This is a genomic window from Nocardioides sp., from assembly GCF_044226765.1.
In the GTDB taxonomy this organism is placed as follows: Bacteria; Actinomycetota; Actinomycetes; order Propionibacteriales; family Nocardioidaceae; genus Nocardioides.
The window spans coordinates 1-114,056 of sequence record NZ_JBGAGJ010000012.1 but is presented as its reverse complement, the minus strand read 5'-3'; the positions used below and the strand labels follow the sequence as shown (position 1 = coordinate 114,056).

General features: G+C 73.3%; 97 protein-coding genes, 3 tRNA genes, 1 other RNA gene and 3 pseudogenes (1 of these 104 running past the window's edge). 63 read left to right on the top strand and 41 right to left on the bottom strand.

The features are described from left to right. A protein-coding gene (locus ACILRH_RS20065) for an alpha-amylase family glycosyl hydrolase (protein ID WP_395695837.1) crosses the window boundary here: on the bottom strand, nt 1–158 show its 5' portion. Its footprint begins 2,617 nt before the window's first position; only the first 158 of its 2,775 coding nucleotides appear in the window; the start codon lies at nt 156–158; its stop codon lies off the left edge, out of view. Between the two features lie 171 nt (nt 159–329). On the opposite strand from ACILRH_RS20065, the gene ACILRH_RS20060 reads away from it, so the two are divergent. After that, a complete protein-coding gene (locus ACILRH_RS20060) occupies nt 330–617 on the top strand; it encodes a hypothetical protein (RefSeq protein WP_395695836.1) in 288 nt (95 codons plus the stop codon). A 37-nt stretch (nt 618–654) separates the two neighbouring features. On the opposite strand, the gene mftR is transcribed toward ACILRH_RS20060, so the two are convergent. Next, entirely contained in the window at nt 655–1,242 is a 588-nt protein-coding gene (gene mftR, locus ACILRH_RS20055) for a mycofactocin system transcriptional regulator (protein WP_395695835.1), read from the bottom strand. A gap of 74 nt (nt 1,243–1,316) precedes the next feature. On the opposite strand from mftR, the gene mftA reads away from it, so the two are divergent. The 7 genes and pseudogenes from mftA to mftF form a co-directional block, all read left to right on the top strand. Then, nucleotides 1,317–1,418, top strand: coding sequence for a mycofactocin precursor MftA (mftA, locus tag ACILRH_RS20050; RefSeq protein ID WP_395695834.1), 102 nt, complete (start codon nt 1,317–1,319; stop codon nt 1,416–1,418). Nucleotides 1,419–1,423: 5 nt separating this feature from the next. Continuing rightward, nucleotides 1,424–1,708 (top strand): mycofactocin biosynthesis chaperone MftB, encoded by a 285-nt coding sequence (gene mftB / locus ACILRH_RS20045; RefSeq protein WP_395695833.1) that lies wholly within the window; start codon nt 1,424–1,426, stop codon nt 1,706–1,708. Beyond that, on the top strand, nt 1,705–2,916 hold the full coding sequence (mftC, locus tag ACILRH_RS20040; RefSeq protein ID WP_395695832.1) for a mycofactocin radical SAM maturase: 1,212 nt from the start codon (nt 1,705–1,707) through the stop codon (nt 2,914–2,916). The genes mftB and mftC overlap by 4 nt, the downstream gene beginning before the upstream one ends. Next, entirely contained in the window at nt 2,913–4,109 is a 1,197-nt protein-coding gene (gene mftD / locus ACILRH_RS20035; RefSeq protein ID WP_395695831.1) for a pre-mycofactocin synthase MftD, read from the top strand. Before mftC ends, mftD begins: the two co-directional genes overlap by 4 nt. Then, nucleotides 4,106–4,741: a mycofactocin biosynthesis peptidyl-dipeptidase MftE gene (mftE, locus tag ACILRH_RS20030; protein ID WP_395695830.1), complete on the top strand. Its 636-nt coding sequence runs from the start codon at nt 4,106–4,108 to the stop codon at nt 4,739–4,741. Before mftD ends, mftE begins: the two co-directional genes overlap by 4 nt. Next, a complete protein-coding gene (locus ACILRH_RS20025) occupies nt 4,738–5,460 on the top strand; it encodes a mycofactocin-coupled SDR family oxidoreductase (protein ID WP_395695829.1) in 723 nt (240 codons plus the stop codon). The genes mftE and ACILRH_RS20025 overlap by 4 nt, the downstream gene beginning before the upstream one ends. Nucleotides 5,461–5,516: 56 nt before the next feature. Continuing rightward, nucleotides 5,517–6,710: pseudogene (gene mftF / locus ACILRH_RS20020) on the top strand (mycofactocin biosynthesis glycosyltransferase MftF); the annotation flags it as partial. On the opposite strand, the gene ACILRH_RS20015 reads toward mftF, so the two are convergent. Continuing rightward, nucleotides 6,710–8,149 (bottom strand): MFS transporter, encoded by a 1,440-nt coding sequence (locus ACILRH_RS20015; protein WP_395695828.1) that lies wholly within the window; start codon nt 8,147–8,149, stop codon nt 6,710–6,712. The pseudogene mftF and the gene ACILRH_RS20015 sit on opposite strands and share 1 nt — an antisense overlap. Before the next feature lie 58 nt (nt 8,150–8,207). On the opposite strand from ACILRH_RS20015, the gene ACILRH_RS20010 reads away from it, so the two are divergent. Beyond that, nucleotides 8,208–8,747, top strand: a complete 540-nt coding sequence (locus ACILRH_RS20010) for a winged helix-turn-helix transcriptional regulator (protein WP_395695827.1) — start codon at nt 8,208–8,210, stop codon at nt 8,745–8,747. Here ACILRH_RS20010 and ACILRH_RS20005 read toward each other — a convergent pair. Next, nucleotides 8,692–9,873 carry an acyl-CoA dehydrogenase family protein gene (locus ACILRH_RS20005; protein WP_395695826.1) on the bottom strand — a complete coding sequence of 394 codons (1,182 nt, stop codon included), beginning with the start codon at nt 9,871–9,873 and terminating at the stop codon, nt 8,692–8,694. The two genes, ACILRH_RS20010 and ACILRH_RS20005, sit on opposite strands and share 56 nt — an antisense overlap. Before the next feature lie 130 nt (nt 9,874–10,003). Here ACILRH_RS20005 and ACILRH_RS20000 point away from each other — a divergent pair, with 130 nt between their 5' ends. The 5 genes from ACILRH_RS20000 to ACILRH_RS19980 all read left to right on the top strand — a co-directional run bounded on the left by ACILRH_RS20000 (nt 10,004) and on the right by ACILRH_RS19980 (nt 16,170). Further along, on the top strand, nt 10,004–12,391 hold the full coding sequence (locus ACILRH_RS20000) for a CARDB domain-containing protein (protein ID WP_395695825.1): 2,388 nt from the start codon (nt 10,004–10,006) through the stop codon (nt 12,389–12,391). Between the two features lie 78 nt (nt 12,392–12,469). After that, nucleotides 12,470–13,147: an NADPH-dependent F420 reductase gene (gene npdG, locus ACILRH_RS19995; RefSeq protein ID WP_395695824.1), complete on the top strand. Its 678-nt coding sequence runs from the start codon at nt 12,470–12,472 to the stop codon at nt 13,145–13,147. A 214-nt stretch (nt 13,148–13,361) separates the two neighbouring features. Further along, nucleotides 13,362–14,024 carry a hypothetical protein gene (locus tag ACILRH_RS19990; protein ID WP_395695823.1) on the top strand — a complete coding sequence of 221 codons (663 nt, stop codon included), beginning with the start codon at nt 13,362–13,364 and terminating at the stop codon, nt 14,022–14,024. 117 nt (nt 14,025–14,141) lie between these two features. Further along, complete coding sequence (locus ACILRH_RS19985) at nt 14,142–14,594, top strand: PGPGW domain-containing protein (RefSeq protein ID WP_395695822.1); 453 nt, start codon at nt 14,142–14,144, stop codon at nt 14,592–14,594. A 22-nt stretch (nt 14,595–14,616) separates the two neighbouring features. Continuing rightward, a complete protein-coding gene (locus ACILRH_RS19980; RefSeq protein WP_395695821.1) occupies nt 14,617–16,170 on the top strand; it encodes a Na+/H+ antiporter in 1,554 nt (517 codons plus the stop codon). Nucleotides 16,171–16,213: 43 nt separating this feature from the next. On the opposite strand, the gene ACILRH_RS19975 is transcribed toward ACILRH_RS19980, so the two are convergent. From ACILRH_RS19975 to ACILRH_RS19950, 6 genes are all read right to left on the bottom strand, one after another. Then, complete coding sequence (locus ACILRH_RS19975) at nt 16,214–16,957, bottom strand: hypothetical protein (protein WP_395695820.1); 744 nt, start codon at nt 16,955–16,957, stop codon at nt 16,214–16,216. Between the two features lie 172 nt (nt 16,958–17,129). After that, the gene (locus ACILRH_RS19970; RefSeq protein ID WP_395695819.1) at nt 17,130–17,441 is read right to left on the bottom strand and encodes a lipopolysaccharide assembly protein LapA domain-containing protein; all 312 of its coding nucleotides are present in this window, start codon (nt 17,439–17,441) and stop codon (nt 17,130–17,132) included. A 29-nt stretch (nt 17,442–17,470) separates the two neighbouring features. After that, a complete protein-coding gene (locus ACILRH_RS19965) occupies nt 17,471–17,956 on the bottom strand; it encodes a cupin domain-containing protein (protein ID WP_395695818.1) in 486 nt (161 codons plus the stop codon). A gap of 11 nt (nt 17,957–17,967) precedes the next feature. Beyond that, the gene (locus tag ACILRH_RS19960) at nt 17,968–19,206 is read right to left on the bottom strand and encodes an ATP-binding protein (RefSeq protein WP_395695817.1); all 1,239 of its coding nucleotides are present in this window, start codon (nt 19,204–19,206) and stop codon (nt 17,968–17,970) included. Nucleotides 19,207–19,209: 3 nt separating this feature from the next. Beyond that, on the bottom strand, nt 19,210–19,656 hold the full coding sequence (locus tag ACILRH_RS19955) for a hypothetical protein (RefSeq protein ID WP_395695816.1): 447 nt from the start codon (nt 19,654–19,656) through the stop codon (nt 19,210–19,212). Nucleotides 19,657–19,728: 72 nt separating this feature from the next. Further along, a complete protein-coding gene (locus ACILRH_RS19950) occupies nt 19,729–21,252 on the bottom strand; it encodes a PAS domain S-box protein (protein WP_395695815.1) in 1,524 nt (507 codons plus the stop codon). 201 nt (nt 21,253–21,453) lie between these two features. On the opposite strand from ACILRH_RS19950, the gene ACILRH_RS19945 reads away from it, so the two are divergent. From ACILRH_RS19945 to ACILRH_RS19925, 5 genes are read left to right on the top strand one after another with little or no spacing between them, the layout of a single operon-like run. After that, entirely contained in the window at nt 21,454–22,116 is a 663-nt protein-coding gene (locus ACILRH_RS19945) for a response regulator (RefSeq protein WP_395695814.1), read from the top strand. Nucleotides 22,117–22,157: 41 nt separating this feature from the next. After that, nucleotides 22,158–25,457, top strand: coding sequence for an exodeoxyribonuclease V subunit gamma (gene recC, locus ACILRH_RS19940; protein WP_395695813.1), 3,300 nt, complete (start codon nt 22,158–22,160; stop codon nt 25,455–25,457). Further along, entirely contained in the window at nt 25,454–28,771 is a 3,318-nt protein-coding gene (locus ACILRH_RS19935; protein WP_395695812.1) for a UvrD-helicase domain-containing protein, read from the top strand. Before recC ends, ACILRH_RS19935 begins: the two co-directional genes overlap by 4 nt. Next, on the top strand, nt 28,768–30,576 hold the full coding sequence (gene recD / locus ACILRH_RS19930) for an exodeoxyribonuclease V subunit alpha (RefSeq protein WP_395695811.1): 1,809 nt from the start codon (nt 28,768–28,770) through the stop codon (nt 30,574–30,576). Before ACILRH_RS19935 ends, recD begins: the two co-directional genes overlap by 4 nt. Nucleotides 30,577–30,622: 46 nt before the next feature. Continuing rightward, the gene (locus tag ACILRH_RS19925) at nt 30,623–31,249 is read left to right on the top strand and encodes an ACT domain-containing protein (RefSeq protein ID WP_395695810.1); all 627 of its coding nucleotides are present in this window, start codon (nt 30,623–30,625) and stop codon (nt 31,247–31,249) included. Between the two features lie 24 nt (nt 31,250–31,273). Here ACILRH_RS19925 and ACILRH_RS19920 read toward each other — a convergent pair whose 3' ends face one another. Both ACILRH_RS19920 and ACILRH_RS19915 read right to left on the bottom strand, forming a co-directional pair. Continuing rightward, a complete protein-coding gene (locus ACILRH_RS19920) occupies nt 31,274–32,578 on the bottom strand; it encodes an MFS transporter (protein WP_395695809.1) in 1,305 nt (434 codons plus the stop codon). A gap of 143 nt (nt 32,579–32,721) precedes the next feature. Then, the gene (locus ACILRH_RS19915; protein ID WP_395695808.1) at nt 32,722–33,165 is read right to left on the bottom strand and encodes a nitroreductase family deazaflavin-dependent oxidoreductase; all 444 of its coding nucleotides are present in this window, start codon (nt 33,163–33,165) and stop codon (nt 32,722–32,724) included. A 55-nt stretch (nt 33,166–33,220) separates the two neighbouring features. On the opposite strand from ACILRH_RS19915, the gene ACILRH_RS19910 reads away from it, so the two are divergent. Then, entirely contained in the window at nt 33,221–34,156 is a 936-nt protein-coding gene (locus ACILRH_RS19910; RefSeq protein ID WP_395695807.1) for a 1,4-dihydroxy-2-naphthoyl-CoA synthase, read from the top strand. A 19-nt stretch (nt 34,157–34,175) separates the two neighbouring features. Here the strand turns inward: ACILRH_RS19910 and ACILRH_RS19905 are convergent, their stop codons facing one another. Genes ACILRH_RS19905 through ACILRH_RS19895 form a run of 3 tightly spaced genes read right to left on the bottom strand, consistent with a single transcriptional unit; the run spans nt 34,176 to nt 37,638 of the window. Beyond that, nucleotides 34,176–35,183 carry a VOC family protein gene (locus ACILRH_RS19905; protein WP_395695806.1) on the bottom strand — a complete coding sequence of 336 codons (1,008 nt, stop codon included), beginning with the start codon at nt 35,181–35,183 and terminating at the stop codon, nt 34,176–34,178. Next, the gene (locus ACILRH_RS19900; RefSeq protein ID WP_395695805.1) at nt 35,180–36,019 is read right to left on the bottom strand and encodes an alpha/beta fold hydrolase; all 840 of its coding nucleotides are present in this window, start codon (nt 36,017–36,019) and stop codon (nt 35,180–35,182) included. The genes ACILRH_RS19905 and ACILRH_RS19900 overlap by 4 nt, the downstream gene beginning before the upstream one ends. Nucleotides 36,020–36,033: 14 nt before the next feature. After that, entirely contained in the window at nt 36,034–37,638 is a 1,605-nt protein-coding gene (locus tag ACILRH_RS19895; RefSeq protein WP_395695804.1) for a bifunctional 3-(3-hydroxy-phenyl)propionate/3-hydroxycinnamic acid hydroxylase, read from the bottom strand. Nucleotides 37,639–37,713: 75 nt separating this feature from the next. Between ACILRH_RS19895 and ACILRH_RS19890 the strand changes: the two are divergent. Both ACILRH_RS19890 and ACILRH_RS19885 read left to right on the top strand, forming a co-directional pair. Further along, nucleotides 37,714–37,992, top strand: a pseudogene (locus tag ACILRH_RS19890) (TetR/AcrR family transcriptional regulator); the annotation flags it as partial. A 459-nt stretch (nt 37,993–38,451) separates the two neighbouring features. After that, nucleotides 38,452–39,834: a tryptophanase gene (locus ACILRH_RS19885; RefSeq protein WP_395695803.1), complete on the top strand. Its 1,383-nt coding sequence runs from the start codon at nt 38,452–38,454 to the stop codon at nt 39,832–39,834. Between the two features lie 212 nt (nt 39,835–40,046). Here ACILRH_RS19885 and ACILRH_RS19880 read toward each other — a convergent pair whose 3' ends face one another. Together ACILRH_RS19880 and ACILRH_RS19875 are read right to left on the bottom strand one after the other, a co-directional pair. Next, the gene (locus tag ACILRH_RS19880; RefSeq protein ID WP_395695802.1) at nt 40,047–42,098 is read right to left on the bottom strand and encodes a dehydrogenase; all 2,052 of its coding nucleotides are present in this window, start codon (nt 42,096–42,098) and stop codon (nt 40,047–40,049) included. Next, on the bottom strand, nt 42,099–43,193 hold the full coding sequence (locus ACILRH_RS19875) for an SDR family oxidoreductase (RefSeq protein ID WP_395695801.1): 1,095 nt from the start codon (nt 43,191–43,193) through the stop codon (nt 42,099–42,101). It abuts the gene before it with no gap. A 313-nt stretch (nt 43,194–43,506) separates the two neighbouring features. On the opposite strand from ACILRH_RS19875, the gene ACILRH_RS19870 reads away from it, so the two are divergent. Together ACILRH_RS19870 and pntB are read left to right on the top strand one after the other, a co-directional pair. Then, on the top strand, nt 43,507–45,036 hold the full coding sequence (locus ACILRH_RS19870) for a Re/Si-specific NAD(P)(+) transhydrogenase subunit alpha (protein ID WP_395695800.1): 1,530 nt from the start codon (nt 43,507–43,509) through the stop codon (nt 45,034–45,036). Beyond that, entirely contained in the window at nt 45,036–46,451 is a 1,416-nt protein-coding gene (pntB, locus tag ACILRH_RS19865) for a Re/Si-specific NAD(P)(+) transhydrogenase subunit beta (protein WP_395695799.1), read from the top strand. The genes ACILRH_RS19870 and pntB overlap by 1 nt, the downstream gene beginning before the upstream one ends. Nucleotides 46,452–46,479: 28 nt before the next feature. On the opposite strand, the gene ACILRH_RS19860 is transcribed toward pntB, so the two are convergent. Continuing rightward, a complete protein-coding gene (locus ACILRH_RS19860) occupies nt 46,480–47,934 on the bottom strand; it encodes an MFS transporter (RefSeq protein WP_395695798.1) in 1,455 nt (484 codons plus the stop codon). 116 nt (nt 47,935–48,050) lie between these two features. Between ACILRH_RS19860 and ACILRH_RS19855 the strand changes: the two genes are divergently transcribed. From ACILRH_RS19855 to ACILRH_RS19835, 5 genes are all read left to right on the top strand, one after another. After that, nucleotides 48,051–48,482 carry a MarR family winged helix-turn-helix transcriptional regulator gene (locus tag ACILRH_RS19855; RefSeq protein WP_395695797.1) on the top strand — a complete coding sequence of 144 codons (432 nt, stop codon included), beginning with the start codon at nt 48,051–48,053 and terminating at the stop codon, nt 48,480–48,482. A 49-nt stretch (nt 48,483–48,531) separates the two neighbouring features. Continuing rightward, nucleotides 48,532–49,665 carry a GTPase family protein gene (locus tag ACILRH_RS19850; RefSeq protein WP_395695796.1) on the top strand — a complete coding sequence of 378 codons (1,134 nt, stop codon included), beginning with the start codon at nt 48,532–48,534 and terminating at the stop codon, nt 49,663–49,665. Further along, nucleotides 49,662–50,282 carry a class I SAM-dependent methyltransferase gene (locus ACILRH_RS19845; protein ID WP_395695795.1) on the top strand — a complete coding sequence of 207 codons (621 nt, stop codon included), beginning with the start codon at nt 49,662–49,664 and terminating at the stop codon, nt 50,280–50,282. The genes ACILRH_RS19850 and ACILRH_RS19845 overlap by 4 nt, the downstream gene beginning before the upstream one ends. Then, on the top strand, nt 50,279–50,989 hold the full coding sequence (locus ACILRH_RS19840) for an NAD-dependent deacylase (RefSeq protein ID WP_395695794.1): 711 nt from the start codon (nt 50,279–50,281) through the stop codon (nt 50,987–50,989). The genes ACILRH_RS19845 and ACILRH_RS19840 overlap by 4 nt, the downstream gene beginning before the upstream one ends. Nucleotides 50,990–51,097: 108 nt before the next feature. Then, nucleotides 51,098–51,793, top strand: coding sequence for a hypothetical protein (locus ACILRH_RS19835; protein WP_395695793.1), 696 nt, complete (start codon nt 51,098–51,100; stop codon nt 51,791–51,793). Nucleotides 51,794–51,895: 102 nt separating this feature from the next. On the opposite strand, the gene treZ is transcribed toward ACILRH_RS19835, so the two are convergent. Genes treZ through glgX form a run of 3 tightly spaced genes read right to left on the bottom strand, consistent with a single transcriptional unit; the run spans nt 51,896 to nt 58,124 of the window. After that, nucleotides 51,896–53,653: a malto-oligosyltrehalose trehalohydrolase gene (treZ, locus tag ACILRH_RS19830; protein WP_395695792.1), complete on the bottom strand. Its 1,758-nt coding sequence runs from the start codon at nt 53,651–53,653 to the stop codon at nt 51,896–51,898. Then, on the bottom strand, nt 53,650–55,908 hold the full coding sequence (gene treY / locus ACILRH_RS19825) for a malto-oligosyltrehalose synthase (protein WP_395695791.1): 2,259 nt from the start codon (nt 55,906–55,908) through the stop codon (nt 53,650–53,652). The genes treZ and treY overlap by 4 nt, the downstream gene beginning before the upstream one ends. Then, nucleotides 55,905–58,124: a glycogen debranching protein GlgX gene (gene glgX / locus ACILRH_RS19820; RefSeq protein WP_395695865.1), complete on the bottom strand. Its 2,220-nt coding sequence runs from the start codon at nt 58,122–58,124 to the stop codon at nt 55,905–55,907. The genes treY and glgX overlap by 4 nt, the downstream gene beginning before the upstream one ends. 147 nt (nt 58,125–58,271) lie before the next feature. Between glgX and ACILRH_RS19815 the strand changes: the two genes are divergently transcribed. The 4 genes from ACILRH_RS19815 to ACILRH_RS19800 all read left to right on the top strand — a co-directional run bounded on the left by ACILRH_RS19815 (nt 58,272) and on the right by ACILRH_RS19800 (nt 61,329). Continuing rightward, nucleotides 58,272–59,714 carry an MDR family MFS transporter gene (locus ACILRH_RS19815; RefSeq protein ID WP_395695790.1) on the top strand — a complete coding sequence of 481 codons (1,443 nt, stop codon included), beginning with the start codon at nt 58,272–58,274 and terminating at the stop codon, nt 59,712–59,714. 61 nt (nt 59,715–59,775) lie between these two features. Beyond that, nucleotides 59,776–60,510 carry a VIT family protein gene (locus ACILRH_RS19810; protein ID WP_395695789.1) on the top strand — a complete coding sequence of 245 codons (735 nt, stop codon included), beginning with the start codon at nt 59,776–59,778 and terminating at the stop codon, nt 60,508–60,510. Continuing rightward, the gene (thpR, locus tag ACILRH_RS19805) at nt 60,507–61,097 is read left to right on the top strand and encodes an RNA 2',3'-cyclic phosphodiesterase (protein WP_395695788.1); all 591 of its coding nucleotides are present in this window, start codon (nt 60,507–60,509) and stop codon (nt 61,095–61,097) included. Before ACILRH_RS19810 ends, thpR begins: the two co-directional genes overlap by 4 nt. Nucleotides 61,098–61,155: 58 nt before the next feature. Then, the gene (locus tag ACILRH_RS19800; protein ID WP_395695787.1) at nt 61,156–61,329 is read left to right on the top strand and encodes a hypothetical protein; all 174 of its coding nucleotides are present in this window, start codon (nt 61,156–61,158) and stop codon (nt 61,327–61,329) included. A 152-nt stretch (nt 61,330–61,481) separates the two neighbouring features. Here the strand turns inward: ACILRH_RS19800 and upp are convergent, their stop codons facing one another. Next, nucleotides 61,482–62,123 (bottom strand): uracil phosphoribosyltransferase, encoded by a 642-nt coding sequence (gene upp / locus ACILRH_RS19795; RefSeq protein WP_395695786.1) that lies wholly within the window; start codon nt 62,121–62,123, stop codon nt 61,482–61,484. A 146-nt stretch (nt 62,124–62,269) separates the two neighbouring features. On the opposite strand from upp, the gene ACILRH_RS19790 reads away from it, so the two are divergent. The 5 genes from ACILRH_RS19790 (at nt 62,270) to ACILRH_RS19770 (ending at nt 67,864) form a co-directional block, all read left to right on the top strand. Further along, complete coding sequence (locus ACILRH_RS19790) at nt 62,270–62,755, top strand: tRNA adenosine deaminase-associated protein (protein ID WP_395695785.1); 486 nt, start codon at nt 62,270–62,272, stop codon at nt 62,753–62,755. 37 nt (nt 62,756–62,792) lie between these two features. Beyond that, a complete protein-coding gene (locus ACILRH_RS19785; protein ID WP_395695864.1) occupies nt 62,793–63,233 on the top strand; it encodes a nucleoside deaminase in 441 nt (146 codons plus the stop codon). 51 nt (nt 63,234–63,284) lie between these two features. Next, nucleotides 63,285–64,580, top strand: a complete 1,296-nt coding sequence (locus tag ACILRH_RS19780; RefSeq protein WP_395695784.1) for an aromatic acid exporter family protein — start codon at nt 63,285–63,287, stop codon at nt 64,578–64,580. 139 nt (nt 64,581–64,719) lie between these two features. After that, complete coding sequence (locus ACILRH_RS19775; protein WP_395695783.1) at nt 64,720–65,949, top strand: alpha-hydroxy acid oxidase; 1,230 nt, start codon at nt 64,720–64,722, stop codon at nt 65,947–65,949. 43 nt (nt 65,950–65,992) lie between these two features. Then, nucleotides 65,993–67,864 (top strand): CocE/NonD family hydrolase, encoded by a 1,872-nt coding sequence (locus ACILRH_RS19770; RefSeq protein ID WP_395695782.1) that lies wholly within the window; start codon nt 65,993–65,995, stop codon nt 67,862–67,864. Nucleotides 67,865–67,933: 69 nt separating this feature from the next. On the opposite strand, the gene ACILRH_RS19765 is transcribed toward ACILRH_RS19770, so the two are convergent. The 3 genes from ACILRH_RS19765 to ACILRH_RS19755 form a co-directional block, all read right to left on the bottom strand. Beyond that, on the bottom strand, nt 67,934–68,278 hold the full coding sequence (locus ACILRH_RS19765) for a DUF779 domain-containing protein (RefSeq protein WP_395695781.1): 345 nt from the start codon (nt 68,276–68,278) through the stop codon (nt 67,934–67,936). 49 nt (nt 68,279–68,327) lie between these two features. Then, complete coding sequence (locus ACILRH_RS19760; protein ID WP_395695780.1) at nt 68,328–69,851, bottom strand: aldehyde dehydrogenase family protein; 1,524 nt, start codon at nt 69,849–69,851, stop codon at nt 68,328–68,330. A gap of 278 nt (nt 69,852–70,129) precedes the next feature. Further along, nucleotides 70,130–71,344, bottom strand: a complete 1,215-nt coding sequence (locus ACILRH_RS19755) for a GAF domain-containing protein (RefSeq protein WP_395695779.1) — start codon at nt 71,342–71,344, stop codon at nt 70,130–70,132. A gap of 152 nt (nt 71,345–71,496) precedes the next feature. On the opposite strand from ACILRH_RS19755, the gene ACILRH_RS19750 reads away from it, so the two are divergent. Both ACILRH_RS19750 and ACILRH_RS19745 read left to right on the top strand, forming a co-directional pair. After that, nucleotides 71,497–71,586 (top strand) — tRNA-Ser (locus ACILRH_RS19750). Between the two features lie 227 nt (nt 71,587–71,813). Beyond that, nucleotides 71,814–72,629, top strand: coding sequence for a hypothetical protein (locus tag ACILRH_RS19745; protein ID WP_395695778.1), 816 nt, complete (start codon nt 71,814–71,816; stop codon nt 72,627–72,629). On the opposite strand, the gene ACILRH_RS19740 is transcribed toward ACILRH_RS19745, so the two are convergent. Genes ACILRH_RS19740 through ACILRH_RS19730 form a run of 3 tightly spaced genes read right to left on the bottom strand, consistent with a single transcriptional unit; the run spans nt 72,630 to nt 77,796 of the window. After that, nucleotides 72,630–74,081 carry a wax ester/triacylglycerol synthase domain-containing protein gene (locus ACILRH_RS19740; RefSeq protein ID WP_395695777.1) on the bottom strand — a complete coding sequence of 484 codons (1,452 nt, stop codon included), beginning with the start codon at nt 74,079–74,081 and terminating at the stop codon, nt 72,630–72,632. Further along, nucleotides 74,078–75,529 (bottom strand): HAD-IB family hydrolase, encoded by a 1,452-nt coding sequence (locus ACILRH_RS19735; protein ID WP_395695776.1) that lies wholly within the window; start codon nt 75,527–75,529, stop codon nt 74,078–74,080. The genes ACILRH_RS19740 and ACILRH_RS19735 overlap by 4 nt, the downstream gene beginning before the upstream one ends. After that, the gene (locus ACILRH_RS19730) at nt 75,526–77,796 is read right to left on the bottom strand and encodes a glycerol-3-phosphate 1-O-acyltransferase (RefSeq protein ID WP_395695775.1); all 2,271 of its coding nucleotides are present in this window, start codon (nt 77,794–77,796) and stop codon (nt 75,526–75,528) included. The genes ACILRH_RS19735 and ACILRH_RS19730 overlap by 4 nt, the downstream gene beginning before the upstream one ends. A gap of 135 nt (nt 77,797–77,931) precedes the next feature. On the opposite strand from ACILRH_RS19730, the gene ACILRH_RS19725 reads away from it, so the two are divergent. From ACILRH_RS19725 to ACILRH_RS19710, 4 genes are all read left to right on the top strand, one after another. Beyond that, on the top strand, nt 77,932–78,636 hold the full coding sequence (locus ACILRH_RS19725; protein ID WP_395695774.1) for a helix-turn-helix transcriptional regulator: 705 nt from the start codon (nt 77,932–77,934) through the stop codon (nt 78,634–78,636). A 70-nt stretch (nt 78,637–78,706) separates the two neighbouring features. Beyond that, on the top strand, nt 78,707–79,852 hold the full coding sequence (locus tag ACILRH_RS19720; RefSeq protein WP_395695773.1) for a type IV toxin-antitoxin system AbiEi family antitoxin domain-containing protein: 1,146 nt from the start codon (nt 78,707–78,709) through the stop codon (nt 79,850–79,852). A gap of 86 nt (nt 79,853–79,938) precedes the next feature. Beyond that, a complete protein-coding gene (locus ACILRH_RS19715) occupies nt 79,939–81,171 on the top strand; it encodes a putative glycoside hydrolase (protein WP_395695772.1) in 1,233 nt (410 codons plus the stop codon). A gap of 186 nt (nt 81,172–81,357) precedes the next feature. Beyond that, complete coding sequence (locus tag ACILRH_RS19710; protein ID WP_395695771.1) at nt 81,358–82,116, top strand: crotonase/enoyl-CoA hydratase family protein; 759 nt, start codon at nt 81,358–81,360, stop codon at nt 82,114–82,116. Between the two features lie 14 nt (nt 82,117–82,130). Here the strand turns inward: ACILRH_RS19710 and ACILRH_RS19705 are convergent, their stop codons facing one another. Further along, complete coding sequence (locus tag ACILRH_RS19705) at nt 82,131–82,511, bottom strand: hypothetical protein (protein WP_395695770.1); 381 nt, start codon at nt 82,509–82,511, stop codon at nt 82,131–82,133. Nucleotides 82,512–82,607: 96 nt separating this feature from the next. Between ACILRH_RS19705 and ACILRH_RS19700 the strand changes: the two genes are divergently transcribed. Together ACILRH_RS19700 and ACILRH_RS19695 are read left to right on the top strand one after the other, a co-directional pair. Beyond that, nucleotides 82,608–83,486, top strand: coding sequence for an AAA family ATPase (locus tag ACILRH_RS19700; RefSeq protein WP_395695769.1), 879 nt, complete (start codon nt 82,608–82,610; stop codon nt 83,484–83,486). Nucleotides 83,487–83,504: 18 nt separating this feature from the next. Further along, nucleotides 83,505–84,887: a VWA domain-containing protein gene (locus ACILRH_RS19695; protein ID WP_395695768.1), complete on the top strand. Its 1,383-nt coding sequence runs from the start codon at nt 83,505–83,507 to the stop codon at nt 84,885–84,887. A 176-nt stretch (nt 84,888–85,063) separates the two neighbouring features. Here ACILRH_RS19695 and ACILRH_RS19690 read toward each other — a convergent pair whose 3' ends face one another. The 4 genes from ACILRH_RS19690 to ACILRH_RS19675 all read right to left on the bottom strand — a co-directional run bounded on the left by ACILRH_RS19690 (nt 85,064) and on the right by ACILRH_RS19675 (nt 89,396). After that, nucleotides 85,064–86,284 (bottom strand): hypothetical protein, encoded by a 1,221-nt coding sequence (locus ACILRH_RS19690; RefSeq protein ID WP_395695767.1) that lies wholly within the window; start codon nt 86,282–86,284, stop codon nt 85,064–85,066. Continuing rightward, nucleotides 86,281–86,571 (bottom strand): hypothetical protein, encoded by a 291-nt coding sequence (locus tag ACILRH_RS19685; RefSeq protein WP_395695766.1) that lies wholly within the window; start codon nt 86,569–86,571, stop codon nt 86,281–86,283. The genes ACILRH_RS19690 and ACILRH_RS19685 overlap by 4 nt, the downstream gene beginning before the upstream one ends. 58 nt (nt 86,572–86,629) lie before the next feature. Next, a complete protein-coding gene (locus ACILRH_RS19680; protein WP_395695765.1) occupies nt 86,630–87,826 on the bottom strand; it encodes a pyridoxal phosphate-dependent aminotransferase in 1,197 nt (398 codons plus the stop codon). A 106-nt stretch (nt 87,827–87,932) separates the two neighbouring features. Then, on the bottom strand, nt 87,933–89,396 hold the full coding sequence (locus tag ACILRH_RS19675) for an FAD-binding protein (protein WP_395695764.1): 1,464 nt from the start codon (nt 89,394–89,396) through the stop codon (nt 87,933–87,935). A 92-nt stretch (nt 89,397–89,488) separates the two neighbouring features. On the opposite strand from ACILRH_RS19675, the gene ACILRH_RS19670 reads away from it, so the two are divergent. Beyond that, the gene (locus ACILRH_RS19670) at nt 89,489–91,000 is read left to right on the top strand and encodes a potassium/proton antiporter (protein WP_395695763.1); all 1,512 of its coding nucleotides are present in this window, start codon (nt 89,489–89,491) and stop codon (nt 90,998–91,000) included. Between the two features lie 8 nt (nt 91,001–91,008). On the opposite strand, the gene ACILRH_RS19665 is transcribed toward ACILRH_RS19670, so the two are convergent. From ACILRH_RS19665 to ACILRH_RS19655, 3 genes are all read right to left on the bottom strand, one after another. Next, nucleotides 91,009–91,515, bottom strand: a complete 507-nt coding sequence (locus ACILRH_RS19665) for a LytR C-terminal domain-containing protein (protein WP_395695762.1) — start codon at nt 91,513–91,515, stop codon at nt 91,009–91,011. Continuing rightward, nucleotides 91,515–91,811, bottom strand: a complete 297-nt coding sequence (locus ACILRH_RS19660) for a type II toxin-antitoxin system VapB family antitoxin (protein ID WP_395695761.1) — start codon at nt 91,809–91,811, stop codon at nt 91,515–91,517. Before ACILRH_RS19660 ends, ACILRH_RS19665 begins: the two co-directional genes overlap by 1 nt. Nucleotides 91,812–91,892: 81 nt before the next feature. Beyond that, nucleotides 91,893–92,090, bottom strand: coding sequence for a hypothetical protein (locus ACILRH_RS19655; protein WP_395695760.1), 198 nt, complete (start codon nt 92,088–92,090; stop codon nt 91,893–91,895). 159 nt (nt 92,091–92,249) lie between these two features. Here ACILRH_RS19655 and ACILRH_RS19650 point away from each other — a divergent pair, with 159 nt between their 5' ends. Next, nucleotides 92,250–92,699 carry a nuclear transport factor 2 family protein gene (locus tag ACILRH_RS19650; protein ID WP_395695759.1) on the top strand — a complete coding sequence of 150 codons (450 nt, stop codon included), beginning with the start codon at nt 92,250–92,252 and terminating at the stop codon, nt 92,697–92,699. A 103-nt stretch (nt 92,700–92,802) separates the two neighbouring features. On the opposite strand, the gene eccCa is transcribed toward ACILRH_RS19650, so the two are convergent. Then, entirely contained in the window at nt 92,803–96,777 is a 3,975-nt protein-coding gene (gene eccCa, locus ACILRH_RS19645; RefSeq protein ID WP_395695758.1) for a type VII secretion protein EccCa, read from the bottom strand. 61 nt (nt 96,778–96,838) lie between these two features. Here eccCa and ACILRH_RS19640 point away from each other — a divergent pair, with 61 nt between their 5' ends. From ACILRH_RS19640 to ACILRH_RS19615, 6 genes are all read left to right on the top strand, one after another. Further along, nucleotides 96,839–98,239, top strand: coding sequence for a hypothetical protein (locus ACILRH_RS19640; protein ID WP_395695757.1), 1,401 nt, complete (start codon nt 96,839–96,841; stop codon nt 98,237–98,239). Between the two features lie 126 nt (nt 98,240–98,365). Next, entirely contained in the window at nt 98,366–98,701 is a 336-nt protein-coding gene (locus ACILRH_RS19635; protein ID WP_395695756.1) for a WXG100 family type VII secretion target, read from the top strand. Nucleotides 98,702–98,735: 34 nt separating this feature from the next. After that, on the top strand, nt 98,736–99,032 hold the full coding sequence (locus tag ACILRH_RS19630; protein ID WP_395695755.1) for a WXG100 family type VII secretion target: 297 nt from the start codon (nt 98,736–98,738) through the stop codon (nt 99,030–99,032). Between the two features lie 148 nt (nt 99,033–99,180). Continuing rightward, entirely contained in the window at nt 99,181–100,530 is a 1,350-nt protein-coding gene (eccD, locus tag ACILRH_RS19625) for a type VII secretion integral membrane protein EccD (RefSeq protein WP_395695754.1), read from the top strand. Nucleotides 100,531–100,540: 10 nt separating this feature from the next. Then, entirely contained in the window at nt 100,541–101,971 is a 1,431-nt protein-coding gene (eccB, locus tag ACILRH_RS19620; protein WP_395695753.1) for a type VII secretion protein EccB, read from the top strand. Beyond that, nucleotides 101,962–103,215, top strand: coding sequence for a S8 family serine peptidase (locus ACILRH_RS19615; RefSeq protein ID WP_395695752.1), 1,254 nt, complete (start codon nt 101,962–101,964; stop codon nt 103,213–103,215). Before eccB ends, ACILRH_RS19615 begins: the two co-directional genes overlap by 10 nt. A 352-nt stretch (nt 103,216–103,567) precedes the next feature. Here ACILRH_RS19615 and ACILRH_RS19610 read toward each other — a convergent pair. Continuing rightward, a tRNA-Ser gene (locus ACILRH_RS19610) sits at nt 103,568–103,655 on the bottom strand. A 91-nt stretch (nt 103,656–103,746) separates the two neighbouring features. Here ACILRH_RS19610 and ffs point away from each other — a divergent pair. The 7 genes and pseudogenes from ffs to ACILRH_RS19575 all read left to right on the top strand — a co-directional run bounded on the left by ffs (nt 103,747) and on the right by ACILRH_RS19575 (nt 109,949). After that, nucleotides 103,747–103,837: signal recognition particle sRNA small type (ffs, locus tag ACILRH_RS19605), an RNA gene on the top strand. 103 nt (nt 103,838–103,940) lie between these two features. After that, nucleotides 103,941–105,626: pseudogene (locus tag ACILRH_RS19600) on the top strand (DNA polymerase III subunit gamma and tau); the annotation flags it as partial. Between the two features lie 331 nt (nt 105,627–105,957). Further along, entirely contained in the window at nt 105,958–106,329 is a 372-nt protein-coding gene (locus ACILRH_RS19595) for a YbaB/EbfC family nucleoid-associated protein (protein WP_395695750.1), read from the top strand. Between the two features lie 4 nt (nt 106,330–106,333). Further along, nucleotides 106,334–106,933, top strand: a complete 600-nt coding sequence (gene recR / locus ACILRH_RS19590) for a recombination mediator RecR (protein WP_395695749.1) — start codon at nt 106,334–106,336, stop codon at nt 106,931–106,933. Further along, a complete protein-coding gene (locus ACILRH_RS19585; protein ID WP_395695748.1) occupies nt 106,926–107,531 on the top strand; it encodes a DUF5063 domain-containing protein in 606 nt (201 codons plus the stop codon). Before recR ends, ACILRH_RS19585 begins: the two co-directional genes overlap by 8 nt. A gap of 103 nt (nt 107,532–107,634) precedes the next feature. Then, nucleotides 107,635–108,909, top strand: a complete 1,275-nt coding sequence (locus tag ACILRH_RS19580) for an aspartate kinase (protein WP_395695747.1) — start codon at nt 107,635–107,637, stop codon at nt 108,907–108,909. After that, nucleotides 108,906–109,949, top strand: coding sequence for an aspartate-semialdehyde dehydrogenase (locus tag ACILRH_RS19575; protein ID WP_395695746.1), 1,044 nt, complete (start codon nt 108,906–108,908; stop codon nt 109,947–109,949). The genes ACILRH_RS19580 and ACILRH_RS19575 overlap by 4 nt, the downstream gene beginning before the upstream one ends. Before the next feature lie 83 nt (nt 109,950–110,032). On the opposite strand, the gene ACILRH_RS19570 is transcribed toward ACILRH_RS19575, so the two are convergent. The 3 genes from ACILRH_RS19570 to ACILRH_RS19560 all read right to left on the bottom strand — a co-directional run bounded on the left by ACILRH_RS19570 (nt 110,033) and on the right by ACILRH_RS19560 (nt 111,848). Then, nucleotides 110,033–110,692: a hypothetical protein gene (locus ACILRH_RS19570; protein ID WP_395695745.1), complete on the bottom strand. Its 660-nt coding sequence runs from the start codon at nt 110,690–110,692 to the stop codon at nt 110,033–110,035. A 91-nt stretch (nt 110,693–110,783) separates the two neighbouring features. Then, a tRNA-Pro gene (locus ACILRH_RS19565) sits at nt 110,784–110,857 on the bottom strand. A gap of 64 nt (nt 110,858–110,921) precedes the next feature. Further along, complete coding sequence (locus tag ACILRH_RS19560; RefSeq protein ID WP_395695744.1) at nt 110,922–111,848, bottom strand: metallophosphoesterase; 927 nt, start codon at nt 111,846–111,848, stop codon at nt 110,922–110,924. Between the two features lie 64 nt (nt 111,849–111,912). Here ACILRH_RS19560 and ACILRH_RS19555 point away from each other — a divergent pair, with 64 nt between their 5' ends. Together ACILRH_RS19555 and ACILRH_RS19550 are read left to right on the top strand one after the other, a co-directional pair. Continuing rightward, on the top strand, nt 111,913–112,377 hold the full coding sequence (locus ACILRH_RS19555; RefSeq protein WP_395695743.1) for a GatB/YqeY domain-containing protein: 465 nt from the start codon (nt 111,913–111,915) through the stop codon (nt 112,375–112,377). 132 nt (nt 112,378–112,509) lie between these two features. After that, a complete protein-coding gene (locus ACILRH_RS19550; RefSeq protein WP_395695863.1) occupies nt 112,510–113,745 on the top strand; it encodes an IS110 family transposase in 1,236 nt (411 codons plus the stop codon). Nucleotides 113,746–114,056 lie beyond the last annotated feature (311 nt).

Genomic DNA, 114,056 nt, shown 5'->3' with positions numbered 1-114,056 from the left:
ATGACGAAGTAGAAGTCCTGGTCCGTCAGGCCCGGGCGTGGCGCGTGGCGGGCCCAGGCGGCGCCGGAGCCGCCGTCCGCGGCCTGGGCCGGGACGGCCGAGACCGTGAGTGCGATGGCGGCCGCAGCCACCAGGGGTGCGGCAAGTCGAAGACGCATGACGTCCCTCCCGAGAACGTGGACCCGATGTCGCCGTGGTCACAGCGAGCCTGCAACCTACCGCCGTTCGGCCCGCGGGGGGAGGGTCGAACCCGCCGAGCGGCGTAACGCAGCCTGGCGGTCGTGACAGGTAGCGGTCGTCCGAACCACGCAACCCTCGGAGGTAGCACCATGAACCGCACCAGGACCACCGTCGCCGCGATCTTCTCGGCCGCCGCCTTCAGTGCCGTCGCGCTGACCGCGGCTCCCGCCGCCCAGGCCGACGACGCCTCCACCGACACCTGCGGCACGCAGCAGGCGCAGCTCGACCGCGCCCAGGCCAAGTACGCCGAGCTCCAGGAGAAGTTCGCCGCGCACCCGACGACGAAGAACAAGAAGGCCAAGAAGGCGCAGGCCCAGCGGGTCGCCCGCGCCCAGGCTCGTCTGGACAAGTGCGAGGCCGGCTCGACCGACAGCTGAGCACCGCTGACCGACGGCGGCTGATCGTCCGCCAGGGTCAGCGCAGGTAGTCGCGGAGCCCGGACATCGCCTCGTCCAGCAGGGCGGGCAGCTCGGTGTCCGGGTCCGCGAGCCAGGCCTCGTACGCCGACACCGCCATCGCCAGGCAGACGTGGCCGATGGTGCGCGGCAGGAGGTCGTCGGGGTCGAGGCCCAGCCGCGCGGCGACGTGGTCGGCGATCACGCCGCGCCACGCGGCGTACCTCAGGGCGGAGTGCGCCTGGAGTGCCGGTGTCCCGAGGATGAGGCGCATCCGGTCCCGGTGGGTCGGCCGGGCGTCGGGCGGGAACTCGTTGAAGCGCTGCACGCCGCGGTGCACGGCCTCGTGGAGGGGCAGGTCCGCCGGCATCTCGGCGAGGATCTGCCGGAACCCGTGCAGGGTGCGGTCGAACTGCCCCCACGGGATGTCGTTCTTGGACTCGAAGTAGCGGAACAGCGTGCGCCGGCCGACGCCCACCTCCGCGGCGATGTCGCCCATCGTCACGTCGTCGAAGCCGCGTTCGGCGAAGAGGTGGAACGCCGCCCGCTCGATCGCGGCGTGGCTGGTCGCTCCCGGCCGGCCGCGACTGCTCCCACGACTGGTCATGGCCGAACCCTATCTTTGTGGCGCTGAGTGCCATTAGTGTGTGCCGGACCACAGCCGACCCGAGGAGGCACACCATGAACCCCGAGAACGCGACGACCGACGCCCAGGCCGACCAGGTCGTGACGGAGGACCTGATCGAGGAGGTCTCGATCGACGGCATGTGCGGCGTCTACTGAGGCCCGTGGCGGTGGAGCTCGACGAGCGCTGGGCGCTCGCGCCCTCGGTGGCGCTGCGGCCGGAGCCGTTCGGGGCGCTGGCCTACCACTTCGGCAACCGGAAGCTGATCTTCCTCAAGCGACCGGAGCTGGTCGCCGTGGTCCGCCGTCTCGGTGACGCCGACGACGTGCGGTCCGCGCTGGTCGCGGCCGGGGTGCCTGAGGCCGGCTGGCCGGCGTACCTGGCCGCCCTGGAGGGTCTGGCCGCCTCCGACATGCTCCGCCGACGAGACGAGGAGGCTGCCGCATGAGGCTCGTCGAGCACTTCGAGTCCGGCCTGGACGCGCCGATCTGCCTGACCTGGGAGCTCACCTACGCGTGCAACCTCGAGTGCGCGCACTGCCTGTCGTCGTCGGGCCGCCGCGACCCGCGCGAGCTCACGACCGAGCAGTGCGAGGCGGTGATCGACGAGCTCCAGCGGATGCAGGTCTTCTACGTCAACATCGGCGGCGGCGAACCGACGATCCGCCCCGACTTCTGGCACCTGCTCGAGTACGCCGTGAACCACCACGTCGGCGTGAAGTTCTCCACCAACGGCGTGCGGATCACCCCCGAGCGGGCCGCCTTCCTCGCGTCCCCGGCGTGCGGTGGGTACGTGGACGTGCAGGTCTCCCTGGACGGTGCGACCGCCGAGGTCAACGACCGGGTCCGCGGGCCGGGCTCCTACGACACCGCGGTCCGGGCGCTGGCCAACCTGCGCGACGCCGGGTTCTCCGACGCCAAGATCAGCGTGGTCTGCACCCGGGAGAACATCGGCCAGCTGGACGCGTTCGCGGCGCTCGCCGAGGAGTACGGCGCCACGCTGCGGCTGACCCGGCTGCGCCCCTCGGGTCGCGGGGCGGACGTCTGGGACGACCTGCACCCGTTGCCGGAGCAGCAGCGCGAGCTCTACGACTGGCTGGTCGCGCACGGCGACGGCGTGCTGACCGGCGACTCGTTCTTCCACCTCGCCGCCTTCGGACCCGCCGACGGCAGTGGTGCGCTTCCGGGCCTGAACCTGTGCGGTGCCGGGCGCGTCGTGTGCCTCATCGACCCGGTCGGCGACGTCTACGCCTGCCCGTTCGCGATCCACGACGAGTTCCTCGCCGGCAACCTGCTGACCGACGGCGGGTTCGGCCGGGTGTGGCGGACGTCCCCGCTGTTCACCGAGCTGCGGTCGCCGCAGACCGGCGGGGCATGCACGAAGTGCGCCCACTACGACTCCTGCCGCGGTGGCTGCATGGCCGCGAAGTTCTTCACCGGCCTGCCGCTGGACGGGCCGGACCCCGAGTGCGTGCAGGGCTACGGCGAGCACGCACTGCAGGAGCTCGCGCTCGCGGGGGCGCGCGCGATCCCGGCGGCCAGCCAGGACCACTCCCGCGCCGTACCGACGCGCAACCAGCCCGTGCTCCTCAAGCTGCTGACACGGCCGCCCGTCAACGACTGCGCCGAAGACCCCCTCGCTGGATGGACGCCATGAAGCTCGAGAATCCCTGGAAGCAGAACCCGTGGTTCGAGTCGGTGGCGGTGGCGCAGCGGCGGGCCCAGAAGCGGCTGCCCAAGCCGCTGTACGGCGCACTGGTGGCGGGCTCCGAGCGGGGCCAGACGGTCGCGGACAACCAGGCGGCGTTCGCGCAGCTGGGCCTGCTGCCGCACGTGGCGGGAGCGCACGCAGACCGGTCGATGAGCCGTACGGTGCTGGGCCAGGAGGTCTCGCTGCCGGTGCTGATCAGCCCGACCGGGGTGCAGGCGGTGCACCCCGACGGCGAGGTCGCGGTCGCCCGGGCCGCGAACGCGCGCGGCACCTTGATGGGGTTGAGCAACTTCGCGTCCAAGCCGGTCGAGGAGGTCGTCGAGGCCTGTCCGCGGACGCTGTTCCAGATGTACTGGACCGGCGATCGGGACGTGATGGTGCACCGGATGGAACGGGCGCAGAAGGCCGGGGCGATCGGGCTGATCGCCACGCTGGACTGGTCGTTCTCGATGGGCCGGGACTGGGGCTCCCCGGAGATCCCCGAGCAGATCGACCTCAAGGCGATGGTCCGGCTCGCGCCGAGCGTCGTGACCAAGCCGCGGTGGCTGCGGCAGTTCGGGCCGCGGCACCTGCCGGACCTGACGGCCCCGAACCTGACGCCGCCCGGAGGCGGGTCGGCGCCGACGTTCTTCGGTGCCTACTACGAGTGGATGACCACCCCGCCGCCGTCGTGGGAGGACGTGGCGTGGATGCGGCAGACCTGGGCCGACCTCTCCGGGACCCCGTTCGTGCTCAAGGGTGTCGCTCGTGTCGACGACGCCCGCCGCGCCGTCGACGCCGGGGTCGACGCGATCTCGGTGTCCAACCACGGCGGCAACAACCTGGACGGCACCCCGGCCGCGATCCGGCTGCTGCACCCGATCGCGACCGCGGTCGGTGACCAGGTCGAGGTGCTGATGGACGGCGGGGTCCGCCGCGGGTCCGACGTGGTCAAGGCGCTCGCGCTCGGAGCGCGGTCGGTGCTCATCGGGCGGGCGTACCTGTGGGGCCTGGCCGCCAACGGCCAGGCCGGCGTGGAGAACGTCCTCGACATCCTTCGCGGCGGCATCGACTCCGCCCTCCTGGGCCTGGGGCTGGCCTCGATCGACGAGCTCACCCCCGAGACGCTCCTCGTCCCCGACGGGTTCCACGTGTCATGAGCGTGCTGGCCGAGGCGACGAGCGCCGAGGCGACCGGCGCGCGGCTCGTGCTCGTGCCCCTCGGCAGCATCGAGCAGCACGGCCCGCACCTGCCGCTCGACACCGACACGGTCATCGCGACCGCCGTCGCCGAGGGCGTGGCGCGACAGCTGCCCGGCGCCTGGGTCGCGCCGGCGATCTCCTACGGCTCCAGCGGCGAGCACCAGTCGTACGCCGGCACCAGCTCGGCCGGCACCGAGGCGCTCGCCCACCTCCTCGTCGAGCTGACCCGGTCGATGCGCACCTGGGCCGACCGCGTGGTCTTCGTCAACGCCCACGGAGGCAACGTCGCCGCCCTCGGCGCCTCCGAAGAGGTGGAGTGGGTGCCGTGCCGCACCGAGTCCGTCGACCTGCACGCCGGCGTCACCGAGACCTCGCTGATGCTCCATCTGCGCCCCCGCGCGGTGCGCCTCGACCTCGCTGAGGCGGGCAACACGCAGCCGTTGAGCGAGATCCTGCCCGCGATGGTGGCCGGCGGGGTCGCGGCGGTCTCGGCCAACGGCGTCCTCGGTGACCCGGCCGGCGCGACCGCCGACGAGGGTGCCCGGGCGCTCAGGGCGATGGTCGCCGAGGTCGTCGAGGTGCTGTCGTGACCCGGGTCGCCCTGGTCACCGGGGCGGCCGGTGGCATCGGGTCGGCGACCCTGGTCGCACTGGTCCGGCAGGGGTACGCCGTCGTGGGCGTCGACCTGCGCGAGGCACCCACCGACGACCGGGTGGACCACGTCGTCGGCGACGTCCGCGACCGTGCCGTGCTCGACCGCGCCGTGGCGCTGGCGGTCGAGCGGTGGGGCCGGGTCGACGCGGCGGTGGCAGCCGCGGCCGTGATCGCCGGGGGCCGCCCGCTGTGGGAGACGCCCGAGCACGAGCTGACCGAGCTGCTCGACGTCGACGTCCGCGGCGTGTGGAACACCGCGGCCGCCGCGGTCCCGGCCATGCTCGCCGGACCGGAGCCCGGCGGCTGCCGGTTCGTCGCGGTCGCCTCGGCCGCCGGGACGCACGGGCTCTTCCACCTGGCGGGCTACTCCGCCGCCAAGCACGCGGTCGTCGGGCTCGTGAAGGGGCTCGCCGCGGACCTGGTCGCCACCGGGGTGACCGCGGTCGCGGTGTCGCCGGGCGCCACCCGCACCGACATGCTCGACGCGACCGCCGAGCTCTACGGCCTGTCCGACCCCGACCTGCTGGCCACCAACCAGCTGCGCCGGCTGCTCGAGCCGGCCGAGGTCGCGGCCACCATCGCCTTCTGCTGCTCGACCGAGGGCGGCCTGCTCAACGGCAGCGTCGTGCACGCCGACGGCGGCTTCCGCCCGTGAGGGCACGGATCCGTCCCGGCGTGCGCCGGGGTGACCTGCTCGTCGGGGGGTCGCCGATGCGCGTCATCCGGCTCAGGCCGGTGGCGCTCGCCGCGCTCGACGGCGACCTGGTCGCCGACGGCCCGCTGGCGCGGCGGCTGCTGGACGCGAACGTCGCCGACCCGGTGCTCGAGGACGTCGCGCCCCTCGACGCCGCCGACCTGACCGTGGTGCTCCCCGTGCACGGCCGTCCCGACCAGCTCGAGCGCGCCCTGGACGCCCTGCGTCCCCTGCGCTGCCTGGTGGTCGACGACGCCTCGCCGGTCCCGCTCGACCCGCAGGCTCCGCACGCCGAGGTGCTGCGGCTCGACGTCAACGTCGGTCCGGCCGGGGCGCGCAACGCGGGTCTGGCGAAGGTCGGCACGCCGTACGTCGCCTTCGTCGACAGCGACGTCACCGTCGACGCCGCGACCCTGCTGCGGCTGGGGCGTCACCTCGCCGACCCCGCAGTGGCGCTGGTCGCGCCCCGGATCGAGGGGCTCGCGCGGTCCGCGCGACCGCGCTGGTTCGAGCGGTACGACGAGGCGGCGTCGTCGCTCGGCCTGGGCGAGACCGGGTGCTCGGTGCGGCCGGGCGCGGCGGTCGCCTGGCTGCCCAGCGCCTGCCTGGTCGCACGCACCGAGCGGCTGGGTGCCGGCTTCGACGCGACGATGCGGGTCGGTGAGGACGTCGACCTGGTGTGGCGGCTGGTCGACGCGGGCGAGACGGTGCGCTACGACCCGACCGAGGTGGCGCACCACGACGCCCGGCCGACGCTGCGTGGCTGGCTCGGCCGCAAGTTCGTCTACGGCACCGGGGGCGCCCCGCTGGCCGCACGCCACGGCGCCAAGGTGGCCACCGCCGTCCTGTCCCCGGCCATGGCGCTCGGCGCGGCCGCGCTGCTCCAGCGCCGGTGGTGGTCGGTGCCCGTGGCGGCCGTCTGCACGGCGCGCGGCGTCCAGGTGCTGCGCCGCACCCTTCCCGACGTCCCGGGCCGCGACCGGCTCGCGCTCGACCTCGCCGGTCGCGGCCTGTGGTGGTCGGTGCGCCAGGAGTCCCAGCTCCTGCTGCGGCACTGGTGGCCGCCCGTCGCGGTGGCGGCCGTGTGCTCTCGTCCGGTACGCCGAGCCCTGGTCACGGCCGCGCTCGTCGACGTGGTCGTCGCGCGCACCGAGCGCCCGGACCTGGGCCCCGTGGTCGGGTTCGCCGGACGCCGCCTCGACGACCTCGCCTACGGCGCCGGGCTGTGGGCGGGGGCGGTGCGGGCCGGCTCCCTGCGGGCCGTGCTGCCGGTCGGGCCGCGGCGACGTGCCTCCATGGCCGTGGCGGCCAATGCCGCGAGGACCGCGGAGCCGACCACGAGCGCCCATGCGCGCGTGAAGGCAGCGTGGACGTCCGTGGTCGCGCCGAGCACGCAGACCAGCAGGCTCACCCCGAGGACCTGACCGACCTGTCGCGACATGGTGACGACGCCGCTCCCCGTCGACACCTGGTGCACGGGGAGGGTCGTGGTGGCCGCCGCGACCAGGTTCGGCATCACCAGTCCGACGCCGACACCGATGAGGCACCAGGCCGGCGCGACGGTCGTCCAGTACGACGGCGTCTCGGCCAGCCGGGCCGCCATGACCACGCCGCCGAGTGCGGTGACGACCGAGCCCGCCGCCACCAGGCGGCCCGGCCGTGCGCGGGGCAGCAACCGGGCGGCCAGGACCGCCGTGACCGGGACGAGGACCGGACCGAGCGCGACCGCCAGGCCGGTGCGCAGGGCCGAGTACCCCCACACCTGCTGCATCCACAAGATCCCGGCGAGCAGGCTGGCACCGAACCCGACGTTGAAGAGCACGGTCGCCGCGTTGGCCCACCGGAACGACCGGACCCGCAGCAGGGCCGGGTCGATCACCGGCGCCGGGTGGTGCGTCGTCCGCCAGGCGAACGCGACCAGGGCGACCGCGGCGACGGCGAAGGACGTGAGCACCCGGGCGCTGGTCCACCCCCAGCCGTTGCCCTCGACGATGGCCAGCACGACCGCGCCGATGCCGATCGCGACCAGTGCTGCTCCCGCCAGGTCCGGCCGCGGAGCGCCGGCGTTGTGTCGGACGTCGGGGACGAGCAGGGCTGCACCCACGGCCAGGACCAGGCCGACGGGCACGTTGATCCAGAACGCCCACTGCCACGACGCCTGCACGAGCGCGCCGCCTGCGGCCGGCCCGAGGGCCGCCGCGACCGCCCCCGAGAGCGCCCAGAGGCGGGCGGCCGGTGCACGCCGAGCCTCCGGCAGCGCGGCGAGCAGGAGGCCGAGGCTCGCCGGGGTCAGCGCAGCCGCCCCGACGGCCTGCAGCGCACGGAAGCCGACCAGCTGCCACACGGAGCCGGAGAAGCCGCACGCCACGCTCGCGACCGTGAACACCGCGAGCCCGGCGACGAACCCGCTCTTGCGTCCGTAGCGGTCGGTGAGCCGGCCCATCGGCACCAGGAGGGCCGCGAACACCACGGCGTACGCCGTGAGCACCCAGCTCAGGTCGGCCAGCGACGCTCCGCCGGCGGCCAGGTCACGGCCGATCTCGTCGAAGGCGACGTTGACGATGAAGAGGTCGAGGGAGACCAGGAAGGTGGCGCCGACGAGCACCGTGGTGACCAGGGCGGCCCGCGGCACCTGGCTCTTGAGAGACATAGTCAGCACCCTAGTGGCTGGCTATGGAACGGACAAGTCAGGCGGTAGAGTGCACGCCATGGCACCTCTCCAGCTGGCCGGCGGACTGGCCGGGCGCGAGCACGAGCCGATCGGCGACCACTGCCCGATGGACCGGACCATCCAGGTGATCGGCTCGCGCCCGGCCCTGCTGCTGCTGCGGGAGGCGTTCTACGGCGCCCGTCGTTTCGACGACCTGGCCCGCGGAGTGGGGATCACCGATGCGGTCGCGGCGCAGCGGCTCAAGGAGCTGGTCGCGGTCGGCGTGCTCGAGAAGGTCCCCTACAGAGAGCCCGGCCAGCGCACCCGGCACGAGTACGTGCTCACCGAGGCCGGCCACGAGCTGCTGCCGGTCGTGCTCGGCCTGCTGGCCTGGGGTGACCGGCATCTGCCCACCTCGCCGTCCACCGTGCGCCTGAGCCACGACGGCTGCGGCGCTGCCGTGGCACCCGCGCTTCGGTGCGCCGCGGGGCACGACGTCCCCGAGGAGGAGGTCGTCGTGCGCTCCTCACGCCGCCGTGGTGTCAGCGAACGCGGTGCAGCGCGCCGCCGGGCGCCCGGTCCAGCGACCGGCCGATGACCATCCGCTGGATCTGGTTGGTGCCCTCGAAGATCTGCATGACCTTGGCCTCGCGCATGTAGCGCTCGACGGGGAAGTCGCGGGTGTAGCCGTAGCCGCCGAGCACCTGGACCGCGTCGGTGGTGACCTTCATGGCGTTGTCGGTGGCGACCAGCTTGGCGACCGACGCCTCGCGTCCGTAGGGGAGACCGGCGTCCTTGAGGCGGGCGGCGTGGAGGGTCGTGGCGCGTGCGGACTCGACGGCTGCCTCCATGTCGGCGAGCACGAAGGCCAGGCCCTGGTGGTCGATGATCCGGGTCCCGAAGGTCTCGCGCTCCTTGGCGTAGGCGACCGCGTGGTCCAGCGCGCCCTGGGCGAGCCCGGTCGCGACGGCGGCGATGCCGAGCCGGCCGGCGTCCAGGCCCGCCAGCGCGATCTTGAGCCCGGCGCCCTCCTCGCCCAGCAGTCGGTCGGCGGGGACCCGGACGCCGTCGAACCGCATCGTGGTGGTGGCCGACCCGGTCAGGCCCATCTTGTGCTCGGGCGGGTCGGCGGACAGGCCGGGGGTGTCGCCGGGGACGAGGAAGCACGAGATGTCTCCTCGACCGTCGCCCGTGCGCGCCATCACCTTGTAGAAGTCGGCATGGCCGCCGTGGGTGGTCCAGGCCTTGGCGCCGTCGATGACCCACTCGTCGCCGTCCGCCCCCCGGGAACGGCGCGCGCGGGTGCGCATCGCGGCCGGGTCGGACCCGGCGTGCGGCTCGGAGAGGCAGTAGGCGCCGAGCAGCTCCCCGGAGAGCATCTCGGGCAGCCAGCGCTGCCGCTGCTCCTCGGAGCCGGCGGTGGCCAGGCCGAAGCAGGACAGCGCGTGCACCGACACCCCGACCCCCACGCTCGCCCACACCGAGCCGATCTCCTCCAGGACCTGGAGGTAGACCTCGTAGGGCAGCCCGCCGCCGCCGTACTCCTCGGGGTAGGGCAGGCCCAGCAGGCCGGCCCGGCCCAGGGTGCGGAAGACCTCCCGCGGGAACGACTCGGTCCGCTCGGCCTCGGCCACCAGGGGCGCGAGCTCGGCGGTGGCCAGGTCGCGCACCAGGCCGATCAGGTCGACGGCTTCCTCGGACGGCAGCAGACGGGTCGCAGGCATGGGCTCAGCCTGCCACCGCCGCGGCCGGGGCCGGGTCGCGGGCGTCACCCCAAGTCACCTCCCAGTGGGAGCCAAGTGCGGCCGGTGATGGTGTGCACGTCGCCGGCGACCGCCGGCAGGAGAGGAATCCATGCCCGTCCCACCCGGCACCCGCAGCAAGGCCACCTCCAGGGTCACCACCCTGGCCGCCGCCTGGACCGCCGCCCTGGCGGCCGCCCTGACCGTCCCGCTCGCCGCCGTCGTGCCGACCGCCGATGCGGCGGCGCCGAAGCGCCCCGACCTGGTCGTCGTGCAGGCGAGCACGACCGCGACCACGGTGGCCGAGGGTGCCCGGCTGACCGTGCGCCACGCGGTGCGCAACCAGGGCAGGGTCGCCGCCCGCGCCACCACCACGCGGTTCTACCTGTCCACCGACCTCGCGCGGAGCCTCGCCGACCGCAGGCAGAGTCGTACCAACCCGCGCACCTCCGTGCGCGACGTCCTGCTGACCGGTGCCCGAGCCGTCCCCGCGGTCGGCGCGGGCCGCACCTCGGCCCTCCAGACGACGAAGGTCACCGTCCCGGTCGGCACGCCCGCTGGGCGGTACACGGTGCTGGTCTGCTCCGACGACACGGGCGCCGTCACCGAGTCCGACGAGGCGGACAACTGCGCACCGGCGGCGAAGCCGGTGAGCGTGCAGGCCGCACCTGGCTCGTCCGACCTGCGCCTGCAGAGCTTCGCCGAGACCTACCGGTGGCCCGACGACGAGGACGACGCCGTCGGCTGGATGTCGATCTTCTGCCAGAGCAACTACCCGGTGACGCCGATGAGCCTCTCCCAGGCGCTGACCAGCGCGCGGAAGCGACTGTCGTCCACCGCGGGTGCCGACGCCGTGGCGATGGTCGACTCGTCGCCGCTCGCGCAGACCTCGGTCGGTGCGCAGCAGCTTGCGGCAGCGGCCGTCATCAAGGAGTCACCGGGCCTCGCGATGGCAGCGCTCCTGCGGGCGCACCGGCTGCGCCCGCAGGACGCGGGCAACCTCGTCAACGCGGCGGCGCTGGCGACCTCGATCGGCCTGCCCAACGAGGCGATCGCCTTCCTCGACGCAGCTGCGGTGCGGCCCTACGCGCGCCCGGCGCTCGGGATCTCCCAGCAGGCGATCGCGATGACCGTCCGCGGCCAGGCGCTCCTGATGACCGGGCGCACGTCCGCCGCGGCCGCGATGTTCACGGCCGCGAAGGCGCGTGAGCCGATGCTGTCGGAGGCCGACGCCGGACTGGCCAACGTGAAGGCCTGCACCGGGGACAAGCCGATGACCGCGCGCTACGTGCGGGCCAGCCGGCAGCGCAGCCAGGAGCCGGACCCCACCCCGCCGACCGGTCCCGAGGACCGGCCCGACCCGGTGATCGACGTCTCCCAGGGCGTCTCGACGCCGCTGCGTCAGCTGCCGCTCGCCGCGACGCCCGCCCAGGGCGTGACGATGAACGACGTCTACAAGTCCATCCAGCACACGATCTCGGGTGAGGTGACCGCTCACGTCGCCGAGGAGACGGCGCTGCAGGCCCACCTGCGGGCCACCGACGACGCGCGCACGGACGCCGAGAAGGAGCGCCGGGACTCGATCCTGGTCGCGATCTACGACGTGCACGAGGCTCCCGACCTCGAGGCCACCTGGCGCAAGGCCATGGACCAGGTCGACGCGATCACCGAGCAGCGTGAGGCCTTCTTCGGCGGCGGCACCGGCGAGGCGCCGTACACCTACGGGACGCTGGCCGACGACGCGTGGGACGCCTGCGCGGGCTCGGACGACCCGCACTGCTGGATCAAGACGATGAACCAGACCTGCCGCCCAGCGCTGACCAGCGCCCACCAGGAGCTGGTGTCCCGGGTCAGCCAGCTGCAGGGCACCCTCGACGGCTACTTCGCGACCTACTCGAAGCGGGCCAGCGGCTACGCCGCCAACCTGCTCGACGAGGAGGCGAACCGGCTCGGGCTGCTGACCGTCGAGGAGGAGGAGTCGGCCCTCTACGCCCACCTCGTGAACTCGATGCAGGCCTGGACGCACCTGGAGAACCTCTACGCCGACGAGTGCGTGACCCCCCTCGACGCGGAGGCGCTGGACCCGCCGGCGGCCGCGGAGGCGGGCACCGACGGCAACTGTCCCGCCGCCCTCAAGGCGGGGAGCTTCGTCCTCAGTGCCGGTCCGACCTCGCTCAAGGTGAACTGCGAGCAGGTCCAGCAGGAGCTGTCGACCGAGGTGCTGCCGCTGGTGAGCGCGTTCGTGGAGGTCACCTACGACTTCCGGGCCGGCACCCTGACCGTGGTCGCCGGTGGCAAGGGCGGTGGCAAGGTCGGCGACGTCGTCGAGGCCGGCTTCAAGTCCGGGCTCTACCTGACGATGGACACCAAGTCCGGCGGCCTCAAGGACGTGGGCTGGCGGGTCGGACCGAGCGCGACGGTCGGCCACGGGCCGGTGGAGGTGGGTGTCTACAACGACGAGATGGACCTGTCGTTCGTGCCCGCGCCACCCGCCGGCTGAGGGCTCACCCGCGGCGCCGCCGGTCCACGAGATGGGCCGGCGGTGCCGCGGCTGGGACCCGGCTGGGACAGTGTCCTCATGAGCGCGCTCCCCGAGTCCCTTGCCGGCCTGACCGTCGCCGTCCTCGGCGGCACCGGACCCCAGGGCCGTGGTCTCGCCCGCCGGTTCGCCCTGGCCGGGTTGCCGGTCGTCATCGGCAGCCGCAGCCACGTGCGCGGTGAGGAGGCCGCCGCGGAGCTGGCCCGGGCGACCGGCGCTCAGGTCACCGGCGCCGACAACGAGGGTGCCGCCTCCGCCGGTGACATCGTCGTGGTCGCCGTGCCGTGGGAGGGTCACGGCGAGCTCCTCTCTGGGCTGCTCCCGTTCCTGGCCGGCAAGGTCGTCGTCGACTGCGTGAACCCGCTCGGCTTCGACAAGCAGGGGGCGTACGCGCTGACCGTGGACGAGGGGTCGGCGGCGCAGCAGGCGCAGGCGATCCTGGTCGACTCCACGGTCGTCGGTGCCTTCCACAACGTGAGCGCGGTGCTGCTCGAGGACCCCGACGTCGCGTCGGTCGACACCGACGTCCTCGTGCTCGGCGACGTGCGCGAGGCGACCGACCTGGTGCAGGACCTGGCGGGCGTCATCCCCGGGGTGCGGGGCGTGTACGGCGGCCGGCTGCGCAACGCCCACCAGGTCGAGGCGCTCACCGCGAACCTCATCTCCACCAACCGCCGGTACAAGTGCCACGCCGGCATCCGCATCACGGACGTCTGAGGGTCGCCTGACCTGGTGTGCGGGACATCACCCTGCCTGGATCGCTCCAACGCGCAATAAAATTCGGACCGCGCGGGTTCTGAGGGTAATCTTTTCGGTCGGAGGCAGTCTGCTCCGACATCCTCAATCGCCCGTCCTCGTCACGGTCGTCGCACCCGGTGCGGCGGCCGTGACGCACGTCCGCGCGCCTGCGCGCTGGAAAGCACAGGAAGAAGTGACCCTCACTCCCGCCACCCTCGTGGGCCTCGCCGGCACCCTGCTGGCAGCCGGCTACACCGTCCCGCAGTTCCGCAAGCTGCGTCGGATGACCACCGCGCACGGCGTCAGCGTCGCCGCGCTGGCCAGCTCGACGATCAGCGGCGTCGCGTGGACGGTCTTCGGGGTGGTCGAGCGCGACCTGTGGGTGGCCCTGCCCGCCGCCGTCGCCGTGCCCGCGACGGCGGGTGCGGTGGTCCTGGCCTGGTTCCGCGGCGGCTCCCGCGAGCGGCTGTGGCTGCCCGCGGTGTGGCTCGCCGTCGTGTCGGCGGCGGGCCTGTCGGCGTTCTGGGTGGGCTCGGGTCCGGCGACGGTCGTCCTGGGCTGCTCGGTCGCCCTGCTGGTGACCCCCGCCGCCCTGACCGCGTGGCGCAGCCACGACGTCACCGCCATCGCCGCGTCGGCGTGGGCGCTGATGATCGTCGACGCGCTCCTCGCCGGTGCGTACGGCGTCCTGGCCGATGTCGACGCGAACCTGATCTACGCGGCGGTGGCCACGACCGGGTCGCTGGCGATCCTGCTGCGGGTCAGCATCCCGCCCCACGTGCACGCCCGCCTCGTCCCGCTGCCCGACGGCATCGACCCCGAGGTCACCCGCGACGAGCTGAGCCTGGCCGCCTGATCGCGCCTCCGAGTGGTTCGGCGGGATAGTCCCTGACCAACGAGTGGTCCGACGGCCGTTCCGACCACTCGAACGTCAGGGACTATCCCGCTTGACCGGGTCTGACAGTCTTCGGGCATGGCATTCCCGGGAGGCGCGGCGGCGAAGCGGATCGTGCTGGAGACCGTCGGATGGGTCCTGGTGGTGGCCGGGATCGCGGCGCTGATCCTGCCGGGGCCGGGGCTGCTGATGATCGCGGCCGGCCTGGTGATCCTGTCCCAGGAGTACGAGTGGGCCGAGCGACGGGTGGAGCCGATCAAGCGGCGGGCACTGCGCGGCGCGGCCGAGGGCGTGGAGACCAACCTGCGCGTGACTCTGTCGGTCGTCTTCGCCCTCGGCCTGATGGCCTGCGGCGTGCTGTGGATCGTGAACCCGCCCGAGCCCGGCTGGTGGCCGCTGCCGGACTGGCTCTGGCTCCCCGGCGGTCCGCCCACGGGCGTGACGCAGGTGGCCTCGGCCTTCATCGCGCTGGGCCTGATCGCCTGGAGCTTCCGCCGCTACCGTGTCCAGGGGCAGTCCCCGCCCGACTGAGCCCGACCGAGGAGGAGGTCAGGTGACCGAGCCCTGGGTGATGGTGGTCCTGCTGGCCGCGGTCGTCGTGCTGACTCCCGCCGCTGACCGCGTGCGGATCCCGCAACCGGTGCTCCTCACGCTCGCCGGCATCGCACTCGGGCTGCTCCCGGCCGCCGCACCGCTCGACATCGACCCTGGTCTGATCCTGCCGGTCGTCCTCCCTCCGCTGCTCTTCGCAGCGACCCAGCGCACCACCGCGACCGAGTTCCGCGCCCAGGCCGGCCCGGTGCTCGCCCTCGCGGTCGGGCTCACCATCTCGACGGCCGCGGTGGTGGCCGTCGTCGCCCACGGCGTCGGGCTCGCCTGGTCGGCGGCGTGGGTGCTCGGCGCCATCGTGTCGCCGCCAGACCCGGTCGCCGCCACGGCGGTCGCCCGTCGGCTCCGGCTGCCCCACCGGCTGGTGACCGTCCTCGAGGGTGAGGGGATGTTCAACGATGCGACGGCGTTGGTCGTCTACAAGGTCGCCCTGGCCGCCGCGGTCGCCGGGGCGTTCTCAGCGGGACAGGCCCTCGGTGAGTTCGCGTTGGCGGTCGGCGTGGGCATGGCGGTGGGGCTCCTGCTGGGATGGGTGACCACCTGGCTGCTCGACCACATCGAGGAGGCGTACACGGAGACGACCATCACCGTCGTCGTCCCCTTCCTGGCCTACGTGGGAGCCGAGCGCCTCGACGGGAGCGGTGTGCTGGCGGTCCTGGTGCTCGGGCTCTACCTGCGCAACGTCGCGCACGAGGCGACGACCTCCCACGGCTGGTTGCTGGGCCGGTCGGTCTGGTCGTACGCCGACTTCCTCATCACCAGCCTGTGCTTCGCCGTCTTGGGGTTCGAGCTGTCGGCCGTGACGCGGACCGTGGACCTCACCGAGGAGATCGTCGTCGTCGCGGCGGCGGTGACCGTCACCGTCATCCTGTTCCGCATCGCCTGGATCTTCCCCGTCGCGTGGCTGACCCGCTTCCTGCGCGAGGGTGGGCTGATGCCGGCCGGGTGGCGCGAGACGACCGTCGTCGCCTGGTCCGGCATGCGAGGAGTGGTGACCGTCGCCACGGCCCTGGCCCTGCCGCGCGCCGTGGACGGCGGCGGTCCGTTCCCTGACCGCGACCTGCTGGTCGTGAGCGCTCTCGCCTGCGTGCTGGTGACCCTGGTCGTCCAGGGGCTGACGCTCGCGCCCTTGACCCAGCGCCTCGGCGTCGCGTCCGAGGTCGACGGCGCCGACGAGGTCGAGCAGCTGCGCGCGCGCGCCGCCCAGGCGGCGCTGGACTTCGTGCGCGGCGCGTCGGGAGGACGTGACGAGGTCCGACGGGCGGCCGTGCTGCAGTACACCGGCTACCTCGAGGCTCAGCAGGCGATGGCGCGAGCCAGGCGCCTGGACGGTGACGCGGGAGAGGCGGCCGCCGAGCTCGACGACGTGCTGAGGCGGGCGACCGACGTCGAGCGCAGCGTCGTCCTGGCCGACCGACGGGCGGGAAGGGTCTCGGCGGCCAGTGCCGACGAGGTGCTGCGCGACATCGAGTCCCGGACGCTGCGCGACCTGGGCTGAGTCGGCCGGGAGGGAGGTGCGGCGACCTCCCTCCCGGGACGCGTCAGGCGATCATCTGGTGCCGCAGTGGCGCCCGGAGCGGGAGGTCGCAGATCGGGAGCGGGAGCCCCAGGTCGCACACCTGCTGCAGGATCGTCAGCGGGTCAGGAGGGGTCGAGCCCCCGCTGGCGGCGTCGCAGATGTCCTGCGGGAGGCCGGCGTCGCACAGCGGCTGGATCGGGCTCGCACCACCCGGACCGGGCGGGTTCTTCGCGGCGTCGCAGATCGGCTGCGGCAGACCGGCGTCGCAGAGCGGCTGGATCGGGCTGGCGCCGCCGGACGGCGGGGTCGGCAGGGTCGCGAAGGCGTCGCAGATCGGCTGCGGCAGACCCGCGTCGCAGAACGGCTGCAGCGGGTTGGCGGCACCGCCGTCACCACCGTGGTGGTGGGACCGGCACTTCTTCAGTGCGGCCTGCGCCCTCGTGAGCTGCGCCTTGGCCGCGCGCTGCTTCTTCTTGGCCTTCGCGAGCTTCTTCGCCGCGGCCTTCTTCTGCTTCTTGCCGTGCGCGTGCTTCTTGGCCTTCTCGGCCTTGGCCACCTGCTGGTTGGCCTTGCGGACGGCGTTGCGGGCGTGCGCGACCCGCGACTTCTCCGCGGCACACGACTTCGCCGCGGACTTGGTGGCGGCCGACGTCGGTGATGCCGTGGACGGTGCCGAGGGCTTCGCGGCGATCGCGCTGCCTCCGGCGAGGGTGAGCGCGACCGCGACCCACCCGGCGAGGACGAGCCTCGCTGCGTTCTTGACCATGAGGACCTCCAGGGTGTGCCCGGGGCGTGCCCGGACGGTGGTGGAGGTGGGGTTCCCGCCCCGCGGCGTGCTCAACCCTGGCGTCTGGACCGGTCGCCGCCGGCAGTAACGCGGGGCGGTCACGGTCGTTGACGACGTCCGGCTCCTCGGAGACCGGCGCGTCTGGTCCGGCTCAGGCGCGCTCGCGGCGCACCCGGCGCCGCAGCTGCCAGATCCGCATCGTGCCGACCACGGCGGCCAGCGCGATCCCGGTCGCCGCCGCGACGAGGAGCGCGACCGACAGCGGTGCCTGGCCGCTCCACCACAGGAACGAGATGTCGACCGCCTGGGTGTTCTGCGCGATGAACACGACCAGGAGCAGGAGCAGCGCGGCGGCGGCGACCACCGCGACCCAGGCGCCGCTCGTGCGCGAGCGGCGCAGCGGGTCCGCCGCCGGCGCCGCCGAGCTGTCCGGCGCGGCGGTGGGGTCGGGCGTCTCGGTCATGGGGTGCGGGTACCCGCACCGCCGGCGGTTCAGTCCGAGATGGCGGCCGGCGAGCCGGTGCGGAACAGCGTCGAGAGGTAGATGACGACCGGCACGTCACCGGCGTTCGCGGCGTGGTGCACCTCGCCCTGCTGCTCGACCAGCCACTGTCCCGGTCGGACCTTGACGGTCTGCCCGGCGCGGACCGTCCGCACCAGCGTGGGGTCGTCGCCCGGTCCCTTCATCAGCTTCGCGGACTTGGTCTCGACCGTGTAGGTGAGCACGCCCTCGGCGACGTAGCCCAGCTGGGTGCCCGGGTGGTGGTGGGACGCGAGCACCGCCCCGGGCATCACCACGACGCGGCTCAGCCCCAGGGTGCGACCCGGGGCCCCGGTGGGGGACCGGGTCTCGGCCCAGGACTGGCGGGTGACGGTGACGGGGGCGTCGTCGGACGCGTGGGCGGAGGCGGCGATGCCGGCACCGAAGCCACCGGCGAGGAGGGCGAGCCCGGCGACGGGCAGCACGAGGCGCTTCATGCCTCGGCAGACTAGGGCCTCGCCGGCGTCCTCGGGGGGCTGATGGCCGAGGTGGTCTCCGCGGGCAGCCGGACGAGGACGGTCGTGCCGTGCCCCTGGTCCGACGAGATGTCGACCGCCCCCTCGTGGGCGGTCACCACGGCCGTGGCGACGGCCAGGCCCAGTCCGAGCCCCTGTACGGCGAGGGCGCGCGCCGACCCGGTCCGGAAGAAGCGCTGGCAGAGATGCTCCTGGTCGTCCGGCGCGATGCCCGGTCCGGCGTCGACCACCTCGAGCACCTGGTCGTCGCCCTCGCGGCGCAGGTGCACGTGCACCGGCTCGCCCCCCGGCGAGAACTTGAGCGCGTTGTCGACCAGGCCGCGGACCACGCCGACCAGCCGGGGACCGTCGCCCAGCACGGTGGTGTCGTCGCCACTCACCTCCAGCTCGACCCGGTCGCGGGTCTCGGTGTCCAATGCGGCGACGGCGGAGTCCACGACGTCCCCGAGTGAGACGGGGGCGCGGTCGGCGTGGAAGGTCCCGGCATCGACCTGGCCGAGCAGGAGCAGGTCCTCGACCTGGCGGCGGAGTCGACGAGCGTTGCGGTCCACGCGCTCGACCATGCTGCGCTGGGCCGGGCTCAACGGGCCGACCTCGTCCTCGAGGAGCACGTCGGTGTAGCCGACGATGTTGGTCAGCGGCGTGCGCAGCTCGTGGCTGACGGTCGCGACGAAGTCGTTGCGCGTCTCGTCGAGCGCCTCGAGCCGGTCGACCGCCTCGCGCTCGGCCTCCAGGGCGGCCGTGAGGTGCAGGTGCGCCTCGCGCTCGTCGGTCACGTTCTGCACCAGGACCAGGAAGCCGGTCAGGAGGCCCGCGTCGTCACGCATCGCGCTCACCGTCATGGCGGCGGTGATGACCGAGCCGTCACCGCGCACCAGCGTCCAGTCGCGCCGCTGCCGGGGGACCCCGTGGCGGACGGCGCCCAGGAGCACCTCGCGCGGATCGGTGTCGAGCGCCCGGGCCAGCTCGCCGAGCCGTTCGGGCTCGTGCAGGCAGGTGCAGTCGCGGCCGACCAGGCTCGCGGCCGGCGCGCTGAGCAGCCGCTCCGCGCCAGGGCTCACGAAGGTGATGGTGCCCGCGCCGTCAGTGCTGAGGATCGCCAGGCCGCTCTCGGCGTCCAGGACAGTGGCCAGCAGACCCTGCGCGAACGCGCCGGAGGCCGCCGCGCCGGGATCCATGGTCGCGGCTCGGTGCCGGGGCAGCCCGAACATGGCTCAGGCCGCCCTCTCCCGAGGTGCCGGCACCGCGTCGAGGGTGGCCAGTACGAGGGCGCCCAGGCCGTCGCCGCTCAGCTCGGCGTGCAGGCGCAGCGACGGGGCGTCGAAACCGTCGCGCGCCACGGCGGCGTAGCCGCTCGCGTCGAAGCCGGCGCACAGGGCGAGCGCGAGCGCCGTCGCGCCGTTCGCCTCCGCCCAGTGCCACAGGGCGGGCGGCTCGAGACGGTCCCGACGGATCCGGTTCGCGAGGGGGCGCACGAGCGGACGAGGCAGCACGTCGGACAGGAGGAGCTCGAGGTCGGCCAGGGTGGCCCGCTCCTCGTGCCGGCTCAGGTAGCGGCGGCGGCGGCGCAGGCGGGTCGCGGGGTCGTTGTCGCGGAACGGGCCGGCCGCGATGCTGGCGAGCAGCACCACCGCCACCACGACGACGACTCCGATGAACATGGCTCCAGCGTGACCCACGGCCCGTCCCGACCGGCAGAGGCGAAGGTGTCGACGTCGGGTAGTACGTCCGCGCTACTCGCCGGCGCCGAACGGATCGGTTGCCGGCCCCGAGCGGGGCAGCCAGAACCGCAGCCTGGTCAGGCCGCCGTCGCGCTCCAGCCGGCACCACCCGCCGCAGAGCGCGGCCCGGTCGAGCATGCCCGCGACCCCGCGGTGAGCCGGGGCCGACGCGATCACGCCGGAGCCGGTCGGGAAGCCGAGGCCGTCGTCGACGACCGCGATCTCGACCCCGTCGGGGTCGGGCCGCAGCACCACCCGCACCCAGCTGGCACGGGCGTGCCGCGCGACGTTGCGCAGCGCCTCCTTGAGGATCCGAGCAGCCTGGCCGCGCAGCTCGGGTGGCAGGTCCACCGCGCTCGGGTCGCGCTCGTCCGGTCCGTAGGCCGACCAGTCGACCTCGACCGGTCGCACCTCGGCGGCGTCGACCAGCCCCCCGTCGAGGACCTCGCTCACGACGTCGACCAGGGCGGTCGCCGTGCTCACCGGCTCGAGCTCGAAGAGCAGGGTCCGCAGCCCGGCCATCACCCGCGCCACCTCCGCCTGGATGTGGTTGCAGCTCTCGACGACGTCGCGGCCCTCGCCGGCGAGCCGGTGGGCGAGCAGGCCCACGTGCAGCTGGAGCGCGGCCAGCGCCTGGATCGAGTCGTCGTGGACGTCCGCCGCGATCCGCCGTCGCTCCTCGTCCTGGGCATCGAGCAGGCGCCGGAACAGGTCGAGCCGCTGGGCGTCGGCCCGCTGGAGGCGATCGCGCTGCACGATGCGGTCGAGACCTCCGGAGAGGTTGGCCGCCATCGTCGTCAGCACCGCCCGCACCGACGGGTCGTCGAGCAACGAGCCCGGCGACCACAGGACGACGCGGGCCATCACCTCGCCACCGCGCAGCACGGGGAGCACCGCGACGCGGCCGGAGCCGTCCTCGTCGGGGCCGACGTACGGCGTCGTGGGGTCGCCGGCCCGTGCGAGGGCGCCCTCGACGCGCGTCGCGTGGCTCTGCCGGCCGCGGACGAGCGTGACGGCACCGTGCTGATCGACCCGCGCGAACGCCGCGACGCCCGCCTCGAGGAGCTCGTCGGCGTCGGTGCTGCGCACCACGGCGTCGTTGAGGTCGGCCATCGCGAGGTGCGCGCGGGCGAGGTTCACGGTGTCGTGCTCGGTGTGGAGACGCGCGGTGATGTCGACGAGTCCGAGCAGCCCGATGGTGCCCAGGGAGGTGGCGACCGGGGTCACGGACACCTCGACGGGGAACGTGGACCCGTCCTTGCGACGCACCCGCAGGTTCCGTCCCTCCCCATGTGGGCGCGGCAGCGGCTCGGCCCAGTCGGCGCGCAGCTCGGCCAGCTCGTCGACCTGGTCCGGCGGGTAGAGCAGCGAGACGTCCTGGCCGACCAGCTCCTCGGCGGGGTAGCCCAACTCCGCGAGGGCCGCCGGGTTGGCATAGCAGATGCGGTCGTCCGGCGAGATCGCGAGCAGGGGGGAGGCGGAGCTGTCGAGGACAGCGGCGACGGCGTCGCTGCCGAAGAGGTCGGACGACGACACTCAGGCCTCCCGGGGTCGTGCTGGACACTCGAGGGTACTCAGCGCGGTGGCTCCCCCCGAGGTGGTGACGACCTTCCGGTGTCGTCGTGCTCCGGGGCACTCCTGCGTCGAGACGCCCTGCGAGGACCCCGTGTCAGGGGTAGGTTGACCCCCACGGGGGACGTCGGGGGACGTCGGCTGCGCTCGGGAAGGTCGGTTCGGATGGGTGACGGGGACTCGTCTGGGATGGTGCGCGTCGTGGTCGTCGACGACCACGAGGTGCTGGCGGACGCGTTGACGCAGGTGCTCGACGCCGAACCCGACCTCCGGGTCGTGGGCGCGGCGCACACCCTGGCCGACGCCCGTGCCCTGCTCGCGGACACCGAGGTCGACGTGGTGCTGCTCGACCACCGGCTCCCCGACGGGGAGGGTGTCGCGGCGATCCCGGAGCTGCGGGCGCTGCAGCCGCACGCGGCCATCGTGATCCTGACCGCGATGACCGCCGACACGGTGCTCATCACCGCGATCGAGAACGGCGCCGCCGGCTTCATCTCCAAGACGCACGGCGTCGGTGAGGTGACGTCGGCCGTGCGGTCCGCGGGCCAGGGGGAGTCCGTGGTCTCGCCGGAGCTCCTGGTCCGGCTGCTCCCGCGGCTGCGGCAGGAGGCCGAGCCCGACACGGGCGCCGAGCTGACCGCCCGCGAGGCGGAGGTGCTCCGGCACCTCGCGGAGGGCATGTCGAACGCCGCCATCGCGGAGGCGATGGGCGTCAGCGTGCACACGGTGCGCAACCACCTGGCCAACCTGTCCGCGAAGCTCGGCGCCCACTCGCGTCTCGAGGTGCTCTCGATCGCGATCAAGCAGGGCCTGCTCGACCGCGGTTGATCCCCGCCCACGGTGTCCCCGGCGGCCCGTAGGGTGCGGCCGTGACCCTGCACCTCCACCGCGCAGCGCGCACCGACGCGCTCGTGGACCGGTTGGGTGATCTGCTCGCCGCCACCGCCGGTGCGGCGGGGGACCCCTTCGCGGAGGAGGTCGTGGTGGTGCCCGCGCGGGGCGTGGAGCGCTGGGTGACCCAGCGTCTGAGCCACCGGCTCGGCGCCGGTCCTCGCGGCGGTGACGGCGTCTGCGCGGGCGTGCGGTTCCTGAGCCCGCCGTCGTTGGTGTCGCTGCTGCTCGGCCGCGAGCGCGACGACCCCTGGGACCCCGAGCGGCTGGTCTGGCCGCTGCTCGCCACGATCGACGACAGCCTCGGCGAGCCCTGGTGCGCGACGCTGGCGACCCACCTCGGCCACGGCGCGTCCGCCGCGGACGCCGAGGTGCGGCGCAACCGCCGCTACTCGGTCGCGCTGCGGCTGGCCGGCCTGTTCGCGTCGTACGCCCGGCAGCGGCCGGCGCTCGTCACCGCCTGGCGCGAGGGCGACGACGGCGACCTCGCGCCCGACCTGCGCTGGCAGGCCGAGCTCTGGCGCCGGCTGCTGCCGCGGGTCGACGCTCCGCCGCCGGACCTGCGACACGCCGAGACCTGCCGGGCCCTGGCCGCGGGCGGCGCGGAGCTGCCGCTGCCCGGCCGCCTGTCGCTGTTCGGCCACACCCGCATCCCGGCGACCGAGGTCGAGCTGCTCACCGCCCTGGGCGCCCACCGCGACGTCCACCTCTTCCTCCCGCAGCCCTCCCCGGACCTCTGGGACGCGCTCGCCGGCCTCGGCGGCGTGGTGGCGCGCGACGACGACCCCTCCGCCGAGCGGGTCGGCCACCCGCTGCTCGCCTCCCTCGGCCGCGACGCCCGCGAGCTGCGGCGCACCCTCGACGGCATCCCCTCCGACCTGGTGCCGGTCGAGCTGGCGCCGGCCGAGACCCTGCTGGGGTGGCTCCAGGTCGACCTGCGCGCCAACCACGCCCCCACGCACGCCGAGCGCGCCGGCCGCCACCTCGCCGACGGCGACCGCACGCTGCAGGTGCACGCCTGTCACGGACCCGCCCGCCAGGTCGACGTGCTGCGTGAGGTGCTGGTCGGGATGCTCGAGGACGACCCGACCCTCGAGCCGCGCGACATCCTCGTGATGTGCCCCGACATCGAGACCTACGCACCACTGGTCTCGGCCGGGTTCGGGCTCGCCCAGCCCCAGGCGCCGGGGGTCGGCCACCCCGCCCACCTCCTGCGGGTCAAGCTCGCCGATCGGGCGCTCACCAGCACCAACCCGCTGCTCGCGGTCGCCAGCTCGTTGCTGGAGCTGTCGGGAGGACGGGTGACCGCCTCCGAGGTGCTCGACCTCGCGTCGACCGAGCCGTGCCGGCGGCGCTTCGGCTTCACCGACGACGACCTCGACCGCCTCGGCCGCTGGGTGGCACGCTCCGGCGTGCGGTGGGGCCTGGACGAGCAGTCGCGCGCGCCGTTCCAGATGGAGCGATTCGCCCACAACACCTGGCGTGCGGGCCTCGACCGGGTGCTGCTCGGGGTCGCGATGAGCGGCGACGACCACCGGCATCTCGGCCGCGGGCTGCCGCTCGACGACGTCGGCAGCAACGAGATCGACCTCGCCGGGCGGCTGGCCGAGCTCCTGGCGCGCCTCGAGACCTGCCTCGACGGGCTGGCCGCCGCGCGCACCGTCGCCGACTGGACCGACCGCCTGCGCGAGGGCGTGCGCTCGCTCACCGACGTCGACGCGGACGACGCCTGGCAGCTGCCTCAGCTCGAGCGGGAGCTCGCCCGCGCCGCCGGCAGCGGCCAGGAGGGCGGGATCGAACTGCGGCTCTCCGACGTGCGCGCGTTGCTCCAGTCGCGGCTGGCGGGCCGGCCGACCCGCGCCAACTTCCGCACCGGCACCCTCACCGTCTGCACGATGGTGCCGATGCGGTCGGTGCCTCACCGCGTGGTCTGCCTCGTCGGGCTCGACGACGGCGTGTTCCCCCGCGCGGGCGCGGTCGACGGCGACGACGTGCTCGCGCGCCGACCCCTCACCGGCGAGCGCGATCCCCGCAGCGAGGACCGCCAGCTGCTCCTCGACGCGGTCATGGCCGCGACCGAGCACCTCGTCATCACCTACACCGGTGCCGACGAGCAGTCGGGGGCGCGCCGCCCGCCCGCCGTCCCCCTCGGGGAGATCCTCGACGCAGCGGACCGCACGACAGCCGCACCGGTGCGCGAACGGGTGCTGACGCAGCACCCGTTGCAGCCCTACGACGCCCGCAACTTCGACCCCGTGCGGCCCTTCAGCTTCGACCTGGCCGCGCTGGCCGGTGCCCGGTCGGCCTGGGGGGAGCGGCACGCGCCGCCTCCGTTGCTGGCCGGCGCGCTGCCGCCACGGCCGCGGGGCGACGTGTCGCTGGCCGACCTCGAGGCCTTCCTCGCGCATCCGGTCCGCGCGTTCCTGCGCGACCGGCTCGACGTCGCGACGCCGTTCGAGCCCGACGACCTCGCCGACGCCATCCCGGTCACGCTCGACAACCTGCAGCAGTGGGAGATCGGGGACCGGCTGCTCCGGGAGCTGCTCACCGGTCACGAGCCGGGTCCGGTCATGCTCGCCGAGCTCCTGAGCGGGACGCTGCCGCCGGGGCGGCTGGGTGACGACGCCTACCGGGAGGTCACCCGCGAGTGCGAGCGGCTCTGGACGCGCACGGCCGACCTGCGCGACGGCGAGCGCCGCTCGGTCGACGTCGACGTGGACCTCGGCGACGGCCGGCGGCTGACCGGCACCGTGCCGGGTGTCTACGGCCACCGGCTCGTGTCTCTCAGGTACTCCCGCCTCAACCCCCGGCAGCGGCTCCTGACGTGGGTCGACCTCCTCGCGCTGAGCGCCTCCCACCCCGACGAGCACTGGACCGCGCACGCCGTCGGACGCGAGCGGGCGGGGCCCAAGCGCGCGCTGTCCGGGCCGCTGGACCACCGGGCCGTCGACTGGCTGCGTGACCTGGTCGAGCTCCGCGACCAGGGCCTGTGCGAGCCGCTGCCGGCGCCGGTGAAGACGGCAGCCGCCTGGGCGGAGGCGCACGCGCGGACGCTGATGGGGCAGGACACGTCGCCGTACGACGCGGCTCGACGCGAGTGGGAGACCGACCCCTACAACGCCTTCGGCATCGAGGGCGAGGACGCCGACCCGCGGCACCAGCGGGTCTGGGGCCCGGGTGCGCCGCTCGACGTGCTGGTGGCCGCGGGCATCGCCGAGCACGCGTGGCGGATCTGGGAGCCGCTGCTCACCGGCGGGGAGAGGGTGGGCCCGCTGTGAGCAAGGCGTCCCCCGCACCCGTGCCGTTCGACATCCGCGACCCCCTGCCGTCGGGGACCGTGCTCCTCGAGGCCAGCGCCGGCACCGGCAAGACCTGGACCATCGGGGCACTGGTGACGCGCTACGTCGCCGAGGGCCACGCTCGGCTGGAGCAGATGCTGGTCGTCACCTTCGGCCGCGCCGCCAGCCAGGAGCTGCGCGAGCGGGTCCGCGCCCAGCTCGTCGAGGCCGAGCGGGTGCTGTCCGACGATCCCGTCGGCGCGGCGGTCGGCGACTCCGAGCTCGTCGAGATGCTGCGGTCGTGGGGGCCCGAGCAGCGCCGCGCCGGTCACCGGCGGGTGGCCGAGGCGTTGGCCGGGTTCGACGCCGCGACGATCGCGACGACCCACCAGTTCTGCTCGCTGGTGCTGGACTCGCTCGGGGTGGCGGGCGACAGCGACTCCCGCGCGCGGCTGGTCGAGGACCTCGACGACCTGGTCAAGGAGACCGTCGACGACCTCTACCTGCGCGCCTTCGCCTTCGACGCCGACCCACCGGTGTTCAGCCACGCCGACGCGCTCGCGATCGCCCGCGCCGCGGTGGGCGACCCCCAGGCCCGGCTCGAGCCGGCGGGGGAGGACCGTGCCACCCCGGCCGGGCGCCGGGTCAGCTTCGCCGAGGCGGTGCGCACGCAGCTCGACCGGCGCAAGCGCCGGCTCGGGATCCTGTCCTACGACGACCTCCTCTCCCAGCTGCGCGACGCCCTGGCCGACCCGGACGGCGCGGCCGCGCAGCGGATGCGGGCTCGGTGGAGCATCGTGCTGGTCGACGAGTTCCAGGACACCGACCCGGTGCAGTGGGAGGTGCTGCGGCGGGCGTTCTCGGGGCACGCGACGATGGTGCTGATCGGCGACCCGAAGCAGGCGATCTACGCGTTCCGCGGCGGCGACGTCGCCACCTACCTCGCGGCGGCCGCGACGGCCACGACGCAGCAGACGCTCTCGGTCAACCGGCGCAGCGACAAGCCGCTGCTCGACTCGTTCCAGCGGCTGGTGGCGGGGGCCGAGCTCGGTGATCCGCGCATCGTCGTGCGCGACGTCGAGGCCCACCACCCCGAGAGCCGGCTGGCGGGGCTGCCGTCGCCGGCGCCGTTCCGGATCCGGGTCGTGCGCCGCGACGCCTTCCGGCGCAGCGGCAGCGCGATGCTGACGGTCGCGCAGGTGCGGCCCCACGTCGCGCAGGACCTCGCCCTCGACGTACGCCGCCTGCTCGCCTCGGGCGCGACCTTCTGCGGCGAGCCGCTGCGCCCGCGCGACGTGGCCGTCATCAGCTACCGCCACGCCGACCTCGCCGAGGTGCGCGAGGCGCTGCTGGCGCAGGGCGTCCCGGCGGTGATCGCCGGCGGCGGCAGCGTCTTCGCGACGCCGGCCGCGGTCGAGTGGCTGACCCTGCTCGAGGCGCTGGAGCAGCCCCACCGCAGCGGTCGGGTGCGGTCGGCCGCGCTCACCTGCTTCCTCGGCCACACCGCTGCCGACCTCGACGCCCGCGGCGACGACCTGACCGACGAGGTGGCCGACACGCTGCGCGGCTGGGTCGAGCTGTTCACCCGCCGCGGCGTCGCGGCGGTGCTGGAGGCGGCGACCATGGGAGTCGGGGGGCGTGCCGGCCTGCCGGCGCGCGTGCTGGCCGAGGTGGGCGGTGACCGCCGGCTCACCGACCTGCGCCACATCGGCGAGGCGCTCCACGAGGTCACGCTCACCGAACGCCACGGCCTGGTCTCGCTGCTCACGTGGCTGCGCGAGCAGGTCGCCGAGGGCCGCGCCGGGCGCGGCGTCGAGCGCACCCGCCGGCTCGACTCCGACGCGGCGGCCGTGCAGCTCGTGACCATCCACGCCAGCAAGGGGCTGGAGTACCCCGTCGTCTACGTGCCCGCCCTGGGCGACCGCTTCGTGCCCAAGCCGACCCGGCCGCTCTTCCACGACGACGGGGGGCGGCGCTGCCTCGACGTCGGCGGCGGTGGCGCCGACTGGGCCGACCACTGCCGGCGCTGGGCCGATGAGGAGGCCGGCGAGTGGCTGCGGCTGCTCTACGTCGCGATGACCCGTGCCCAGTCGCAGGTGGTCGCCTGGTGGGCGCCGACCAAGAACGCCGTGGCGTCGCCGCTCCACCGCCTGCTGATGCGCGACCCCGCCACCAGCGAGGTCCCCGCGACGCCGCCCGTCCCCGACGACGACCAGGTCGTGGCGCTGTTCGCGCAGTGGCGCGACCGGGGCGGACCGACCCCGGAGCCGGCCGTCCACGCCGATCCCGGCGCGGACCCGCCGCGCCCGGACCCACCCGGGCTCGCCGCGCGCCACTTCACGCGCGAGGTCGACACCGAGTGGCGCCGGGCGTCGTACTCCTCGCTCAGCCGGCTGGAGGTCGCGCCCACCGGTCCAGCCGGCACGGTCGTCAGCGAGCCGGAGATCGATCCCAAGGACGACGAGCTGCTCGGCCCGGACGAGACCGTCGTGGCAGCACCGCTGCCCGACGACGTGCCGTCGCCGATGGCCGGTCTGCCGGTCGGAGCGACCTTCGGCTCGCTGGTCCACGCCGTCCTCGAGCACACGGACCCCGACGCCCCCGACCTGCGCGAGGAGCTGCTCGGTCACATCGACGACCAGCTCGGCTGGTGGCCCGTCGACCTCGACCGTGAGGAGCTCGCGGAGGCGCTGGTCGCCGTCTGCGACTCCCCGCTCGGGCCGCTCGCGGGCACCACCCTGCGGCAGGTGCCACTGGGCGACCGGCTGCGCGAGCTCGACTTCGAGCTCCCGCTGGGCGGCCGCGCCCTGGCCGACCTCGGACCGCTGCTGGAGCGCCACCTGCCGCCCGGCGACCCGGTGCGGGCCTACGCCGGCCGGCTGGCGGGCCCGCTGGGCGAACAGACCCTGCGCGGCTACCTCACCGGCTCCATCGACGTGGCGCTGCGGCTGCACACGCCCGACGGCCCGCGCTACCTCGTCGTCGACTACAAGACCAACTGGCTCGGTCCGATCGACGAGCCACTCACCGCCCACAGCTACCGACCCGAGGCGCTCGACGCTGCGATGGGGCACTCCGACTACCCGCTGCAGGCGCTGCTCTACGCCGCGGTGCTGCACCGGTTCCTGCGCTGGCGCCAGCCCGGCTACGACCCCGAGCGGCACCTCGGCGGCGTGCTCTACCTCTACCTGCGCGGCATGTGCGGCCCGACGACCCCCCTGGTCGACGGTGCACCGTGCGGCGTCTTCTCCTGGCGACCCCCGGTCGCGCTGGTCGAGGAGCTCTCCGACCTGCTGGACGATGGTGCGCCGTGACCGAGGTCTTCGAGCCCGTCGGGGAGCACGACTGGCGGATCGCGACGACCGCGACCGGGCTGCTCGCGGCGTTCAACGCCGCCGGTGTGCTGACCTCCTCCGACGTCCACGTCGCGACCCGCCTCGGCGTGCTCGGCCAGGAGGCCGACGAGCGGGTCCTGCTCGCGGTGGCGCTGGCGGTCCGGGCGGTGCGCCGCGGCTCGGTCTGCCTCGACCTCACGGCGGTGCGCGACACCGCCGACCTGCCCGCGGACCTCGCCTGGCCCGAGGACTGGGAGGCGGTGCTCGCCGCGTCCCCCCTCGTCGAAGTCGGGGCGCTGCGCTGGGATCTCGGCCTGCTCTACCTCGACCGCTACCACCGGCTCGAGACCCAGGTGCACGACGATCTCGAGGCGCGGCTCGCCCTGGACGCCCCAGCGGTCGACGAGGCGCGGTTGGAGCTCGCGCTGGCCAAGGTCCGCGCCGGCCACTTCAGTGCCGAGCAGGAGCGGGCGGTCGTCGCGGCCGTGCGCCGGCGGACGACGATCCTGACCGGCGGACCCGGCACCGGCAAGACCACCACGGTCGCCCGGCTGCTGGCGCTGCTCGCCGACCAGGCCGGCGGCGGCCTGTCGATCGCGCTCGCCGCGCCGACCGGCAAGGCCGCGACCCGCCTGCAGGAGGCGGTGACCACCGAGCTCGAGGTGGTCGCACGGACGTGGCCCGCGGCCCGCGACCTGGTCGGCCGGCTCGACGGGCTGACCCTCCACCGGCTGCTCGGCTGGCGGCCCGACAACGCGACCCGGTTCCGCCACGACCGCGCCAACCGGCTCAAGCACGACGTCGTCGTGGTCGACGAGTCCTCGATGGTCGAGCTCACGATGATGGGCCGGCTGCTGGAGGCGCTGCGGCCCGAGAGCCGCCTGGTGCTGGTCGGCGACCCGCGCCAGCTCACCTCCGTCGGCGCGGGCGCGGTGCTGAGCGACCTGGTCGCGGGCTACGCCGGCCGGCCCGACTCGCCGGTCGCGGCGCTGACCGAGAACTTCCGCTCCGAGGAGGACATCAAGGCGCTCGCCGCCGCCTTGCGCGACGGCGACGCCGACGAGGTCCTCGCCGTGCTCCGGGCACCGTCGGACCAGGTGGAGTTCGTCGAGGCCACCGACGAGGCCGGGATCGAGGAGGCCCTGCGTCCCGACTCGGTCGGCGCGGCCCGCGCGGTCTGGCGGGCGGCCGTCGACGAGGACCCGGCGCGCGCGCTGGCCGAGCTCGACCGCTACCGGCTGCTCTGCGCCCACCGCGAGGGGCCGTTCGGCGTACGCCGCTGGAACCACCTCGTCGAGCGCTGGCTGGCCGAGGAGCCCGACGTCGACCTGTTCGGTCCCGGCGGCGGCGCCTGGTATGTCGGCCGCCCGCTCCTGGTCACCAGCAACGACTACACCCTCGACGTCTACAACGGCGAGACCGGCGTCGTCGTCCGGCACGGCGGGCGGCCCCGGGCGTTCGTCGCGGGCACCGACCGGCTCAAGGAGTTCGCGCCCGGCCGGCTCGACGCCGTCGAGACCATGCATGCGATGACGATCCACAAGAGCCAGGGCAGCCAGGCCGACCGGGTGACCGTGCTGCTGCCCGACGAGGGCTCCCGACTGCTGACCCGCGAGCTCTTCTACACCGCGGTCACCCGCGCCCGGCACCACGTGCGGGTCGTCGGCTCCGAGGCCGCTGTCCGTGCGGCGGTCGAGACCCGGGCCCAGCGGGCCACCGGCCTGCGGCGGCGGCTGTCGGAGGGCAGGTCCGAGGCAGGCTCCCCGGGGCCATCCGGGGAGTGAAACGTCGGAAACGCCCCCGCAACGCGGTCGGGCTAGGGTCGAGGCCATGCCGTACCTCCTGCGCGTGGAGCTGCCCGACGTCCCTGGGTCGTTGGGTCGCGTCGCGACGGCGATCGGCATGGCGGGTGGCGACATCGAGGCGATCGAGATCGTCGAGAAGCGGCACGACGGGGTCGCGGTCGACGACGTGCTGCTGGAGACCGCGCCCGGCGCGATGCCCGACTCCATCGTGTCCGCGTGCAACGCCCTCGAGGGCGTGGAGGTCGTCTGGATCAGCCGCTACGGCGCCGGCGGCAACCTGTTCCTCGACCTCGAGGCCGTCGAGGAGCTCACGTCCGAGCCGGACATCGCCCTGGACCGCCTCATCGACCTGCTGCCCGTGACGTTCCGGGCCGACTGGGCCGCCCGGGTCTCGAAGAACGACGGTGTCGTGCACGCCACCGACGCGGCGCCCCGCGACCTGGAGTGGGTGCGGGTGGACCGGGCGGCGACGGTGGTGTCGGAGGACGCGAACGCCGTGCGCTGCGTCGCGCGGCTGAACAAGACCGACGTGGTGGTCATCGGCCGCCGGGGCGGGCCGGAGTTCCTCGACTCCGAGGTCGCCCGGCTCGGCCACCTGGTCGGGCTGGCGATGTCGATCTCGCGGGCGGCGGCGAAGGCAGCGCTCGGCTGACGGCCGGGCCGGCGCCGTCGGGAGTCAGGACACCGACCTGATCCGGGTCACGAAGACCGACCCGAGGATCGCCGCGACGAAGGCGCTCGCGTACACCACGAAGTAGCCGACCGAGAACGACGCACCCTTGGTCTCCGTCGCGCCCCCGAGGGCCTCGACGAGGATGAGCAGCAGCCCGGCGATGATCGGCGCGAAGACCTGGGGCAGCGCGTTGGCGATGTTGATGACGCCGAGGTCCTTGGCCCGGTCCTCGGCGCCCGGCAGCACCTGGGTGATCAGCGCGAAGTCGACGGCGGTGTAGATCCCGTAGCCGATGCCCATGAGCACGGCTGCCGCGACCGCGGCGGGCCAGCTCTGCACCAGGGCGAGCATCAGCGACGCGATGGCCCCCACGACGCCGGACCAGATCACGAACACCTTGCGGCGCCCGATCCGGTCGCTCCACACGCCGAAGCCGATCGCGGTGGCCATCAGGATCACGCCGTAGATGACCGTCAGCACGAACACCCGGTCGGGCGCGTCGTCCTTGGAGACGCCGACCGCGTCCTGCAGGTAGTAGAGGAGGTAGAGCAGACCCAGCGCGTTCCCGAGGTTGACCAGGAAGCGGGTGATCCACGCCCAGGCGAAGTCCGGGTGCTGGCGCGGGGAGATCCAGAACCCCTTGGCGAACCCGACCCAGTCGAAGGGTGCGGGCCGCTCCTCGGGCGTCAGCGCCAGGTCGCGGGAGTCCAGGGCGTAGGGGACGGTCAGGACCAGCACCACGACCGCGATGACGACGTACCCGGCGGCGATGCTCCCGGTCGCCGAGGCGACCCCGGTGCCCCCGACGACCCCGAGGGTCTGGGCGACGGCGAGGATGCCGCCGACGCGCCCCCGCGTGTGCACGGGCACCTGGTCCGGGACGGTCGCCGTGACCGCGGCGAGCATGGCGTTGAGCGACGCCTGCACGCCGCACCACCCGAGCGCCATGACGACGGCGTTGCCGGCCGCCGAGAGCACGAGGAGCGAGGCGGCGCCGCCGACCGCGCCACCGACCACCCACGGCAGCCGACGGCCCAGGCGCAGCGTGGTGCGGTCCGAGAACGCACCGAAGACGGGGTTGCAGATCACGGAGGTCAGCGCGCCGAGCCCGAGCACGACGGCGAGGATCTCCTTCTTCGCACTCGCGTCGATCGCCTCGGCCTGCTGGGCGAGCAGCACCTGGATCGGTCCGAAGAACCCCGCCCACAGGCCGATGCTGGCCAGGGTCAGGAACGCGACCCACCGGGCGGGCGGGTCCTCGGTCGGCTCGGCCAGCGCCGATCGACGGGCCGGGATGTCGGTGGTCACCCGCGCATGGTGGCGCACGTCGGCCCGGAGGCGGTCGGTATTCGTTCAATTGAACGGTGAGGAGCGGTTACCGACGGGTAGCCGGTGTCTCATCGTTCAATTGCGCGCAGACGACCGCCCCGGCCGCGCCCTGCACGAACGTCTCAGACGCGCTCGAGCAGGAAGACCGGGATCTCCCGGTCGGTCTTCTCCTGGTACTCCGCGTACGGCGCGTACTGCGCGACCGCGCGCTCCCACCACTCGGCGCGCTCGGCGCCCTCGGCGATGCGGGCGCGGTAGGTGTGCTTCTCGGCCCCGTCCTGGAGGTCGACCTCGGGGTGCTCGACGAAGTTGAAGTACCAGGTCGGGTGCTCGGGTGCGCCGCCCTTGGACGCGACCGCGGCGTACACACCGTCGTGCTCCACCCGCATGACCGGGTTCTTGCGCAGCTTGCCGGACCTGGCGCCCTTCGAGGTGATCACCACGATCGGCCACTCCGGCTTGCCCATCAAGATGTTGGCGCGCTGGCCGTCCGAGGCCTCGAACTCCTCGACCTGGTCGCGCACCCACTTCTCCGGGCTGGGCTCGTACTCGCCAACAAGTGTCATGACCGGACAATGCCCGGCACGGCCACCGGCATTCCCCGGCGATAGCCTCGCCCCCATGAGCGCCATCGACGGGGTGTCGGAGATCTTCGACGCCGACGCCTGGGACGCCGTCCCGGGCTTCGAGGACCTGACCGACCTGACCTACCACCGCGCCAGGGCGCACGGCACCGTCCGGGTCGCCTTCGACCGTCCCGACGTGCTCAACGCGTTCCGGCCGCACACCGTGGACGAGCTGCTCCGGGTCCTCGAGCACGCGCGGACGTCGAGCGACGTGGGCTGCGTGATCCTGACCGGCAACGGCCCCAGCGCCAAGCACGGCAAGTGGGCGTTCTGCACCGGCGGTGACCAGCGGATCCGCGGGCGCGCGGGCTATATGTATCAAGATGAGCACCGCGCGGAGGGTGAGACGGCGGAGACGACCGTCGACAAGGCCCGCCTCGGGCGGTTGCACATCCTCGAGGTCCAGCGGCTGATCCGGTTCATGCCCAAGGTCGTCATCTGCGTCGTCCCCGGCTGGACTGCCGGCGGCGGCCACAGCCTCCACGTGGTCTGCGACCTCACCCTGGCCAGCGCGGAGGAGGCCCGCTTCAAGCAGACCGACGCCGACGTCGGGTCGTTCGACGGCGGCTTCGGGTCGGCGTACCTCGCCCGCCAGGTCGGCCAGAAGCTGGCCCGCGAGATCTTCTTCCTCGGCCAGGAGTACTCCGCCGAGGACGGCGTCCGGATGGGCACCGTCAACAGGGCGGTGCCGCACGCGGAGCTGGAGCGGGTCGCGCTGGAGTGGGGCCGGCTGGTCAACGGCAAGTCGCCGACGGCGCAGCGGATGCTGAAGTACTCCTTCAACCTCATCGACGACGGCCTGGTCGGCCAGCAGCTCTTCGCCGGCGAGACGACCCGGCTGGCCTACATGACCGACGAGGCCCAGGAGGGCCGCGACCAGTTCCTGGAGAAGCGCGAGCCCGACTGGTCGCCCTTCCCCTGGTACTACTGACCAGTCCTGCGAGCCCCGGTCAGGCCGGCACCGACGCCGGGTCGCGCAGCTCGGGTACGGCGGCCTCGGCCCGGCGGGCCGAGCGCAGGGCCTGCCGGACCATCCCCATCTTGTGGATGATGTCCTCGCCGACCGGGGTGTGCCCCCACAGCGAGATGCCCTGGTAGGTGGTCGGCTCCCAGGTCGACTCGAGCTCCTCGGTCACGACCAGCGGGCTCCAGCCGACCTCGAGCTCGAAGCCCGACGGGGTCTGGCAGTAGAAGGAGATCGAGCGGTCGTTGGGGTGCTGGCCGACCGACCACATCATCGTGAAGCCCTCGGCCTTGACCCGCTCGTGCGCGGCGACCATGTCGTCGAGCTCGGCGACCTGCACGTTGACGTGCTGGATGACGGTGCGGATCGGGTCGACCGCGAACCGCTGCACGCCGGCCACGGCGACCGAGTGATGCCGCTCGTTGACCCGCAGGAAGCGGATGCGCAGGTCCACGGGTCCGATCCGCTCGAGGATGAAGTCGGACAGGCGGGCGTCGAAGAGGGTGCCGTAGTAGCTGTGCAGGCCCAGGACGTCCTTCGACGTGATCGCGACGTGGCCCATGCCGCTCTCGCCGGTGACGAACGCCGCGTTGCGCATGGCCAGCGGGTCCGGGGTGGTGACGGGCGTCGTGAAGATCTCGGTCGCCGCACCCTTCGGGCCGGGGAACCGCCACAGGCGCTCCACGCCACGCAGGGCGCACTCGTCCGCGGTCCCCTCCTGGACCGGCAGACCCCGCGAGGTGACCCGACCGAGGATCACGTCGAAGGTCTCGTGGTCGTCCACCTGCCAGCCGAGCGCCGTGACGTCCTCGGCCGGGCCGCGCTGCAGGAGGAAGCGGCACGCGCGGTCGTCGAGGCGGAAGCGGGTCGTGCCCGGCGCGATCTCGTCGACGTGGAGACCGACCGCGTCGGCCCCGAACCGGCGCCAGTCCGTCAGCCGCTGGGTCTCGACCACGAGGTAGCCGAGGTGGACATTGCCGAAGACGTCGTTCATGCCGCGTCCTCTCCGAGGAAGAGGGTGGCCAGGGACCGGAACCGGTCGACCTGCTCGATCTGGACCCAGTGGCCGGCGTCGGGCAGGACGTGGAGCTGGGCGTGGGGGAGCAGCTCGGCGAGGTAGTAGGACGACTCCTTGCGGATGATCCGGTCCTCCCGCCCGTGGACCAGCAGCACCTCGTGCTCGATGGCGACGAGGTCCTCGACCGGGAAGACGAGGAGCGGTCCGTCCGGGCTGAAGGTGCGCAGGTGCGACCGGCGGACGTCCTCGCGGGCGGCCACCTCGGCGCGGTCGGCGGCAACCTGGTCGATCTGGTCGCCGTACAGGCCGGTGTCGTGGAGGAACCGTCCCATCAGGTCGAGCATCGCCTCGGGGGACGGGTCGTCGTAGTAGGTGATCATCTTGATCAGGTCGGCGGTGGGCTCGATCGGTGCGCCGGCGCTGCCCATCAGCACGACGCGGTCGAACCGCTCGGGCGCGCGTTGCACGAGCAGCAGCGCGATCATGCCGCCCATCGAGTTGCCGACGACATGGGCGCGGCCGACCCCGAGCGCGTCGAGCAGCCCGAGCATCGCCTCGGCCCGCGCTGCCGCCGAGCCGGCCACGCCCAGCGGTAGGTCCTCGGGGTGCGAGGAGTCGCCGAAGCCGAGCAGGTCGGGTGCGACGTGGTGGTAGCCGGGCATCGTCGTGATGAGGGCCGCCCAGTTCGACAGGGCGCTCACACCGGGCCCCGACCCGTGCAGCCACAGGATCGTCGGGTCGGCCGGGTCGCCGGCCTGGTGGGTGTGGATCGTCCACTCACCCACCGGGACGTCGGTGGTCGTCAGGTCCATGGGGTCTCTCCTCGTCACGACAGGGCGGGGGCGGGCTCGGGGCGGCGTACGGCGGTGGCGGTGCTGCGCGCGGCCGGGACGTCGAGGCCCGTGGTGTCGGTCGCGGCGACGAAGCGGTCGGGGCGCACGACGACGACCGCGGCCCGGTGGCGCCGCATCCAGCCGGTGAGCACGCCGGTGTGGTCGATGACGTCCTCGGGACCGTCGGTGGTGGCGAAGCCCACCCGCACCGTCCGGAAACGCGCGCCCAGGCGTGTCCACGCCGCCACCTGGTCAGCGGTCATCGCGTCGCGGGGGTCGACGCCCGCGCCCAGGACCACGAAGCCGTCGCCGACCAGGTCGTCGAGCAGGTGCTCGCGGCCCTGGCGGTCGAAGACGGACGGCTGCGGGATCATCCGGCCCAGGGCGTTGCGACGTCGCGGCCGGCCGGTGACCCAGCCGTCGGTGAACCGGTTCGTGGCGTTGCTCGGCTGGAGGACCCGGTTCCAGAAGGGGAGGTGTCGGGCCCACGGGCCCACGGTGTTGCGCACCGCGACCAGCGCCCGGTTGTCGGCCTCGATGAACATGCCCAGGCGCACCGACATCTCGGTGAGCAGGCGCACGTGCGGCCACCGCTCCGCCTCGACCGTGTTCAGCACCGCGTCGTCGAGCTCGCCGCGGCACACCGCGGCGAGCTTCCAGGCAACGTTGTGGGCGTCGCGGATCCCCGACTGCATGCCCTGGCCCGCCCACGGCGGCATCAGGTGCGCGGCGTCGCCGATGAGCACGACCCGGTCGCGTCGCCAGCCCTCGAGGTGGCGCAGGTGGTGGCTGTAGAAGGCGTAGCCCTTGATCCGGACCCGGGACTCGTCCATGCCGAGTGCTCGCAGCCGTCGCCAGACCTTGTCCTCGGTGTCGTAGTCGGCGTCCGTCTCACCCGGCGCGAGGGGGATCTCCCACCGGTGGTTGCCCTTCGCGAGCGGGATGTCGACCACCGGCCGGACCGGGTCGGACCAGAAGACGAGCTCGTCGCTGCCCGGCCACGGATCGAGGACCTCGCCGTCGATGACGACCCAGCGACGCGGCCGGGTCGTGCCCACCATCGACAGGCCGAGGGACTCGCGCACCGGACTCGAGCCGCCGTCCGCGCCGACCAGGTAACGCACCCGCAGGGAGTACGGGCGTCCCCGGTGGTCGGTCGCGCAGACCGTGACGCCGACCCGGTCCTGCTCCACCCCGGTGAAGGAGTGGCCGAAGCGCACGTCGAGGTCGTCGTACCTCGACGCGGCCTCGCGGACCACGGCCTCCATCTTGGGCTGGTAGATCATCATCGCGGTCGGGTGGCCGAGCACGTCGGGCTTCTGCACCAGGCGGAAGACCAGCTTCTGGCGGTAGGTCTTCCAGCTCACCGCGGGCATCACGTCCATGTCCTGCTTGGCCCGCTCGGCGACGTCGAGCTCCTGGAGGATCCGCAGCGTCCAGTCGTTGACCGTGACGGCGCGGGCGCGGGCGTAGAGGTCCTTGTCCTTCTCCAGGACCACCGTCCGGACGCCGGCCCGGGCGAGGAGGCTGGCGGCGATCGCGCCGCTCGGCCCGTAGCCCACCACGGCGACGTCCGCGTCGAATCCCCCGGCGTCCATCGCGCCACCTCCCTGCCATGACCGAGATGCCATTACTGAACCGACCGGTCCAGTCAGTTTTGGTAGGATGCGGGCATGTCCACCGATCTGTCAAGCACTCCGCGTCACTACGATCGGGTCATGACGGTCTCGGCGGGGAGCGACGGCGTGCGACGCAACGCCCAGGGCCAGCGCGTGCGCGAGGAGATCCTCGACACCGCCTCGCGGCTGATGTCGGAGTACGGCTACGACGGCGCGAGCATCTCGGCGATCATCAAGGCGTCCGGCATCCAGAAGAGCTCGATCTACTGGCAGTTCGACTCCAAGGCCGCCATCGCCGCCGCGGTCATGGAGCGCGGCGCGCGCCGCTTCTTCGACGCGACCCCGCTGCGCCGGGCGCGGGGTGACGCCGGCACCCGGCTGCGATCGTTCCTGCGAGCCATCGCCGCGAACCTCGACGAGCACCAGGAGTTCCTCCGGCTCTTCCTGACCCTCGTCCTGACCAACCGCGATCCCGGCGTCGCCGACGTGCTCGACCGGGTCCGCAGCGAGGCCCTGGAGCGGATGCGCGAGTTCATCACCGTGGCGTTCGAGGCGGAGGGACCGGAGGTGGCCGCCGAGATCGGCGAGCGCCTGGCCGGGCTCGGGGTCGCGCTCTTCGACGGCTACTTCCTCGCCGCCCAGATCGACGGGCCCGAGGGGCGGGAGCGGCGGGTCCTGGACATGGCGCGCGCCCTGGAGCACTCCGGTCGGGCGCTCGCGGCCGCGCGGGCCTGACGCACTGAGGTCTTTCGGCCGTACCTCCCAGGGTGGTCGGAGACCACCATGGCCGGCATGGACGAGCCGGGCTTCCGCACCATCTTCGAGCCGTTCCGGATCCACTCCGTGGAACCGCTGCGGCTGACCACGCGCGCCGAGCGGCGCGAGCACCTGCGCACGGCCGCCTACAACCTCTTCCAGGTGCGTGCCGAGCACGTCCTCGTCGACCTGCTGACCGACTCGGGTACGGGCGCGATGAGCCGGGACCAGTGGGCCGCGATCCAGCACGGCGACGAGTCCTACGCCGGCTCACCGTCGTACTTCGTCTTCGCCGACGCGGTCCGCGAGCTCTTCCCGTTCGAGCACGTGATCCCGGTCCACCAGGGCCGCGCGGCCGAGAAGATCCTGTTCTCCGTCATCGGCGGCCCGGGTCGGGTGGTGCCGAACAACACGCACTTCGACACCACCCGGGCCAACGTCGAGGCGACCGGGGCGGAGGCGCTCGACCTGGTCATCCCGGAGGGCCTCGATCCGACGTCGGACCACCCTTTCAAGGGCAACATGGACCTGGCGCGCCTCGAGGAGGTGCTGACGACCCGCGGCGACGACGTCCCGTGCGTCTTCGTGACGATCACCAACAACAGCGGCGGCGGGCAGCCGGTGTCGCTGGCCAACCTGCGCGGCGTCCGCGAGGTCTGCACGCGGTTCGGCAAGCCGCTCTACCTGGACGCCTGCCGTTTCGCCGAGAACGCCTGGTTCATCCGGGAGCGTGAGGAGGGGCAGGGCGACCGGGACGTCGCCGACATCGTCCGCGAGATCGCCGCGCTCGCGGACGGGATGACGATGAGCGCCAAGAAGGACCCGATGGGCAACATCGGCGGCTGGCTCGCCCTGGACGACGACGACCTGGCGACGGCCTGCCGCAACACGCTGATCCTGACCGAGGGCTTCCCGACGTACGGCGGCCTCGCCGGCCGCGACCTGGAGGCGCTCGCCCAGGGGCTGAAGGAGGTGGTGCAGCACGACTACCTCCGGTACCGGATCCGGTCGACGGCCTACCTCGGCGAGGCGTTGCGGGACCGCGGCATCCCGGTGCTGAGCCCGATCGGTGGGCACGCGGTCTACATCGACGCCCGGCGGCTGGCGCCGCACCTGGACCCGCTGGAGTACCCGGGCCAGTCGGTCGCGGTCGCCCTCTACGAGCTGGGCGGCATCCGCTCCTGCGAGATCGGCACGGTCATGTTCGGTCGCCGCCCCGACGGCACCGAGGTGCCGGCCGCCATGGACCTGGTGCGGCTGGCGATCCCGCGGCGGACCTACACCCAGAGCCACGTCGACTACGTCATCGAGGTGTGCGAGGCACTCGCCGAACGCGTCGACTCCCTGCCGGGATACCGGATCGTCGACGAGCCGCGGGCGCTACGGCACTTCACGGCGTCGTTCGAGCCGATCACCTGACCCTGCCGGTCGCCGCCCGGGGACGTCATCCGGTCTGGTCGCCCGGGCGGCCGGTTCGGATGACGTCCTGCGCGGGCCTCGGGGAGGTCATGCGGTTTGGTTGCTGGGGCGGCCGGCTCGGATGACGTCCTGCGCGGGCCTCGGGGAGGTCATGCGGTCCGGTCGCTGGGGCAGCCACCTCGGATGACGTCTCGCGCGGGCCCCGTCGGCGCTCAGCCGGTCGCGGCCACCGCGCGCGCGGCGAGCGCCCGCTCGCGGATGTCCGCGATCTGCTCCGGGGTGAACACCCCGTTGACCCCCGAGATCGCGGCGAGCTTCATGCCGTGCTTGAGGCCGAGGCGGTAGATCTCCTTGACCTTCTCCCACTCGATGTTGCGCCCGACGGTGAACGTCTCGTAGCGACCCTCGAGCGCGAGGACGACGGTCTCGGCCAGGCACGCGTAGACGACACCAGGCGGCAGCCCGATGTTCTTCATCCGTACGTCGCCGGGCAACTCGATCTCGCCGGACTCGACGACCAGCACGTCGGGCCGCTTGGCGACGTCCTCGGCCGAGAGGTCCAGCGGCCGGGCGACGTCGGTGATCACGCACCCGGGCTTGACCGCCATGATGTCGAGCACCCGCTTGCCGGCACCCGACGTCGCGGTGACGATCAGGTCCATGTCGGGGAGGTGCTCGTCGGGGGTGGCGGCGACGTGGACCGTCGCCCGCGGGTGCTCCCGCTCGATCTCCTGCTTGAGCGTCAGCAGCTTGGCGGTCTCCGGGGAGACCAGCCAGAGCTCGTCGCTGGCCAGGGCGAGCAGCCGCGCGCAGACCGAGCCGATCGCCCCGGTCGCGCCGACGACCATCGTCCTCCCGTGCAGGACCCCGTGCTCGTCGACCTCGGCGATACCGAGCTGGAGGAGCGCGTCGTGCGCGGCCCAGAGCGCCCCGGAGGCGCTGTAGCTGTTGCCGGTCGTGACCGGCAGCGACGCCTTCTTGGCCACCGTGACCCCGGCGTCGCCGACGACCTTGGTGAAGGCGCCCAGCCCCATGACCTGGGCGCCCAGCTTGCGGGCGATGTCCGCGGCCTGGAGCAGGCGTGCGTAGGTGAACTCCGGGCTGTGCGCCATCAGCTCCTTCGGGGTGCCACCCACGGTGATCAGCCAGCCCTCGGCCTCGGCGCCGGTCGGGGAGGTGATGCCGGTGACGTGGCTGTAGGTGAAGGGCGGGGCGTAGGCCAGCGCCTTCTCGATGGCGTCGTTGACCACGCCGGGCGAGAGTCGGGTGATCGTGCCGAGTGGCTCCACCTTGTCGAAGAACGACTGCGACAGCGGGTGGATGACGAAGGCGAACCGGCTCTTGCGCCGCCAGCCGTTGGGGTAGAGCAGCCGCGGCTCGAGCCCGGACTCGACGATCATGTCCAGCATGTCGTCGTTGGTGAGCGGCCCGCCGCCGACCAGCGCCTGCATCATCGCCTCCAGGACGGCCGCATTGACCGTCACGTCGAAGGGCTGCGGCACGCTGTCGAGCACCAGGTCGACGCCGCGGTCACCGAGGTCGGCGAGCCGCTCGTCGGAGACGGCCGCGCTGATCAGCGTCTTGCCGGCCAGGTCCTCCAGGCCGAAGCCGACCAGCTCGTCGTACGTCGCCACGACGACGTCGGCGTCCCGCGCCGCCCGGCGCGCGAGCGCGGTGCTGAGCCCGGTGCCGGGCGCCTGGATCTTCGACTTCACCGTGCTCGGGAGCAGGTGCACCGGCCGCAACGCCGTGTGCACGGCCAGCCCCAGGATCGGGTTGGCGACCACCTTGGCGGGCAGGTCGAAGCGGAGCAGCGGGTCGGCGAACTCGATGTTGTCGGTGAACTCCCGCAGCAGCCGCGTCGTCCGCGCGTGGTTGAGACCGCCCAGCACGACCGTCCGCGCGTTCGAGAGGTAGCCCGGCATCTCGGCCTGGAGGTACCGGATCGCCCACTCCTGCAGCACGTCGCCCAGGGCGTGCCCGTCGCTCACCGGCACGCCGGTGGTCGTCTGCTTGATGGAGTCGATGGCGTCGAGCTCGCCGTCGTAGAGACCCACGGCGCGGGCCTCGCGCACGCCCGTGACGGCCACCGCGTCCGCCTCCGCCGCCCACGACGCGACCAGTCGGCGCGCCGCGTCGACGTCGCCCGACGTCCCCGTCCGCACCAGCCGGAAGGTGTGGTCCAAGAAGCTGACCGTCGTGTCGTGGTCGCGATCGGGCCCGGTGAGGCTGATGTTGACGACGGTGAGCTCGGGCGTGGGCACTCAGACCATCGCCTTCGAGGTGATCTCGGCGTGCGCGAGCATGAAGTCGACCAGGCGGTCGGCGTACTCCTCGAACGGTGGGCAGGCCACGCCGGTGCCGGCGAGGTCGTTGGTCGTCTGCTTCGTCGAGTACGTCGTCGGCGAGGCGAAGTAGTCCACCGCCTCGGCCGGCAGGCCGAGGAGGTGCTCCATGCCGGGGACCTTGTCGATGAGGGCGTGGGTCGGGCTCAGTGGCGCCGGGATCCACACCACGCGCTTGCCGAGCCGGTGGGCGAAGGCTCCAACGACCTGGCGCGCGGTCGGCGGGTTCGGGTCGGTGAGCGCGTAGGTCCGGCCGACGGACCGGTCCTGGACGGAGAGCACGTCCATGGCGTCGACCACGAAGTCGCGCGGGACCAGGCACACGCGGACGGCGTCGGGATCCCCGACCCGGGGCACGACGGCGACCGGACCGGGCTGGCGCTTGAGGAAGCCCGCGATGAAGTAGGGGCCGTCGAACTTCTGGGTCGCGCCCGTGGCCGAGTCGCCCACGACGATGCCGGGCCGGTAGATCGTGGCGCGCAGGCCGCCGGCCATCGCGTCGCGGACCAGCTGCTCGGCGACGAACTTGGTCGACTCGTAGTGGTTGCGGAACGGCTGGCCCTGATCGAGCACGTCCTCGCCGAACTCGCCGTCGTAGCGTCCGCTGACGTAGCAGGTGCTGACGTACTGCAGCCGGTCCAGCCGGGGGAGGGCCTGGCAGAAGTCGAGGACGTGCGCGGTGCCGTCGACGTTGACCCGGTGCGCGACCTCGGGCGGCACCGCGAGGTCGTAGACGGCGGCCAGGTGCCACAGCTCGGTCACGTCGTCGAGGGCGGCCCGCGCCGCCTCGTCGAGCCCGAGGTCGGCCGTGGTGATGTCGCCGACGACCAGGTCGACCCGGTCGCGGACGTGCGGGTGGTCGCGCTCCAGCTCGGCGACCCGCTCCTGCGCGGTCGCGAGGTGCTGGGCCTGCACCAGGCACACGGCGCGGGAGCCGTCTCGCCGCGCCAGCAGCCGCGGCAGCAGGGCCGAGCCCAGGAACCCCGGGAAGCCGGTCATCAGCAACGTGTCCATGGCAGTGCACTCCGTCTCTCGTCCGACGTCGTCGACACCTCGACCGTAGGGGCGTGCCGGCGTCGTCGCGATGGGCGGAAGGCCCGACTTCATGGGACTGACGGGCGTCAGCTGCCGGGAGGCGCCGGGTGGCGTCGGCGGAGGGGTCCTGCGGACTTCAGGCCCTACTTCTGAGGACCACGGCCGGGTAGCGTGCCTCGCGCCCGGCCGGTCCACGAGGTGGACCGACGCGACTGACGTGACTCCGGTCACTGACAGGGGGCGAGGCGGACTGGTGAGGTGTCACCGGTCGTCGTCGTCCCAGGAGGTCCTCGTGCGTATCGGTGTTCCCCGTGAGTCGCGTGCGGGCGAGACGTTGGTGGCTGCGACCGCGCAGACCGCCGGCCGTCTGGTCAAGCTGGGGTACGACGTGGTGGTCGAGTCCGGTGCGGGTGTGGCCGCCAGCCAGCCGGACGTGATGTACGCCGACGCCGGCGTCACGGTGGGGTCGGCCGAGGACGTGTGGTCCAGCGACATCGTGGTCAAGGTCGAGGCGCCGACCGAGGAGGAGTCCGCGCGGTTGCGTCGCGGGGCCACGGTGGTGTCGTTGATGGCGCCGGCCCGGTCGCCGGAGCTGGTGGAGCGCCTGGCGTCGGCGGGGGTGACCGCCCTGGCGATGGACGCGGTGCCGCGCATCTCGCGGGCGCAGTCGATGGACGTGCTGTCGTCGATGGCGAACGTGGCGGGCTACCGCGCGGTCGTGGAGGCGGCGCACGCGTTCGGCCGGCAGTTCACCGGCCAGGTGACGGCGGCCGGCAAGATCCCGCCGGCGCGGGTGTTCGTGGTCGGCGCGGGCGTGGCGGGCCTGGCGGCGATCGGTGCGGCGGGGTCGATGGGCGCGATCGTGCGGGCCTTCGACGTGCGGCCCGAGGTGGCCGAGCAGGTCGAGTCGATGGGGGCGGAGTTCGTCACCGTCGACATGGTCAGCGAGGTCAGCTCGGACGGCTACGCCAAGGAGATGACCGCCGAGCAGGAGCAGGCGACGGCTGCCATGTACGACGAGGAGGCGCGTGCGGCCGACATCGTGATCACCACCGCGTTGATCCCGGGCCGTCCGGCGCCGCGGCTGATCACCGAGGAGACGGTGGCCGGGATGCGGCCGGGCAGCGTGATCGTGGACATGGCGGCGGCCAACGGCGGCAACGTCGCGGTCACGGTGGCCGACCAGGAGGTCGTCACCGACCACGGGGTGCACGTGCTGGGGTGGACCGACCTGGCGGGGCGGCTGCCGGCGCAGACCTCCCAGCTGTACGGCACGAACATCGTCAACCTGCTGACGCTGATGACGCCGGGCAAGGACGGCGTCCTGGTGCTGGACCTCGACGACGTCGTCGTGCGGGGCATCACCGTGGCCCACGAGGGTGCGTCGATGTGGCCGCCACCGCCGGTGCAGGTGTCCGCGGCCCCGAAGGCCGTCGCTCCGGCTGCGCCGCCGGAACCGGCCCCGCCGAAGAGGCGGCGGCCGATGTGGCCGGTGTTCGCGGCGGTGTCGGTGCTGCTGTTCGTGGTGGCCTCGACCGCCCCGGACCCGCTGCCGGAGCACTTCTTCGTGCTGACGCTGGCGATCGTGATCGGCTACTACGTGATCGGCAACGTCCACCACGCCCTGCACACCCCGTTGATGAGCGTCACGAACGCGATCTCCGGGATCATCGTGGTGGGCGCGATGCTGCAGCTGGGTGTCGACGACACCGCCGTGCGCGTCCTGGCGTTCGTGGCGGTGCTCCTGGCCAGCATCAACGTGTTCGGCGGGTTCGCGGTGACTCGACGGATGCTCGGCATGTTCCGGAAGGCGGACCAGTGATGGATGCGGTCTCGATCGCGGTCGGCGCCTATCTGGTCGCCTCCCTGCTGTTCATCCTCAGCCTCGCGGGGCTGTCGCGGCACGAGAGCGCCCGCAACGGCGTCTCCTACGGCATCGCGGGCATGGCGTTCGCGCTGGTCGCCACGGTCGGGCTGCTGGTCCACGACACCGACGAGACGCTGCCGCTGGTGCTGCTGGTCGTCGCGGTCGCGGTCGGCGCCACCATCGGGCTGTGGCGGGCCCGGGTGGTCGCGATGACCGGGATGCCCGAGCTGATCGCGCTGCTGCACTCGTTCGTGGGTCTGGCCGCGGTCCTGGTGGGCTGGAACGGCTACCTGTACGACGAGGGGCTGACCGGGTCGCTGGAGCAGATCCACAACGCCGAGATCGTGATCGGCGTGTTCATCGGTGCGGTCACCTTCACCGGATCGATCGTGGCGAACCTCAAGCTGTCCGCGCGGATCAAGTCCGCGCCCATGGTGCTGCCGGGCAAGAACGTCCTCAACCTCGGGGCGCTGGTGGCGTTCGCGGTGCTGACCGTGTGGTTCGTGGCCACCCCGAACCTCGGGCTGCTGGTCGCGGTCACCGTCCTCGCGCTGGCCCTGGGCTGGCACCTGGTCGCCTCCATCGGCGGCGGTGACATGCCGGTCGTGGTGTCGATGCTGAACAGCTACTCCGGCTGGGCGGCCGCGGCGTCGGGGTTCCTGCTGGACAACAACCTGCTGATCGTGACCGGTGCGCTGGTCGGGTCGTCCGGTGCCTACCTGTCCTACATCATGTGCGAGGCGATGAACCGGTCGTTCATCTCGGTCATCGCCGGCGGCTTCGGCATCGAGGCCGCCCCCGACCCCGACCGTGACTACGGCGAGCACCACGAGATCACCGCCGACGCCGTGGCCGAGCTCCTGGCCGACGCCTCCAGCGTGATCATCACCCCGGGCTACGGCATGGCGGTCGCCCAGGCGCAGTACCCGGTCGCCGAGCTCACCTCGAAGCTGCGTGCGCGGGGCGTCGACGTCCGGTTCGGCATCCACCCCGTCGCCGGCCGGCTGCCCGGCCACATGAACGTGCTGCTCGCCGAGGCCAAGGTGCCCTACGACATCGTCCTGGAGATGGACGAGATCAACGACGACTTCCCCAGCACCGACGTCGTCCTGGTCATCGGCGCCAACGACACGGTCAACCCGGCCGCCCTGGAGGAGCCCGGCAGCCCGATCGCGGGCATGCCGGTGCTCCACGTGTGGGAGGCCCGCCACGTCATCGTCTTCAAGCGGTCCATGGCCGTGGGGTACGCCGGTGTCCAGAACCCGCTGTTCTTCAAGGACAACACCAGCATGCTCTTCGGCGACGCCAAGCAACGCGTCGAGGACATCGTCCGCGAGCTCGCCGACCTCCCCGCCGGGGCGTCGCGCTGACGTCGGGTCGCGGCACCAGCGCCAGCGGTCAGGTGGCGACGGGGCGGTCGGCGGCGAGCGCGTGCTCGAGGGCCTCGTGGTGGGCCCGCACCTGGCCGCGTGAGGGCAGCAGGAGGCTGGCCACCCCGGCGAGCGCGTAGCCGGCGGCGGCCACCCAGCAGGCGGCGACCAGGCCGTCGCGCAGCGACGCGGCGTCGTACGACGTGCCCACGACGTGGAAGAAGACCGTGCCCGCCACCGCGACGCCGAGCGCCGCGCCGACCTGCTGGATGGTGCCGTAGGTCCCGGAGGAGGCGCCGGCCTCGGAGGTCGGGACGGTCGCGAGCGCGACGTCGACGAGCGGCACCACGAGCAGGCCGAGGCCGATCCCGCAGACCACGAGGGGCGGGACCAGGCTCCACGTCGAGAGCGAGTCACCCTGCTCGCTGACCGTGGCCAGCACCCACACGGTCGCCACCGCCTGCACGAGTGCTCCACCGACGACCACGACCTTGCCCAACCGGGTGCCCAGGGGGACGGCGACCGCGGTCCCCACGAAGGCCCCGAGGCTGAAGGGCAGCATCGTGGCGCCGGCGTGGATCGCCGACCAGCCGAGCCCGGTCTGCACGTAGATCGTGAACGTGAGCCCGAAGCCGGCCAAGGCGCCCTGGAACGCCCCCTGGGTGACCAGGCCGGCGGAGAATCCGCGGTCGGAGAACAACCGCATGGGCAGCAGCGCCGAGCCGGTACGACGGTCCCGGCGGCGTTGCTGCGAGACGAAGACGGCCAGCAGGACCAGGCCGGCGGCTCCGACGGCGAGGATCCATGGCGCCCAGTCGACCTGACGGCCCTCGACCAGCGCGTAGACCACCCCGAGCAGCCCGGTCGTCGCCAACAGCACGCCCACCGGGTCGAGGCGCAACGGGTGCTCCGACCGGGTCTCGGGGACCCAGCGCAGCGCCAGGACGACCAGCGCGATCCCGATCGGCAGGTTGATCAGGAAGATGCTGCGCCACCCGATGCCGAACGCGTCGCTGCTGACCAGCCAGCCACCGAGCACGGGTCCGAGGACGGCCGACATCCCGGAGACTGCGCCGATGACGCCGTAGATCGGCGCCCGCTCGCGGGGAGAGTAGAGCGCCTGCAGGGACGAGAGGACCTGCGGGACCATCATCGCGGCCCCCGCGCCCTGCACCACGCGGGCGACCAGCAGCACGCCGATCGTCGGAGCCGCGCAGGCGAGCGCGGACCCGGCCGTGAACGCGAGCACGCCGATGACGAACATCCGGCGTCGCCCGACCATGTCGCCGAGCCTGCCGCCGGTGATCATCAAGACGGCGAAGGCCAGCAGATAGCTGCTGACGACCCACTCCAGCTGCTCGCCGGTGGCGTCCAGGCTGGTGCGGATCGACGGGAGTGCGACGTTGACGATGGTGGCGTCCATCAGGTCCATGAAGGACGCGAAGATCAGCACGCCCATGGCGCGGCCGCGCAGGTGCTCCATCGGTCCTCCGGGTGGTTCGACGTGGCGTAGTCTGGGACGAGGGAAGAGGTCCCGATACGGGATAATTCCGATTCGGAATAATTCCGATATGGAGAGAATAGCGAGGCGGGTCGGCCGTGTCCAGCCGGAAGCGCGTCGGGGAGCAGATCGCCGACGTCATGCAGGAGCTCATCGCGGCCGCGGTGCTCACCAACGAGCGGATCGCTCGCTCGGTGGGGCTCAACGTCGTGGACTTCCAGACCTACGGCGTGCTGGTCCGCCACGGCGGGCCGATGACCCCCGGGCAGCTGGCGCAGATCACCGAGCTGCCCTCCAGCACCACCACCAGGGTCCTCGACCGGCTCGAGGCCAAGGGCATGGTGCGTCGCGAGCCGGACCCCGACGACCGGCGCAAGACCTGGGTGCACGCGGTGCCCTTCGACCACCCCGGGGCCGGGGCCGCGTACGCCTCGATCCTGCGGCAGATGGAGGAGGTCAACGCGGGCTTCACCGTCGCCGAGCTCGAGACCGTCGTGCGGTACCTCGACGCCGTCAAGCACGTGCGTTGACCCCACCGGTTCCGCAGCCCCCGTTGCGCAGAGGTGACAATCTGGTGCCATGGCACCACCGGCGGACGACTGGTTCGGCAAGGCGTTCTCCAAGGCCTGGAAGGACAAGGCCGAGGAGATCGGGCGCTTCAACCTGGCCATCTTCGGCAAGACCGGCGTGGGCAAGAGCACCCTGGTCAACGCGATCTTCGGCGAGGAGATCGCGGCGACGGGTATCGGTGAGCCGGTCACCCGCGCCGAGCACCTCTACCTGCACCGCAGCGGCACGCTCGGGGTGCTCGACACCCGCGGGCTCGAGGTGGGCCGCGACAACGCGAAGCTGATCAACGAGCTCAACGACTACCTGCACGGGATGCGGCGCAAGCCGTTGGCCGAGCAGATCCACGTGGCGTGGTACTGCGTGCGCTCCGGCGACCGCCGCTTCGAGCCGACCGAGGGCGAGTTCATCCGCGCGCTGCACGACCTCGGGCTGCCGGTGATCCTGGTGCTGACCCAGGTGCCGCGCGCCGGGGTCCGCGTCCACCCCGACGCCGAGGCGCTCGCGGCCAGCATCGCCGCGATGGACCTGCCGATCGAGGGCGGGCTGATCCACTACACGATGGCGCGCGGGGACGAGTTCACCGGGCAGACGGCCTACGGGCTGCAGGAGCTCCTCGATGCCACCTTTCGCGGCGCGCCCTCGGGCGTGGCCCATGCGATCACGGCTGCTCAACAGATCGATTTCGTCCGCAAGCGCGACCGCGCGGAGACTGCGATCAAGGCTGCCACGGGGGCGGCGACGACCGCCGGGGCCTCCCCGATCCCCTTCTCCGACGCCGCCATCCTCGTCCCCATCCAGCTGACCATGATGGCCTCGATCGCGGTGACCTACGGGATCCCGATCGAGCGCTCCACCGCTGCCTCGATCGCCGCGACCGCGGCCGCCACCACGGCCGGCCGGTCGCTCGTGGGGAACCTGATCAAGTTCGTCCCCGGCGCCGGCACCGCGGTGGCCGGGACGATCAACGCGACCGTGGCGGGCACCTTCACCTACGCCATGGGGCACGCCTGGCTGCGGGTGTGCGAGCGGCTGGCCCGTGGCGAGCTGCGCATGGTCGGCGGCGCCCTGGACAGCGAGAAGATCCACAAGCTCTTCCTCGACGAGTTCAAGGTCTCGGCGAGCAGGAGGAAGCTGCCGTCATGAGCACCCGGTGGCAGCGCATCGCCCGCGCCGGGGCCGGCGAGGAGTACGCCGCCGTCTACGCCGAGCGCTTCCGACGGCTGGGTGCCCGGGGGGCCGAGGTGCACGGGGAGGCCGCCTTCGTGGCGGGGCTGCTGCCGCGGCCCGCGCGGGTCCTGGACGCGGGGTGCGGGACCGGCCGGGTCGCCGTCCGCCTCCACGAGCTGGGCTACGACGTGGCGGGCGTCGACGTCGACGAGGCCATGCTCGCCGTCGCCCGCGAGGAGGCGCCGCACCTGGACTGGTGGCTGGCCGACCTGGCGTCGTTCGACCTCGGTGAGACCTTCGACGCCGTGGTCGTGGCCGGCAACACCCTGCCGCTGCTGGAGGACGGCACGCTCGGCGCGGCGTGCGAGCGACTGGCCGCCCACGCCCGGCCCGGCGGCCGGGTCGTGTGCGGCTTCGGGCTCGACGCGGACCACCTGCCGGCGGGCTGCCCGGTCACGCCGCTGGCCGAGGTGGATGCGGCGATGGCCGGCGCCGGCCTGGAACCGGTGGCGCGCCACGGCACGTGGTCCGGTGACCCGTTCGACCACGACGGCGGCTACGTCGTCACCGTCCACGCGAGGCCGGACCGGTGAAGGTCACGGTCCTGACCGGCGCGGGCATCTCGGCCGAGAGCGGGGTGCCGACCTTCCGCGACGCCGACGGCCTGTGGGAGGGGCACGACGTCGAGGAGGTCGCCACGCCCGAGGCCTACGCCGCGCGGCCCGACGTCGTGCACCGGTTCTACGACGCCCGTCGCGCCGCGCTGGCGACGGTGCACCCCAACCCGGCGCACCACGCGCTCGCCCGGCTGGAGGAGGCGATCGGCGACGACCTGCTCGTGGTCACCCAGAACGTCGACGATCTCCACGAGCGGGCCGGGTCCACCCGGGTGCTGCACATGCACGGCGAGCTGCGCTCGGCGCGGTGCGAGGCGTGCGGCGCCCGCAACCGCTGGCACGACGACCTGGGCCACCGGCCGCCGTGTCCGCGGTGCGGCGCGGTCGAGCTGCGGCCCGACGTGGTCTGGTTCGGTGAGATCCCCTACGGCATGGACCGCATCGCCACCGCGATCGCCGGCACCGACCTCTTCGTGTCGATCGGCACGTCGGGTGCGGTCTACCCCGCGGCCGGGTTCGTCCAGCACGCGCTGCGGCACGGGGCCACCACGCTCGAGCTCAACCTGGCCCGCAGCAACGGCACCTGCCTCTTCGACGACGCCCGCCACGGTCCGGCCACCGAGCTGGTGCCGGCCTGGGTGGACGAGCTCCTGGGTGGGCAGGGGGTCCGGCGCGGCGGGTAGCACGACCGGGTGGTCGGAGCGGTCCGTACGGGCGGGGCGTGCGGCGGCTGGCCGGGGTAGCGTGCGGCTACCGGTCGGCAGCGAGCCGACCCGAGCCGAGGAGGACCCGTGGCACGGATCGGAATGGCGGTGGCGGGTCTCGGGGCCGCGGCCGTGCTCACCGCGTGTGGAGGCAGCGACTTCGCCGACGGATCGGCCGACGACATTGCGAAGAGCGCGAAGTCGGCGATGGGGGACCTGACCTCGGTGACGGTGTCCGGTGAGATCAGCTCAGGCGGTCAGGACATCAACATCGACCTCCAGACGGACAAGGACGGCAACTGCACCGGGACCATCGGTCTGGGGTCGGGTTCCGCCGACCTGCTGGGCGTCGGCGGTGACGTCTGGATGAAGCCGGACGAGTCCTTCTGGAAGACCTTCGCCGGCACCAGCGCCGACCAGGTGATCTCGCTGGTCGGCGACAAGTGGGTCGTCGTCCCCCAGGGCCAGGACTCGCTCGACCAGTTCTGCGACATCGACAGCCTGCTCGAGCAGATGCTCAAGGACGACGACAGCTCGACCTACTCCAAGGCGGGGACCGGGTCGGTCGACGGCGACGACGTCGTGAAGATCGACAACAAGGACAAGGACGGCAGCACGTCCACCGGCTACGTGCTGGTCGACGACCCGCACTACCTGGTCAAGATCGAGAAGACCGAGGGGGAGGACACCGGCTCGGTCACGTTCTCCGACTTCGACGAGAAGGTCGACGTCGAGGCGCCGGCCGACAGCGACGTCGTCGACCTCAACAACCTCTCCGGCTAGCCGCCCCGGACCTCTCACCTGGCCCAGCACAGGGTGCTCCCGGGTTGAATACACGTGTGTTCAACCCGGGAGCCGGTGCCTGCGGGGCTGTGCCCGGCCGGGTCAGCGCGCGGGACCCACGAGCGCGCCGGCGTGGGCCCGCAGCACCAGCTCGCCGGCGCGGAGCGACACGTCGTCACCGGTCGCGAACAGCAGGACCCCGTCGCCGGTCGGCACAGAGACCTCGGCGTCGCCGAAGTTCACCGCGACCAGCAGCGCGCCGCGGCGCATCGTGAACACCCGTCGCTCCTCGTCCGCGGTGCAGGAGACAGCTGCGAACGAGGGGTCGGTGAGCTCCGGCCGCTCGCGACGGAGGCGGGCCAGCCGTCGGTAGACCTCGAGGATCCGCGCGTGCCGGCCGCCCGCGGCCTCGGACCAGTCGAGGTTCGAGCGCTCGAAGGTCTCCGGGTCCTGCGGGTCGGGGACGACCGCCGGGTCCCAGCCCATCTGCTCGAACTCGGCGATGCGGCCCTCAGCGGTCGCGCGGCCCAGCTCCTCCTCGGGATGGGAGGTGAAGAACTGGAACGGCGTCGAGGCGGCCCACTCCTCACCCATGAAGAGCATCGGGGTGAACGGCGAGCACAGCGTCACCAGGGCGGCGCTGGCGAGCTGGTGCTCGTCGAGCGCCTCGGCGATCCGGTCGCCCCGGGCCCGGTTGCCGACCTGGTCGTGGTTCTGGCTGCACACCACCAGGCGCCACGTCGGCATCGCCCGCAGGTCGACCGGGAAGCCGTGGTTGCGGCCCCGGAAGGAGGACCAGGTGCCGTCGTGGAAGAACCCGCGCTCGCAGACCTTCGCCAGCGCCGACAGCGGCGCGAAGTCGGCGTAGTAGCCGGTCGTCTCACCGGTCAGCGCCACGTGCAGCGCGTGGTGGAAGTCGTCGCTCCACTGCGCGTCGATCCCGTAGCCCCCGGCCTCCCGGGGCCGCACCAGCCGGGTGTCGTTGAGGTCGGACTCGGCGATCAGCGTCAGCGGGCGGCGCTGGTGCGCGGACATCGCCGCGACCTCGACCGCCATCTCCTCCAGCAGGTGCTGGTGGCCGGCGTCGTTCAGCGCGTGCACGGCGTCGAGCCGGAGACCGTCCACGTGGTAGTCCTCGAGCCACATCCGCACGTTGTCGAGGATGTAGCGCCGCACCTGCACCGAGCCGGGGCCGTCGAGGTTGAGGAAGTCACCCCAGGTGTTGGCGCCCTCCTTCAGGTAGGGGCCGAACAGCGGCAGGTAGTTGCCCGACGGGCCGAGGTGGTTGTAGACCACGTCCTGGATCACGCCGAGCCCGGCCGCGTGGCAGCCGTCGACGAAGCGCTGGTAGCCCTCCGGTCCGCCGTACGCCTCGTGGACGCTGAACCACGCGACGCCGTCGTAGCCCCAGTTGTAGGTGCCGTTGAACGCGTTGACCGGCATCAGCTCGACGAGGTCCACCCCGATCTCGCGGAGATGGCCGAGCTTGCCCAACGCCGCGTCGAACGTGCCCTCGGGCGTGAACGTGCCGACGTGCAGCTCGTAGACGACCGAGCCGGCGAGCTGGCGGCCGGTCCAGGTCGCGTCGTTCCACGTGTACGACGCCGGGTCGTAGGTGCGGGAGAGGTCGTGGACCCCGTGGGGCTGACGGCGGGACCGCGGGTCGGGGCGGGGGTCCGGGTCGTCGTCGATCAGGTAGCCGTAGTCGACCCCGCTGCCCGCGACGTCGGGGACGGGCTCGGTCGGTGCCCACCAGCCGTCGTCGCCCGCCGCCATCTCGAGCGTCTCGCCGGCCAGCGAGAGCCGCAGCCGGGACGCCGTCGGCGCCCAGACGTCGAAGGTCCCGCGTCCCGGCTTCACGCGTCGTCCCGCACGAGCAGGGCGACCGGCAGGTCGCGGAGCAGGTCGGCGAGGCGGTCCGAGGCCGGCTGGTCCGTGAGGACGTCGCGCCAGGTCCCGGGCGGGAGCACGAGGGTCGTGTCGCTCCAGCCGCCGCGGTCCGCCAGCCCGACCGGCAGCCGGGTCGCGACCGTCACCGCGCCGCCGCGGTCGAAGGCGAGCACGTGGCGCGCCGCGGGACCCTCGGCGAGCACCGGGGCGTACGACGTGAACAGCCCGGGCCGGTCGCGGCGCAGCGTCAGCGCGGCCCGGGTGAGCCGGAGCTTGTCGGCCGCGTCGTCGTCCTCGGTCCCGGCCAGCACGGCGGCCCGGTGGTCGAAGTCGACCGGGCGGCGGTTGTCGGGGTCGACCAGCGAGGTCTCCCAGAGCTCGCTGCCCTGGTAGACGTCGGGGACCCCGGGCATCGTCAGGGCGACGAGCTTGGCCGCCAGCGAGTTGGAGCGCCCGGCCGTGTCGACCCGGGCGGCGAGGTCGGTGAGCACCCGCTGCACCTCAGCCGAGGTGAAGACGGCGTCGACGGCGGCGTGCACCGCCGCCTCGTAGGCCTCGTCCGGCTCGGTCCACGTGGTCCGGTCGCCGGCCTCGCGCATCGCCTTCTCGGCGTACCCGTGCAGCCGCTCGGCCGACGCGGGCCAGGCGCCGAGGACGGCCTGCCACAACAGCGAGCCGAATCCCGGGTCCGGCAGCGGGACCAGGCGCAGCAGCTCGGCCAGCGCCGCCTCCCACACGTCGGGGACCTCGGCGAGGACCGTGATCCGCGCCCGGACGTCCTCACCACGCTTGGTGTCGTGGGTCGACAGCGTCGTCATCGCATGCGGCCAGTCGCGCTGCCGCACGGTCATCGCGTGGTGGAAGTCGTCGACGTCCAGGCTGAACACCGACGGGTCGCCGCCGACCTCGTTGAGCGAGGTCAGGCGCGACCAGCGGTAGAAGCCGCAGTCCTCGACGCCCTTGGCCATCACCATCCCGCTGGTCTGCTGGAACCGCCGCGCGGCGCGCGACCACGGGTCGCGGAGCGCGGGCAGCAGCGCGTCGAAGGTCGCGGCCAGGTCCGGCCGGTGCCGGCGGGCGCTCTCGAACGCCTCGTCGAGGTGCGTGCGCCCGGCGGGCAGGTAGGACCGGTAGACCGGGAAGCAGGCGAGCAGCTCGGCCACCGCGTCGCGAGCGGGCGCGGGGTCGTCGGTCCCCAGCTCGCGCACGATGCGGCGGACCTCGGACTGCAGGATGCCGTCGGCGACCGCGCGCTTGGTGCCGCGGACGAGCTCCGCCCAGTCGACCGGGGCCCCGCGCAGCCGACCCTCGAGCTCGTCGAGCGGCTTCTGCCCGGTGGGGTCGGTCAGGACCCGGTCGACCAGCGCGAGCGCGTCGTAGCCGGTCGTGCCGTGGGTCGCCCACTCGCGGGGGAGGTCCTCGCCGGGCTCGAGGATCTTCTCGACCAGCACGTAGGCGCCACCGGTCAGGTCGGCGAGGTCGTCGAGGTAGCGCCCGGGGAACCTCAGGCCGTCGGGATGGTCCACGCGCAGCCCGTCGACCAGGCCCTCGTCGAACCAGCGCCGGATCTCCACGTGGGAGTCCGCGAAGACCTCCGGGTCCTCCACGCGGACGGCGGCCAGGGTGTTGATCGCGAAGAAGCGGCGGTAGTTGAGGTCGGTGTCCGCGCGGCGCCAGCCGACCAGCTCGTAGTGCTGCTCCTCGAGCGTGGTCGTGCCGGGGGCCATCGGGAAGCGGTGGTCGTGGTAGCGGACCTCCGGGCCGTCGGGTCCGGCCACGACGCGGACCGCGTCCTCGTCGCCGTCTCCGACGACGGGCACCAGGATCCGGCCGTCGCCGGCCGCCCAGTCGACGTCGAAGGCCGTGGCGTGCTCGGAGTCGCGGCCTAGCCGCAGCACGTCCCACCACCACGGGTTCTCGACCGGGGTGGCGACGCCGACGTGGTTGGGGACGATGTCGACGAGCACGCCCATCCCGAGGCGGCGGGCCTCGGCGGCCACCGCCGCGAGGCCCTCGGCTCCGCCGCGCGCCGGGTCGACCCGGTCGAACCGCACCACGTCGTACCCGTGCCGGCTGCCCGGCTCGGCCTCCAGGATCGGGGACAGGTAGACCCAGTCGACGCCCAGGTCGTGCAGGTAGGGCAGCCGGCGCGCGGCCTCGAACAGGTCGAAGTCGGCGGTGACCTGCAGGCGGTACGTCGAGGCGGGCAGGCGCGGCTCGCTCACCGGCGCTGCCCCTGCGTGGCTGCCGCCACGGACGCGGCGACCGAGTGGTCCGGCTCCTCCTCGGGAGCGAGGTGCTCGCGCAGCACCACGACGCTGCGTGAGTGGATCGGGAGCGTGTCGCCGGCCTTCACCTCGCGGTTCTCGTCGGCGGCGCCGCCGGTGTCGATGACGACGTCCCAGGCGCTGGCGTACTCCTCGGGCGGCAGCGTCGCGGTCGCGTCGCCGTCGGCGTTGAAGTAGAGCAGGAAGTGGTCGTCGACGATCGCCTGGCCGCGGTCGTCGACCCCGGCGATGCCGTGGCCGTTGAGGTACATCCCCAGTGCCTGGGAGCCAGCCCCAGAGTCCGACTGAGTCCAGTCGCCGTCCTCCATCGGGCGGCCGTCGAGGTGCAGCCACACGATGTCGTTGAGGCGCCCGCCGCCCTCGGGTCCGCCGTCGGCCGGGTCTGGCACCCGGACGGTGTCGCCGGTGAAGAACCGCTTGCGCCGGAAGGTCGGGTGGTCGCGCCGCAGCCGGGACACGGCGGCGGTGAACTCGACCAGCGGCCGGTCCACCTGGTCCCAGTGCACCCAGCTGAGCTCGGAGTCCTGGGCGTAGGTGTTGTTGTTGCCCTGCTGGGTGCGTCCCAGCTCGTCGCCGTGCAGCAGCATCGGGACGCCCTGGCTCAGCAGCAGCGTCGCGAGGAAGTTGCGCTGCGACCTGGCCCGGGCCGCGAGGATCTCGGGGTCGTCGGTCGGACCCTCCGCGCCGTGGTTCCACGAGCGGTTGTGGCTCTCGCCGTCGTTGTTGTCCTCGCCGTTGGCCTCGTTGTGCTTCTGGTCGTAGGAGACCAGGTCGCGCAGGGTGAAGCCGTCGTGGGCGGTGACGAAGTTGATGCTCGCGACCGGGCGCCGGCCGGTGTGCTCGTAGAGGTCGGCGGAGCCGGACAGCCGCGAGGCGAACTCGCCCAGCGACGGCTCGCCGCGCCAGAAGTCGCGGACGGTGTCGCGGTACTTGCCGTTCCACTCGGTCCACTGGGGCGGGAAGCCACCGACCTGGTAGCCGCCCGGACCGATGTCCCACGGCTCGGCGATCAGCTTGACCTGGCTGACCACCGGGTCCTGCTGCACGAGCTCGAAGAACGTCGACAGCCGGTCGACGTCGTAGAACTCCCGCGCGAGCGTGGAGGCGAGGTCGAAGCGGAAGCCGTCGACGTGCATCTCGGTGACCCAGTAGCGCAACGAGTCCATGAGCAGCTGCAGCGAGTGCGGGTGGCGGACGTTCAGGCTGTTGCCGGTGCCCGTGTAGTCCATGTAGTAGCGCTTGTCGTCCTCGACCAGCCGGTAGTACGCGGCGTTGTCGATGCCCTTGAAGCTCAGCGTCGGCCCGAGGTGGTTGCCCTCCGCGGTGTGGTTGTAGACCACGTCGAGGATCACCTCGATGTCGGCCTCGTGCATCGCCTTGACCATCGCCTTGAACTCCTGCACCTGCTGGCCCAGGGCGACGTCGTCGTCGCGGGCGGCGGAGGAGTAGTCGGCGTGCGGGGCGAAGAAGCCCAGCGTGTTGTAGCCCCAGTAGTTGCGCAGCCCCTTGTCGAGCAGCGTGCTGTCCTGCACGAACTGGTGGACCGGCATCAGCTCGAGCGTCGTGATCCCGAGCTTGGTGAGGTGCTCGATCGTGGCGGGGTGCGCCAGTCCGGCGTACGTGCCGCGCAGCGCCTCCGGCACGTCGGGGTGCAGCTGGGTGAGTCCCTTGACGTGGGCCTCGTAGATGATGCTCTCGTTGTAGGGCCGGTTGGGTCGGCGGTCGCCCTCCCAGTCGAAGAACGGGTTGATGACCACCCCGTGCGTCATGTGCGGCGCGGAGTCGTCGTCGTTGCGCGAGTCCTCGTCGCCGAACGTGTAGGAGAACAGCGCCTGGTCCCAGTCGATCTCGCCGGCGGTCGCCTTGGCGTAGGGGTCCAGGAGCAGCTTGTTGGGGTTGCAGCGCAGGCCCCGCTCGGGGGCCCACGGCCCGTGCACGCGATAGCCGTACCGCTGGCCCGGCTGGACGGTCGGCAGGTAGCAGTGCCACACGTAGGCGTCGACCTCGGTCAGCTCGACCCGCGTCTCGGCGCCGTCGTTGTCGAAGAGGCACAGCTCCACGCGCTCGGCGACCTCGCTGAAGATCGCGAAGTTGGTGCCGCTCCCGTCGAAGGTCGCCCCCAACGGGTACGCCTGCCCCGGCCAGCTCTCCACGACACCCTCCAGCTCCACGCCACGCTCCCGGTCCGACCGATCGGGTTTGATCGATCAAAGCACATGTGTACCCGTTCCCCGGCGTCGCGAACATCGGGAACAATCCGGGGCGCCGACCGGGTTGCGGCTCTCGTGACGGTCAACGAGGTGTCCCGGGCGAGCGTCGGCCTGCGCAGCGAGCGAGGACCGATCCTGCTGGCGGTGATGCTGAGCGTCGGCCTGGTCGCGATCGACTCGACGATCCTGGCCACCGCCGTGCCGGCGGTGGTCGACGACCTCGGCGGCTTCACCCAGTTCCCGTGGCTGTTCTCGATCTACCTCCTCGCCCAGGCGGTCACCGTCCCGGTCTACTCCAAGCTCGCCGACCAGTTCGGCCGCAAGCCGGTGATGATGGTCGGCATCGGGCTGTTCCTGCTCGGCTCGCTGCTGTGCGGGGTGGCCTGGGGGATGGGCGCCCTGATCGCGTTCCGGGCCGTCCAGGGTCTCGGCGCGGGCGCCGTGCAGCCGGTCAGCATGACGATCGTCGGTGACATCTACACGCTCGAGGAGCGCGCCAAGGTGCAGGGCTACGTCGCCGGCGTGTGGGCGGTCGCCTCGGTCGTCGGCCCGACGCTCGGCGGCGTGTTCGCCGACTACGCCTCCTGGCGGTGGATCTTCTTCATCAACCTCCCGCTCGGCCTGGTCGCCGGCGTGATGATGTGGCGCAACCTGCACGAGCAGGTGGAGCGCCGCCCGCACCGCATCGACTACGCCGGCTCGCTGCTGCTCACCGCCGGCGGGGTGCTGCTGCTGCTCGCGCTCCTCGAGGGCGGGGTGCGCTGGGCCTGGTCGTCCCCGACCAGCCTCGTCCTGTTCGCCCTCGCCGCGGTGCTGCTGGTCGGCTTCGTGCTGGTCGAGCGGCGGGCCGCCGAGCCGGTGCTGCCGCTGTGGCTGATGCACCACCGCGTCCTGGTCGCCGCGATGGCGGCGTCCCTGGTGGTCGGCGTGCTGATGATGGGCCTGACGTCGTACATCCCCCTCTATGCGCAGGGCGTCCTCGGGTACGGCGCTGTCGCGGCCGGGTTCGCCCTCGCCGCGATGACGCTCGGCTGGCCGATCGCGGCCTCCAACGCCGGCCGCCTCTACCTGACCCTCGGCTTCCGGGCGACGATGCTGATCGGCGGGGCCGTCGGTGTCGTGGGTGCCGCGCTGCTGCTCCTCATCGGGCCGCACAGCTCGCTGCTGGTGCTCGCGCTGCCCTGCTTCGTGCTCGGGATCGGCTTCGGCCTGGTCGTCAGCCCCTCGGTCATCGCCGCCCAGTCGTCGGTGACCTGGCGCGACCGCGGCGTCGCGACCGGCGCGACCCTCTTCACCCGGTCCGTCGGCAGCGCGGTGGGGGTCGCGGTCTTCGGTGCGCTGGTCAACCACCAGGTCGCGAGCCGGCTCGGCCGTGGCGTCCCGGACGTCTCGACGCTGACCCCCGCGGTGCTGGACCCCGCGATCCACCAGGTGTTCGTCGCGTCGGCGGTGGCCGCGGTCGCGCTGCTCGGGGTCGGTGCCCTGATGCCGCGCCGCATCCAGGAGCCGGCCGAGGAGCCGGCGCCGGCGTGAGCGTGGTGAGCGCAGGCAACCCTTGCTTGCAGGCGACCCGGCGCCGGGTTTGGATGCGTCCATGACCGCGAGCGACACCGAGGACCTGGTCGGTCCGCACAGCGACGAGCCGCACCAGAGCGGCCTGAACAACCGGCTGAACTGGCTGCGTGCCGCCGTGCTGGGGGCCAACGACGGCATCGTGTCGACCGCCGGCATCGTAATCGGCGCCGCGGGCGCCACCAGCGACCGCAACGCGATCGTGATCGCGGGCGTCGCCGGCCTGGCGGCAGGTGCGATGAGCATGGGCGCGGGCGAGTACGTCTCGGTCAGCACCCAGCGGGACTCCGAGCTGGCGCTGCTGGCCAAGGAGCGGCGCGAGCTGCGCGACGAGCCGGACGAGGAGCTCGCCGAGCTCGCCGGCCTGTACGTCGAGAAGGGGCTCGACGAGGAGCTCGCCCTCGAGGTCGCGAAGGCGCTCACCGCGCACGACGCCCTCGGGGCCCACGCCGAGGCCGAGCTCGGGATCGACCCCGACGACATCTCCAGCCCGTGGCACGCGGCCTGGGCGTCGATGCTCGCCTTCACCGCGGGGGCGTTGCTGCCGCTGCTGACGATGACGCTCGGCAGCCCCGGGCTGCGGCTCTGGCTCACCGTCGCGACCGTCGTCGTCGCCCTGGCGGTGACCGGCTTCGTCAGCGCCCGGCTGGGCTTCGCGCGACCGGGTCGCGCGGTGCTGCGCAACGTCCTCGGCGGTCTCTTCGCGATGGCCGTCACCTACGGCATCGGGTCGCTGCTCGGCACCCAGATCGGATGACCTCGGCGCTGCGGATGTTCGCGGCGCTGGTGCCGCCGGCCGAGGCCGTCGAGCACCTCGACGCCTTCCTCGACGTCCGCCGGGCGGCGGCGCCGTTCCGGTGGACCGCCGCCGACCAGGTCCACGTCACCCTGGCCTTCCTCGCCGAGGTCGAGGAGCACCGCCTCGACGACCTGGTCGAGCGGCTGGGCCGGGCGGCCTCACGGCGCACCGCCTTCGGCACCGCCGTCGCGGGCGGCGGGGCCTTCCCGAGCGCGGCGCGGGCGCGGGTGCTGTGGGCCGGTCTCGACCTCGACGACCCCGGCCGCACCGAGCTGGACCGGCTGGCCACCGGGTGCCGGGCCGCCGCGAACCGGGCCGGGATCGCCGTCGACGGCCAGCGCCTCCGCCCGCACCTGACCGTCGCGCGGCTCGGCCACCCCGCCGAGGTCTCGGACTGGGTGCGGCTGCTGGACGGCTACGCCGGGCCGCGGTGGGTCGCCGACCGGGTCACGCTGGTGGCGTCGTACCTCGGGGAGGGGCCGCGCGGCCGGCCGCGCCACGAGGTCGTCGACGAGCTCCCCCTCGGCGCCGCCGCCCCCGACTGAGGCCGACGTCACGCCGGACGGGTCCGGCACGTCCGGGCCGCTGCGTCGTTGACCGGGCATGACCGACGACGACGACGAGCGCCTGGCCCGCCCCGACGGGCACCGCTACGACGCGCCCGAGTCCGACGACTCCCGCATCTCCAAGGAGTGGGCGTACGCCGTCCTGGGGCTGCTGGTGCTGGTCCTGCTGGTGCTGGTCGCCACCGGGACCGTGCGGATCTTCCCGGGCTGACCGGCCCGGGCGCGGTTGCGCAGCCTGGATGAATCCCCGGTCAGCCGGGGAAACCTGACGTTGTCAGGCGTTGCAACCCCTGACAACGTCATGAACTCCCTGACAACGTGGATGAATCCCCGGTCAGCCGGGGATTCATCCACCTCCCGGCCTCAGCCCACCACGCCGTACAACCGGTCGCCGGCGTCACCGAGACCGGGGACGATGTAGCCCTTCTCGTTGAGCTTCTCGTCCATCGCGGCGGTGACGACCGTGACGGGGACCGCGAGGCCGTCGAGCTCGCGCTCGAGGCGCGCGCAGCCCTCGGGTGCGGCGAGCAGGCAGATGGCGGTGATGTCGTCGGCGCCGCGGTCGGTGAGGAAGCGGATGGCGGCGGCGAGGGTGCCCCCGGTCGCCAGCATCGGGTCGAGCACGTAGCACTGACGGCCGGAGAGGTCCTCGGGCAGCCGCTCGGCGTAGGTCGACGCCTCGAGCGTCTCCTCGTTGCGGATCATGCCCAGGAACCCGACCTCCGCGGTCGGGAGCAGCCGCATCATCCCGTCCAGCATGCCGAGGCCGGCGCGCAGGATCGGCACGACCAGCGGCTTGGGCGAGGCGAGCGAGACGCCGGTGGTCGGGGAGACCGGCGTGACGATGTCGAGCGGCGCGACCCGGACGTCGCGGGTGGCCTCGTAGGCCAGCAGGGTGACGAGCTCGTCGGCCAGGCGGCGGAACGTCGGGGAGTCGGTGCGCTCGTCGCGCAGGTGGGTCAGCTTGTGGGCGACGAGCGGGTGGTCGACGACGTGCGTGCGCATGCCCGAAACCCTAGGGCACGCCGGGCACATCGGCCCGGGCGTCGGGGGACGAAAGGGGGTTGGCCGCTCCGCGCCGGTCTGCCACTCTGGAAGGCGCGCCGCGGCCGAGCGGTGCGCCCAGCCAGTCGACGGAGCGGAGGTGTGCCGTGGCCGACCAGACCGACGGAGTGGACTTCGCCCTGGCAGCCTTCCGCGAGGACGGCGACTGGACGGTGGAGGAGCTCGTCTTCGACGTGCTCGACGACGTGGAGCACCTGGTGCACGCGCTGCGCCGGTTCCCCGGCGGTGCGGTCGGCCTGGTCGCGGTCGACGAGGACTTCTTCCTCATCGTGCGGGTCGCCGGCGCCACCACGCGGGTGCTGCTCTCCGACATCACGGCGGCCGACGAGTGGGAGCTGGCCAGCTCCGCCGTCGACTTCCTCGGGCTCCCGCAGCCGGAGGTCGAGGAGATCGAGGAGCAGGTGCCGGCCGGCGACCTCGACCTGCTCGGCGACCTGGGCATGCACGCCATGGACATGGGCGTGCTGCTCGACGACCCCGAGCTCTACCCCGACGAGATGCTCTCCGACGTCGCGCGCCGCCTCGGTTTCGGCGAGGTCTTCGACGACATCGTCGGCCTGACGTCCGCGTGACGCGCCGCCGATGACCGGCGAGGCCTGGGTGCCCGCGATGCGGGCCGCCCTCGACGAGGCGCGGTCGGCGCTCGTGACCGGCGACGTGCCGATCGGTGCGGTCGTGCTCGACCCCGGTGGTGTCGTCGTCGCCCGCGGCCGCAACGTGCGGGAGGCGGAGTCCGACCCGACCGGTCATGCCGAGGTGGTCGCGCTGCGCGCCGCGGCGGCGGCCCGCGGCTCCTGGCGGCTGGACGGCCACACCCTGGTCGTCACGCTCGAGCCCTGCACGATGTGCGCGGGTGCCGCCGTGCTCAGCCGGGTCGAGCGGGTCGTCCTCGGTGCCTGGGACCCCAAGGCCGGCGCGGTCGGGAGCCTCTGGGACGTGGTCCGGGACCGGCGGCTCAACCACCGGCCCGAGGTGGTGGCCGGCGTGCTCGCCGAGGAGTGCGCCGCGCTGCTCGAGGAGTTCTTCGCCGGGCACCGCCGACGCGGGTGACGCCGCCCGCCGGCCGTTTCGGCCGCCCGTGCGGCGGTCATGATGAGGTGCGTGCTCGATCAGTGGCGAGGTCGCCTCCGGCGGGAGGCGAAGCGGCTGCGGCGCGGCTGGCGCGGCGCCGTGCTCTGGTCGCTGCGCATCACGGTCGCCGCGGTCGCGAGCTACGTCGCCGCCCTGCTGATCTTCCCCGGCACCCAGCCGTTGCTGGCTCCGCTCACCGCGATGCTCGTCGTCCAGGTCACCCCGGTGTCGCTGCTCGCCAGCGGCGTCGACCGGGTCGTCGCCGTGGTGCTCGGGGTCTCCCTCGCGGTCGGGTTCGCCACCGTCGTACCCCTGGAGTGGTGGAGCCTCGGCGTCCTGATCTTCGTGTCCATCACCCTGGGGCAGGCCCTTCGCCTGCGCGCGAACCTGATCGAGGTCGCGATCAGCGGCATGCTCGTGCTCGGCGTCGGGGCTCTCGGCGCCGGGGCCGCCGCCGGCCAGCGGATCGCCGAGACGCTCGTCGGCGCCGCCGTCGGGATCGCCGCCAACCTGCTCTTCCCGCCCCGGGTGCCGACGTCCGACGCCGGCCGGGAGATCGAGGGGCTGGCCGACGCGGTCAGCGACCTCCTGCGCCGGTCCGCCGACGCCCTTCGTGAGCTCGCCGACGAGCCCGAGTCGGTCTTCTCCGCCGCAGTCGCGTGGCTCGGGGACGCCCGCCGGATCACCCACCACGACGTGCCCCGGGTGGGTGCCGCCCTGCTCCAGGCCGAGCAGGGCCGCCGGCTCAACGTCCGTGCGGTCGGTACGCCGGACCTCGGGCCCGGGCTGCGGCAGGGGCTGGAGTCCCTCGAGCACACCGCGCTCGCGGTGCGCTCGATGTACCGCACCCTCGCCGACACGACCGCGGGCAGGCCGGCCTGGCTCACCGACGAGTCGGGCGCCGACGTGCTGCTCGGCCTGGCCGAGACATTCTGGGACCTGGCTGCGGCCGTCGACGCCTTCGGCGAGCTGGTGCGGCTGGAGGCCGCTCCGGCCGGCCAGGTGCGGTCGGCGGACTTCGAGTCGCTGCGGACGGCCATCACCGGCCTGCCCGAGGCGCGGGCCCGCCTCGAGGAGCTCGGGACGGTCGTCACGGACCCCGACCTGGGCGAGATGCAGGCGAGCGCGCTCGCGACGGTCAAGCGCGTCGAGCGCGAGCTCGACCTCGCCGAGCGGGTGCGGCGACAGCTCCAGCTGCGCCGCCCGGCGGGGCACCGGCCCGTCCCCCTGCGGCCCCACCTCGTCCGCTCCCGGACGCCGACCTTCCCCGAGGCAGGTCCGGACGCCGAGACGGTGCGGATGCCCCGCCTGCCCGAGGATGACTGAGCGACCAGGACTGACCGGGAGCGTCGGCTCGCGCATCCGGGGCGGTGTCGGGCACCCTCGAGGGACCGCACCCTGCGACCGCCCACCAGCCGACCCGCCGAGGAGATCCCCCTGTGAAGTGGCACCTGTGAAGCGGCACGTGCCGAAGCGCCACGACCTCGCGCCGCTGCTGAGGTTCAGGAGGCCGATCGTGTCGCCGCGGGAGCGGCGGCTGGCTGCGGCGTTGACGATCGAGGACCTGCGGCGGATCGCGAGGCGGCGTACGCCGCGGGCCGCGTTCGACTACACCGACGGTGCGGCCGACCAGGAGGTGTCGCTGGCCCGCGCCCGGCAGGCGTTCGGTGACGTGGAGTTCCGGCCGCGGATCCTGCGCGACGTCTCGACGGTCGACACCTCGCGGGTGGTGCTGGGCCAGCGGGTCGCGCTGCCCTTCGGGATCGCACCGACCGGGTTCACCCGGATGATGCAGACCGAGGGCGAGATCGCCGGCGCGCAGGCCGCCGCGGCGGCGGGCATCCCGTTCGCGTTGTCCACGATGGGCACGACCTCGATCGAGGACGTCGCCGCGGCCGCACCCGGTGGGCGCCGCTGGTTCCAGCTGTACATGTGGAAGGACCGCGACCGGTCGATGGCGCTGGTCGACCGGGCCGCGCGAGCCGGGTACGACACGCTGCTGGTCACCGTCGACGTGCCGGTCGCCGGGGCACGGCTGCGCGACGTGCGCAACGGGATGACCATCCCCCCGACCCTGACCCTGCGTACGGTGCTGGACGCGCTGCCCCGGCCGGCGTGGTGGTTCGACTTCCTCACCACCGAGCCGCTGGCGTTCGCCTCCCTGGACTCCTGGTCCGGCACGGTCGCGGACCTGCTGGACACCATGTTCGACCCGACCGTCACCTACGACGACCTGGCCTGGATCCGCGACCAGTGGCCCGGCAAGGTCGTGGTCAAGGGCGTCCAGACCGTCGACGACGCCCGCCGGCTCGCTGACGCCGGGATCGACGCGGTCCTGCTGTCCAACCACGGAGGCCGCCAGCTCGACCGGGCACCGGTCCCGTTCCACCTGCTCCCCGACGTCGTCGACGCCGTCGGCGCCCACCACCCCGACGTCGAGGTCCACCTGGACACCGGCATCACGTCCGGCCAGGACATCGTCGCCGCCCTCGCCCACGGCGCCCACTTCACCCTCATCGGACGCGCCTACCTCTACGGCCTGATGGCCGGCGGCCGCGACGGCGTCGACCGGACCATCGAGATCCTCCGCAGCCAGGTCGAACGCACCATGCGGCTGCTCGGCGTACGCACCCTCGACGAGCTCGAACCCGACCACGTCACCCAGCTCGTGCGGCTGGAGCCCCGCCGGTGGTAGCGACCGGCTGTAACTCCGTGTGACACCCGGTCGTTGAGGTGTCATGCGTCGCTCCCTCACCGCCCTGCTCGTCGTGCTCGGCGTCCTCGTCGCCCCGAGCGCTGCCGTCGCGGCGCCCGCTGCGGCCCCGCACGCCGCGGCCCGCTCCGGCTGGACCCCGCGGCCGGCGATCTACCCCGGCACGGTCACCCGCACGGACCTCGCGATCCCGATGTCGGACGGCACCGTGCTGCGCGGCGACCTGGTGCTGCCCGCCGACGCCGACGGCCAGGCGGTCGCGGGACGGTTCCCGGTCATCGTCACCATCACCGCCTACAACAAGTCCGTCCAAGCGAACGCCGGTGGGCTGGCGGGCGCGCCGCCGTCGTACCTGGTGCGGCGCGGTTACGCGCAGCTGACCGTCGACGCACGGGGCACGGGGAGCTCCGAGGGCACCTGGTCGGCGTTCGGCCACCGCGAGGACGAGGACTCCGCCGAGGTGGTCGAGTGGGCTCACTCGTCGAAGCGCCCCTGGAGCAACGGCCGGGTGGGCATGGCCGGGCCGTCGTACATGGGCATCAACCAGATCTTCGCCGCGGCCCGGCACCCGGCCGGCCTCAAGGCGATCTTCCCGCAGGTCCCGGCCGGTGACGTCTACCGCGACGTCGTCGCCTCCGGCGGCCAGCTCGACGTGGGGTTCATCCCGCTGTGGCTGGGCCTCGTCACCGGCGCCGGTGTCGTGCCGCCGGCGGTGACGCAGAGTGATCCGCAGTCGGGGTTCACGGCGTTCGCCGACCACCTCGTCGGCGCCGCGACGTTCACGCTGCCGCTGCTGCTCGACGCGGTGACGGGCGGGGACTCGGCATACGACGGGCCGTTCTACCGCGAGCGCTCGCCGATCGAGGTGATCGACCGGGTCCGCGTCCCGACCTTCCTGGTGTCGGGGGAGTACGACCTGTTCCAGCGCGGGACGCCGCTGCTCTACGAGGACCTGCGGTCCCGGGGGGTGCCGACGCGGCTGGTCACCGGTCCGTGGAACCACCTGCAGGCGTCAGCCGGTGACGGCATCGAGGGCGCCGGCTACGGCAGCCTGGCCGAGCTGCAGCTGCGGTGGTTCGACCGCTACGTGCGCGGCAAGGCCGACCCGACCCTCGACCGAGACATCCCCTCTTTGACCTACTACGAGCAGGGCAGCGGCCGGTGGACCCACGCGTCGGGGTGGATCACCGACCAGCACGCCGCGACCTACCGGCTCTCGGGCTCCGCGGCGGCGGGCGGCGGGATCGGTGTGCTGACCCGCCGTGCCACGGTCGACGGACGTGCGGTCGTCCCGCCGGTGCCGGTGTCGGGCCTCTGCACGCGCTCGGCCGACCAGTGGACCGCGGGCCTGCCGAGCGCCGCCCTGGCTGACCTGCCGTGCTGGCGCGACAACGCACCCAACGACAAGTCCGGGGTGGTCTTCCAGACCGCCCCGCTCACCTCCGCGCTGCGGCTGCGCGGCCCGATCAACGCGCGGCTCTACACCTCGAGCCCGACCGGCGACGGGATGCTCTCGGTGTCGGTCTCCGACGTCGCGCCGGACGGGAGCGTCTCGCGGCTGACCGGGGGCTGGCAGGTGCTCTCGCTGCGCGCCCTGGACCGCTCCCGCAGCCGCTTCCTCGACGGCCGGCTCGTGCAGCCGTACCACCCGTTCACGAAGGCGTCGAGGAAGCCGCTCGCCGCCGGCCAGGTCGCACCCGTGGACGTCGAGGTGTTCCCGACGGCCGCCAGGATCGCCCCCGGGCACCGGCTGCGCATCGCCATCCAGGCCTTCGACGTACCCCACCTCGCGCCGACGGCGCCCGACCTGCCCACGGCGCTCGCGCCGCTCACGGTGCGCACCGGCCCGCGGTGGCCGTCGGTGCTCACCGTCCCCGCGGCGGCGCGCCACCGATGAGTCCGCCGGGTCGACGGCGCCCACCTGTCCGCCTCCGCGCTGGACCGGCTCGCGGGGGCGACCGGGCCGTCAGCCCGGCTGGACGCCGCCCGAGGCCTGAGCCAGCTCCTCGTCGGTCATCAGGCGGGACCGCACGAGGAAGCGGACGCCGTACGGCGACTCCAGCGAGAAACCGGCGCCGCGGCCGGGTACCACGTCGATGGTGAGGTGGGTGTGCTTCCAGTACTCGTACTGCGAGGCGGACATCCACACCGGAACCGGCCGGTCCAGCCCGACGTCGAGGTCGCCGAGGTGGACGTCGGCGTCGCCGGTGATGAAGTCGCCGTCGGGGTAGCACATGGGCGCCGACCCGTCGCAGCACCCGCCGGACTGGTGGAACATGACGGGACCGTTGGACCAGGTCCGCCGCCTCACCGGTGACGTCCACCGGGGACGTCGACCGAGGCATGGGAGGGAGCCCCGGTCAGAAGAACCCGAGCGGGTTCGGGTCGTAGGACACCAGCAGGTTCTTGGTCTGCTGGTAGTGGTCGAGCATCATCTTGTGGGTCTCGCGACCGATGCCGGACTGCTTGTAGCCGCCGAACGCGGCGTGGGCCGGGTAGGCGTGGTAGCAGTTCGTCCAGACCCGGCCGGCCTTGATCTCCTTGCCGGCCCGGAAGGCCTGCGACCCGTCGCGCGACCACACGCCGGCGCCGAGGCCGTAGAGGGTGTCGTTGGCGATCTTGAGGGCGTCGGCCTCGTCGTCGAACGACGTGAGCGCCACGACCGGGCCGAAGATCTCCTCCTGGAAGATCCGCATGGCGTTGTGGCCCTCGAACACCGTCGGGGTCACGTAGTAGCCCTCGGCCAGGTCGCCCTCGAGCACGTTGCGCTCGCCACCGGTGAGGACCTTCGCCCCCTCCTGCTTGCCGATGTCGATGTAGGACAGGATCTTCTCGAGCTGGTCGTTGGAGGCCTGCGCACCGATCATCGTGGTGTCGTCGAGCGGGTTGCCCTGCGTGATCGCCTCGACGCGCTTGATCGCGTCGCCGACGAACTCGGAGTAGATGGAGCGCTGCACGAGGGCGCGCGACGGGCAGGTGCAGACCTCGCCCTGGTTGAGGGCGAACATCGCGAAGCCCTCGAGCGCCTTGTCGTAGAAGGCGTCGCGGCTGCTGGCCACCGACTCGAAGAAGATGTTGGGGCTCTTGCCGCCGAGCTCGAGGGTGACCGGGATCAGGTTCTGGCTGGCGTACTGCATGATCAGCCGGCCGGTCGTGGTCTCGCCGGTGAACGCGACCTTGGCGATCCGCGGGCTCGAGGCGAGCGGCTTGCCGGCCTCGACACCGAACCCGTTGACGACGTTGAGTACGCCGGCGGGCAGCAGGTCGCCGATCAGCTCGACGAGCTTGAGGATCGACCAGGGGGTCTGCTCGGCCGGCTTCAGGACGACGCAGTTGCCGGCGGCCAGGGCGGGGGCCAGCTTCCAGACCGCCATCAGCAGCGGGAAGTTCCACGGGATGATCTGGCCGACGACGCCCAGCGGCTCGTGGAAGTGGTAGGCCATGGTGTTCTCGTCGACCTCGCCGATGGTGCCCTCCTGGGCGCGGAGCACGCCGGCGAAGTACCGGAAGTGGTCGACCGCCAGCGGCAGGTCGGCGGCGAGGGTCTCGCGGACCGGCTTGCCGTTCTCCCACGTCTCGGCGACCGCGAGCGACGGGAGGTTCTCCTCCATCAGGTCCGCGATCTTGAGCAGGATGTTGGAGCGCTCGGTCGGCGCCGTACGCCCCCACTTCTCCGCGGCCGCGTGCGCGGCGTCGAGCGCGGCCTCGATGTCCTCGGCGGTGCCGCGGCCCACCTCGGTGAACGGCTTGCCGTTGACGGGGGAGATGTTCTCGAAGTACTCGCCCTTGACGGGCTCGACCCACTCACCACCGATGTAGTGGCCGTAGCGGGACTTGACGGTGACGAGCGAGTCCGGCTGTCCGGGCGCTGCGTAGATGGTCATCGGTGCTCCTGTGTCGTGCTCGTGCGGAGGCGGGTTCGCCTGTGACTGCGCTCACAGGAGACCAGCCGGCACGTTGCGGCGACGTTGCAGCGTTGATGGCCGGCGGGGAGGTGGATGAATCCCCGGTCAGCCGGGGATTCATCCGGGGTTGTCAGGGGTTGCCTGACGTTGTCGGGGGTTGCAACCCCTGACAACGACAGGTTGAGCCTGACCGGCCCACCGCCAGGGCACGCGTCGGCCCGACCGCCGTGCGGCAGGATCGGGCGGCTCAGGCGAGCTCAGGCGAGCTCGGCGTCGAGCCGGGCGAGCTGGCCGTCGATCAGCGGCAGCAGGGGGGAGCTCGTACCGATGGCGCGGCGTTGAGCGTCCCACATCTCGTAGTCGTCGCGACCCCACGCCGATCGCGTCCAGGCGGCCATCAGGTCGGCCTGGCCGGAGTGGACCAGGGCCTGCCGCAGCCCCGCGGCGAGGTCGCCGCGGATCCGCTCGACCCCCGGAGCGGTCGACCGGGGGAGAACCGGCCCGCGGTAGCAGCGCACGGCGCCGCGCACGTCGCCGGCCGCGAGCTGCGCGTCGGCGGCGACCCAGTCGGCCGTGACCGAGCCGGTGAGGCGGTAGGGACGCGACGCGAGCAGCTGGTCCCCGAGCAGGCTGCGCAGCCGGTTCAGCTCGGCCCGAAGCGTCGACGATGCGGGCTCGTCCTGGTCGTAGAGAAGGATCGACAGCTCGTCGCCGGTCAGGCCGGCAGGGGCCGACGCGAGCAGGACGAGGATCTCGCTGTGCCGCGGGCTCAGCCGGACCGTCTTCGGCCGCCCACGGCCGTCGTCGACGGTCACCAGGGCGTCGGAGCGCCCCAATGCCTCGATGTGCATCCGGAGCCCGGCGCCGGTCCGCTCCGGCAGGGTGGGCAGCACCCGCTCGCGGGCGAGCTCGGCCTCGGCCAGCCGCGCGGCGGTGCGCAGCATCGCCAGGGTCTGGGGTACGGCGACCTGGTCGCCGCCGGTCACGTCGAGCACCCCGAGCAGCTGGGTGGTCGACGGGTCGTGGATCGGCATGGCTGCGCAACTCCACCGCCGGACGCTGCTGCGGAAGTGCTCGGCGCGGGTGATCGTCGACGGCTGACCCGTCGCCAGCGCCAGCCCGGGCGCGTTCGTCCCGGCGAGCCGCTCGTCCCAGTTGCTGCCGGCGACGAAGCCGATCTTCTCGGCCTCGCGCAGCACGGCGGACGAGCCGCAGACCCAGAGCAGCTGACCGTCCGCGTCGCCGATCGCCATCACGGCGTCGCACTCACGGACCGCCTGGCCCAGCACGTCGTCGAGCAGCGGGAAGACGCGTGACAACGGATGCGCCTCGCGCAGCGCGGCGAGGTCGCTCTCGACGACGGTCACGGGCGCCTCGACCCGGTCGGGGGCGACTCCGGCGGCAGCAGAACGGCGCCACGAGTCGGCGACCTCGGACCGCATGCCGGGCATCGGCAGCAGCTCAGTGGTCATGGCGTCCTCCACGGAATGCGAGTGTGACAGTCGTCGCAGCGCGCGTCAGGGCATGGTGGACATCTGGAGGTTGCAACAACGTTGCATCCCGTCGATCGGCGGGCGGCCGATCGATTTCGCCCGGCCCCGGACGCTCCGGTAGCCTCTCCGGCGGTGGCGTGTCCGAGCGGCCTAAGGAGAACGCCTCGAAAGCGTTTGTGGGTGCAAGCCCACCGAGGGTTCAAATCCCTCCGCCACCGCCAGCCTGCCGTGACCCCGCTCGGGTGTGACCCGAGCGGGGTCACGTCACTTCAAGGTTCGGTCAAGGTCGCGCCAGGTCCCTGGCGGCGGCCGACCCCGCGCTCTAGTGTCGTGGACGACCCCGGTGGTGACCCGAGACGCCACCGGGGTCACCCATGTCCGGGCCCGGTCGCCGGGCACCACCACACGGTCAGGTTCGGCGCAGGTCGGGCGACGCACGATCGTCGGCATGGAGAATCGCGCGTTCCGCGCCCCCAAGGTCCCCGAGGTGTTCTGGACCTTCTGGGTCATCAAGCTGCTCACGACCGGGATCGGTGAGACCGGTGCCGACTTCATGGGCACCCACAGCATCCCGGTGGCCGGGATCGTCGGCGTGGGCGGCTTCTTCGCGGCGATGTGGTGGCAGCTGCGGGCCGACACCTACCACTCGGTCCGCTACTGGGTGACCGTGCTGATGGTCGCCGTGTTCGGCACGATGATCGCCGACGGGCCGCATGTGGCGCTGGGCACGCCGTACTGGTTCGACGCCATCGTCTACTTCGTCCTGCTCTGCGCGCTCCTCGCGTGGTGGCAGCGCAGTGAGGGCACGCTGTCGGTGCACTCGATCGTGACCGCGCGTCGTGAGCGGTTCTACTGGGGCACGGTGCTGCTGACCTTCGGCCTGGGCACCGCGCTGGGCGACGCCGCCGCGATCAACGCCGGGCTCGGCTTCGCGTGGTCGATCCTGCTGTTCGGTGTCGCGATCCTCGTCCCCCTCGGGCTGTGGCGCCTCGGTGCTCCCGTGATCGCCTGCTTCTGGGGCTCCTACGCCCTGACCCGCCCGCTCGGCGCGAGCGTCGCCGACTACCTGGCCTCGCCGCCGGCCCACGGCGGCCTGGGCTGGGGGACCGGTCCGGTCACCGCCGCCGGCCTGGCGCTCTTCGCCGTCCTCGTCGGGTACGTCGCGCTCACCCACTCCGACGAGGAGGGTGCCCACGAGCGGGCCCACCACCAAGAGGCCGACCACGAGGCCGACCCCGAGCCCGAGGTCCCCGCGCTGGACTGATCAGACGAGCCGGGTGAGCCCGCCGGTGCCGGGTGCGAGCGAGAGCACCTCGGCGAAGCCGGCGACGAGGCTGTCGGCGAAGAGGTCGGGCTCGGTGACCGCGGCCGCGTCGGCGTTGATGCCCAGGCAGGCGGTCGGCCCGTGGGTGATCATCGTCGCCATCACGGCGCAGCCGGGGAGCGGGCCGAAGGGGTACATCCGCTCCACCTTGGCACCCGCGACGTAGACGTCGAACGGGATGCCCGGCACGTTGCTGGCCTGCAGGTCGTTCATCGCGCTCGTGCCGCCGAACTGGGCCAGGATCCCGGCGGGCAGCCAGGCCAGCGTGGGGCCGAGGGTGTTGAACAGGTCGAGGGCCGGCTCGTGCCGCGCGAGGCGGACCTGCTCGCGCATGGTCAGCACCCGCTCGAAGGGGTCCTCCATCGAGACGGGCGCGGCCAGGCGGCCGACCGCGATCCGGTTGCCGCCGGCCATGTCGTCGGAGGTCCGCACCGAGATCGGGATCGCGACCGGCATCGTCGTCACCTCGGCGCCGAGCTTCTCGTGATAGATCCGGAACCCGCCGACCAGGCCGGCGAGGTAGGCGTCGTTCACCGACGCCCGGGCCGCCTTGGCGGCCGCCCGCAGGTCCGCGAACGCCACGTCGAAGGCGCTGAACCGCCAGGACACGCTGCGGTGCGCGAGCAGCGGCGAGCCCGCCGGCCCGGCCAGCCCCGCGACCCGGGGCACCGACCGTCCGTAGCGCAGGGTCTTGCGCAGTGCGTCCCGCGGCCGGGTGAGCGCGCGGGCCACGCCCGTCGCGGCGTCGAGGCGGGCCGGCAGCCGGCGCACCTCCTCGCCGACCTGGCGGCGTACGACGTCGAGGCCGGTGACCAGGTCGGGTGCGGGCGCCGGAGGCTGGGGCTTGGTGGGGCTCGGCTCGCGCGTCCGCGAGTGCAGCTGCGCCAGCCCGATGATGGCGCCCAGACCATCGGTCATCGCGTGGTGGGCCTTGAGGAAGTACGCCGTGCGGCCGTCGGGTAGCCCCTCGATCAGGTAGCCCTCCCACGGCGGGCGGGCCGGGTCCAGCGGCGTCATGGCCAGCTGGGCGCAGGTCTTGAGCAGCTCGGCCCACGACCCGTCGCCGGCGATCCGCAGGCGCCGCAGGTGGTAGTCGAGGTCGAAGTCGGGGTCGACCGCCCAGGTCGGCGTGCCGGTCCCGAACGGCGAGTCGACGACCCGCTGCCGGAACCGGGGCGCCATCCGGCTGCCCCACTCGTGGGCGGCCACGAGGCGGTCCCAGTCGGGCATCCGGTCCCAGATCTCGAGCATGCTGATCGTCGCGCGCAGGCGGCGGTCGGCGTTGCCGCGCCACATGACCGCGTCCACCGGCGACATCGTCGGCTCGTTCGCCCAGTCGAGCGGCTGGTCGAGCGGCTGGTCGAGGGGCTGGTCGAGCGGCTCGTCGGTCATCGGTCCTCCTCGGAGTCGGGCCACTCGGCGAGCGTGGTCAGGAACTGCTGGCGCACCTGCGCCACATGGTCGTCGACGGTGGCCGCGGTCCACGTGGAGGTGTCGACCGGCGGCAGCACCTGGACCTCCACGGTGCCGGGCGCGATGAGCTGCGCCCCGCGCCACATCAGCTCACCGGTGTTGCGCAGCACGATCGGCACCATCGGCACGCCCGCCTGCATCGCGATGTGGAAGGCGCCCTTCTTGAAGGGACCCAGCCGCGGCGTCGACGACCGCGTGCCCTCGGGCGCCAGGACCAGCGAGACGCCCTCCTCGCGCAGCTTGCGCACGGCCGGCTCGAGCTGCTGACGCGCCTTGGCCGAGTCGCCGCGGTCGATGAAGACCATGCCGGCGACGTCGAAGATCTGGCCCATGACCGGCACCGTGCGCACCTCCTTCTTGGCGACGCCGGTGAAGTCGTGCTTGAGCAGGTGGATCAGGACCGGGACGTCCAGCTTGGACTGGTGGTTGAAGACGAAGACGCAGGGTCGGTGGTCCTCGAGGTGCTCGCGGCCGGACACCACCCGGACCCGCACGCCGCCCAGCGCCATGCCGATCTCGTTGCCCTGCGGCAGCGCCTTCTCGATGAGGACGGCCGGGTCACGGCGGACCAGGCTGCCCGCGATCCCGACCGCGGCGGCGGCCACGAAGGTGGCGTAGAAGGCGCCGGTCCGGGCCAGCATCAGCGGGCGGGAGTGGGTGGGGTTGCTCAGGTCGAGCACCGGCCAGCCGCGGCTCTCGGCCTCGGCCCGCATCCCGTGCCGTGGCGACACCGCGGCCGGGTGGCCGACGGCCTCCAGGTAGGGCACGTCCTCGCTGCCGTCGGAGTAGGCGAACGACGCGTCGAGGTCGATCCCGTGCTCGCGGGCCAGCGCCCGCACCGCCGCCGCCTTGCCCGGCCCCCACAGCGGCCGTCCGCTGTAGTTGCCGGTCAGCACCCCGTCGACCACCTCGGCCTCCGTGCACAGCGCGTGGTCGGCCTCGATCTCGCGGGCGATCGGCTCGATCTGGAACCGGGTGGCGCTGGAGGCGATGACGATGCGGTGCCCCTTCTCCTTGTGGGCGCGCAGGATCTGCCACATCTGCGGACGCAGCAGTGCCGACGTCTGCTCCTTGAAGAGTCGCTCACCGGCGGCGAGCATCTCGTCGTACGTCTGGCCGGCGAGAGCCGGCCGGGTGACCTCGAGGACGGCGGCGTAGTCCTGCTCGTTCTCGACGCCGCGCAGCGCGATGAGCATCGTCTGCAGGAGCTCGGCCAGGCCGACGTCGAGGCGGCGGATCCGGTCGCGGTAGATCGCGGAGACCGAGAAGCCCTCGATCAGGGTGCCGTCGTAGTCGAAGAACGCCGCCACCTTGTCGCCGTCGGGCGCGGCCTGGATCTCGGCCAGGCGGGCTGCGAGCGGGTTCATGCGTGGGCCTCCTCCTCGATCGCGGCGAGCAGGTCGAGGCGGCTCCGCAGCTCCACCACCTCGGCCAGGAACACCTGGCGGTCGGCGAGCAGGTCCGTGGGCCGGGCGTCGACGAGGTCGCGGTTGCCGGCCAGCTCGAACGCCGCGGCGTAGAGCTCCTTGGACACCGAGTCGCGGGCCTTGACCCGGCCCTGCAGGGCGAGCTGGTGCCCGTAGCCCAGGCAGGTGTCGAGGAACGCGTCCTTCTCCGCCGGCTCCTCACCCAGGGCGACGAGCTGCTCGGCGACGACCAGCTGGGCGTCGAAGAAGGGCTGGAGCGTCCGGCGCGCCATCAGCTCGCCGGCGTGCCCGAGCAGCGTCGTGCGCACCCACTCGATGGTCGGCTCGACCGTGCGCCACTCCGGGGCGATGAGGTCGAGCTCGGCGCCGAGCAGCGACAGGAACGGCTCCTTGGGCGGGAAGAAGAACTCGAACTTCAGCAGGTCGCGGATCCGCAGCGCCTCGGCCTGCGACGCCGCCAGCATGGAGTCACGGCTGGTGCCGTCCACCACCGTGACCGGCGCCAGCTCGCCGCTCGACGCGGCCAGCATCGCCAGCTCCACGATCGCCCTGTTGACCAGGTGGTGGAGGGCGCCGTTGCGGTAGTAGGCCGCGACCACGTGGTTGCCGGCCGCGACGGACCAGACGGGGTCGGTCCCGCCGTCGTAGAGGTCGAGGACGCCGGCCGCGGTCAGCTCGCCGAGGGTACGGCGCAGCCCGAGACCGTGCAGCAGGGCTGGGTCGGGCCCGGGCAGGTGCCGGCGGTCGATGTAGTCGAGCAGCGGGGTGACGATCTCCTCGATCTCGCTCTCGGTGAAGGCGCGCTCCTCGGCCCCGAGCAGCGCGAAGGTCGCCAGCGACGTCGCGGAGATCGGGGTGGCGGCGTTGATGCTGTCCATCACGCGGAAGGCGACCTTCTCCAGCCGGGCAGGGCCCTCGCCGGCCTCGGCGAGCGCCTCGCGCAGCGAGAACGGCTCACCGAAGCGCACGCGCGCGGTCCCGAGGCTCAGCTTGCGCTGCGCGTTGACGTAGGACAGCAGCCAGCCGAGCCCCTCGGCCTTCTTCGCGCCGCCGGCGACCTCCTGCGCCATCGCCCCGACCTCGTTGAGCTGGTCGTACACGATCGAGGTCGGGACGACCATCACGACGGCGTCGGGGATCTGCTCGGTGGCGTCGACGACGTAGGACAGCAGCCCGAGCATCGGCTTGCGCAGCTTGCCGGTGCGGCTCCGGCCGCCCTCGATGTACCACTCGAGGTTGAAGCGCTTCTCGACCAGGTGGGCGAGGTAGGAGCGCATCGCGAACTTGTAGACCGGGTCGTCGCCGAACTTGCGGCGGATGAAGATCGTGCCGGAGCGGCGCGCGATCGTGCTGAGCGGCCAGATCCGGAGGTTGGCGCCGCCGAGCACGTGGTTGGGCGGGAAGTCGTGCTTGCGCAGGACGTCGGCCAGCACCAGCGGGTCGACGTACGAGCGGTGTGAGGGCAGGAAGATGAGCGCTGCGCTCTTGTTGAGCTGACGCAGCCCGTCGAGCGTGGCCAGGTCGACCGAGACCGTCCAGGTCCGCTCGTGCATGAGGCTGAGCATCGAGGAGAAGAGGTCGGCCATGAGCCGGCTCTGCGTCGCCACGAACGTGGACAGCTTGTCGGTGGCCTCCTGCACGACCTGGGGCTCGGGCCGGCCGAGCGACTCGGCGAGCGCCGCGGCGCCCGCCCGGAACCGGGCGCTGGAGGAGATCTGCTCGGCGACCAGCCGCGGCACCTTGTAGCGGTCGCCGATCACCTGGCGCTCGGCCCGCTCGGCCGCCAGGGTCGCCTGGACACCCACCCAGTCCGCGAACGGGACGTCGTCGTGGACGGCCTGGTCGTAGCGGTCGCGCAGCTCCGCGATCGTGGCGGACTCGCCGGCGACGACGCGCACCCGGTCGGGCGACTTGGCGCCGATCCGAGCCTGGGCCGCGGCGCGCGGGCGGTGCGGGTTCGTCAGCACGAGCAGGTCGGCCATCGTCACCCGGCGCTCGCCCCCGCGGACCGCCGGCAGCCACACGACCCGCGCGGGGACCAGCGCCGTGGTCGGAGACAGGCCGGCGACGTCGGCGTCCCGCAGATCGCACACGGGCACGCCGGGGTGCGTCCGGGCCGCCCACTCCTGCACCGCGCGGCGCTCGAAGGGCGTGCGCGCCTCCATCAGGACGATCGCGTCCGCTGGACCTCCCCCGGCCGGCTCCATGGCCCCACCTCCTGTGAGGATCCTCACCCAATCGTGATCGGCCGCGCGGCACAATGGCCCGTCCGGCCGCCAGGGTCCGGCCGCACGCCGACGGGCCAGATGACAAGGACCGGCGTAATTCGTCACGATGGAGCCGTGGAAAATCACCCGGGCCAGGAGCAGCCGCGGGGCCCGCGGCCGGCACGCACGCCGAGCGGGCGGCGGCTGTCACCGACCCGCGCTGCTCTCCTCGAGGCGCTGCAGGCGCAGTCGCAGCCCACCGGGATACCCGCGCTGATCTCGATGACGGGCCTGCACGCCAACACGTTGCGCGAGCACCTCGACGGGCTGCAGCGGGCTGGTCTCGTCACCCGCGAGTTCGCACCGCCGACGGGCCGTGGGCGCCCGGGATGGCTCTACAGCGCGGTCCACCCGCGTTGGGACGAGGGAGCCCAGTACGCGGGCCTGGCCGCCACCCTGGCCGCCGTGCTCGTCCGCACCAGCCCGCATCCCGAGGACGCGGCTCGTGAAGCAGGGGAGGAGTGGGGTCGTCGGCTCGCCAGGGAGGCGGGACGACCGGCTCGCCCCGATGACCTCGCCGCACGCGAGAAGGTGACGACGCTCTTCGACGACATGGGCTTCGCCCCCGAGCCGGACGAGGACGGGCGCGACGTCCGGCTGACCCGCTGCCCGCTCCTCCAGGCCGCCCACGAGCAGCCCGGCGTGATCTGCGCGGTCCACCTCGGCGTGGCCCGCGGCGCGCTCGAGGAGTACGGCGCCGGCGCGGACGGCATCGAGCTGCACGCGTTCGTCGAGCCCGGCGCGTGCCTGCTCCGACTGGCGCCGCCCCGGGAGGACTGAGCGCAGGCGTCCGTCCACAGGCGGGCGGGCGCCGCGTTTGGCGCCGGTCGCACCGGTGGACGCTGCCGACATGGACGAGGTCGCCCGGATCCTTGCGGAGCAGCACGGCGTCGTCGCGCGCCGGCAGCTCCTGGAGTGCGGCCTCGGCCCGTCCGACGTCGCGCGCCTCGTCCGGCGACGAGAGCTCACGCGTGTGCACCCCGGGGTCTTCGTCGACCACACGGGCCCGCTCAGCTGGATCGAGCGAGCCTGGGCGGCCGTGCTGTGCTGCTGGCCGGCGGCACTCACCCACGAGTCCGCCCTCCGGGCCGCGGAAGGACCCGGGCGCCGATCCCGGGACGACACCGTGATCCATGTCGCCGTCGAGCGCCACCGCCACCTCGTCACTCCGGACGGCGTCCGGGTGCACCGTTCGGCCCACCTCGCCGACCGGACGCTGTGGAACCTGGGGCCACCCCGGATCCGCTACGAGCACGCCGTCCTCGACGTGGCCGAGTCGAGCTCGTCGGACCTCGAGGCGATCGCGGTGCTGGCCGATGCGTGTGGCTCCCGGCGCTCGACGGCGGTGCGACTGCTGGAGACGCTCGCGTCGCGGCCCCGGCACGTGCGACGCGGGTGGTTGCGCTCGGTCCTCGACGACGTGGTCGCCGGCACGTGCTCGGTGCTCGAGCACGGCTACCTGACGCGGGTCGAGCGTGCACACGGGCTGCCGACCGGGCGTCGGCAGGCCAGTCATCGGCACGGGACCCGCAGGGCGTTCCGGGACGTGCGGTACGACGGACAGGTCCTCATCGTCGAGCTCGACGGTGAGCTCTTCCACGCCTCGACCCATCAGCGCGACCGCGACCTGGACCGCGACCTCGATGCGGTCGCCCGCGAGGCGGCCGTGACCATCCGGCTCTCCTGGGGCCAGGTCTTCGACCGGCCGTGCCGGGCGGGGCGCCCCCCCCCCCCCCCCCCCCCCCCCCCCCCCCCCCCACTTCTGGGGTGCCGAGGAGGTACCCCACCCCCGGCATCGCCGCCTGGGCCACCGACCCGCGACCTTGATCCGGACGTCCTAGGCCGGACCCCGAAGGTCCCGAGCAGGGTGGGCCGGTGGACCCTCGCGAGGTCGCCACGACGACCGCTCCGGTGGGGGCCTCCGGCGGGCCGTGAGGGCCCGAGCGGCCCTGCGGCGGGACCCCCTGTTCTTCATAGCGTCAGGGACATCAGATGACGGCAGGACACGAGACGACGAGTCCTCGACTGCCGTGACGAACGGGCCGACGCCGGCGAGCGCGGCCCTCCTCTCGGAGGTGTCTCATGACTCGTGCTGCTTGGCGTGCCCTGCTCCGGACCACGTCGTTCCTCCTGGCCCTGGCGACGGCGACCTTCGTGGTCACCGCGGGCCTGTCGCTCCCGGCCAGCCAGGCCGACTCCGCGGACCGCGGACGACGGTCGGTGCCGCCGAGCTCCGCCGGCATCCTCACCCTCGACCCGGGTGACATCGCCGCCACCCCGGACGCCTACAAGGGCAGCTACCTGGTGCTGCAGCCGTGGGAGTACGCGCGGATCCCGGCGCTGAAGGCGCAGAACCCGAACCTGAAGATCCTGATGTACAAGGACGCCTCGGCCACCCGCAAGGACGTCGACTGGGCGACCGGCCTCGCCTCGACCGGCGTCACCTACCAGCAGGCAGCCGCCCACGACTGGCTGCTGACCGACTCCGGCGGCCGGGTGCTCGAGTGGTCGGACTGGACCAACGTCTACCCGGCCGACGTCGGGAACGGCGGCTACCAGCAGGCCTGGGCCGACAACGTGATCGGCGAGCTGAGGAAGTACCACTGGGACGGCGTGATGATGGACGACACGCTGACCTATCTCAGCCACCCGACGGTCGGGGGTCGCACCTCGACCCAGATCCCGACCGACGCCGCGATGTACCGCTCGATGGGGTCGTTCCTCGACACGGTCGGCGGGCGGATCAAGGCGGCCGGGTTCATGGCCGTGCCCAACGTGACCGTCGAGTGGAACACCTGGCTGTCGGTCATGCAGGACTGGACCCGCTACGTCTCCGGCTGGGAGAACGAGTACTTCGTCAAGTGGGGCCTGGACCGCAACGGCGCCCGCTTCGTGGGCCCCGACTGGAAGTGGAAGATGGACATGGCGGCCTGGTGCGCCGACCGCAACGTCCCACTGCTGGCGATCACCTACAGCAACCGCGACGACGTCTCGATCCAGACCTACCACCGGGCGACCTGGCTGCTGACCTGGAACGGCCACACCGGCGCCAGCATCTTCGTGCCCTACGAGGCGAACGTCGACCACTGGACCGCTCGCTCCACCATCGAGATCGGCAACCCGACCGAGACCCGGCACGTGGTCGGCAGCACCGGTGTCTGGCGGCGCAACTACACCGGCGGCACCGTGCTGGTGAACCCCACGACGCAGTCGCGCACCCTGGCGCTGCGCCACCACTACCGCAAGCTCAACGGCCGGCTGGTCACCAGCATCACCGTGCCCGCCCTGTCGGGGGTGATCCTGCGGACCTCGTGAGCCGCTGACCGCTACTCCCGGACGCCCGTCACCAGACCAGGTGGCGGGCGTCCGCATGCGGTGGTCGGAGCGGTGGGCGGGTGCGGGGGTCTCGACGGGCGGTCGTCGCTGCGCTCCTTCGGGACCCCGGAGGTCGGCCGCCGACCTCGACCACCGGCGGCCGGGTGGCGGAGCAGAATGGCCGCCATGAGCGTCCGCGTGGAGATCGAGGGACCCGTCACGACCGTCGTCCTGGACCGGCCCGAGGCGCGCAACGCCGTCGACGGGCCGACCGCGGCGGCCCTCGCCGAGGCGTTCGGGGCCTTCGATGCCGACTCCGCCCAGAGCGTGGCCGTCCTCCACGGGGCCGGCGGCACGTTCTGCGCCGGGGCCGACCTCAAGGCGATCGGCACCGAGCGCGGCAACCAGGTCACCGAGGGCGGTGACGGGCCGATGGGCCCGACCAGGATGCGGCTGTCGAAGCCGGTGATCGCCGCCATCGAGGGGTACGCCGTCGCCGGTGGTCTCGAGCTGGCTCTTTGGTGCGACCTCCGGGTGGCGTCGGGCGACGCGGTGCTGGGCGTCTTCTGCCGGCGCTTCGGGGTGCCGCTGATCGACGGCGGGACGGTCCGGCTGCCGCGCCTGATCGGCACCAGCCGGGCGCTGGACCTGGTGCTCACCGGCCGGCCCGTCGACGCCTGGGACGCCGAGCGGATGGGTCTGGTCAACCGCGTGGTCCCGGTCGGCCAGGCCCGCGCGGAGGCCGAGGCCCTCGCCCACCAGCTCGCCGCCCTCCCGCAGGAGTGCCTGCGCCAGGACCGGCTCTCCCTGCTGGAGCAGGAGGGCCTCTCCGAGCAGGACGCGCTGGCCAACGAGCTGCGCCACGGGATGGTCTCCCTCGCCGCGGGTGCGGTCGAGGGGGCGCAGCGCTTCGCGGCCGGCGAGGGGCGGCACGGCCGCTCCTGAGCCCGCAGGGACTGTCAGCCTCGGGCGGTGGGTGGCTGGTCGCGGCACACGGCCACGAGCTGCGCCGCACCGTGCCGGGTGTAGACCCGCCACCCGGTCTCGAAGCTGACGTGGTGCAGCCGGCCGGTCGCGCTGCGCACCACCGCCGAGCCGGGGACCACGTCCTCGGGGAATCCGGTCACGGAGCAGTCGTGGGCGTCGAGCATCCGCTGCACGAGGGAGCGCGTGGGTCCGGCCGTCGGGCCGGCGTACCCGGCCTGTGGACCGGCGGGCACCGGCATCGCCACCCAGACGACGGCCGCGGCGGTGACCAGCACCCCGAGCATGGCGAGGCGGACGGCGAGGCGGACCGGGCGCGGCGCGCGCAGGCGGGTCGGGAGACGGTGCGCTGGCATGTGTCCTCCTGAACCGGTCGGCGTGCTCCCTCTCCCGCAGTGCCAACGACGTGGGACGCGCGGAGGTGACGGGGTCGGGTGGTGGAAGATGACGGCATGCCCCTGCCCAGCTCCTGGTTCGGCTCGCCGGACGACGCCGCCACCCGTCTCGCCGCCCACGGCTACCTCGCCGACCCGGCGACCGCCACGACGGCGTACCTGGCCGGGGCCCTGGAGAAGCCGTTGCTGGTCGAGGGACCGGCCGGGGTCGGCAAGACCGAGCTCGCCAAGGCGGTGGCCCGGGTCACCGGCGCCGAGCTCGTGCGGCTGCAGTGCTACGAGGGGCTCGACGAGGCCCGGGCGCTCTACGAGTGGAACTACAAGAAGCAGCTCCTCCGCATCCAGTCCAGCGGTGACCAGTCGTGGGAGGAGACCCACGACGACATCTTCACCGACGAGTTCCTGCTCACCCGCCCGCTGCTCACCGCGATCCGTCGCGACGAGCCGACGGTGCTCCTCGTCGACGAGGTGGACAAGACCGACGTCGAGGTGGAGGGCCTGCTGCTCGAGGTGCTCTCGGACTTCCAGGTGACGATCCCCGAGCTCGGCACGGTGGCGGCGGTACGCCGGCCGTTCGTCGTGCTCACCTCGAACGCGACCCGCGAGCTCTCCGAGGCCGTGAAGCGGCGCTGCCTCTACCTGCACCTGGACTACCCCGACGCCGAGCGGGAGCGGCAGATCGTCACCAGCCAGGTGCCCGACCTCGAGGACCGGGTCACGCACGCGCTGGTCGACGTCGTGCACCGGCTCCGCGAGCTGGAGCTGAAGAAGGCGCCCTCGATCGCCGAATCGGTCGACTGGGCCCGGACCCTGGTGGCGCTGGAGATCAGCGAGCTCGACCCGAAGGTCGTCAACGACACGCTCGGCGTCATCCTCAAGCACGCCTCCGACCACGACAAGGCCGTACGAGCATTGACGTCGGCGCGCCAGCCGTAACCACAGCCGTCACCAACGATGAGTCTCGTCCACCGCCATATCTCCTTCCTGGAGGCGCTGCGGGCCGCCGGGCTGTCGGTGTCGCTCGCCGAGGACCTCGACGCCGTCGCCGCGCTCAGCGCCCTGCCCTGGGACCGGCGGGAGGTGGTCCGCGCGGCGTACGCCGCCACCCTGGTGAAGCGGCAGACCCAGCGCCCCACCTTCGACGCCCTCTTCGACCTCTACTTCCCGGGCCGGGTCGGCGACGGCGTGGCGGCCGAGAGCAGGGAGGACGACGGGCCGGTCGCCGACAACGCCGACGCGTTGCGCGACTTCCGCGCCGAGCTGCTCGATGCCCTCCTCGACGACCTGACCGACTCCGGAGCCGACGAGCAGGCGCTGCGGGACCTCGCGGCCGAGATGGTCGCGCGGTTCGGCGCGATGCCCGGGCGGGGACCGGGCCTGTCGTCGTGGTCGGCCTACACCGCCCTGCAGCGGGTCGCTCCGGGCGAGCTCGTCGACCGGATCGTGCAGGCGCTGCTCGACGACGGCCGCACGCCGGACCAGGCGCGCCGGGAGGCGAGCCGCCGGATCGGTGCCTTCACGGCGATGGTCGAGTCCGACGCCCGCCGGCGGATCGCGGAGGAGAAGGGGCCCGACCACGTCGCGAACGTCGCGGTGCGGCCGTCGATCGAGCGGCTCGACTTCACCGCCGCGCGGCGGGCCGACCTCGAGCAGATGCGGCGCGAGATCTACCCCCTGGCGCGTCGGCTGGCCACCCGGCTGACCCAGGAGCACCATGCCCGCCGTCGCGGGCCGCTGGACTTCCGGCGCACCGTCCGGGCCTCCATCTCGACCGGTGGGGTCCCCCTGGTCACCCACCACAAGCCGAAACGGCCGCACCGCACCGAGCTCGTCGTGCTGTGCGACGTCAGCGGGTCGGTCGCGAGCTTCGCGCAGTTCACCCTCCTGCTGGTCTACGCCCTGCGCGACCAGTTCGAGAAGGTGCGGGCCTTCACCTTCATCGACCACGTCCATGAGGTGACCGAGCACTTCCGGCCCGGTGCCGACCCGGCCGACGTGCTGGCCGACCTCGCCGCCAGCACCGCGCACGCCGCGCTGTGGGGCCGGACCAACTACGGCCGCGCGTTCGCGAAGTTCGAGGAGAAGCACGCCGACGCGCTCGGCCCGAAGTCCTCCCTGCTGGTGCTCGGCGACGCGCGCTCCAACTACAGCGACCTGCACCTCGACGTGCTGCGTCGGCTGACCGACTCCGCACGGCACGCGTGGTGGCTCAACCCCGAGCACCGGCGGCACTGGGACACCGGCGACTCCGCCGCCTCCCGCTACGGCGCCGTCGTGCCGATGGTCGAGTGCCGCAACCTGGTGCAGCTCGGGGAGTTCGTGCACGACATCCTCTGAGGGCAGGACGGTTCGGACCGGTCGTGTGCCTCACACCGACCCAGGGGTAGGTCTCGAGCACACGACCCGACACCGGGCGACACCGGGCGACGCCGGACGAAGCCGGACATGTGGAGACGGCCGTGCGTGCTGCACCCGTGCGCTTCGAGTGGGTGGCCGCCGAGGCGGAGGGCTGCTCACGGCGCCCGCACCACCTGGAACACCTGGCTGCTGACCCTCGCGGGCACCGGTCCGTCGCCGGCGAGGAAGCCGGCGTCGCGCAGGCTCTGCAGCTGCTCGACGACCGCCGGGTCGCCGGACGCGTCGACCGCGGCGGCGCCGTTGAGGTAGTGCCAGTAGTCGTGCTCCCCGACGACCCCGTCCGCACCGCCGTGGTCGGCGAAGGTGACCGTCACCTGCTCCACCGATGCGGCGTTGGGGGCCCCGTCCACCAGCGGCACCACGTCGCCCTCGTGCTCCAGCGACAGCACGTGCGTGCCCGCGGGGAACCCAGCGACCTGCGCGGTCGGCGATCCGGCGGTGACGACGTGGGTCACGTGGAACCGGCTGCCCTGCGACAGGATCGCCGCCGCGGTCATGCCGCCGAGCGAGTGTCCGACGAGCAGCACCGGGTCGCGCCGCCCGATCCCGGCGTCCGCCATCGCCGCGAGCACGCCCCGCTGGTAGCTGGTGGGCTGCCCGCCCATCGTCCGCAGGTCGGTGCCGAGGTCGCGGACGTCGTCGTCCTGGCGCCAGGGCAGCGTCGCGATGTCGTCGGTGCCGGGCAGGTAGACGATGTGCCGCGGCGGCCCGGTGCCGTCGGCCAGGGTCTGCACCGCGATCGTCCCGTTGTGCGGCGATTCCGGCCCGTCGGAGAGGGCAGCCACCTGCTGCAGGTGGCCGACCAGGTCGTCGAGCTCACGCGGGGCGGTGGTGGACCCCGGCACCCGGTCGTCGGTGGGGCGCACCACGGGGTGCCCGTCCGACCCGTAGAGCAGCGCGAGGAGCCCGGCGTTCCGCGGCGGCCGGGTGATGCCGACGGCGTGCTCGACGACGGCGGCATCGAGGCGCTGCAGCCAGGACCGGACCTCCTGGTCGCCGGCCTCGAGGAGCCCGACCGCCTCGCGGACCAGCACCGCCGTCTCCTCCCACCGGACCGACGCCGTCAGGGCACCGTCCGGTCCGCCGGTCGCCACCGCCAGCGCCAGCTCGGCGGCCGCGAAGGTCGGTGGCGACAGGGGTGCCGAGCTCGCCAGGTCCGGCTCGGCCGCGGTGCGGAGGTCCGCGGTGCCGCAGGCGCGCAGCTCGTCCCCGGCGAGGTCGCAGGCCGCGGCCAGGGCCCGCGCGGCGGCGTACACCACGGCCGGTCCGCCGGCGCCGCCGGCCACGTGGGTGATGACGACGTCGGGCCCGCTCACAGCAGCTCCTCGACGGCGTGGATCGGTGCCGCGAGCAGGTCGACGGCGAGATCCACCCGCCGGGCGTGCTCCTCCAGGGCGTCGGCGGCGTCGTCGTGGAGGGCGGCGCACCGCAGCAGGGCGGCCACGCGGTCCTCCACGTGGCGGCGCATCGCGTCAGCGGCGACGCCCTGCCAGGGCACCTCGCGGGCGCTGGACCAGAGGCGGGGTGCGAGGTCGCGGATCTCCTCGGCCCGCTCGCGCAGGTGGCCGGCCAGGGCCCGGATCACGCTCGTGTCGGCGAACATGGCGGCAGGGTCGCCCGCCCCGTCGCGCGGGGCAACGCCCGGTGGGTCGACCTGTGGATCAGAGCGCGGCGGACCCGACGACAGCGGTCAGGCGGTCGAGCGCCGCCTCGATGTCGGCGCCCTGCCCGGCGAAGCTCAGCCGCACGGACCGGCCGCCGTCGACGGTGTCGAAGTCCACCCCGGGCGCCATCGCGACACCCGTGCGGGCGAGCACCTCGTGGCAGAACGCCATCGTGTCGTCGGTCAGGTGACCGACGTCTGCGTAGACGTAGAACGCACCGTCGGCCGGCGCGAGCCGGGTGATCCCGAGCCGGGGCAGCCCGTCCAGGAGCAGCGCCCGGTTGTCGGCGTACCGGCGGACGTGCCCGTCGAGCTCGGCGTACGACGCGTCGTCGAACGCGGCGAGGCACGCGTGCTGGGCGAGCACCGGCGGGCAGATCGTGAAGTTGCCGGTCAGGACGTCGGTCGCGCGCCGCAACCGGTCGGGGACCAGCATCCAGCCGATCCGCCAGCCCGTCATCGAGAAGTACTTGGAGAAGCTGGAGAACACCACGGCCTCGCGGCTGGTCTCCCAGGCGCTGCGCGCCAGCCGGTCGCCGCCGGCGAGCGGGGCGTACTCGATGCCGTGGTAGATCTCGTCGCTGATCAGCTGGATCCGCTCGGCCTCGCAGTACGCCGCGAGCGCCGCGAGCTCGCTGGGCAGCAGCATCGTGCCGGTCGGGTTGGCGGGGCTCGCGACCACCAGCCCCGCGAGCGGCGCGGACTCGTGAAGGGCGGCGACCTGCTCGACGGTCGGCTGGAACCGCGTGTCGGGCCCGGTCGGCACCTCGACGACCTCGCAGCCGAGGGCCGCGAGGACGTTGCGGTAGCAGGGGTAGCCGGGCCGGGCCATCGCCACCCGGTCCCCGACCTCGAATGCCGCGAGGAAGGCCAGCAGGAACCCGCCGCTGCTGCCCGTGGTCACCACGACCTCGTCGGGGTGCACGTCGATGCCGTGCGCCCGGCGGTGGTGGCCGGCGATCGCCTCGCGCAGCTCCAGGATCCCGGCGGCGGGGGTGTAGCCCAGCGGGTCACCGGAGTCCAGCAGCCGCTTGGCCGCCTCCCGGACCGGCGCCGGGGCGCCCGTGCTCGGCTGGCCGGCGAGCAGGTTGAGCAGGTCGCCGTGGCTGCGCTGGCGCGCGCTCGCCGCCGCGAGCAGGTCCATGACGTGGAACGGCGGCACGTTCGCCCGGCTGGCGACCTCCCACCTGCTCATGGGGCGAGCCTAGGGGGTGGATGGATCCCCGGCTGACCGGGGAAACCTGACGTTGTCAGGGGTTGCAACACCCGACAACGTCATGAATCCCCGGCTGACCGGGGATTCATCCACCGGCCGCGGCCCGACCGGCCCGGCGGCCGAAGAAGGAGCCCTCGCCGAGCTGGGTGCCCGAGCAGTAGCCCTTGCCGTCCTGGGCGATGTTGGAGGCGCAGGCGCCGGCGGCGTAGAGGCCCGGGATGACCGAGCCGTCGGGGCGCTGCGCCTGGCCGTCCACGGTGACGCGGATGCCGCCGAGGGTGAAGCCGGCGTACATCGCGTGCCCGAGCCGGAGGTCGAAGACCGCCCACGGGCCGGTGTCCTGCGGCGCCAGCCACTCCGGGGCCTTGTGGAGGTCGAGGTCCTCACCCGCCGCGGCCATCGCGTTGTAGCGCTCGAGCGTGTCGGCGACCGACCCCTCCGGCAGCCCGAGCGCGGTCTCGAGCTCGGCGATCGTGTCGTAGGCGTCGATCATCGGCACCAGCATCGAGTAGCTCGCGAGCTCGCCGTGCTCGCTGTCGACGATGAGGTACGCCGCCGAGTCGCGCTGCTCCATGACGAACTGCGAGGTGCGCGAGTGGTAGCTGTCCTCGGCGACGAAGCGCCGGCCGTCCTCGTTGACGATCAGCCCGGTCAGCAGGATCGACGGCGGGTAGAACGGCGCGGTGATGAACGGCTCCTCCATGTGCTTGAGCTCGGCGCCGGCCGAGCGGCCCAGGCGGATGCCGAGGCCGTCGTCGTACGTCGACCCGAGCGTGAACAGCTTGGAGCCCAGGGCCGGGGTGTACTCGGCGACCATGTCCGGGTTCATCACGAAGCCGCCGGCCGCCAGCACCACGCCCGAAGCGGCGATCACCCCGGTCTCCTCGAAGCGGCGCCAGGCCACTCCGACCACCGTCCCGGCGTCGTCGGCGACCAGGTTGGTCGCGCCGGTCTCGTAGCGGACCTCCACCCCGGCCTCCTCCAGCCGGTCGCGCAGGAGGTCCAGGACGATCCGGGTGCCCTCGGTGTCGCCGGGCACCGGCACCTTGTGTCCGCGCGGGGCGGGCCGCGCCAGCTCGCGGAACGGCCAGACCTTCTCGTTGCCGGTGAACATCAGCCCCTGGGTCCCCGGCTGGATGACCGCCTTCTCGGGGTAGAAGGAGCGCTCGAACTCGAAGCCGAGCGCCTCGAGCCACTCGAAGTGCTCGACGGAGCCGTCGCAGTAGGCGCGGATCTTGTCGTGCTCGGGCTCCTTGGAGACCGCCACGAGGTAGGCGAACATGTCGTCGGGGGTGTCCTCCCAACCCGTCGCCTCCTGCACTGCGGTCCCACCGCCGAGGTAGAAGTGGCCGCCGGACATCGAGGACGTCCCGCCGTGGATGGCCGCCCGCTCGAGCACGAGGACACGGGCGCCGGCGCGGGCGGCCTCCAGCGCCGCGCACCCACCAGCGATGCCGAAGCCGACGACCACGACGTCGTACCGCTCGGGGTCGGTGCCGAGCACGGAGGCGTCGAGGACCGGGGGGACGGCGGTGCCGGCGGAGCTCATGGGCGAAATCTAGAACATGTTCCAGTTCCGTGCGACCACCCGGCCCTCGCTAGAGTGTGGCTCCGCCGCCCCGACGAACGCCGAGGTGACCCGTGCTCGACGTGCACCAGCTCGACACGTTCGTGCTGGTGGGCTCTGCAGTCACCCTGCTCGCGATCCTCGCCGTGCGGGTGTCCACCCGCGCGGGCCTGCCCAGCCTGCTGATCTACCTGCTGATGGGCGTCGCGCTCGGCGAGTCCGGCATCGGCATCCAGTTCGAGGACGCCGAGCTGGCGCACGCGCTGGGTTTCGCGGCGCTCGCCGTGATCCTGGCGGAGGGCGGCCTGACCACGAGCTGGCGGCAGATGCGGCCCTCGATCCGGCTCGGCGTCTCGCTCGCGACCGTGGGCGTCGCCATCTCGGTGCTCGTCGTCGCCCTCGGCGCGCACTTCGTGCTGGGGCTGCCGTGGGAGCTGTCGGTGCTGCTCGGCGCGGTCACCTCCCCGACCGACGCCGCCGCGGTGTTCTCGGTGCTCCGCGTGGTGCCGCTGCCCAAGCGGCTGACCGGCGCCCTGGAGGCGGAGTCGGGGCTCAACGACGCCCCGACCGTCGTGCTGGTGACCCTGGTGTCGACCGGGGCCGCGGCCGACCACGGGCTCCTGGCCATGCTCGGCATCATCGGCTACGAGCTGGTCGCCGGCACCCTGCTCGGCCTTGCCGCCGGGTTCGGCGGGGCGTGGATCATGCGCCGCGCGGCGCTCCCGTCGTCCGGCCTCTACCCGCTCGCGGTGCTCACCCTCGCGTTCCTGGGGTACGGCGCCGCGTCGGCCGCCCACGCGTCCGGCTTCGCCGCCGTGTACGTCGCCGCGCTCGTGCTCGGCAACGCCGACCTCCCCCACCGCACCGCCACCCGGTCCTTCGCCGAGGGCCTGGCCTGGCTGGCCCAGATCGGGCTGTTCGTCATGCTCGGACTGCTGCTCTCGCCGGGCCGCATCGACCTGCAGATCGTGGGCTATGCGGTCGGCGCGGGGCTGATCCTGACCTTCGTGGCCCGGCCGCTGTCGGTGCTGGTCAGCGCGGTCGTCCAGCCGATGCCGTGGCGGGAGCTGGGGTTCATCTCGTGGGCGGGGCTTCGGGGCGCGGTCCCGATCGTGCTCACGACGATCCCGCTGGCCGAGGGGGTCACGGACGCGACCGAGCTCTTCGACCTGGTGTTCGTGATGGTCGTGATCTACACCCTCCTCACCGGTCCGACCCTGCCGAGGGTGGCGCGGGTGCTGAAGGTCGTCCGGCGGTCGGAGCCGCGCGGGCTCGAGGTCGAGGCGGCGCCGCTCGAGCGGGTCGCCGCCGACCTGTTGCAGGTGACGATCAGCCCGGTGTCGAAGATGCACGGCGTCGAGGTGGGCGAGCTGCGGCTGCCCCAGGGGGCCGCGGTCTCGATGGTGGTCCGCGACGGCGAGACGATCGTGCCCGAGTGGCGCACGGTGCTCCGGCACGGCGACGACCTGCTGGTCGTCACGCCCCGCCGGCTGCGGTGGCGGACCGAGGAGCGGCTGCGCCAGGTCAGCGAGCACGGGCGCCTCGCGCAGTGGCTGGGCGGCCGGCGCTCCCGGCGTACGGGCTAGGCGCCGCCTCAGCCGACCGGCGGGCTGCAGATGAAGGCGTCGGCCTTGGCGACGACCCCCCGGCGACCGCCCGAGACCTGGGTGAACTTGTCGCCGACGACGACCGTGACGCCGGGGCCGATGCCCTCGCGCCGCTCGATGTCGACGGACTTCCCGAGCCAGCTCGCCACGAGGAGCACCGCCGGGCTGGTGGGCTGGGTCGTCCAGATCTGGACCGTCGACACCTTCGCGTCGGAGGGGGCGTTGGCGTCGGTGCCCTTGCTGAAGCCGATGTCGGACAGCTGCTGCTTCACCCGGCCCGCGAGACCGTCGCGGGTGCCGGCGTTGTAGACGCTGACGGTGACGTCCTGCGGGTAGACCTTGTCGCCGGCGGACACCGCCCGGGTGACGCACACCGGGGTGTCGACCTTGCCCGGCAACGGCTGGGTGGCGGCGGCCCAGCCCCACAGGGCCGCGACCACCACGAGCACCCCGAGCACCGACAGCGTGACGGCGGACCGGGCGCTGGCCGACATCAGCCCTCCAGGGTGTGGACGCGGGCGTGCAGCACGCTGCGCTGCTGGAGGGCGGCGCGGAGCGCCCGGTGCAGTCCGTCCTCGAGGTAGAGGTCACCGTCCCACTCCACGACGTGGGCGAACAGATCGCCGTAGAACGTGGAGTCCTCGTCGAGGAGGGCGTTGAGCTGGAGGGTGTCCTTGGTCGTGACCAGCTGGTCGAGGCGGACCTGGCGCGGCGGCACGGCCGCCCACTCGCGCGACGACAGCCCGTGGTCGGGGTAGGGACGGCCCACGCCCACGCGCTTGAAGATCACGCGGCGAGTGTAACGAGGGCGGGGTGGGCCGGGCTCACCCCTGGCGGGTGCCCGCCCGGCCGCGGGACACCCGCCCGGGGCTCACGCGGTCCAGCGCACCGCGTCGTCGAAGTGGTCCGCGAGGGCGTGCACGCCGCGCAGGTCGGTGCGCTCCTCCATGAGGGAGGCCAGCGCCTGGGCGTGCCGCAGCCGCAGCTGCGTCCGCTGCTCGCGCAGCCGGTCCAGGGTGTCGGGGTTCGTGCTGTCGGTGGTGCGCACGTCCGGGGTGGGGTCGTCCATCGCAGGCCTCCTGGCTCGGGTCCGCTCGGGTGGGGCGGACTTCGGTCCTCAGCGTGCCGAAGCGAGATCGCCACGAGGTTGACCCGGCGTTACGAGCAGGTCAACGACAGCCGCGGAAGTGCGTGACCTGGCTCACCGGGTGGCCTACGTTTGCGTCTCGTGGACGACCTCACCGCGATCAGCCAGCTGAAGTACCGCTACCTGCGCTCCCTGGACACCAAGGCCTGGGAGGAGTTCGAGGACTGCTTCGTGCCCGAGGCGACCGGTGACTACAACGGCCTGGTCTTCGAGGACCGCGCCGCCCTGGTCACCTACATGCGGACCAACCTGGGCGAGGGGCTGCTGACGATGCACCAGGTCCACCACCCCGAGATCACGGTGGAGGGCGACACCGCCCGGGCCCGCTGGTACCTGCAGGACAAGGTGATCGTCCCGGCGTTCTCCTTCATGCTCGAGGGCGCGGCGTTCTACGACGACCGCTACGTGCGCACCCCGGACGGCTGGCGGGTCGCCCACACCGGCTACCGACGCACCTTCGAGATCACCTACGACCTCAAGGACCTGCCCGGCACGAAGGTGAAGGGTCCGGGCGAGCACACGCACGTGTGAGGGGTGCCGGTTTACCCGGTCGACCGGGTAAACCCTCGCTTGTCGGCCAAAGCTTCGTCCGACAAGCAATGGTTCTGGCCGACAAGTCCGGCGGGCTGAGCAGTCAGAGACTCGGCTCGCACCACGCCATCTGCACGACCTCGACCCCGCGGTCGCGGGTGACCAGCCGCCCGCGGCCCGGCGGGGCCGGCTGCGGCTTGACGGCGCCGAGCAGGGGACCCTCGTCGGGACTGCCGGACAGCAGCAGGCCCGGCGCCGCCAGGTCGCGAAGCGACTGCACCACGGGCTCGTAGAGGGCGCGCGAGGCGCCGCCGGAGCGGCGCGCCACCACCAGGTGCAGGCCGACGTCGCGGGACTGGGCGAGCAGCGGCTGCAGCACGGCCACCGGCGAGCCCTGCTGGGTCGCGACCAGGTCGTAGTCGTCGACGAGCACGAACACGTCCGCCCCGCTCCACCACGACCGGGTCCGCAGCTGGTCCGGGGTGACGTCGGGCCCGGGGATGCGGCCCTCGAGGTAGGACGCCAGGTCGCGCAGCGCCGGCTGGGCCTGGGCGCTCGAGGTGAGGTAGTCGACCAGGTACTCCTCCGGCACCTCGCCGAGCAGCGACCGGCGGTAGTCGACGACGACGAGCTGGGCCTCCTGCGGCGTCCGCGACCGCATCACCTCGTGCGCGACCGCCCGCAGGACCGCGCTCTTGCCCGACCGACCGTCGCCGAAGAGCAGCAGGTGCGGGTCGGCGTCCGGGTTGAGCCCGACCGCCGCGAGCTCGCGCTCGTCGACCGCGAGCAGGAGCCGGCGGTCGTCCGCCGGTGCCATGGCCCGTACATCGTCCAGCGAGATCCGCTCGGGCAGCAGCCGCAGCTTCGGACCGACCGGCCCCGGCCACGCCGCGGCGACCCGCTTGACGACGTCCTCCACGCCCTCGCCGAGGCTCTCGGAGTCCGGCGTGCCGTCGATGCGCGGCAGGGCGGCCAGCACGTGCACCCGGCCCGGCACCAGCCCGCGGCCCGGCCGTCCGGCAGGCACGAGGGCCGCGACCTTGCGGTCGATCTCGGAGTCCATCGGGTCGCCGAGGCGCAGCTCGATCCGGGTGCCGAGCAGGTCGCGCATCGCGGCCCGGAAGTCCGCCCAGCGGGCGGCGCCGACCACCACGTGGAGGCCGAAGGTGAGTCCGCGGGTGGCGAGCTGCTGGATCTCGGCCTCGAGGTCGTCGAAGTCCGACCGCAGGGTCGACCAGCCGTCGACGACGAGGAACACGTCGCCGTACCCGTCGTCGGCGCGCCCCTCGCGCCGGCGTGAGCGGTAGGTCTCGATGGAGTCGATGCCCTGGGCGCGGAACCACGCCTCGCGACGGTCGACGACCGTGCGGACCTCCGCCACGATCCGGCGTACGACGTCGGGCTCGCTGCGGGTGCCGACCCCGGCGACGTGCGGCAGCCCGGTGAACGGGGCGAAGCTGCCGCCACCGAAGTCGAGGACGTAGAACTGCGACTCCCGCGGCGTCGTCGTCAGCGCGAGGCTGGTGACCAGCGTGCGCAGCAGCGTGCTCTTGCCGCTGCGCGGCCCGCCCACGACCGCGACGTGCCCACCCGCGCCACCGAGGTCCACGGTGAGGGTGTCGCGCCGCTGCTCGCGCGGGCGGTCCACGGTCCCGAGCGGCACGACCAGCCCGCCGCCGCGCCGCCAGCGCGGCGACACCAGGCCGAGCTCGGGGTGCTCCTCGAGGTCGGGCATCAACGAGTCCAGGGTGTCCGGGACGTCCAGCGGCGGCAGCCACACCTGGTGTGCCGCCGGGCCCCGGCCGGCCATCTGGCCCACGGCGAGCTCGAGCACGGTGCCCTGCTCGCCGGCGGGCTCCGCGACCACCGGCTCGGGCTCCGGCACCTCCGCCGGGTCGAGCTGCTGCACCTCGGAGATGGTGAACGGCAAGATCCCCTGCACGTGCCCGCCCTCGTCGCGCCGCACGCGCGCGCGGCCGGCCGGCGGGCCGGAGACGTACGCCGCCTTGAACCGCAGCATCGTGGTCGGGTCCGGCTTGAGGTAGCCCAGGCCCGGGTCCGCCGGGAGCTCGTAGGCGTCGGGCACGCCGAGCACCGTGCGAGACTCCGCCGCGCTGAACGTGCGCAGACCGACGCGGTAGGACAGGTGCGACTCGAGGCCGCGCAGCCGGCCCTCCTCCAGGCGCTGCGAGGCCAGCAGCAGGTGCAGGCCGAGCGAGCGGCCGAGTCGGCCGATCGCCACGAACAGGTCGATGAACTCCGGCTTCGCCGAGAGCATCTCGGAGAACTCGTCGACGACGACGAACAGCGACGGCAGCGGCGCCAGGTCCTCGCCGGCGGCGCGGGCCTTCTCGTAGTCGCGGACCGACGCGAAGTTGCCGGCCTCGCGCAGGAGCTCCTGGCGGCGCACCATCTCGCCCGACAGGGCGTCCTGCATCCGGTCGACCAGGGTCAGCTCCTGGGCCAGGTTCGTGATCACCGCGGACACGTGCGGCAGCTCGGTCATGCCCGCAAAGGTGGCGCCGCCCTTGAAGTCGACGAGCACCATGTTGAGCTGCTCGGGGGAGTGGGTGAGCGCGAGGCCCAGCACCAGCGTGCGCAGGAACTCCGACTTGCCCGAGCCGGTCGCGCCGATCACCAGGCCGTGCGGTCCCATGCCCTGCTGGGCGGACTCCTTGATGTCGAGGTGGACGACCTGGCCCCCCTCGCCGAGCCCGATCGGCACGCGGAGGCGGTCGCGCGCCGGGCGCGGTCGCCAGGCCGTGCCGACGTCGAGCGAGCGCACGTCACCCAGCCCCAGGAGCTCCATGAAGTCCGAGGGGCCGGTGATCTCCCCGGTGGCCGGCTCGACGGTGCCGGTGGTGGCCGGGCGCAGCGGCGCGAGTCGACGGGCGAACGCCTCGGCCGTCGCGAGCGAGCACTGGTCGGCGGTCGCCCGCACCGGCTCCTCGCGCAGCCGGAGCGCGAGCACCGGCACCCCACCCGCCGTGGCCTCGCCGCCGACCTGGATCCGCAGCCGGGTCGCGTCCTCCAGCTCGTCCCAGCGCTCGGGCAGGTCGAGCACGGTGACCCCGTGCAGCCCGTCGGGGGGTACGACGTGGTTGCCGGGCGGCAGCTCCGCGCCGTCGACCACCAGCAGCAGGTGGGGGGTCGCCGGCCGCTCGTCAGCGCCGAACCGCGGCCGGTCGCCCAGGTCGGCGGGCAGCAGCCGGGCCAGGTCGGTGAGCGAGGTGGACACCATCCGCATCGGCCCGACAGCGTCCGCCTGCTCGCTGCTCAGCGCGTGCGGCAGCCACTTGACCCAGTCCCAGTGCGCCAGGTGCCGGTCGGAGGAGAGGACGGCCACGACGAGCTGGTCGGGGGAGTGGAACGCGGTGGCCGAGCAGATCAGCGACCGGGCCAGGGCGCGCGCCGGCTCCTCGGGGCCGCACACCTCCACCCGGTCGAAGGCCCGCAGGTCGATCGAGGCGGGGAGGTCGGGCTGGAGCCGGTGGACGACGAGGAGCCGGTGGAGGGCGGACGCGGCCGCCGGGTCGACCTGGTCGATCGGGGTGCTCTCGGGGGGGACCAGCTCCAGCGACAGCGGCTGCGGGCAGACCCCGTAGCGGACGTGGAGGAACTCCGGGTCCGAGGGCCCGTGCTCCCACACCCGCGACCGCTCGTCGGCCAGGGCCGGCAGCGAGCCCGGGTCCGGGTGGTGCCAGGTCAGCGCCCGGCGCTGCTGGTCGGCGGCCTCGCGGGCGACCGAGCGGACGGTGGCCAGGTAGCGCAGGTACTCGGTGCGCGAGCCGGTGACCTGCTGCGCGCGCTGCTTCCGCTGCCGGTCGATCTGGACCACGATGAAGCCGAGCGTCGCGAACAGGAACATCCCGGCGGCGATGAAGCCGCGGCCGCCGGTGGACCGCCCCATGGTGGCGACCAGCACGATCGAGCCGAGGCTGCCGAGCATCGGGATCGCGTTCATCAGCACGCCGCTGGCGCCCTCGATGGGCTCGAGCTGCGGCGGCGCCTGCAGCACGATCTGGCCGGTCGGCACCTCGGGCGCGTCGAGGCGGGTGCCGCGGAGCGTCGTGGTCACCTGCTGTCCCTACCCTCGCGCGGCGGGGTTGACGCCTGCCCGATGCGGGGAGGGTGACGACGTGGTCGACACCGTCGCTGAAGCCCGCCCTGCCCCGGCCGGCCCCGGTGTGCTGGCGTTGAGCGTGCACGGCGCCGCCGGTGTGCTCGACCTGGTCGTGCCGGCCGGGGCGAGCGCCGGCGACGTGGCCGACGAGTACGCGCGGCGCACCGGGGCCGCCGTGGTCCCCGAGCTGTGGACCCGTGCCGGTGTCCCGATCGACGCCGAGGCCCCGCTGGAGCGCGCCGGCGTCACCCCGGGCGCGCTGCTGGTGGCGACCACCGGCGCACCGGCACCGGCGGGTCGCCGTACGCCGGCGGCGGAGTCGCGCGCGGCCGGGCCCGAGCCGGCGCCGGGTGCTGCGGTCCTCGGGTTCGGCGCGGTCGGCCTGGCGGCGCTGCTCGCCGGCTGGTGCGCGGCGACGGCGGAGGGGCCGGCTCGCGGCGCGGCGTTGGCGCTGCTGGTGCTCGGGGCCGTGCTGGCCGTGCTGCCGGTCGGCAGGTTCGCCGCCGGGCGTCTTGTGGTCGCCCCGGCGTTCGGAGCGGCGGTCGCGCTGGCTCTGGCCTGGGACGCGCACGCCGAGCGGATCCCCCTGGTCCTCGGGGCCGCCGGGCTCGCCGCGGCCGTGGTCGCGGGCGTGGGCCGGGCGCTGGAGGAACGGTGCGAGGAGGCGCTGCGGGTCTGGGTGCTCGCCGGTGCCGGGCTGTTCGCCCTGACCGGCCTCGCGACCCTCGTCGGCGCGCCCCCGCGCGCCACCTGGGCGGTGCTGCTGACCGGCGCGGTGCTGGCGGCGCGCTTCGTCCCGGCGATGGCGATCGACGTGCCGGACCAGTACCTGCTCGACCTCGAGCGGCTCGCCGTCACGGCCTGGTCGGCTCGCAGCCGGCCGCCCGGCAAGCGCGGCCGCTCGGTCGTGCCCGTGGACGGTGTCGGTGCGGTGGCCGCCCGCGGCACCCGGCTGGTGGTCGCCGCCAGCGCGGCCGTCCTGGTCCTGACCGCGGTCGCGGCGCCGATGCTGCTGGCCACCGCGACGCTGCCGATCGACCGGACCGGCGCGCGCTGCCTCACTTTCTTCGCCGGTGCCGCGCTGCTGCTCACCGGGCGCAGCCACCGGCACCTCCCGGCGCGGTTGCTGCTGCGCGCCGCCGGTCTGGTCTGCTGGCTCGCTCTCTCGGTAGCGGTGCTCGGGTCGGTCGGCGACCGGGGGACCCGGTGGCTCGTCGTGCTGGCCCTCGGCCTCGGTGCGGTCCTCGTGGTCGTGGGGGTCGCGGCCGGTCGTGGCTGGCGCTCCGCGTGGTGGTCGAGACGGGCCGAGGTCGCCGAGGGACTGTGCGGCGCACTGGCCGTCGCGTCGCTCGTGGTGGCCGCCGGCTGGTTCCGGGAGCTGTGGGAGCTGGCCAGCCTGTGGGAACTCGGTTCCTGAGGTTTAGTGGGGAAGGGCCCGGGTAATCGCCCAGGGTCCGGCTCGGGACGAGACCGCGTCGGATCGCCATACAACAGACGCGATTCTCGGGCGGCTGGGGCCGTGACGGGGGAAGGAGATGGCGACATGTCGCAGAGTTCATCGGGGGCAGGCGCACCGGAGATGGGGCAGGGTGAGCGCACCCTCACCCGCGCAGCAGGACTCGTGGCCGACGCGAAGGCCGACTTCGACTCGATGAGCCGCACGCTCGACGGCCAGATCGCCGGGCTGCAGGGCAAGTGGGCAGGTGCGGGCGGCAGCGCGTTCTTCGCGCTCCACCAGGCCTGGACCCAGAAGCAGGCGGTCATCACCAACGCGCTCAACGAGTTCGAGGCGTCGCTGACGTCGACCGAGCGCGACAACATGAGCACCGACGAGGCGCAGTCCTCCAGCTACAACCGCTTCGCCGGCCGGCTCGGCTGACGGCGGACACGACTCGGGAACAGGAGTGACAGAGATGAGCCTCGACGGACTTCGTGTCAACCACGCAGGTCTCGACACCGCGGCGGAGGACCTCGGCCGCACCGTGAAGCAGATCGACGACCGGCTCAACCGGCTGGAGTCGGAGCTGGCGCCGCTGCGCAGCGACTGGACCGGCAGCGCCCAGCAGGCCTACCAGACCGCGAAGGCCAAGTGGGACGCGGCGATGCAGGAGATGAAGGCCCTGCTGGCGGAGACCGGCACCACGGTCAGCCAGTCGAACCAGGAGTACATGGCCGCCGACCAGCGCGGCGCGGCGTCGTTCGACATCTGACCCGACACCGCACGCGCACCAGCGATCGCGGGGGCCGGCGCCCGGCGCCGGCCCCTTCGTGGACCCAGCTCCATGGACCCAGGTCCATGGACCCACTTCCATCGACCCACTTCCATCGACCCACTTCCATCGAGGCAGGGGAGGCAGCATGAGCCACGCGCCGGTGCACTCCGGGCTGGTGCGGGTGACCGTGGCGTCCGGCACCCGGCGCGTCGACCTGGTCCTCCCGGGTGCCGTCGCCGTCGCCGAGCTGCTGCCCGAGCTGGCGCGCAGCGTCGGCCTGCTCGACCCCGCCACGGTCTACGGCGGCTACCGGGTGGTGGCCGCCGACGGCCGGCTCCTCGCGACCGACGCGGGCCTGGTCTCGCAGGGCGTCGAGGACGGCGGCCTGCTCACGGTGGCGGCCGGTGCCGACGAGCGGCCGCCGCGGGTCTACGACGACGTCGTCGAGGCGATGACCGACGTCGTCGAGCGCGACCTCACCCCGTGGGAGCCGGCCGCCGGGCGCCGCACGGCGCTCTGGGCGGCCGGGCTGCTGCTCGTGCTCGGTGCCGTCGCGCTGCTGCTGCAGCGCGGCGCCCTGCTGGCCGGGGTCGCCGCGGCGGTCGTCGCCGTCGCGCTGGTCGCGGCCGCCGTCGTGCTGTCCCGGGCGCAGGACGAGACCGACGCCGCCGTCGTCGTCGCCTGGACCGCCGCCCTGTACGCCGGCGCGGCCGGCCTGCTGCTGGTCCCCGACGGACCGTTCCTCGCTGCGCCGGTCGCGGCCGCGGGTGCCGGAGCGGCGGCCGCCGGGCTGGCCTGCCTGGTCGGGATCGGCGAGGGCCGCGCCCTGGTCATCCCGCCGGTCGTGGTCGGCGCCGTCTTCCTCGCCACCGGTCTGGTGCTGCAGGCGGCGACCTTCGACCCCGCGGTCGTCCTCACGATCGCGCTGGTGCTGGTGGTCCTCGGCGGCAGCGTCCTGCCGTGGCTGGCGCTCGGGACGACGTCCACGTCGGTCGACCAGCTCTACAGCACCGCCGACATCACCGCCGAGCCCCGACCGGTCGACGCCGCACGCGTCGCCGCCGACGCCCGGCTCGCCCACGACATCCTGGTCGCGGTCTCCGCGACCGTCGGCCTGCTGCTCGTGCTCGTCGCCCCCCTTGCCGTCTCGCTCGGCCTCGCCGGCACCCTGCTGGCGGTCACCTGCTGCGCGGTCGTCGTGCTCCGCACCCGCCAGTACCGCACCCGCTCGGAGGTCCTGGTCGGGTTGGTGTCCGGGGTGCTCGGTCTCGCCTCGACCGGCGCAGCGACCCTCTGGCTGCACCCGGACTGGCGGCCCGCGGTCGCGGTGGTGCTGGCGGCCACCGGGGCCGTCGTGCTCGCCGTGACGATGGTCCCCGGCAGCCCGTCGGTGCGGCGCGGCCGGCTCGGCGACGTCGCCGAGTCGGTCGCCCTGCTCGCCCTGCTGCCGCTGCTCGTGCTGGCCGTCGGCGTCTTCGCCGCCATCCGGGGCTGAGCGGCCGCGGATGGCCACCAAGAAGGACCTCGTCGAGGCCTACTCGTTCAACCGGCGCCGGCTGGTCACCGCGTTCGTCTCCGGCGCCCCGGGTGGGCGTGAGGTGGAGCCGGCTCGCCCCGGCCGCACGATCGTCGGCGGCGTCGCCCTCGCCGTGCTGCTCGCGGCGGGTGCCGCCATCGCCGGCGTCTTCGCACCCCGGACCCCCGAGGACTGGGACCAGCCGGGCCTGGTGATCTCGAAGGAGACAGGGGCGGCGTACGTCATCCTCGACTCCGGTCAGGGCGAGCTGCGTCCGGTCATCAACACGACCTCCGCGAAGCTCATCCTCGGCGACGACGCCGAGCCGACCCTGATCTCCCAGGACACCATCGACGACCAGCAGATCGGCGACGACATCGGCATCTTCGGCGCGCCCGCGAGCGTGCCGACGGCGTCGCTGCTCATCGGCTCCGGATGGACCGCGTGCACGGGCGACCAGCGCGGGATCCGGGTCCGGGTGACACCGGCCCCCGACGTCGACGTCGCCGCCGGCAGCGGGGTGACGGTCGTGAACGACGGCCACTACTACGTCGTCGCCCGGTCCGACCCGTCCGGGCCCGGTGCCGGTGGCTCCTACGTCTACCCCGTGCCGCCGCAGACCGCACCCGGCGTCGACCAGACCGACAACCTGCTCCAGCAGGTCGGGCTCCCGCCCACCGGCAGCGCGGTGCGGGTGCCGCGCGCGTGGCTCGAGCTGTTCCCCGTGGCGGCGCCCCTCGACTGGAGCGCCTTCGACCTCGACGGGTTCGGGCAGCGGCCGCCCGAGGCGCTCACCGGCGACGCGGCGCGGGCGAGGATCGGCGACGTGCTCGAGACCGACGACGGCACCTACCTCCTCGTCACCCGCACGGGGCCGGTGCAGCTGTCGGACTTCGCCGCCCAGGTCTACCTCGATGTGGTCCGCCCCGACGGCACGGTCGCGCGCCCGCTGCGGGTGTCGGCGCCGCCGAGCGTCCGCCGGGGTGACGACTCCTTCCTCACCGACACCCGCTGGCCGGCCGTCCGCCCCGAACCGCTCGGCGCCGACCCGTGCGCCCGACTGACCGCCGAGCGCGGCGAGGCGCCCACCGCCGAGCTCGCGGCGCCGGGGGACGCCTCCGCCGCCGGCAGCCTGCCCGCGGACCGCATCGACCCGGTCGTCGACCCGGGCCGTGGCGCGCTGGTGCTCTCCGGGGGGTGGTCGGGGTCGACGGCCGGCGCGGCGCCGTACCTCGTGGACGCGAAGGGCCGCGCCGACCCGCTGGCCGGCGCGGACGCAGCGGCCCTCCTCGGCTACGCCGACGTGCCGGCGCCGGTGGTGCCGGACAGCTGGGTCGAGCTGTTCCGGTGCGGCGTGACGCTGTCGCAGGAGGCGTCGCTCCAGCCCCCCACCGAGCCGACGGGTCCGTCGTGCGGCTGACGGCGGCCGCCGCCGTCGTCGGCCTGGTCGCCGCCGGCGTGGTGTGGTCGGCGGCTCCGCCCGCGGCGGCGGAGAACCCGCTGTGCAGCAGCGTCTCCGCGGACTCCGCCCCGGACGCCGTCACCCTCGGTGCCGGCCCGCTCGCGCAGCTCGACGTCGCGGCGGCCCAGCAGCTGGTCGACCGCTCCGCACCGGCCGGTCCGCCGGTGCGCGTCGCTGTCCTCGACTCCGGGGTCGACGACGCCCACGTGCCGGTCGTGGCCAGCCACTCGGTGGCCGGCAGCGGCCCGCCGGCGTACTTCCACGGCACCGCCGTCGCCGGGCTGGTGGCCGGCCAGCCGCGCGACGACGGCACCGGCGTCGGTCTTGCCCCGGCGGCCCAGGTCGTCGACGTCCGCGTCTACGACGGCGTCGACGAGCAGGACGGCGCGACCCTGACCCCGGACCGGCTGGCCGCCGGACTGGAGTGGGTGGCGGCGCACGCGGCCGACCTGCACGTGCGGGTCGCGAACGTCTCCCTCGCGGTCGACCCTTCCCCCCGCCTCGCGGCCGCCGTCCGGGCGGTCCAGCGGGCGGGGGTGGTGGTGGTCGCCGCGGCCGGCAACCGGCCGCAGGAGGGCGAGCCGTTCGACGACGACTTCGCCGACGGCAGCGCGGCCCCGGGGGAGGACGCGGCCGGCATCCTCTTCCCGGCCGGCTATCCCGGGGTCGTGACCGTCTCCTCGACCGCCGACGGCTCCGGCGTCGCGGACGTGACGCAGTACGTCGTCCCCAACAGCCGCACCACGGTCGCCGCGCCGACGTTCGACGCGGTGTCCTACGGGCTCGACGGCCGCCCGTGCGTGCTGGAGCCGCTCGCGACGTCGTGGGCGGCCGCGGAGGTGAGCGGGGTGCTGGCCCTGGTCTGCCAGCGGTTCCCCGACGAGGTCGCGGCCCAGGTGGTGGCTCGCCTGGTGCACACCGCCAACGGGCGGCCCGACACCCGCTCCCCGCTGGTCGGCGCCGGGGTGGTGCAACCGGTGGAGGCGCTGACCCGTCAGCTCGACCCGGCCCGCTCCGGCGCGGTCGAGCGGGCCGTCGCCGCACCGCACCCGTCGCCGACCGCGCGCGCCCCCGAGCCACCCGACGACGTCCTCGCCGGCGTCCGCGGAGACGCGGTGTGGTGGGGTCTGCTCGGTGGCGGTGTGCTCGTCGTCGCGCTCCTCGTGCGCCCCGTGCTCGCCCGGCGCCGGGCGCGGGGCTGATCCCGCTCCGGGCCCCGATGTCTTGGCCACCGCACCTGTCGCGGTTTCATCAAGGGATGTGGTTGAACCTGCACTTCCCGTGGTGGGCTCGCCGTGGGAGGTGGGGGTTCGCCTGCAGACCGTGGTGAACTTGTGGCAGCAGTGAGAGGAGTGGTCGGTCGTGGGCTCGGCGTCCTGGCTTCCGCACCTGTCACGGTTTCATCAAGGGATGTGGGTGAACCTGCACTTCCCGTGGTGGGCTCGCCGTGGGAAGTGCAGCTTCACCTACAGACCATGGTGAAACTGCGCCGGCCGCCCCGCACCTGACCCACGAACGGCGCCGCACGGTGGGTGCGACGCCGTTCGGTGTGACTGGCGGAGGTAGGGGGATTCGAACCCCCGAGGGCGTTAACCCAACCCGCTTTCCAAGCGAGCGCCATAGGCCACTAGGCGATACCTCCGCCGAGGAGGGTACCGGTCCGGATCGGGCCCGGCGAAATCGCCTCGGGCTCGCTTTGGAGGGCCGCGGTGCCCTCACCTACACTCGTCGCCAACCCCCCGTGTGGCGGCATCTCGCCCAACTCCCCCAGGGCCGGAAGGCAGCAAGGGCAAGCGAGCTCTGTCGGGTACGCGGGGGGCCTTTTCGTACGCCTCGCCGGCCGGCCTTTGAGCAGTAACCCGGCGGTACAGCTCGTGGCGCCGCCGCCCGCCTACCCCCTGTCGGACCGGCTGGTTAGGGTCTAGGCGTGGAGTCACCGCTGGCGCTGTACCGCCGCTACCGGCCCGAGACGTTCGCCGAGGTCATCGGCCAGGACCACGTCACGGCGCCGCTGCGAGCCGCGCTCGCGAACAACCGGGTCAACCACGCCTATCTCTTCTCCGGCCCGCGCGGCTGCGGCAAGACCACCAGCGCCCGGATCCTGGCCCGCGCGCTCAACTGCGAGCAGGCGCCGGTCGCGGACCCGTGCGGGGAGTGCGAGAGCTGTCGCGACCTGGCCCGGGGCGGTCCGGGGTCGATCGACGTCATCGAGATCGACGCGGCCTCCCACGGCGGCGTCGACGACGCGCGCGACCTGCGGGAGAAGGCGTTCTTCGCGCCGGTGCGCAGCAAGTACAAGGTCTACATCATCGACGAGGCCCACATGGTGACCACGCAGGGCTTCAACGCCCTGCTCAAGCTCGTCGAGGAGCCGCCGCCCCATCTGCGCTTCATCTTCGCCACCACCGAGCCGGAGAAGGTGCTGCCGACGATCCGCTCGCGCACCCACCACTACCCGTTCCGGCTGATCCCGCCGCGGCTGCTCTCGCAGTACCTCGGCGAGCTGTGCGACAAGGAGGGCGTCCGCATCGAGCCGGCCGCGCTGCCGCTCGTGGTCCGGGCCGGCGCCGGCTCCGCGCGTGACACGCTCTCCGTGCTCGACCAGCTGCTCGGCGGGGCCGGGCCCGAGGGGGTCACCCACGGTCTCGCGACCGGGCTGCTCGGGTACACCCCCGACACCCTGCTGGACGAGGTCGTCGACGCCTTCGCGGCCGGGGACGGGGCGGCGGTCTTCGGGGTCGTCGACAAGGTCATCGAGACCGGTCAGGACCCGCGCCGGTTCACCGAGGACCTGCTGCGCCGCCTGCGCGACCTCGTCATCGTCGCCGCCGTCCCGGACGCCCCGGCGACCGGTCTGATCGACGTCTCGGAGGACCAGGGGGAGCGGCTGGTCGCCCAGGCCGCCCGCTTCGGGGCCGCCGAGCTCAGCCGGGCGGCCGACATCACCGCCGCCGGGCTCACCGAGATGCGTGGCGCCACCGCGCCCCGGATGCTGCTGGAGCTCCTGTGCGCCCGGGTGCTGCTGCCCGGTGCCGACCACGGCACCGAGGGCGTCATGGCCCGCCTCGACCGGCTCGAGAAGCGGTTGACGATCACCGGTACGGCGGCCGCGCCGGCCGCGCCGGTCGCTCCGGCCGCCGCGTCCGCTGCAACTCCGCCCGGCCAGGACCGCCCCGAGCCGGCACCCGCGCGCCCCCCCGCCCCCGAGCCCGACCCGGAGCCCGTCGTGCGGGCGCCGGCCGCACCCGAGCCGCCGGCCGCCGAGCCGAGCCCGGTGCCCGAGCCGGTCGCCGAGCGGCCCGCGGACCCGGAGCCGGCGCCGGTCGCGGAGCAGACGCCAGCACCCGCTGCCGCTGCGGGCGCCGGTCTCAGCCTGGTCGAGGTGCGGCGGCTGTGGCCCGACATCGTCGACGCGACCAAGTCCCGCCGCCGGCTGGCCTGGATGCACCTGACCCAGAACTGCCAGGTCGTGTCGGTCGACGCCACCACGCTCACCCTCGGGTTCGCCAACGCCGGCGCCCGTGACTCCTTCGTCACCGGTGGCTGTGACGACGTGCTGCGCCAGGCCGCGGTCGACGTGGTCGGCGCGGACTGGAAGATCGAGACCATCGTCGACCCGAGCGCGCAGGCCGAGGGCACCCCGACCGTCGTGCGCGCCGCCACGGCTCCACCGGAGCCGCCGCCCGCGGCGGAGCCGCCCGCGCCGAAGGTGGAGCCGGGGTCGGTGCGTGCCGCGCGCGACGCGATCGCGCAGACCCGGTCAGCCGACGACCCACCCCCGGCGACCGGGCCGGACTGGGCGGCGGCCGACGCCGAGGCCGACCCTGACGACGTCGACGCCGACCACCAGGGCCTCAGCAGCGCCGAGCTGCTCCAGCGTGAGCTCGGCGCCCAGATGATCGAGGAGATCCGCCACCAGTGACCCCGACGACGGAAGGCCCACGATGACCCAGAACCCGTTCGATGCCCTCGGCGGCGGAGGCTTCGACATGAACGCCCTGCTCCAGCAGGCCCAGCAGATGCAGGAGCAGCTCGCCAGCGCCCAGGAGCGGCTGGCCGACACCGTTGTCGACGGCACCGTCGCCGGTGGGGCGGTCACCGTCCAGGTCAACGGCGTCGGCGAGCTGGTCGGCGTGGAGATCAAGGCCGGTGGGTTCGACGGCAGCGACCCCGACGACCTGTCCGACCTCGGCGACATGATCGTGGCGGCCTACCGCGACGCCAAGGCCCAGGCCGACGCCCTCGCCGGCGAGGCGCTCGGGCCGCTGGCCGGCGGCCTCCCCGGCGCCGAGCCGCCCGGCAAGCTGGGGTTCTAGTCCCTTGTACGAAGGAGTCGTGCAGGACCTCATCGACGAGCTCGGGCGGCTGCCCGGCGTCGGTCCCAAGAGCGCTCAGCGGATCGCGTTCCACCTGCTCCAGGCCGACCCCGTCGACGTGCGCCGGCTCGCCGACGTGCTGGTCGAGGTGAAGGCCAAGGTGAAGTTCTGCAGCACGTGCTTCAACGTGTCCGAGGACGAGCAGTGCCGGATCTGCCGCGACCCGCGTCGCGACCCCGGCGTGCTGTGCGTCGTGGAGGAGTACAAGGACGTCGTCGCGATCGAGCGGACCCGGGAGTTCCGGGGCCGCTACCACGTGCTGGGTGGAGCGATCTCGCCGATCGACGGCGTGGGGCCGGACCAGCTGCGGATCCGTGAGCTGATGGTCCGTCTCGGCGACGGGGCCATCACCGAGGTGATCCTCGCGACCGACCCCAACCTGGAGGGCGAGGCGACGGCGACGTACCTCACCCGGATGCTGCGGCCGATGGGGTTGCGGGTGACCCGGCTGGCGAGTGGACTGCCCGTAGGTGGAGACCTGGAGTACGCCGACGAGGTGACCCTGGGTCGAGCGTTCGCAGGAAGGCGATCGGCTGATGACTGACGTGACACCCCACACCCCGCTCGACCCGGAGACCGAGGAGTTCGCCGAGCAGATCGCCGACCAGGTCGAGAGCTTCCTGATCGCGCTGCGCGCGATCGCCGCGGAGGGTGACGGCGGCCGGGCGATCTCGCTGCTGCTCCTCGAGATCAGCCAGGTGCTCCTCGCGGGCGCCCGGCTGGGCGCCCAGCGCGACTTCACCCCGGCGGTGGAGTACCAGCCCGACGTCGGTCCCGAGCCCGACCTCGACGAGATGCGGCTGCGGCTGGCCGACATGCTGGGCCAGGTCGACACCTACAGCTACGTGTTCGACCCCTACGTGCCGGGCACCGTCGAGAGCCAGCTCTCCGACGACCTGACCAGCATCGCCACCGACCTCGAGAACGGGCTGCGCCACTACCGCCTGGGTAACGTGCACGAGGCGCTGTGGTGGTGGCAGTTCTCCTACGTCTCCTCGTGGGGCAACCTCGCGGGCGTCTCGCTCAACGCGCTGCTCTCGGTGGTCGCTCACGACCGGCTCGACGCGGAGGTCGCCGGCGAGGAGGAGCAGCTGGCCGCCGCCGAGGAGCTGCTCGACGGGGCCGACCCCGCCGCCCGCTAGGCCGCAGCGCCGGACTGCCCGGGGTGCGGGACGTGCGGGGAGCCGCTGCTGACGGCCACTAGACTCGACCACTGCGAACTCGTCGAGCTGGTAGGGACACACCGTGGGCATTGTCGTGCAGAAGTACGGCGGATCGTCGGTCGCCGATCCGACGGCGATCAAGCGCGTCGCGCGACGGATCGTGGAGGCCAAGAAGGCCGGCAACGACGTCGTGGTCGCGGTCTCGGCCATGGGGGACACGACCGACGAGCTGATCGACAAGGCGCAGGCGGTCAGCCCGGCGCCGCCGGCCCGTGAACTCGACATGCTGCTCACCGCGGGTGAGCGGATCTCGATGGCGCTGGTCGCGATGGCGATCGCCGACCTCGGGTTCAGCGTGCGCTCCTTCACCGGCTCCCAGGCCGGCGTGATCACCGACTCGGTGCACGGCAAGGCCAAGATCATCGACGTCACTCCGGGGCGCATCGAGTCGGCCATCGCCGACGGGCACATCGTGATCGTCGCCGGCTTCCAGGGCGTCTCCCAGGACACCAAGGAGATCACCACGCTGGGGCGGGGCGGCACGGACACGACCGCCGTCGCGCTCGCGGCTGCGCTCGGTGCTGAGGTCTGCGAGATCTACACCGACGTCGACGGCGTCTTCAGCGCCGACCCCCGCATCGTGCCGGCCGCGCGCAAGCTCGACCGGGTCGGCACCGAGGAGATGCTGGAGATGGCGGCCTCGGGAGCCAAGATCCTGCACCTGCGGTGCGTGGAGTACGCCCGCCGCTACGACATCCCGATCCACGTGCGCTCCTCCTTCTCCCAGAAGGAGGGCACCTGGGTCATCCCGGACAGCCAGGCAGGAGACGAGGACATGGAGCAGGCGATCATCGCCGGCGTCGCGCACGACCGGAGCGAGGCCAAGATCACCGTGGTCGGAGTGCCCGACAAGGTGGGCGAGGCGGCCCGGATCTTCGAGGCGCTGGCCGCCACCGAGATCAACATCGACATGGTCGTGCAGAACGTCTCCGCGGCGAAGACCGGCCTGACCGACATCTCCTTCACCCTGCCGCGCACCGACGGCCAGACCGCGATGGGGGCGCTGGCGCGGATCCAGGACGAGGTGGGCTACGACCAGCTGCTCTACAACGACCAGATCGGCAAGGTCTCGCTGATCGGCGCCGGCATGCGGTCCCACCCGGGCATCACGGCGACGTTCTTCGCCGCGCTCGCGTCGGCGGGCGTGAACATCGAGATGATCTCGACCTCCGAGATCCGGATCTCCGTCATCGTCGACGAGACGCAGGTCGACGACGCCGTCCGCGCCACGCACACCGCGTTCGACCTCGACGCCACCGAGGTCGAGGCGGTCGTCTACGGAGGCACCGGACGATGAGCGGCCTGAACGTCGGCGTCGTCGGCGCCACGGGGCAGGTCGGTGTCGCGATGCGGCAGATCCTGGAGGAGCGGGCCCTCCCCGTCGACCAGGTCCGGTTCTTCGCATCCTCGCGTTCGGCGGGCACCGTGCTGCCGTTCGCCGGGCGCGAGATCGTGGTCGAGGACGCCGCGACGGCGGACCCGACCGGCCTCGACGTCGCCCTGTTCTCCGCCGGTGCGACCACCTCGCGGGCCGTCGCCCCGCGGTTCGTCGACGCCGGGGTGATCGTCGTCGACAACTCCAGCGCGTTCCGCAGGGACCCCGAGATCCCGTTGGTCGTCTCCGAGGTCAACCCGGAGGCGGCCGCAGGTGTGATCGCGGCCGGCCGTGGCATCATCGCCAACCCCAACTGCACGACGATGGCCGCGATGCCCGTGCTCAAGCCGCTGCACGACGAGGCCGGACTGGTGCGGCTCATCGCGTCGACGTACCAGGCGGTGTCCGGCTCGGGCATCGCCGGCGTGGAGGAGCTCGCCACCCAGGTGACGGCGGCCGGTGACAAGGCGCGGGAGCTGGCGTACGACGGCGAGGCGGTCGCGTTCCCCGAGCCGGTGAAGTACGCCCGGACGATCGCCTACAACGTGCTGCCGATGGCCGGCTCGGTCGTCGACGACGGCCTGAACGAGACCGACGAGGAGCAGAAGCTGCGCCACGAGTCGCGCAAGATCCTCGGCATCCCCGACCTGCGGGTCTCCGGCATCTGCGTCCGCGTCCCGGTCTTCACCGGTCACTCGCTCGCGATCAACGCCGAGTTCGAGCGGGCGCTGACCCCCGAGCGGGCCACCGAGCTGCTCGTCGCGGCACCGGGGGTGGAGATCTCCGACATCCCGACGCCCCTGCAGGCCGCCGGCAAGGACCCGTCCTACGTCGGCCGGATCCGCCGCGACCCCGGCGTCGACGGCGACCGCGGCCTCGCGCTCTTCGTCTCAGGTGACAACCTCCGCAAGGGCGCCGCGCTCAACACGGTCCAGATCGCCGAGCTGCTGCTCGGTCGCTGAGGCGTTCGTTTCGCCGGTCGACCGGGGAAACGCGCACGACACGCCGAGCACCACCGGCGTGTCTGCACATTTCCCCTGACCACTCAGTCGCGGGCGGGCTCGATGAAGGTGCGGGTCACCCAGTGGGCCAGCGCGAAGGTGGCGGCGGTGATGACCGGCACCACCACGACCATCGAGGGGTCGAGCAGGTGGTCGACCAGGACGAGGAGGGCGACGACGACGGCGAGGCCGACCCCGAGGAAGCTGGTCGTGCCCGGATCGGTCACCCTCGCCAGGCGCAGCAGCAGCGCGCCGACCAGCACCATGACGACCAGGATCAGCCCGAGCAGCGGGTAGCCGACCCCGCCGCACGAGGAGGTGCCCAGCACGCCCTCGCACGAGCGCAGCGCCGCCCAGGTCAGCCCGACCGTCCCCAGGCCCACCACGGCCCCGCTGACGACCGCTGCCGCCATGCCCGGCGGGTGCCACTCACGCCGCGCGCGGCGCGCGGACGTGGGCGCCGTCGGCTCGGGCTCGAGGAGTGCGGTCCCGGTCGGGCCCGGGGGTGTGGGGACCGCGTCGACCGGTGCCGGGACCGGCTCGACGACGACCGGCTCGACGACGACCGGCTCGGGAGCGACCTGCCCGACCGCTGCCGGCTCCTCGGGCGTGGCCGCCGCGGCCCGCTGGCGGGGGGCGGACCGACGTCGCAGGCGGAGCTTGGGCAGCTCCAGCGACGGGTGCTCCTTGTCCGGTTCGGCCATGTCGGTGAGTCTGCCACCGCCGGCCGCCGCGGAAACGGTCCGGTGAACGAGGAAGGGCCCGGACCCGCACGCGGATCCGGGCCCCACAGGGTCGGGCTGACAGGATTTGAACCTGCGGCCTCCTCGTCCCGAACGAGGCGCGCTACCAAGCTGCGCCACAGCCCGATCGGCCCGCGCCAGCGGGCCGGGGGAAACCATACCCGGTCGGGTCGGGCCCCCTGAAATCGGTTCACCCCCTGGCGGGGACGAGGGTCAGCAGCGTCGCCTCGGGCCGGCACGCCACCCGGATCCGCGCGTAGGGGCTGGTGCCGAGCCCGGCCGACACGTGCAGCCACGCGGACCCCGGGTCACCGGGCCGCGAGTCGGCTGGGTGGCGGTGCAGGCCCTTCGCGCGGGCCGGCTCGAGGTCGCAGTTGGTGGTCAGGGCGCCGACCCCCGGCAGGCACACCTGGCCGCCGTGGGTGTGGCCGGCGATGACGGCGTCGTACCCGTCCGCGGCGAACTGGTCGAGCACCCGCAGGTACGGCGCGTGCGTGACGCCGAGCCGCAGGTCGGCGTCCGGGTCGGCCGGTCCGGCCACCTCGTCGAGCCGGTCGTAGCGCAGGTGCGGGTCGTCGACGCCGGCGAACGCGATCCGCAGGCCGCGCACCTCCAGCGACGCGCGGGTGTTCGTCAGGTCGGTCCAGCCGGCCTCGGTGAGCGCCGCGCCGAGCTCGCGCCACGGGAGCTGCGGCGCGTCGGTGCGACGCACGCCGTCGTCGGGCAGCAGGTAGCGCACCGGGTTGCGCAGGGTGGGCGAGAAGTAGTCGTTCGACCCGAAGACGTACACGCCGGGGGCGTCGAGGAGCTCGCCGTACGCGTCGAGCACGGCCGGGACCGCGCGCATGTGGGCGAGGTTGTCGCCGGTGTCGACGACGAGGTCGGGCCGCAGGCCCGCGAGGCCACGCAGCCACTCCTGCTTGCGGTGCTGCCCGGGCGTCATGTGCACGTCGCTGAGGTGCAGCACCCGCACGTCCGGGCTGCCGGCCGGCAGCACCGGGACCGTCACCCGGCGCAGCGTGTAGGCGCGTGCCTCGGCCATCGCGTACGCCGTGAGGCCGGCCCCGGCGACGACGGCGCCGACCGCCAGGCGGCGGGCGAGGGCAAGGGTGGTCACCCGCGCAAGGCTGCCACACCGCACCCAACGCCCGGCCACCCCACGGGGGAGCAGAATGGACCTCATGAGCGACCTCAAGGACCGTCTGCGCGCCGACCTCACCGCCTCGATGAAGGCCCGGGACGAGGTGCGCTCCTCGACGCTGCGGATGGTGCTGACCGCGATCACCAACGCCGAGGTCGCCGGCAAGCAGGCGCGCGAGCTGACCGACGACGACGTCGTCGGCGTGCTGGCCAGCGAGGCGAAGAAGCGTCGTGAGGCGGCGGCCGCGTTCACCGACGGCGGGCGTGCCGAGATGGCGGCGAAGGAGGCGGCCGAGGCGGAGGTCATCGCCGACTACCTCCCGGCCCAGCTGACCGACGAGGAGGTCGCGGACATCATCACCTCGGCGATCGCCCAGACCGGGGCTGCTGCCGAGGGGATGCGGGCCATGGGCAAGGTCATGGGCATGGTGCAGCCGCAGGTCAAGGGCCGCGCCGACGGTGCCGCCGTCGCCGCGGAGGTGCGCCGCCAGCTCGCTGGCTCCTGAGGACGTCTCGGGCTGATATAGGTCGGGTTAGTCCTTCACGGACACCTCCGGAGGTGCTTGGAAGGGACCGACAGGTTCTGTTCATCTGAAGGTCTGGCGTTGCTGCGCCGTGGTCTTCTGGCGCCCCCGGAGGTGAGTTCCGTGGTTGTTCAAGCTGCTCGCGTTACGTCCTCGACGGTCGTTGTCGCGGTCGATGTTGGCAAGATCGAATTCGCGTTCTCTGCGACTGATGTGACGCGTACGTCCCTGCTCAGGCCCCGGACCGGGTGCCCGATGACCGGGTCGTCTCTGGCGCAGGTCGTTGCCGACATCGTCGAGGTGCTCCCGGTCGATGCCGTGGTCAAGGTCGGCATCGAAGCAGCCGGCCACTACCATCGGCCGTTGCTGAACGCGGCGTGGCCGATCGGCTGGGAGGTCCTCGAGCTCAACCCCGCTCATGTCACCGAGCAGCGCCGGGTGCTGGGCAAGCGCACGGTCAAGACCGACGTGATCGACTTGCAGGCCATGACCGAGTTGCTGCTGGCCGGTCGCGGGCAGCCGGTCCGGGACCGCTCGCTGGTGCTGGGTGAGCTCACGGCGTGGTCGGCGCACCGGGCCAGCCGGGTGGTGGTGCGCACGGCCACCAAGAACCAGCTGCTTGGCCATCTGGATCGGACCTTCCCCGGTCTGACCCTGGCGCTGCCGGACGTGCTGGCCACCAGGGTGGGCCGGCTGGTCGCAGCCGAGTTCCCCGATCCGGCCAGGCTTGCGGCCCTGGGCACCGCCCGGTTCATCCGGTTCGGCGCGACTCGCGGACTGCAGATCCGTAAGCCCGTAGCAGACCGGCTCGTCCAAGCCGCTCGTGAAGCACTGCCCACCGCCGATGCCGCCGTCGCGCGGGCGGTTCTGGCCGCTGACCTTGCGCTCCTGGCGGACCTCGATGCCCAGGTCGACACGGCCACCGACCAGCTGGCGCGACTGCTGCCGCGGACCCCGTTCGCGCCGCTGTTAACGGTCCCGGGATGGGGTGTGGTCCGGGCCGGGAACTATGGCGGCGCTCTGGGTGACCCGGCCCGGTTCGACAACCACCGTCAGATCTACCGGACCGCGGGGCTCAACCCGATCCAATACGAGTCGGCCGGCAAGCGACGTGACAGCGCAATCAGTCGTGAGGGCAGCGTGGAGCTGCGTCGCGCTCTGATCGACCTTGGGGTCGGGCTATGGCTCAACGATCCCGCCGCCAAGGTCTACGGCGCCCAGCTACGTGCCCGCGGCAAGAAGGGCCTGGTCATCGCCTGTGCGATGGCGAACCGCGCCAACCGCATCGCCTTCGCACTGGTGCGCGACCAAGCCAGCTACGACCCAGACCGGTGGACCCAGGAGGACTGAGCGACCCCTTCACAACCACGGTCGGTAGTGCCAGGCTCGAGGGCACGAAGGACCCGGACCAGACGCCGCCCGGGCTATGGCAGACGCCGCAAGACGTCATGCCGCATCTAGCTTGGCGCCCGGGTCCTTCGCCATCACGGCAGCCCGAACGAAGCCAGACGACCCGCTCCCCAGCGAGGTCGAATACGTCAGCGTGGGCGCCCCGGCACCCCACAGCCAGGCACGCCGACAACACGCCCGCCACCAGCTCCCAGCGCGGAGTTAACGAAGCGCGCCCGACCAGAGACTTGACGCGACCTACAGCCAGCTAG

Bases quoted from the DNA above. Each gene is read 5' to 3' on its own strand.
- ACILRH_RS19970 (WP_395695819.1), bottom strand. From the start codon at position 17,441: ATGACCGAGACGCCCGACCCCACCGCCGCGCCGGACAGCTCGGCGGCG.
- ACILRH_RS19975 (WP_395695820.1), bottom strand. From the start codon at position 16,957: ATGGTCAAGAACGCAGCGAGGCTCGTCCTCGCCGGGTGGGTCGCGGTC.
- ACILRH_RS19705 (WP_395695770.1), bottom strand. From the start codon at position 82,511: ATGCCAGCGCACCGTCTCCCGACCCGCCTGCGCGCGCCGCGCCCGGTC.
- ACILRH_RS19585 (WP_395695748.1), top strand. From the start codon at position 106,926: ATGACTGACGTGACACCCCACACCCCGCTCGACCCGGAGACCGAGGAG.
- ACILRH_RS20010 (WP_395695827.1), top strand. From the start codon at position 8,208: ATGGCACCTCTCCAGCTGGCCGGCGGACTGGCCGGGCGCGAGCACGAG.
- ACILRH_RS19955 (WP_395695816.1), bottom strand. From the start codon at position 19,656: ATGTTCATCGGAGTCGTCGTCGTGGTGGCGGTGGTGCTGCTCGCCAGC.
- mftC (WP_395695832.1), top strand. From the start codon at position 1,705: ATGAGGCTCGTCGAGCACTTCGAGTCCGGCCTGGACGCGCCGATCTGC.
- upp (WP_395695786.1), bottom strand. From the start codon at position 62,123: ATGCGCACGCACGTCGTCGACCACCCGCTCGTCGCCCACAAGCTGACC.
- ACILRH_RS19575 (WP_395695746.1), top strand. From the start codon at position 108,906: ATGAGCGGCCTGAACGTCGGCGTCGTCGGCGCCACGGGGCAGGTCGGT.
- ACILRH_RS19635 (WP_395695756.1), top strand. From the start codon at position 98,366: ATGTCGCAGAGTTCATCGGGGGCAGGCGCACCGGAGATGGGGCAGGGT.
- ACILRH_RS19710 (WP_395695771.1), top strand. From the start codon at position 81,358: ATGAGCGTCCGCGTGGAGATCGAGGGACCCGTCACGACCGTCGTCCTG.
- mftA (WP_395695834.1), top strand. From the start codon at position 1,317: ATGAACCCCGAGAACGCGACGACCGACGCCCAGGCCGACCAGGTCGTG.
- ACILRH_RS19685 (WP_395695766.1), bottom strand. From the start codon at position 86,571: ATGTTCGCCGACACGAGCGTGATCCGGGCCCTGGCCGGCCACCTGCGC.
- ACILRH_RS19945 (WP_395695814.1), top strand. From the start codon at position 21,454: ATGGGTGACGGGGACTCGTCTGGGATGGTGCGCGTCGTGGTCGTCGAC.
- ACILRH_RS19900 (WP_395695805.1), bottom strand. From the start codon at position 36,019: ATGGACCTGACGACCACCGACGTCCCGGTGGGTGAGTGGACGATCCAC.
- mftE (WP_395695830.1), top strand. From the start codon at position 4,106: ATGAGCGTGCTGGCCGAGGCGACGAGCGCCGAGGCGACCGGCGCGCGG.
- ACILRH_RS19715 (WP_395695772.1), top strand. From the start codon at position 79,939: ATGACTCGTGCTGCTTGGCGTGCCCTGCTCCGGACCACGTCGTTCCTC.
- ACILRH_RS19895 (WP_395695804.1), bottom strand. From the start codon at position 37,638: ATGGACGCCGGGGGATTCGACGCGGACGTCGCCGTGGTGGGCTACGGG.
- ACILRH_RS19665 (WP_395695762.1), bottom strand. From the start codon at position 91,515: ATGTCGGCCAGCGCCCGGTCCGCCGTCACGCTGTCGGTGCTCGGGGTG.
- ACILRH_RS20015 (WP_395695828.1), bottom strand. From the start codon at position 8,149: ATGTCTCTCAAGAGCCAGGTGCCGCGGGCCGCCCTGGTCACCACGGTG.
- ACILRH_RS19960 (WP_395695817.1), bottom strand. From the start codon at position 19,206: ATGTTCGGGCTGCCCCGGCACCGAGCCGCGACCATGGATCCCGGCGCG.
- ACILRH_RS19730 (WP_395695775.1), bottom strand. From the start codon at position 77,796: ATGGAGCCGGCCGGGGGAGGTCCAGCGGACGCGATCGTCCTGATGGAG.
- ACILRH_RS19755 (WP_395695779.1), bottom strand. From the start codon at position 71,344: ATGACCACTGAGCTGCTGCCGATGCCCGGCATGCGGTCCGAGGTCGCC.
- ACILRH_RS19555 (WP_395695743.1), top strand. From the start codon at position 111,913: ATGAGCGACCTCAAGGACCGTCTGCGCGCCGACCTCACCGCCTCGATG.
- thpR (WP_395695788.1), top strand. From the start codon at position 60,507: ATGACCTCGGCGCTGCGGATGTTCGCGGCGCTGGTGCCGCCGGCCGAG.
- ACILRH_RS19740 (WP_395695777.1), bottom strand. From the start codon at position 74,081: ATGACCGACGAGCCGCTCGACCAGCCCCTCGACCAGCCGCTCGACCAG.
- npdG (WP_395695824.1), top strand. From the start codon at position 12,470: ATGAGCGCGCTCCCCGAGTCCCTTGCCGGCCTGACCGTCGCCGTCCTC.
- ACILRH_RS19770 (WP_395695782.1), top strand. From the start codon at position 65,993: ATGCGTCGCTCCCTCACCGCCCTGCTCGTCGTGCTCGGCGTCCTCGTC.
- ACILRH_RS19860 (WP_395695798.1), bottom strand. From the start codon at position 47,934: ATGGAGCACCTGCGCGGCCGCGCCATGGGCGTGCTGATCTTCGCGTCC.
- ACILRH_RS19630 (WP_395695755.1), top strand. From the start codon at position 98,736: ATGAGCCTCGACGGACTTCGTGTCAACCACGCAGGTCTCGACACCGCG.
- ACILRH_RS19745 (WP_395695778.1), top strand. From the start codon at position 71,814: ATGGAGAATCGCGCGTTCCGCGCCCCCAAGGTCCCCGAGGTGTTCTGG.
- ACILRH_RS19925 (WP_395695810.1), top strand. From the start codon at position 30,623: ATGCCGTACCTCCTGCGCGTGGAGCTGCCCGACGTCCCTGGGTCGTTG.
- ACILRH_RS19675 (WP_395695764.1), bottom strand. From the start codon at position 89,396: ATGAGCTCCGCCGGCACCGCCGTCCCCCCGGTCCTCGACGCCTCCGTG.
- ACILRH_RS19845 (WP_395695795.1), top strand. From the start codon at position 49,662: ATGAGCACCCGGTGGCAGCGCATCGCCCGCGCCGGGGCCGGCGAGGAG.
- eccD (WP_395695754.1), top strand. From the start codon at position 99,181: ATGAGCCACGCGCCGGTGCACTCCGGGCTGGTGCGGGTGACCGTGGCG.
- ACILRH_RS19800 (WP_395695787.1), top strand. From the start codon at position 61,156: ATGACCGACGACGACGACGAGCGCCTGGCCCGCCCCGACGGGCACCGC.
- ACILRH_RS19965 (WP_395695818.1), bottom strand. From the start codon at position 17,956: ATGAAGCGCCTCGTGCTGCCCGTCGCCGGGCTCGCCCTCCTCGCCGGT.
- ACILRH_RS19875 (WP_395695801.1), bottom strand. From the start codon at position 43,193: ATGGACACGTTGCTGATGACCGGCTTCCCGGGGTTCCTGGGCTCGGCC.
- ACILRH_RS19595 (WP_395695750.1), top strand. From the start codon at position 105,958: ATGACCCAGAACCCGTTCGATGCCCTCGGCGGCGGAGGCTTCGACATG.
- ACILRH_RS19810 (WP_395695789.1), top strand. From the start codon at position 59,776: ATGACCGCGAGCGACACCGAGGACCTGGTCGGTCCGCACAGCGACGAG.
- eccB (WP_395695753.1), top strand. From the start codon at position 100,541: ATGGCCACCAAGAAGGACCTCGTCGAGGCCTACTCGTTCAACCGGCGC.
- ACILRH_RS19570 (WP_395695745.1), bottom strand. From the start codon at position 110,692: ATGGCCGAACCGGACAAGGAGCACCCGTCGCTGGAGCTGCCCAAGCTC.
- ACILRH_RS19695 (WP_395695768.1), top strand. From the start codon at position 83,505: ATGAGTCTCGTCCACCGCCATATCTCCTTCCTGGAGGCGCTGCGGGCC.
- ACILRH_RS19735 (WP_395695776.1), bottom strand. From the start codon at position 75,529: ATGAACCCGCTCGCAGCCCGCCTGGCCGAGATCCAGGCCGCGCCCGAC.
- ACILRH_RS19680 (WP_395695765.1), bottom strand. From the start codon at position 87,826: ATGAGCAGGTGGGAGGTCGCCAGCCGGGCGAACGTGCCGCCGTTCCAC.
- ACILRH_RS19905 (WP_395695806.1), bottom strand. From the start codon at position 35,183: ATGAACGACGTCTTCGGCAATGTCCACCTCGGCTACCTCGTGGTCGAG.
- ACILRH_RS19655 (WP_395695760.1), bottom strand. From the start codon at position 92,090: ATGGACGACCCCACCCCGGACGTGCGCACCACCGACAGCACGAACCCC.
- mftD (WP_395695831.1), top strand. From the start codon at position 2,913: ATGAAGCTCGAGAATCCCTGGAAGCAGAACCCGTGGTTCGAGTCGGTG.
- ACILRH_RS19915 (WP_395695808.1), bottom strand. From the start codon at position 33,165: ATGACACTTGTTGGCGAGTACGAGCCCAGCCCGGAGAAGTGGGTGCGC.
- ACILRH_RS19760 (WP_395695780.1), bottom strand. From the start codon at position 69,851: ATGACCATCTACGCAGCGCCCGGACAGCCGGACTCGCTCGTCACCGTC.
- ACILRH_RS19885 (WP_395695803.1), top strand. From the start codon at position 38,452: ATGGACGAGCCGGGCTTCCGCACCATCTTCGAGCCGTTCCGGATCCAC.
- ACILRH_RS19910 (WP_395695807.1), top strand. From the start codon at position 33,221: ATGAGCGCCATCGACGGGGTGTCGGAGATCTTCGACGCCGACGCCTGG.
- ACILRH_RS19720 (WP_395695773.1), top strand. From the start codon at position 78,707: ATGGACGAGGTCGCCCGGATCCTTGCGGAGCAGCACGGCGTCGTCGCG.
- ACILRH_RS20060 (WP_395695836.1), top strand. From the start codon at position 330: ATGAACCGCACCAGGACCACCGTCGCCGCGATCTTCTCGGCCGCCGCC.
- ACILRH_RS19850 (WP_395695796.1), top strand. From the start codon at position 48,532: ATGGCACCACCGGCGGACGACTGGTTCGGCAAGGCGTTCTCCAAGGCC.
- ACILRH_RS20000 (WP_395695825.1), top strand. From the start codon at position 10,004: ATGCCCGTCCCACCCGGCACCCGCAGCAAGGCCACCTCCAGGGTCACC.
- ACILRH_RS19985 (WP_395695822.1), top strand. From the start codon at position 14,142: ATGGCATTCCCGGGAGGCGCGGCGGCGAAGCGGATCGTGCTGGAGACC.
- ACILRH_RS19785 (WP_395695864.1), top strand. From the start codon at position 62,793: ATGCGGGCCGCCCTCGACGAGGCGCGGTCGGCGCTCGTGACCGGCGAC.
- pntB (WP_395695799.1), top strand. From the start codon at position 45,036: ATGGATGCGGTCTCGATCGCGGTCGGCGCCTATCTGGTCGCCTCCCTG.
- mftR (WP_395695835.1), bottom strand. From the start codon at position 1,242: ATGACCAGTCGTGGGAGCAGTCGCGGCCGGCCGGGAGCGACCAGCCAC.
- ACILRH_RS20005 (WP_395695826.1), bottom strand. From the start codon at position 9,873: ATGCCTGCGACCCGTCTGCTGCCGTCCGAGGAAGCCGTCGACCTGATC.
- ACILRH_RS19700 (WP_395695769.1), top strand. From the start codon at position 82,608: ATGCCCCTGCCCAGCTCCTGGTTCGGCTCGCCGGACGACGCCGCCACC.